At 68.2% G+C, this 100,722-nt stretch carries 89 protein-coding genes, 4 tRNA genes, 1 pseudogene and 1 riboswitch (1 of these 95 cut by a window edge); of the genes and pseudogenes, 43 read left to right on the plus strand and 51 right to left on the minus strand.

The features are described 5' to 3' along the window. The 4 genes from KGQ91_RS13515 to KGQ91_RS13530 form a co-directional block, all read right to left on the minus strand. Positions 1-540, minus strand: the beginning of a protein-coding gene (locus tag KGQ91_RS13515; protein WP_318010287.1) for a MotA/TolQ/ExbB proton channel family protein. Its footprint begins 870 nt before the window's first position; only the first 540 of its 1,410 coding nucleotides appear in the window; the start codon lies at positions 538-540; its stop codon lies beyond the left edge, outside the window. Then, the gene (locus KGQ91_RS13520) at positions 537-1,376 is read right to left on the minus strand and encodes a DUF3450 domain-containing protein (RefSeq protein ID WP_224421189.1); all 840 of its coding nucleotides are present in this window, start codon (positions 1,374-1,376) and stop codon (positions 537-539) included. Before KGQ91_RS13520 ends, KGQ91_RS13515 begins: the two co-directional genes overlap by 4 nt. 152 nt (positions 1,377-1,528) lie before the next feature. Then, positions 1,529-2,455 (minus strand): electron transfer flavoprotein subunit alpha/FixB family protein, encoded by a 927-nt coding sequence (locus tag KGQ91_RS13525; RefSeq protein ID WP_224421190.1) that lies wholly within the window; start codon positions 2,453-2,455, stop codon positions 1,529-1,531. 14 nt (positions 2,456-2,469) lie between these two features. Continuing rightward, positions 2,470-3,219, minus strand: coding sequence for an electron transfer flavoprotein subunit beta/FixA family protein (locus KGQ91_RS13530; protein WP_224421191.1), 750 nt, complete (start codon positions 3,217-3,219; stop codon positions 2,470-2,472). 323 nt (positions 3,220-3,542) lie between these two features. On the opposite strand from KGQ91_RS13530, the gene KGQ91_RS13535 reads away from it, so the two are divergent. Next, a complete protein-coding gene (locus tag KGQ91_RS13535) occupies positions 3,543-5,186 on the plus strand; it encodes an electron transfer flavoprotein-ubiquinone oxidoreductase (protein WP_224421420.1) in 1,644 nt (547 codons plus the stop codon). A gap of 143 nt (positions 5,187-5,329) precedes the next feature. Here the strand turns inward: KGQ91_RS13535 and KGQ91_RS13540 are convergent, their stop codons facing one another. From KGQ91_RS13540 to KGQ91_RS13615, 16 genes are all read right to left on the minus strand, one after another. Continuing rightward, on the minus strand, positions 5,330-6,154 hold the full coding sequence (locus KGQ91_RS13540) for a sulfurtransferase (RefSeq protein WP_224421192.1): 825 nt from the start codon (positions 6,152-6,154) through the stop codon (positions 5,330-5,332). 54 nt (positions 6,155-6,208) lie between these two features. Next, a complete protein-coding gene (locus KGQ91_RS13545; protein WP_224421421.1) occupies positions 6,209-8,413 on the minus strand; it encodes an ATP-dependent helicase in 2,205 nt (734 codons plus the stop codon). Beyond that, positions 8,413-8,982, minus strand: a complete 570-nt coding sequence (locus KGQ91_RS13550; protein ID WP_224414746.1) for a DUF1285 domain-containing protein — start codon at positions 8,980-8,982, stop codon at positions 8,413-8,415. The genes KGQ91_RS13545 and KGQ91_RS13550 overlap by 1 nt, the downstream gene beginning before the upstream one ends. A 24-nt stretch (positions 8,983-9,006) precedes the next feature. Next, positions 9,007-9,834, minus strand: coding sequence for a TatD family hydrolase (locus KGQ91_RS13555; RefSeq protein WP_163650102.1), 828 nt, complete (start codon positions 9,832-9,834; stop codon positions 9,007-9,009). A gap of 42 nt (positions 9,835-9,876) precedes the next feature. Further along, complete coding sequence (locus KGQ91_RS13560) at positions 9,877-10,212, minus strand: PilZ domain-containing protein (protein ID WP_163650101.1); 336 nt, start codon at positions 10,210-10,212, stop codon at positions 9,877-9,879. A 22-nt stretch (positions 10,213-10,234) separates the two neighbouring features. Then, positions 10,235-11,221 carry a DNA polymerase III subunit delta' gene (locus tag KGQ91_RS13565; RefSeq protein ID WP_224421193.1) on the minus strand — a complete coding sequence of 329 codons (987 nt, stop codon included), beginning with the start codon at positions 11,219-11,221 and terminating at the stop codon, positions 10,235-10,237. Then, entirely contained in the window at positions 11,209-11,853 is a 645-nt protein-coding gene (tmk, locus tag KGQ91_RS13570) for a dTMP kinase (protein ID WP_163650099.1), read from the minus strand. The genes KGQ91_RS13565 and tmk overlap by 13 nt, the downstream gene beginning before the upstream one ends. 15 nt (positions 11,854-11,868) lie before the next feature. Then, positions 11,869-12,870 (minus strand): endolytic transglycosylase MltG, encoded by a 1,002-nt coding sequence (gene mltG, locus KGQ91_RS13575; RefSeq protein WP_224421194.1) that lies wholly within the window; start codon positions 12,868-12,870, stop codon positions 11,869-11,871. Between the two features lie 43 nt (positions 12,871-12,913). After that, positions 12,914-13,723, minus strand: coding sequence for an aminodeoxychorismate lyase (gene pabC, locus KGQ91_RS13580; protein WP_224421195.1), 810 nt, complete (start codon positions 13,721-13,723; stop codon positions 12,914-12,916). 5 nt (positions 13,724-13,728) lie between these two features. Beyond that, positions 13,729-14,967: a beta-ketoacyl-ACP synthase II gene (fabF, locus tag KGQ91_RS13585; protein WP_163650096.1), complete on the minus strand. Its 1,239-nt coding sequence runs from the start codon at positions 14,965-14,967 to the stop codon at positions 13,729-13,731. A 171-nt stretch (positions 14,968-15,138) separates the two neighbouring features. Beyond that, on the minus strand, positions 15,139-15,372 hold the full coding sequence (gene acpP / locus KGQ91_RS13590; protein WP_031383713.1) for an acyl carrier protein: 234 nt from the start codon (positions 15,370-15,372) through the stop codon (positions 15,139-15,141). Positions 15,373-15,471: 99 nt separating this feature from the next. Beyond that, entirely contained in the window at positions 15,472-16,215 is a 744-nt protein-coding gene (gene fabG, locus KGQ91_RS13595; protein ID WP_163650095.1) for a 3-oxoacyl-ACP reductase FabG, read from the minus strand. Positions 16,216-16,229: 14 nt separating this feature from the next. Beyond that, on the minus strand, positions 16,230-17,195 hold the full coding sequence (fabD, locus tag KGQ91_RS13600) for an ACP S-malonyltransferase (RefSeq protein WP_163650094.1): 966 nt from the start codon (positions 17,193-17,195) through the stop codon (positions 16,230-16,232). A 5-nt stretch (positions 17,196-17,200) separates the two neighbouring features. Next, positions 17,201-18,292, minus strand: a complete 1,092-nt coding sequence (plsX, locus tag KGQ91_RS13605) for a phosphate acyltransferase PlsX (protein WP_224421196.1) — start codon at positions 18,290-18,292, stop codon at positions 17,201-17,203. A gap of 36 nt (positions 18,293-18,328) precedes the next feature. After that, the gene (rpmF, locus tag KGQ91_RS13610; RefSeq protein WP_163650092.1) at positions 18,329-18,499 is read right to left on the minus strand and encodes a 50S ribosomal protein L32; all 171 of its coding nucleotides are present in this window, start codon (positions 18,497-18,499) and stop codon (positions 18,329-18,331) included. A gap of 31 nt (positions 18,500-18,530) precedes the next feature. Beyond that, positions 18,531-19,058: a YceD family protein gene (locus KGQ91_RS13615; RefSeq protein WP_163650091.1), complete on the minus strand. Its 528-nt coding sequence runs from the start codon at positions 19,056-19,058 to the stop codon at positions 18,531-18,533. Positions 19,059-19,174: 116 nt separating this feature from the next. Here KGQ91_RS13615 and KGQ91_RS13620 point away from each other — a divergent pair, with 116 nt between their 5' ends. Beyond that, a complete protein-coding gene (locus KGQ91_RS13620) occupies positions 19,175-19,759 on the plus strand; it encodes a Maf family protein (RefSeq protein ID WP_163650090.1) in 585 nt (194 codons plus the stop codon). A 19-nt stretch (positions 19,760-19,778) separates the two neighbouring features. On the opposite strand, the gene sppA is transcribed toward KGQ91_RS13620, so the two are convergent. The 3 genes from sppA to KGQ91_RS13635 are packed head-to-tail and all read right to left on the minus strand — an operon-like array spanning position 19,779 to position 22,479. After that, positions 19,779-20,831 (minus strand): signal peptide peptidase SppA, encoded by a 1,053-nt coding sequence (gene sppA, locus KGQ91_RS13625; RefSeq protein ID WP_224421197.1) that lies wholly within the window; start codon positions 20,829-20,831, stop codon positions 19,779-19,781. 23 nt (positions 20,832-20,854) lie between these two features. Beyond that, positions 20,855-21,526, minus strand: coding sequence for an HAD-IA family hydrolase (locus KGQ91_RS13630; RefSeq protein WP_163650088.1), 672 nt, complete (start codon positions 21,524-21,526; stop codon positions 20,855-20,857). After that, positions 21,523-22,479 (minus strand): RluA family pseudouridine synthase, encoded by a 957-nt coding sequence (locus tag KGQ91_RS13635; protein ID WP_163650087.1) that lies wholly within the window; start codon positions 22,477-22,479, stop codon positions 21,523-21,525. Before KGQ91_RS13635 ends, KGQ91_RS13630 begins: the two co-directional genes overlap by 4 nt. A gap of 688 nt (positions 22,480-23,167) precedes the next feature. Between KGQ91_RS13635 and rne the strand changes: the two genes are divergently transcribed. Further along, positions 23,168-26,500 (plus strand): ribonuclease E, encoded by a 3,333-nt coding sequence (gene rne / locus KGQ91_RS13640; RefSeq protein WP_224421198.1) that lies wholly within the window; start codon positions 23,168-23,170, stop codon positions 26,498-26,500. A gap of 100 nt (positions 26,501-26,600) precedes the next feature. Here rne and KGQ91_RS13645 read toward each other — a convergent pair whose 3' ends face one another. Continuing rightward, on the minus strand, positions 26,601-27,899 hold the full coding sequence (locus KGQ91_RS13645) for a M18 family aminopeptidase (protein ID WP_224421199.1): 1,299 nt from the start codon (positions 27,897-27,899) through the stop codon (positions 26,601-26,603). Between the two features lie 124 nt (positions 27,900-28,023). Here KGQ91_RS13645 and KGQ91_RS13650 point away from each other — a divergent pair, with 124 nt between their 5' ends. Both KGQ91_RS13650 and ligB read left to right on the plus strand, forming a co-directional pair. After that, a complete protein-coding gene (locus tag KGQ91_RS13650) occupies positions 28,024-30,078 on the plus strand; it encodes a carboxy terminal-processing peptidase (RefSeq protein WP_224421200.1) in 2,055 nt (684 codons plus the stop codon). Positions 30,079-30,189: 111 nt separating this feature from the next. Then, a complete protein-coding gene (gene ligB, locus KGQ91_RS13655) occupies positions 30,190-31,917 on the plus strand; it encodes an NAD-dependent DNA ligase LigB (RefSeq protein ID WP_224421201.1) in 1,728 nt (575 codons plus the stop codon). A gap of 76 nt (positions 31,918-31,993) precedes the next feature. Here the strand turns inward: ligB and folE are convergent, their stop codons facing one another. Further along, positions 31,994-32,590, minus strand: coding sequence for a GTP cyclohydrolase I FolE (gene folE, locus KGQ91_RS13660; protein WP_224414729.1), 597 nt, complete (start codon positions 32,588-32,590; stop codon positions 31,994-31,996). A 198-nt stretch (positions 32,591-32,788) separates the two neighbouring features. On the opposite strand from folE, the gene folK reads away from it, so the two are divergent. Next, complete coding sequence (folK, locus tag KGQ91_RS13665; protein WP_224414728.1) at positions 32,789-33,241, plus strand: 2-amino-4-hydroxy-6-hydroxymethyldihydropteridine diphosphokinase; 453 nt, start codon at positions 32,789-32,791, stop codon at positions 33,239-33,241. An 11-nt stretch (positions 33,242-33,252) separates the two neighbouring features. Here the strand turns inward: folK and KGQ91_RS13670 are convergent. The 5 genes from KGQ91_RS13670 to KGQ91_RS13690 all read right to left on the minus strand — a co-directional run bounded on the left by KGQ91_RS13670 (position 33,253) and on the right by KGQ91_RS13690 (position 34,840). Beyond that, positions 33,253-33,328: transfer RNA gene (locus KGQ91_RS13670), tRNA-Asn, on the minus strand. Between the two features lie 28 nt (positions 33,329-33,356). Further along, positions 33,357-33,432 (minus strand) — tRNA-Asn (locus KGQ91_RS13675). 70 nt (positions 33,433-33,502) lie between these two features. After that, positions 33,503-33,578 (minus strand) — tRNA-Asn (locus KGQ91_RS13680). Positions 33,579-33,715: 137 nt separating this feature from the next. Next, positions 33,716-33,792 (minus strand) — tRNA-Met (locus KGQ91_RS13685). A gap of 91 nt (positions 33,793-33,883) precedes the next feature. After that, the gene (locus tag KGQ91_RS13690; protein ID WP_224421202.1) at positions 33,884-34,840 is read right to left on the minus strand and encodes a choline ABC transporter substrate-binding protein; all 957 of its coding nucleotides are present in this window, start codon (positions 34,838-34,840) and stop codon (positions 33,884-33,886) included. Positions 34,841-35,054: 214 nt separating this feature from the next. Here KGQ91_RS13690 and betI point away from each other — a divergent pair, with 214 nt between their 5' ends. The 4 genes from betI to KGQ91_RS13710 all read left to right on the plus strand — a co-directional run bounded on the left by betI (position 35,055) and on the right by KGQ91_RS13710 (position 41,541). Next, on the plus strand, positions 35,055-35,654 hold the full coding sequence (gene betI / locus KGQ91_RS13695) for a transcriptional regulator BetI (RefSeq protein WP_224421203.1): 600 nt from the start codon (positions 35,055-35,057) through the stop codon (positions 35,652-35,654). 47 nt (positions 35,655-35,701) lie between these two features. After that, positions 35,702-37,171 carry a betaine-aldehyde dehydrogenase gene (gene betB, locus KGQ91_RS13700; RefSeq protein WP_224421204.1) on the plus strand — a complete coding sequence of 490 codons (1,470 nt, stop codon included), beginning with the start codon at positions 35,702-35,704 and terminating at the stop codon, positions 37,169-37,171. 75 nt (positions 37,172-37,246) lie between these two features. Next, the gene (gene betA, locus KGQ91_RS13705; RefSeq protein WP_224421205.1) at positions 37,247-38,938 is read left to right on the plus strand and encodes a choline dehydrogenase; all 1,692 of its coding nucleotides are present in this window, start codon (positions 37,247-37,249) and stop codon (positions 38,936-38,938) included. Between the two features lie 152 nt (positions 38,939-39,090). Further along, positions 39,091-41,541 carry an acyl-CoA dehydrogenase gene (locus tag KGQ91_RS13710; RefSeq protein ID WP_224421206.1) on the plus strand — a complete coding sequence of 817 codons (2,451 nt, stop codon included), beginning with the start codon at positions 39,091-39,093 and terminating at the stop codon, positions 41,539-41,541. Between the two features lie 135 nt (positions 41,542-41,676). Here the strand turns inward: KGQ91_RS13710 and KGQ91_RS13715 are convergent, their stop codons facing one another. Next, positions 41,677-42,654 carry an NADPH:quinone reductase gene (locus KGQ91_RS13715; protein ID WP_224421207.1) on the minus strand — a complete coding sequence of 326 codons (978 nt, stop codon included), beginning with the start codon at positions 42,652-42,654 and terminating at the stop codon, positions 41,677-41,679. Between the two features lie 145 nt (positions 42,655-42,799). Here KGQ91_RS13715 and kduD point away from each other — a divergent pair, with 145 nt between their 5' ends. After that, on the plus strand, positions 42,800-43,558 hold the full coding sequence (gene kduD, locus KGQ91_RS13720; RefSeq protein WP_224421208.1) for a 2-dehydro-3-deoxy-D-gluconate 5-dehydrogenase KduD: 759 nt from the start codon (positions 42,800-42,802) through the stop codon (positions 43,556-43,558). A 19-nt stretch (positions 43,559-43,577) separates the two neighbouring features. Here the strand turns inward: kduD and KGQ91_RS13725 are convergent, their stop codons facing one another. Next, positions 43,578-44,165: a hypothetical protein gene (locus KGQ91_RS13725; RefSeq protein WP_224421209.1), complete on the minus strand. Its 588-nt coding sequence runs from the start codon at positions 44,163-44,165 to the stop codon at positions 43,578-43,580. Between the two features lie 91 nt (positions 44,166-44,256). On the opposite strand from KGQ91_RS13725, the gene KGQ91_RS13730 reads away from it, so the two are divergent. The 3 genes from KGQ91_RS13730 to KGQ91_RS13740 all read left to right on the plus strand — a co-directional run bounded on the left by KGQ91_RS13730 (position 44,257) and on the right by KGQ91_RS13740 (position 46,554). Next, complete coding sequence (locus KGQ91_RS13730; RefSeq protein ID WP_224421210.1) at positions 44,257-45,012, plus strand: glycerophosphodiester phosphodiesterase family protein; 756 nt, start codon at positions 44,257-44,259, stop codon at positions 45,010-45,012. Positions 45,013-45,095: 83 nt separating this feature from the next. Beyond that, positions 45,096-45,917, plus strand: coding sequence for a motility protein A (locus tag KGQ91_RS13735; RefSeq protein WP_224421211.1), 822 nt, complete (start codon positions 45,096-45,098; stop codon positions 45,915-45,917). Further along, the gene (locus KGQ91_RS13740; protein WP_224421212.1) at positions 45,910-46,554 is read left to right on the plus strand and encodes an OmpA/MotB family protein; all 645 of its coding nucleotides are present in this window, start codon (positions 45,910-45,912) and stop codon (positions 46,552-46,554) included. The genes KGQ91_RS13735 and KGQ91_RS13740 overlap by 8 nt, the downstream gene beginning before the upstream one ends. A gap of 201 nt (positions 46,555-46,755) precedes the next feature. Then, a riboswitch (cobalamin riboswitch) is annotated at positions 46,756-46,947 on the plus strand. Here KGQ91_RS13740 and KGQ91_RS16760 read toward each other — a convergent pair. Continuing rightward, positions 46,940-47,068 carry a hypothetical protein gene (locus KGQ91_RS16760; RefSeq protein ID WP_263478960.1) on the minus strand — a complete coding sequence of 43 codons (129 nt, stop codon included), beginning with the start codon at positions 47,066-47,068 and terminating at the stop codon, positions 46,940-46,942. It overlaps the preceding riboswitch by 8 nt. 21 nt (positions 47,069-47,089) lie before the next feature. Here KGQ91_RS16760 and KGQ91_RS13745 point away from each other — a divergent pair, with 21 nt between their 5' ends. Together KGQ91_RS13745 and KGQ91_RS13750 are read left to right on the plus strand one after the other, a co-directional pair. Continuing rightward, positions 47,090-48,895, plus strand: coding sequence for a TonB-dependent receptor domain-containing protein (locus KGQ91_RS13745; RefSeq protein WP_224421213.1), 1,806 nt, complete (start codon positions 47,090-47,092; stop codon positions 48,893-48,895). Between the two features lie 98 nt (positions 48,896-48,993). Continuing rightward, on the plus strand, positions 48,994-50,604 hold the full coding sequence (locus KGQ91_RS13750) for an OpgD/OpgG family glucan biosynthesis protein (RefSeq protein WP_224421214.1): 1,611 nt from the start codon (positions 48,994-48,996) through the stop codon (positions 50,602-50,604). A 32-nt stretch (positions 50,605-50,636) separates the two neighbouring features. On the opposite strand, the gene panP is transcribed toward KGQ91_RS13750, so the two are convergent. Continuing rightward, positions 50,637-52,292 (minus strand): pyridoxal-dependent aspartate 1-decarboxylase PanP, encoded by a 1,656-nt coding sequence (gene panP, locus KGQ91_RS13755; RefSeq protein ID WP_224421215.1) that lies wholly within the window; start codon positions 52,290-52,292, stop codon positions 50,637-50,639. A 180-nt stretch (positions 52,293-52,472) separates the two neighbouring features. Between panP and KGQ91_RS13760 the strand changes: the two genes are divergently transcribed. The 3 genes from KGQ91_RS13760 to cobO are packed head-to-tail and all read left to right on the plus strand — an operon-like array spanning position 52,473 to position 54,560. Next, complete coding sequence (locus KGQ91_RS13760) at positions 52,473-53,549, plus strand: PA0069 family radical SAM protein (protein ID WP_163650443.1); 1,077 nt, start codon at positions 52,473-52,475, stop codon at positions 53,547-53,549. 35 nt (positions 53,550-53,584) lie between these two features. Further along, positions 53,585-53,902 carry a winged helix-turn-helix domain-containing protein gene (locus tag KGQ91_RS13765; RefSeq protein ID WP_163650444.1) on the plus strand — a complete coding sequence of 106 codons (318 nt, stop codon included), beginning with the start codon at positions 53,585-53,587 and terminating at the stop codon, positions 53,900-53,902. Between the two features lie 58 nt (positions 53,903-53,960). Continuing rightward, positions 53,961-54,560 carry a cob(I)yrinic acid a,c-diamide adenosyltransferase gene (gene cobO / locus KGQ91_RS13770; protein WP_163650445.1) on the plus strand — a complete coding sequence of 200 codons (600 nt, stop codon included), beginning with the start codon at positions 53,961-53,963 and terminating at the stop codon, positions 54,558-54,560. Here cobO and KGQ91_RS13775 read toward each other — a convergent pair. Continuing rightward, on the minus strand, positions 54,554-55,426 hold the full coding sequence (locus KGQ91_RS13775) for a cobalamin-binding protein (RefSeq protein WP_224421216.1): 873 nt from the start codon (positions 55,424-55,426) through the stop codon (positions 54,554-54,556). The two genes, cobO and KGQ91_RS13775, sit on opposite strands and share 7 nt — an antisense overlap. A 47-nt stretch (positions 55,427-55,473) precedes the next feature. On the opposite strand from KGQ91_RS13775, the gene KGQ91_RS13780 reads away from it, so the two are divergent. Beyond that, the gene (locus KGQ91_RS13780; protein ID WP_224421217.1) at positions 55,474-56,247 is read left to right on the plus strand and encodes an SIMPL domain-containing protein; all 774 of its coding nucleotides are present in this window, start codon (positions 55,474-55,476) and stop codon (positions 56,245-56,247) included. Positions 56,248-56,268: 21 nt separating this feature from the next. On the opposite strand, the gene serS is transcribed toward KGQ91_RS13780, so the two are convergent. Continuing rightward, positions 56,269-57,549, minus strand: a complete 1,281-nt coding sequence (gene serS / locus KGQ91_RS13785) for a serine--tRNA ligase (RefSeq protein WP_224421218.1) — start codon at positions 57,547-57,549, stop codon at positions 56,269-56,271. Between the two features lie 370 nt (positions 57,550-57,919). On the opposite strand from serS, the gene KGQ91_RS13790 reads away from it, so the two are divergent. The 3 genes from KGQ91_RS13790 (at position 57,920) to KGQ91_RS13800 (ending at position 63,475) form a co-directional block, all read left to right on the plus strand. Continuing rightward, a complete protein-coding gene (locus KGQ91_RS13790) occupies positions 57,920-61,111 on the plus strand; it encodes an FAD-binding and (Fe-S)-binding domain-containing protein (RefSeq protein WP_224421219.1) in 3,192 nt (1,063 codons plus the stop codon). Between the two features lie 58 nt (positions 61,112-61,169). Beyond that, positions 61,170-61,370 carry a DUF2905 domain-containing protein gene (locus KGQ91_RS13795; RefSeq protein ID WP_224421220.1) on the plus strand — a complete coding sequence of 67 codons (201 nt, stop codon included), beginning with the start codon at positions 61,170-61,172 and terminating at the stop codon, positions 61,368-61,370. Positions 61,371-61,636: 266 nt separating this feature from the next. After that, on the plus strand, positions 61,637-63,475 hold the full coding sequence (locus KGQ91_RS13800) for a cation:proton antiporter (protein WP_224421221.1): 1,839 nt from the start codon (positions 61,637-61,639) through the stop codon (positions 63,473-63,475). A 55-nt stretch (positions 63,476-63,530) separates the two neighbouring features. Here KGQ91_RS13800 and trpC read toward each other — a convergent pair whose 3' ends face one another. From trpC to KGQ91_RS13835, 6 genes and pseudogenes are all read right to left on the minus strand, one after another. After that, the gene (gene trpC / locus KGQ91_RS13805) at positions 63,531-64,334 is read right to left on the minus strand and encodes an indole-3-glycerol phosphate synthase TrpC (protein WP_224421222.1); all 804 of its coding nucleotides are present in this window, start codon (positions 64,332-64,334) and stop codon (positions 63,531-63,533) included. Beyond that, positions 64,331-65,368 carry an anthranilate phosphoribosyltransferase gene (gene trpD / locus KGQ91_RS13810; protein WP_224421223.1) on the minus strand — a complete coding sequence of 346 codons (1,038 nt, stop codon included), beginning with the start codon at positions 65,366-65,368 and terminating at the stop codon, positions 64,331-64,333. The genes trpC and trpD overlap by 4 nt, the downstream gene beginning before the upstream one ends. Before the next feature lie 14 nt (positions 65,369-65,382). Continuing rightward, positions 65,383-65,967 carry an anthranilate synthase component II gene (locus tag KGQ91_RS13815; RefSeq protein WP_163650454.1) on the minus strand — a complete coding sequence of 195 codons (585 nt, stop codon included), beginning with the start codon at positions 65,965-65,967 and terminating at the stop codon, positions 65,383-65,385. A 290-nt stretch (positions 65,968-66,257) separates the two neighbouring features. Continuing rightward, positions 66,258-67,954, minus strand: a pseudogene (locus KGQ91_RS13820) (methyl-accepting chemotaxis protein). Between the two features lie 205 nt (positions 67,955-68,159). Further along, on the minus strand, positions 68,160-69,656 hold the full coding sequence (gene trpE / locus KGQ91_RS13830) for an anthranilate synthase component I (protein ID WP_224421422.1): 1,497 nt from the start codon (positions 69,654-69,656) through the stop codon (positions 68,160-68,162). 226 nt (positions 69,657-69,882) lie between these two features. After that, positions 69,883-70,548, minus strand: coding sequence for a phosphoglycolate phosphatase (locus KGQ91_RS13835; RefSeq protein WP_224421226.1), 666 nt, complete (start codon positions 70,546-70,548; stop codon positions 69,883-69,885). Between the two features lie 226 nt (positions 70,549-70,774). Between KGQ91_RS13835 and KGQ91_RS13840 the strand changes: the two genes are divergently transcribed. Beyond that, a complete protein-coding gene (locus KGQ91_RS13840; protein WP_224421227.1) occupies positions 70,775-72,073 on the plus strand; it encodes an NAD(P)/FAD-dependent oxidoreductase in 1,299 nt (432 codons plus the stop codon). Positions 72,074-72,090: 17 nt separating this feature from the next. Here KGQ91_RS13840 and KGQ91_RS13845 read toward each other — a convergent pair whose 3' ends face one another. Both KGQ91_RS13845 and rpe read right to left on the minus strand, forming a co-directional pair. After that, positions 72,091-72,414, minus strand: coding sequence for a GIY-YIG nuclease family protein (locus KGQ91_RS13845; RefSeq protein ID WP_318010288.1), 324 nt, complete (start codon positions 72,412-72,414; stop codon positions 72,091-72,093). 5 nt (positions 72,415-72,419) lie between these two features. Further along, positions 72,420-73,118, minus strand: coding sequence for a ribulose-phosphate 3-epimerase (rpe, locus tag KGQ91_RS13850; RefSeq protein ID WP_224421228.1), 699 nt, complete (start codon positions 73,116-73,118; stop codon positions 72,420-72,422). Positions 73,119-73,255: 137 nt separating this feature from the next. Here rpe and ggt point away from each other — a divergent pair, with 137 nt between their 5' ends. The 3 genes from ggt (at position 73,256) to KGQ91_RS13865 (ending at position 77,060) form a co-directional block, all read left to right on the plus strand. Beyond that, positions 73,256-75,007: a gamma-glutamyltransferase gene (gene ggt, locus KGQ91_RS13855; RefSeq protein ID WP_224421229.1), complete on the plus strand. Its 1,752-nt coding sequence runs from the start codon at positions 73,256-73,258 to the stop codon at positions 75,005-75,007. Between the two features lie 141 nt (positions 75,008-75,148). Then, on the plus strand, positions 75,149-76,318 hold the full coding sequence (locus tag KGQ91_RS13860; protein ID WP_163650460.1) for an MFS transporter: 1,170 nt from the start codon (positions 75,149-75,151) through the stop codon (positions 76,316-76,318). 121 nt (positions 76,319-76,439) lie between these two features. Continuing rightward, positions 76,440-77,060, plus strand: a complete 621-nt coding sequence (locus tag KGQ91_RS13865) for a YajG family lipoprotein (protein ID WP_224421230.1) — start codon at positions 76,440-76,442, stop codon at positions 77,058-77,060. A 3-nt stretch (positions 77,061-77,063) separates the two neighbouring features. Here the strand turns inward: KGQ91_RS13865 and KGQ91_RS13870 are convergent, their stop codons facing one another. The 3 genes from KGQ91_RS13870 to KGQ91_RS13880 all read right to left on the minus strand — a co-directional run bounded on the left by KGQ91_RS13870 (position 77,064) and on the right by KGQ91_RS13880 (position 78,905). Beyond that, the gene (locus tag KGQ91_RS13870) at positions 77,064-77,717 is read right to left on the minus strand and encodes a thiopurine S-methyltransferase (protein ID WP_224421231.1); all 654 of its coding nucleotides are present in this window, start codon (positions 77,715-77,717) and stop codon (positions 77,064-77,066) included. Positions 77,718-77,739: 22 nt separating this feature from the next. Beyond that, positions 77,740-78,372 carry a TIGR04211 family SH3 domain-containing protein gene (locus KGQ91_RS13875; RefSeq protein WP_224421232.1) on the minus strand — a complete coding sequence of 211 codons (633 nt, stop codon included), beginning with the start codon at positions 78,370-78,372 and terminating at the stop codon, positions 77,740-77,742. A 206-nt stretch (positions 78,373-78,578) separates the two neighbouring features. Then, positions 78,579-78,905 (minus strand): DUF1820 family protein, encoded by a 327-nt coding sequence (locus KGQ91_RS13880; RefSeq protein ID WP_224414696.1) that lies wholly within the window; start codon positions 78,903-78,905, stop codon positions 78,579-78,581. A gap of 208 nt (positions 78,906-79,113) precedes the next feature. Between KGQ91_RS13880 and miaB the strand changes: the two genes are divergently transcribed. The 5 genes from miaB (at position 79,114) to lnt (ending at position 84,736) form a co-directional block, all read left to right on the plus strand. Next, entirely contained in the window at positions 79,114-80,463 is a 1,350-nt protein-coding gene (gene miaB, locus KGQ91_RS13885; protein ID WP_224421233.1) for a tRNA (N6-isopentenyl adenosine(37)-C2)-methylthiotransferase MiaB, read from the plus strand. Positions 80,464-80,688: 225 nt separating this feature from the next. Further along, positions 80,689-81,777 carry a PhoH family protein gene (locus KGQ91_RS13890; RefSeq protein ID WP_224421234.1) on the plus strand — a complete coding sequence of 363 codons (1,089 nt, stop codon included), beginning with the start codon at positions 80,689-80,691 and terminating at the stop codon, positions 81,775-81,777. Next, positions 81,774-82,307, plus strand: coding sequence for an rRNA maturation RNase YbeY (gene ybeY, locus KGQ91_RS13895; protein WP_224421235.1), 534 nt, complete (start codon positions 81,774-81,776; stop codon positions 82,305-82,307). The genes KGQ91_RS13890 and ybeY overlap by 4 nt, the downstream gene beginning before the upstream one ends. Next, positions 82,304-83,185 (plus strand): HlyC/CorC family transporter, encoded by an 882-nt coding sequence (locus tag KGQ91_RS13900; protein WP_224421236.1) that lies wholly within the window; start codon positions 82,304-82,306, stop codon positions 83,183-83,185. The genes ybeY and KGQ91_RS13900 overlap by 4 nt, the downstream gene beginning before the upstream one ends. Positions 83,186-83,251: 66 nt before the next feature. Then, positions 83,252-84,736, plus strand: coding sequence for an apolipoprotein N-acyltransferase (lnt, locus tag KGQ91_RS13905; protein ID WP_224421237.1), 1,485 nt, complete (start codon positions 83,252-83,254; stop codon positions 84,734-84,736). 18 nt (positions 84,737-84,754) lie between these two features. On the opposite strand, the gene KGQ91_RS13910 is transcribed toward lnt, so the two are convergent. Next, positions 84,755-85,288: a zinc ribbon-containing protein gene (locus tag KGQ91_RS13910; RefSeq protein WP_224421238.1), complete on the minus strand. Its 534-nt coding sequence runs from the start codon at positions 85,286-85,288 to the stop codon at positions 84,755-84,757. A gap of 256 nt (positions 85,289-85,544) precedes the next feature. Here KGQ91_RS13910 and leuS point away from each other — a divergent pair, with 256 nt between their 5' ends. From leuS to KGQ91_RS13960, 10 genes are all read left to right on the plus strand, one after another. Next, positions 85,545-88,127 (plus strand): leucine--tRNA ligase, encoded by a 2,583-nt coding sequence (gene leuS, locus KGQ91_RS13915; RefSeq protein ID WP_224421239.1) that lies wholly within the window; start codon positions 85,545-85,547, stop codon positions 88,125-88,127. A gap of 27 nt (positions 88,128-88,154) precedes the next feature. Then, complete coding sequence (locus tag KGQ91_RS13920; protein ID WP_224421240.1) at positions 88,155-88,661, plus strand: LPS-assembly lipoprotein LptE; 507 nt, start codon at positions 88,155-88,157, stop codon at positions 88,659-88,661. Beyond that, positions 88,658-89,716, plus strand: a complete 1,059-nt coding sequence (holA, locus tag KGQ91_RS13925) for a DNA polymerase III subunit delta (protein WP_224421241.1) — start codon at positions 88,658-88,660, stop codon at positions 89,714-89,716. The genes KGQ91_RS13920 and holA overlap by 4 nt, the downstream gene beginning before the upstream one ends. Positions 89,717-89,811: 95 nt before the next feature. Continuing rightward, the gene (gene nhaC, locus KGQ91_RS13930) at positions 89,812-91,224 is read left to right on the plus strand and encodes a Na+/H+ antiporter NhaC (RefSeq protein ID WP_224421242.1); all 1,413 of its coding nucleotides are present in this window, start codon (positions 89,812-89,814) and stop codon (positions 91,222-91,224) included. A 362-nt stretch (positions 91,225-91,586) separates the two neighbouring features. Continuing rightward, positions 91,587-92,252 carry an ABC transporter permease gene (locus KGQ91_RS13935; RefSeq protein ID WP_224421243.1) on the plus strand — a complete coding sequence of 222 codons (666 nt, stop codon included), beginning with the start codon at positions 91,587-91,589 and terminating at the stop codon, positions 92,250-92,252. Positions 92,253-92,284: 32 nt separating this feature from the next. Next, positions 92,285-93,451: an ABC transporter ATP-binding protein gene (locus KGQ91_RS13940; RefSeq protein ID WP_224421244.1), complete on the plus strand. Its 1,167-nt coding sequence runs from the start codon at positions 92,285-92,287 to the stop codon at positions 93,449-93,451. A gap of 4 nt (positions 93,452-93,455) precedes the next feature. Next, positions 93,456-94,187 carry an ABC transporter permease gene (locus KGQ91_RS13945; RefSeq protein ID WP_224421245.1) on the plus strand — a complete coding sequence of 244 codons (732 nt, stop codon included), beginning with the start codon at positions 93,456-93,458 and terminating at the stop codon, positions 94,185-94,187. A 50-nt stretch (positions 94,188-94,237) separates the two neighbouring features. Then, on the plus strand, positions 94,238-95,128 hold the full coding sequence (locus KGQ91_RS13950; protein WP_224421246.1) for a glycine betaine ABC transporter substrate-binding protein: 891 nt from the start codon (positions 94,238-94,240) through the stop codon (positions 95,126-95,128). A gap of 69 nt (positions 95,129-95,197) precedes the next feature. Beyond that, positions 95,198-96,040, plus strand: coding sequence for a nitrilase-related carbon-nitrogen hydrolase (locus KGQ91_RS13955; protein WP_224421247.1), 843 nt, complete (start codon positions 95,198-95,200; stop codon positions 96,038-96,040). Between the two features lie 25 nt (positions 96,041-96,065). Next, positions 96,066-97,367: an MmgE/PrpD family protein gene (locus KGQ91_RS13960; protein WP_224421248.1), complete on the plus strand. Its 1,302-nt coding sequence runs from the start codon at positions 96,066-96,068 to the stop codon at positions 97,365-97,367. A gap of 30 nt (positions 97,368-97,397) precedes the next feature. On the opposite strand, the gene KGQ91_RS13965 is transcribed toward KGQ91_RS13960, so the two are convergent. The 3 genes from KGQ91_RS13965 to KGQ91_RS13975 form a co-directional block, all read right to left on the minus strand. Next, complete coding sequence (locus KGQ91_RS13965) at positions 97,398-98,000, minus strand: Yip1 family protein (RefSeq protein ID WP_224414682.1); 603 nt, start codon at positions 97,998-98,000, stop codon at positions 97,398-97,400. Positions 98,001-98,400: 400 nt separating this feature from the next. Then, entirely contained in the window at positions 98,401-98,877 is a 477-nt protein-coding gene (locus KGQ91_RS13970) for a YbhB/YbcL family Raf kinase inhibitor-like protein (RefSeq protein WP_224421249.1), read from the minus strand. 170 nt (positions 98,878-99,047) lie between these two features. Then, positions 99,048-99,464 carry a hypothetical protein gene (locus tag KGQ91_RS13975; RefSeq protein ID WP_224421250.1) on the minus strand — a complete coding sequence of 139 codons (417 nt, stop codon included), beginning with the start codon at positions 99,462-99,464 and terminating at the stop codon, positions 99,048-99,050. Between the two features lie 273 nt (positions 99,465-99,737). On the opposite strand from KGQ91_RS13975, the gene KGQ91_RS13980 reads away from it, so the two are divergent. Then, positions 99,738-100,722 (plus strand): IS481 family transposase (locus KGQ91_RS13980; RefSeq protein ID WP_224421251.1); only part of this gene is annotated, 985 nt, incomplete at its 3' end.

Consider the following 100,722-nt stretch of genomic DNA (forward strand, 5'->3'; position numbering starts at 1 on the left):
GCTCTCGGCGGTGAGGTGCGCCAGGCTGTCCCCCAGTGCCGCAAGCCGGTCGAGATCGAGCAGCGCCTCGTCATCGGGACGCTCGGGCAGGCGGGCATCACCGCCCACCGTCAACCAGCCATCGCCCAGGTCGTCGCGCAACTCACCGATGCGCTGGCGGATCACGTCCTCGAGGCCGTCCAGCCCGCCCGTCCGTGACTGCGCCTGCCGGCGCAGCGCGTCGAGGCGCTTCTGCTGATCGTCGCGTCGTCCCTCGAGCGTGTCGCGACGCTGCTGGGCGGCCTTCAGGCGCGCCCTGGCCTCGGCCAGGGCCTCGTCGAGCGCCTGGCGATCGTCGAGCAGTTCGCCGAGGCGCCGGCGATCCCGGGCCTCGGCGGCCTGGCTGTCGGCGCGAAAGTCCTCGAGAATCTGCACCATCGAGGAACGAGCGGCGTCGCCGGAGGTTCCGGTGCCACCCTGCTGCGACTGCGCAAGCGCGGGCAGCACCAGGACCGACAGCGAAAGCCCCGCCAGGGCGAACAGCATCCGTGGACGCATCATGAGTCGCCCTCCGTCTTCGCGGGAGAGCCATCGAGCGGCGCCTGTCTGGCGTTCTCGGGGGTGATGGACAACGGCAGGTCGAGCATCGCCGGGGCACGCTCCTCGCGGGCGATGCGCAGGCCCTTGCGAACCTCGCGCCGCGCATCGCCATCCAGCGGCTGCCAGCCGTGCGCACCGGCCTGCCATACGCCGCCCTGCTCACCATCCGGCGTCAGGTAGTACCAGCCCAGCCGGCCCACGCGCAGATAGTCGACGGCCGGCGGCGCCCCCCCGGATGCCGTGTCGGGCTGAGCGTCAGACTGATAGAGAGGCCCGTGCCAGGCATCCACCTCGCGTCCGTAATCCAGCTCGGTGCGCCAGGCGGCGAGTACCCGGTCGAGCTTGTCGGCGGCGGACAGCTCGCCGGTGTCGAGCATCTGCTGCAGGCTGGCCAGACGCGCCAGGCGCTCGTCGTGCAGGAACGGCATGTCGGCCTCGACCAGCGCCTGCAACCGGCCGACCAGCTGACGGGTCAGCACCGGCAGGCGTTCCCCGGCATCGGCCAGTTGCGATACCGCCCGCTCACGCTGGTTGATGGACTGATCCTGACGCTCGACCTGGCGCGCGAGCTCCTCGTCATAGGCCTCGAGCCGACTCGCCTCGCGACGGACGCGACGCAATTCACGCAGGGCCTCGCGGGTCCGGTCGTCCGCCGCATCGATTCTTGCCTGCAATTTCGCCTGGTGCTGCTGGGCCTCGACCGCCGTCTCGGTCAACGACGCCGCCTCGGCAACCCCGGGCCCCGCGATGCCTGCCGCAACGAGCAGGCAGGCCATCGCCATGCCGTCCTTCTTCACGCTACTGCTCCCCTCGTGGGTCCGACACCGGCCGGAAATGCGCGACACGCCAATACAAAAAGAAACCCTTATCAACGGGAGATCCAGTGCCAGAATGCAGCAGGGCCGGCTACATGAGCCGACCCTGATCAAACAACCACGACACCCCGTGCCTAGAGCTTGCTCTCGAGCTCCGGCAGTACCTCGAACAAGTCACCCACCAGGCCGTAATCCGCCACCTGGAAGATCGGGGCCTCCTCGTCCTTGTTGATCGCCACGATCACCTTGGAGTCCTTCATCCCCGCCAGGTGCTGGATGGCGCCGCTGATGCCCACGGCGATGTACAGCTCCGGGGCGACGATCTTGCCGGTCTGGCCGACCTGCATGTCGTTGGGCACGAAACCGGCGTCCACGGCGGCTCGCGAGGCGCCGATCGCCGCGCCCAGCTTGTCGGCGATGCCCTCGAGCAGCTGGAAGTTCTCGCCGTTGCCCATGCCGCGGCCGCCGGAAATCACCACCCGGGCGGCACCCAGCTCGGGACGCTCGCTCTGCTCGAGCTGCTCGTCGACGAAGGCGGAGAGACTGTTGTCGATGGCCCCGTCGACCGCCTCGATGGTAGCGCTTCCCGTCTCGCCCACGGCATCGAAGGCAGTGGTGCGCACGGTGATCACCTTGAGCGGATCGGCCGACTGCACGGTGGCGATGGCGTTGCCGGCATAGATCGGCCGCTTGAAGGTATCGGCGCTCTCGACGCTGAGAATGTCGGAGAGCGCGGCGACGTCCTTGAGCGCGGCGAGGCGCGGCAGGACGTTCTTGCCGGTGGTGGAGGCGGCGGCCAGCACATGCGAGTAGTCGTCGGCGAAGGTGGCCAGCAGGTCGGCCAGCGGCTCGGCGAGCTGGTGGGCGTAGACGGCGGCGTCGGCGACGCGCACCCGGCTCACGCCGTCGAGCTTGGCGGCCGATTCGGCCACGGCGGCGACGTTCTCGCCGGCGACCAGCACATCGATATCGCCGCCGATCGCCTTCGCGGCGGCAACCACATGGGCGGTGGCGCCGGCGAGCTGACCGTCGTGATGTTCGGCGAGGACCAGAATGCTCATGAGATCAGCTCCTTTCAAAGGACTTTGGCTTCGTTCTTCAGCTTGTCGACGAGCTCATCGACGGAGCCCACCTTGATGCCGCCCTTGCGCTCGGCCGGCGTCTCGACCTTGAGCTGGGCGGTGCGCGGGGCGATGTCGACACCGAGCTCCTCGGGCGTCTTGGTCTCGAGCGGCTTCTTCTTGGCCTTCATGATGTCGGGCAGCTTGGCGTAGCGCGGCTCGTTGAGGCGCAGGTCGGTGGTGACCACCGCCGGCAGCGTGAGCGCCACGGTCTGCAGGCCACCGTCGATCTCGCGGGTGACGTCCACCGTGCCTTCCTTGACGTCGACCTTCGAGGCGAAGGTGCCCTGCCCCATGCCGGTCAGCGCGGCAAGCATCTGGCCGGTCTGGTTGTTGTCGGTATCGATCGCCTGCTTGCCGAGGATCACCAGCCCGGGCTGTTCGGCGTCGACCACCTGCTTGAGCAGCTTGGCCACCGCCAGCGACTCGACCCGCTCGTCGGTGGTGACATGGATGGCCCGGTCGGCGCCCAGCGCCAGGGCGGTGCGCAGCTGTTCCTGGGCGGCCTTGGGGCCGACGGTGACGGCGACGATCTCGGTGGCGATCCCGCGTTCCTTGAGGCGCACCGCCTCTTCCACGGCGATCTCGCAGAACGGGTTCATGGCCATCTTGACGTTGGTCAGGTCGACGTCGGAGTGATCCGCCTTGACGCGGATCTTGACGTTGTAATCGATGACGCGTTTGACCGCGACGAGTACTTTCATGGCGTCCTCGCTGGGTTAGAACCGGAAGGCATTAATTCATGCAAGCGTTTGATAGGGGAACCGGCCAAAACTGTAGTGTGCCACAGGTTTGAGTACCGCCCAAGATGGCGGCGCATCGCCCATGATACGGGCCTGCACCCCCTGCGATAGTGGAATATGACTAGCACCAATTCCGGGTAGAAGCAAACGATCGTTTTAATTATAGTAAGGGCTCCGAAAATTCAGCGACACGATGATTTTCGGTGACGCCTTTCGCGTGCCGAAGATCGGCATGGCCGCCCGCCACTGCCCTGACCGAGGAGATAGCCGTGGAACGCGAATACATGGATTTCGACGTGGTGATCGTCGGTGCCGGCCCCGCCGGCCTGTCCGCCGCCTGCCGCCTGATGCAGCAGGCCAATGACGCCGAACGCGAACTGACGGTCTGCGTGGTCGAGAAGGGCTCGGAGGTCGGCGCGCACATCCTCTCCGGCGCCATCCTCGAGACCCGCGCGCTCGACGAGCTGTTTCCCGACTGGGCCGAGCGCGGCGCGCCGCTGACCACCCCGGCCACCCGCGACGAGGTCCATCTGCTCAAGGATGCCGAGAAGACCTGGAAGCTGCCCGACGCCCTGGTGCCCGGCAGCATGCACAACGTCGGCCAGGGTCGCACCCACTACGTGATCAGCGCCGGCAACCTGTGTCGCTGGCTCGGCGAGCAGGCCGAGGCGCTGGGTGTCGAGGTGTTCCCCGGCTTCGCCGCCCAGGAGGTGCTCCACGCCGAGGACGGCACGGTGCGCGGCATCATCACCGGCGACATGGGCGTGGGCGCCGACGGCGAGCCCAAGGACGGCCACATGCCGGGCATGGAACTGCGCGCCAGGTACACGCTGTTCGCCGAGGGCGCGCGCGGGCATCTCGGCAAGCGGCTGATCGAGCGCTTCGACCTGGCCGCCGGCAAGGACCCGCAGCACTACGGCATCGGCCTCAAGGAGCTGTGGGACGTGCCCGCCGAGGTCCACGAGCCCGGGCTGGTGCTCCACGGCTCCGGCTGGCCGCTGCCCGACGACACCCAAGGCGGCTTCTTCCTCTACCACGCCGAGAACCAGCAGGTGGTGGTGGGCCTGATCGTCGATCTCGCCTATACCAATCCGTACCTCTCGCCGTTCGACGAGTTCCAGCGCCTGAAGCATCATCCGCTGCTCAAGCGCTACCTGGAAGGCGGCTCACGGGTGGCCTACGGCGCCCGGGCCATCGCCAAGGGCGGCGTCAACTGCCTGCCGAAGATGACCTTCCCCGGCGGGCTGCTGATCGGCTGCGACGCCGGCACCCTCAACTTCGCCAAGATCAAGGGCCTGCACACCGCCATGAAGTCGGGCCTGGTGGCCGCCGAGACGGTCTTCGCCGCGCTGGCCGACGGCGACGAGGGCGGCCGGGAGCTCAGCGCCTTCACCGAGGCCTGGCAGGCGAGCTGGGCCCACGCCGAGCTCGAGGAAAGCGCCAGCTTCGGCCCGGCGATCCACAAGTACGGCAACCTGCTGGGCGGCGCCTACAATGTCCTCGACCAGTGGCTGGGCGGCCGGCTGCCGCGGGTCCACGACACCACGCCGGACTACGCCCGGCTCGAGACCGCCGACCAGGCGCAACCGATCGACTACCCGAAACCGGACGGCAAGCTGTCCTTCGACAAGCCCTCCTCGGTGTTCCTGTCCAACACCAACCACGAGGAGGACCAGCCCTGCCACCTGAAGCTCGCCGATCCCGAGCTGCCGATCCGCGACAACCTGCCCAAGTATGCCGAGCCGGCGCAGCGCTACTGCCCGGTGGGCGTCTACGAGGTGGTCGAGGACGACGCCGGCCAGCCGCGGTTCCAGATCAACTTCCAGAACTGCATCCACTGCAAGACCTGCGACATCAAGGATCCGGCGCAGAACATCACCTGGGTGGCGCCGGAGGGCGGCGGCGGTCCGAACTATCCGAACATGTAAATGTGAGTGAGGTGTGAGGGGCGAGATTCGAAGTCCCAAGCCCGAAGGCCGCATAAAGCCAACCGCCCCACGGCAGTTGCGTGGGGCGTTTTTTTCTTCCCTCTTCAAGCTTATGGCTTACCGCTCCCGGCCACGCTCCGGGCTCAATCCCCGGTGGCAACGGGCCGGGCGGGATCGCGGATCCAGTGGCTCCAGGAGCCGGCGTAGAGCTTCGGCAGCGCCCGCCCGGCAATTGCATAGGCCAGGATGTTGTGACAGGCGGTGACTCCGGAGCCGCAATAGCTCGCCTCGCTCTGCGGCAGCTCGGCATCGAGCCGCGACGGCGTCTTGAAGCGGCCCTCGGCATCGAGATTGGCGGCGCTCGGCCGACACACGGCCTCCGGGATATGCCCGGCGACGGGATCGATGGGTTCGACCTCGCCGCGATAGCGTTCGCGGGTCCGGGCGTCGACCAGGGTCAGTTCGCCCTTTGCCACGGTGTCGGCGCTGATCCATGCCGTGCCGTCGAAGGTCGGCTCCCAGTTCGAGGCGGCCACCGGCGCAACCGGCTCGCCGCTCTCGAGCGCGCCTCCCGCGTCCTGCCAGGCGGCGATCCCGCCGTCGAGCACACGCACGTCGGGGTGCCCCGCCCAGACATGCAGCAGCCACCAGGCCCGCGCCGCCGCCAGCTGGCCACCGGCATCGTCGTAGACGATCACCGGCACCGCCGGCGTGATGCCCAACCGGTGCAACGTGGCGGTGAAGCGCCCCGGGTCGGGCAACGGATGACGCCCGCCCTCACCGGCCGGGTCGGACAGGTCCGCCTCCAGATCGAGATGCCGACTGCCGGGCAGATGGCCTTCCCGCCAGAGCCGTCGGCCGGCATCGGGGTCGCCCAGACGGGCCCGGCAATCGAGAATCCGCACCGACCGGTCCTGCGTCAGCCAATCCCGTACCGTGGTGGCATCCACCAGCGTTTGCAGCGACATCTCTCGCCCTCCTCTTGTCCGCAGTTAATGCCTTGTGTGACGGCTGCACGCTGCCTATGGCTCCGCGCTTTCCAGCGGGGCACGCCGGGCGATGAGGCGCCGCCGCCCGGCCTGGTCGAAACGGATCTCGAGCACCGGATCGGCCGGCCTGCCCTCGATGACCAGAATCTCGCCACCGCCGAAAACAGCATGATGCACCCGCTGCCCGACCCGGTAATCGTCCGTTCCGCCGCCAGGCTCGACGGGCGCACCACGCGAAATCGGCGGGTCGATATCCTCGCGCCCCACCGCCTTGAGGTAACGCGCCACCAACTCGGGCTCGGCCACCGCGAGCGGCGCGTCGCTCGGGACCTCCAGGGCGCGGGCGACCCGCATGCAATCGGCCCAGGCGGTCTCCTGCAGAAAGCGGCTGGGTCGGTGCGTGCCGCCGTCATGCAGCATCAGCAGCTGCTCGCGGGCCCGGGTCGCCGCCACGTAGAAGAGGCGCCGCTCCTCCTCGAGGCGTTCGTCATCCAGCGGATTGTCCCGGGAATAATGGGGAAAGTCTTCCTCGTTGAGTCCCCACAGTGCGACCAGCGGCCACTCCAGTCCCTTGGCACCGTGCACGGTGGTGACCAGGACACCCCCGTCACCGCCGGCCCCGTCGTGCCGGGTATCCGGGCGGCTGCCCAGTAGCTCGAGGAAGTCGTCGGGTGCCCGGGCCATCTCCTCGGCCTGCTCGATCAGCACGTCGAGCAGGCGCACGTCCTCCTCGCCCTTTTCGCGCCGGGCGGCGGCACGCTTGAGCACCTTGTCGGCGTCCAGGCGCTCCACCACGTGCTCCAGCAGCCGGGCGGCCGGCAGCCCGCCCAGGCGCGGCAGTTCGCAGAGCAGCTCCCAGCGGCGCTTGAGGTTGCGCCGCTGGACCGGCTTGAGCCCTTCCAGCAGCGGATCCTGCCGCAACGGCCAGCGCTGGGTCTCGGCCAGCTGCCGCGTCACCGCTTCCAGTCTTTCGCGGGCGACGAAGGGCGTGGGCTGCGAGAACAGCAGCAGCAGATGCGCGGGATCCTGCAGGCGCCGCGGCTCGCGCGCCAGCTGCAGGTAGCCGGCCAGCGCCTGAACCAGCGGCAGCCGGAAGACGAAACGATCCTCCCGGGCCAGCCGAAAGGGAATCCCTGCCCGCAGCAGCTGCAGCTGCACGGACACGGAGAGTGTCCAGCTGCGCACCAGCACGGCACACTCGGCGAGCCGCCCCTGCTGCTGCCGGGCCGTCAGCGCCTGCAGCAGCGGCGCGACTCCCTGGCCCTGCTCGATGCGCGTGTCAGGGTTGGTCGGCGCCGCCAGGCACAGCTGGTCGGGGCGCCGCCGGTTGCCGCGGATGGCATGGTTGGCGGCCAGCGCCAGGGCATGGCCGTGGCGGAAGGTCACCGACAGCGGGTAGTCGCGGGCAGCGCCGAAGGTGGCGGCGAATCGCTCGAGCATGTAGTCGGGGCGCGCACCGCGCCATTCGTAGATGCACTGGTTGGCGTCGCCGACCGCCATCACCGCGGCCCGATCTCCCGCCAGCAGGGCCAGCAGGCGCTGCTGGGCCTCGTTGATGTCCTGATACTCGTCGATGATCACATGGTCGAGGAACCCCTGGACCCGCGCCCGGGCGTCGCCATCCCGGGCCAGGCAGCGCAGCGGTCGATACAGCAGGTCGGCGTAGGTCATGCGGCCGTGGGCTTCGAGCAGCGATTCCATGGCGTCGAAGGCGGCGACGAAATGCGCCGTGCCCGCCCCCAGGTCCAGGCGCTCGTAGAGCACCTGCGGCGCGACCAGCTCGGCCTTGACCATTTCGCAGAAGTGGCCGAGGGCCTCGAGCCGGTCGGGCTCGAGCGCCGCCTCGCGGGTCGGGGCGTCGGCCTCGCCCAGCACCTGCTGGGTGGCCTGGCGCAACAGCCGCTCGCGCTGCCAGTCGGCGGTGAGCAGCTCGCGCGGCGCCAGCCGCCCCCAGCTCACCAGGCTGCGGGTCAGTCGATGGCCGATGGAGTGGAAGGTACGCACGTCGGGCAGCGCCAGGCCCGCCGGCGCCAGGGCCTCGAGCTTGGCGGCGAAGTCCTCGCGGGCCGCACGGTTGAACATCAGCACCAGCAGCCGGCGCGGCGGCACCCCCTGTTCGAGCAGGGCCAGTACCCGGGCGACCAGGGTGGTGGTCTTGCCGGCGCCGGCCACCGCGGCGACGCGCGCATGCCCGTCGCCATGCGCGACGACGGCGCGCTGCTCGTCGGTCAGGGGCATCAAGCGTCGGGCTCCAGCCGGCCCAGCGGTTGCCACACGCCGCCGCTGACCAGCCCCCATTCCTCGCTACCCGCTACCTGGCGGCTCTCGGCCACGTCGAGCAGCCGGTAGTAGACGTTGCGATTGAGCCGGGCAGCCAGGCCGTGCCGCACCGGGACCTCGGGGATGACGTCGCCGCCGGGCATCGGGCTCAGGGCGAGCCGATGCTCGCGGCCCAGCACGAGCGTATCGCCCAGGTTGGTCGTCAGGCGCCAGCCGCCACCCGGCGCATCGGCTTCGCGGTCGGCATCGACGATCAGCAGGGGGCGATCCTCGACTTGAATGCGCCACTTCTCCACCGGCGAGACAAGGTAGTAATCGCCGTCAGCCTCGCGGCGCAGGATGGTCGACAGCAGGCGCACCAGGCGCGGGCGCGACATCACCCGTCCTTCGTGATACCAGCGGCCATCGGCGGCGATGGTCAGCGCCATGTCACCGCTCAGCGGCGGCGTCCAGGTTTCCAGCGGCGGCAGCCTGGCGGGGTTCGTCATCGCCGGCTCGACCTGGCCGATCAGCCCTTCCAGCATCATGGCTTTCTCTCCCGGGCCGCCGGCTCAGCGCCATCCGGCCTCTTCCAGTGACTGTCGCAGGTCCGCCGGCGCCTGCGGGAGTGCCTCGCGGAACAGCCGGTAGAAGTTGGCGGTGGTCTGCATCGCCACTTCGTCGACGCTGATCCCGCGCTCGGCGGCGATGCACTCGGCCACCTCGACCACCCATTGCGGCTCGTTGGGCTTGCCCCGGTGCGGCACCGGCGCCAGGTAGGGGCTGTCGGTCTCGATCAGCAGCCGATCCAGCGGAATGGCCCGGGCCAGCTCGCGGATCGCCGCGGCATTGCGGAAGGTGACGATGCCCGACAACGAGATCAGAAAGCCGTGGCGCACCGCCTCCCGCGCCATGTCCAGATCCTCGGTGAAACAGTGCAGCACGCCGCCGACGGCCGGATCCCCATGCTCGGCGATCAGCGCCAGGGTGTCCTCCCGGGCCTCGCGGGTGTGCACGATCACCGGCAGTTCCAGCTCCCGGGCGGCGATCAGGTGATTGGCGAAGCGGCTGCGCTGCTGCGGCGGCGCCACCCCCTGATAATGATAGTCGAGGCCGGTCTCGCCGATCGCCACCGCCGCGTGGCGCTCGGCGCATGCCTTGATGGCCTCCACGTCCGGTTCGCGGGGCACCTCGTGCAGCGGATGCACGCCGGCGGAAATCACCACATCCTCGTGCTCGCGGGCGATCGCCGCGAGTCCGGGCACGTCCTCCAGGGTGACGGCGATCGCCAGAAACTGGCGGACCTCGCGCCGACGGGCGGCGTCGAGGGCGGCATTCAGGTCGCCGCCGTGGGCGGAAAGATCCAGGCGGTCCAGATGACAGTGGGAATCGACAAACATGCGGAAAGGCTCGTGACTGACGAAGGAGTGGCGGATGGTGGCTCAGAAGGTGAAGGTGGGCTCGCCCTTGTCGAGCAGCCCGGCCAGGTGATTCTCGATACGGTCGCGGACCCGGCGGTCATTGACGCCGAAATGCACACCGATGCCGGGGATGCGGCGCCCCGAGACGCCGGGCGGCGAAATCCAGGCGACGTCACCGCTGACCGGCAGGCGTTCGCTCTCGTCGGGCAGCGTCAGCAGCAGGTAGACGGGCTGGCCCAGCGCATAGGTGTCCTGCGTCGGCACGAAGATGCCGCCCCGCTCCAGCGCCGGCATGTAGGCCGACAGCAGGGTCCGATGATCCTTGAAGGTCAGCGAGAGCGCCTTGTGTTCCGCCATGACAGCCTCCTCGGGTCTTCGATCAGGAACGCAGCAATGCCGACCAGCGCACCAGCCAGGCCTCGAGCACCAGCTGGGGGTTGGGGTTGCCGCCGGCCACCAGCAGCCGCTGCTGCTCGCGGGCATAATCGAGCAGCCGGAACCAGTCGCGCAGGCGGCCGTTCTTGATCGCCTGGCGGTAGAGCGGCAGCAGGTCGGGATTGCGGACCTGCTCGGTATCGCCGGACAGCCCCAGCCGAATCAGGTCTTCCAGCCAGGCGATACCGTACCACAGGATGCGCTCGACCGCCTGACGGTCGAGCCGGGCGGCCTCGGCGACCGGCTCGGCACCGCGCACCAGGGCGTCGAAGAGCTCCTGGAGCGTCTGGCGCAGCTGACGGGCCTCGCCCCCGGCCAGCTCGCGTGCCAGCAGCGGCAGCCCGCCGGCCACACGCAGCCAGAACGCTGCCTCGCGTTCATCCCCCAGCGCCTCGGCAAGCCAGGGAAGGCAGGCTGCCGGGGCCGGCACCGTCAGCGTCCAGTGCTGGCAGCGCGAACGGATCGTCGCCAGCATGCGCGACGGGACGTCCGAGAGCAGCACGAACAGGGTACGCGACCCCGGCTCCTCGAGACTCTTGAGCAGCGCGTTGGCCGCCGCCACGTTCATCGCCTCGGCGGGCTGCAGCAGGATGACCCGATAGCCGCCCTGCTGCGCGGTCTGGGCGACGAACTGATTGACCTCGCGGATCGGGTCGATGCGAATCTGGCGGCGATTGTCGGCCGGGCTGATCCGCAGCAGGTCCGGATGATAGCCGGCGGCCAGCATCCGGCAGCCGTGGCAGTGGCCACAGGCCGCATCGCCGGGCGACAGGCAGAGGGTTCGCGCCACCAGCGCCTCGGCCAGCTGCTGCTTGCCCAGCCCGTGCGGACCGGAAATCAGCAGCGCGTGGGGCAGGCGGTCGGAAGTCTGCAGGGCCACCAGGCGCTGCCAGAGCTCGGACTGCCACGGCAGCGGCGTCAGCTGCGCCATGCGGCCACCCGTTGATCGAGGCAATGACAGATGTCGGCCTGCACCTGCGTCAGCGACCGTGCGGCATCGATCACCGCGATGCGCGCGGGGGCCGCCGCGGCCCGCTCGAGATAGCCCTGCCGCACCGCCTCGAAGAACGCGGCGCGCTCGCGCTCGAAGCGGTCGAGTCCCTGCCCCCGGGCCGTCACGCGCTCGCGCGCGGCGTCCACGGGCATGTCCAGCAACAGCGTCAGGTCGGGCTGAAGCCCCTGCTGCACGAACGTCTCGAGCATGGCGATGGCGGAGCGATCGCCCCGCCGGGCGCTGCCCTGGTAGGCATAGGTGGCATCGGTGAAGCGGTCGCAGACCACCCAGGCGCCACGCTCCAGGGCCGGCCGGATCCGGCGCGCCAGGTGCTGGGCCCGCGCCGCGAAGACCAGCAGCAGCTCGGCATCATCGGCCAGGGTTTCCGCCTCGTCGGGGGCCAGCAGCAGCTCGCGAATCGCCTCGGCCCGCGGCGTGCCGCCGGGCTCGCGGGTGGTGATCGTCTCGATGCCCAGCGACTCGAGATGATCACGCACCAGGGCCAGGTTGGTGCTCTTGCCGACCCCTTCTCCCCCCTCGAGGGTAATGAAGCGTCCGCGTGATGGCATGGGCAGCAGCCTCGTCTAGCGATTGAGAATGTAGCGACGCACGGCGGCATTGTGCTCGCGCAGCGTCGCCGAGAAATGGTGGCTGCCATCGCCCTTGGCGACGAAGTACAGGGCGTCGCCGTCGGCCGGGTGCACGGCCGCACGCAGCGCGGCCATGCCGGGCATGGCGATGGGCGTGGGCGGCAGCCCGTCGATGACGTAGGTATTGTAGGGCGTCTTGCGCTGCAGGTCGGCGCGGGTGATGTTGCCGTCATAGTCGTCGCCCAGGCCGTAGATGACGGAAGGGTCGGTCTGCAGCCGCATGCCCTTCTCCAGACGGCGCACGAAGACGCCGGCGATCCGGGCCCGCTCGCCGTCGGCCCCGGTCTCCCGCTCGATCAGCGACGCCAGGATCAATGCCTGATAGGGCGACTTCAGTGGCAGGTCCGCGTCGCGCTCGCTCCAGACCTCGTCCAGCGAGGACTGCATGCGCGCATAGGCTCGCGCGAGGATCGCCTTGTCACTGACCCCCTTGTGATAGCGGTAGGTATCGGGGAAGAAGCGCCCTTCCGGATGCTGGTCGGGATGCCCCAGCCGGGCCATCACCTCGCTGTCATCGAGGCCCTCGAGGGTGTGCTTGAGCTTGACGGCGTCATCCAGCGCCTCGCGGACCTGGTGGAAGGTCCAGCCTTCGGGAAAGGTCACCGTGTAGGTGACCACCTGATCGCTGCCCAGGCGCTCGAGTGCAGCCCGACCGCTCATGCCGGGCTCGAGGCGAAACTCGCCCGCCCGCAGCGCCGGCCATGCGGCAGGCCGAAAACGCTTGGCGAGCTTGAAGGGCCAGGCCTCGGCCAGCACGCCCCGGCTCACCAGGTCATCGACGACACGGTCGAACCCCGCGCCCTGGGGGACTTCGTAGAGCATCGACTGTTCGATAGCCAGCGGCTGCACCAGCTGCGACTGCCAGTACCGGAAGGCGCCGTAAGCCACGAGTCCCAGTACGGCCAGCGCGGCCAGACACAGTTTCAACCAACGCATGCGGAGTCCTTACGCGAAAGCGGGCGCCGCCGGACGCCCGCGGTCAGTCGGTGAGGCGAGGATACCCCAGCAGCTCATGGGCAGCATCCTGCAGGATACGTGCAGACGTGGACGGGACGGGCCAGGCCTGCCGCTCGACGCCCCGGGCATCGAGCAGGCGTCGCACCGGCCACAGCCCCTGCACGGAGTTGCCGACCCACAACGAATCGGCCTGCATCAGCGCATCGACACCGGCCGTGACGACCGCGATCGGCAGCCGCTCCCGGAGACCCTCACGCAGGGTGCCGGCCACGCCACAGGCGTCCAGGGCCGGGGTTTCCCAGCGACCTGCACGATGCCAGAAAAGGTTCATGCTGGTGGTCTCGACGACATGCCCCTCGGTATCGAGAAGCACCCCTTCGGCAATCGCGGGATCGTCCCACTCGCGCCGGGCCATCACATTCTCGAGGCGATTGAGGTGCTTGATGCCGGCCAGCGCAGGCTGCCTGGCCAGACGCAGATCGCACAGGCGAATCGTGACGCCCTCGCGCCAGGCGGTTTCCCGCGGGGCGAAAGGCGTCACTCGCCAGCGGTATCGCGGCTGCGGCTCGACCGGCGGCAGATACCCCCGTCCGCCACTGCCCCGGGTCACGATCAGCTTGAGCACGGCCAGCCCCGAGCCGGCCCGGCCCGGCAGCGCCGCCGGCAGGTCATGCTCGGGACAGGGGATCCCCAGGCGCTCGCAACCGCGCCGGAGCCTTGCCACATGGGCGTCCCAGAGCAGGGGCCGACCGTCGCGGACGAGGACGGTCTCGAACACCCCATCCCCGTAGGCCAGCCCACGGTCGTCGAAGGGAACGCCGTCGTCCTGCATGCGGATCAGACGCGCGAGAAGATCAGCGAGCCGTTGGTCCCGCCGAAGCCGAACGAGTTCGACAGCGTGTGCGTGATGGCCGTTTCACGGGCCGTGTACGGCACGTAGTCCAGCCGGCACCCCTCCTGCGGATTGTCCAGGTTGATGGTCGGCGGCGCCACCTGGTCACGCAGTGCCAGCACGCAGAAGACCGCCTCGACGGCACCGGCCGCGCCCAGCAGGTGGCCGATCATCGACTTGGTGGAGCTGACCGCCACGTTTCGCGCCGCGTCGCCCATGACCCGCTCGATGGCCTGGCTCTCGGCCAGATCCCCGGTGGGGGTGGAGGTGCCGTGGGCGTTGATGTACTGGATCTGCTCGGGTGCCAGCCGGGCGTCGTGCAGCGCGTTGCGCATGGCCGCCGCCGCGCCGCGACCGTCCTCGGGCGGCGCGGTCATGTGGTGGGCGTCGTCGCTCATGCCGAAGCCCGTCAGCTCGGCATGGATCGTCGCCCCCCGTGCTCGGGCGTGCTCGTAGTCCTCGAGCACCACGACCCCGGCGCCATCGGACAGCACGAAGCCGTCGCGATCGCGATCCCAGGGGCGGCTGGCGGCGGCCGGGTCGTCGTTGCGCGTCGACAGCGCCCGCGCCGCGGAGAAGCCGCCCAGGCCGAGCGGTGTGGTGGCCATCTCCGCCCCGCCGCAGACCATCACGTCGGCGTCGCCGTAGGCGATGGTGCGCGCCGCGTAGCCGATGTTGTGCGTACCCGTGGTGCAGGCCGTGGTGATGGCGATGTTGGGCCCCTGGAAGCCGTAGCGGATCGCCAGGTTGCCGGCGATCATGTTGATGATCGAGCCCGGCACGAAGAACGGCGAGATGCGCCGCGCCCCGCCCTTGAGCAGGGCGTTGTGGTTGTGCTCGATCATCGGCAGACCGCCGATGCCGGACCCGATCGCCACCCCGATACGGTGCGCATTGTCCTCGCGGCATTCCAGCCCGGCATGCTGGACCGCCTGCGAGGCCGCCGCGATGCCGTACTGGATGAACAGGTCCATCTTGCGCGCATCCTTGGGGTTCAGATAGGGGCTGATATCGAACCCCTTGATCGAGCCGCCGAAGCGCGTATTGAAACCACTGGTATCGAAATGCTCGATCGGGGCTATGCCGCTCTTGCCCGCCAGGATATTGCTCCAGCTTTCCTCGACGGAATTACCGACCGGTGTCACCAACCCCAGTCCGGTCACCACGACCCTTCTACGAGGCATCAGCTCTCCTCCAGATGTCCATGTCAGGCGCTTGCCTAGCGGCGCACCCATGCAGCTCGCCATTATACCCGAAGCGTACCGGCTATGGGGTCTGGCACCCTAAAAAGGAAAGCCGCTCTGTCACCAGAACGGCTTTCCGAGTACAGGCATTCAGCGCCGTCGCACGTCGGCTTACTGGTGAGCCACGACGTAGTCGATCGCTTCCTGTACCGTGGTGATCTTTTCCGCTTCCTCGTCGGGGATTTCGGTGTCGAATTCCTCTTCGAGCGCCATCACCAGCTCGACGGTGTCCAGGGAATCGGCGCCGAGATCTTCGGTGAAGGATGACGAGTTCTGGATGTCCTCTTCCTTGACGTTCAGGCGCTCGGCTACGACCTTCTTCACGCGCTCTTCGATGGTGCTCATTCTGTGATTACTCCTAGTGGTACATATCCGCCAGCCGGAAACTGCCGGGTAGTTTATAGACGGCCCCAGATCGACGCAACCAAGGCGTCGAGCACGGCCTCAACGCATGTTCATGCCACCGTTGACCTGCAGGGTCTCGCCGGTGACATAGCCTGCCGCATCGCTGGTCAGAAAGCCCACCGCCGCGGCAATTTCCTCGGGAGCGCCCAGGCGCGCCAGCGGAATCTGGGTCAGCAGCGCCTTGTGCTGCTCCTCGGGCAGCGCCTCGGTCATGTCGGTGGCGATGAAGCCGGGTGCCACGGCATTGACGGTAATGCCGCGCGAGGCGACTTCCCGCGCCAGAGCCCGAGTGAAGCCCTCCATGCCCGCCTTGGCGGCAGCATAGTTGGTCTGCCCCAGGTTGCCCATGGTCGCCACGACCGAGCTGATGTTGACGATGCGCCCGAAACGCGCCTTGGTCATGCCTCGCACACAGGCCTTGGTGACGCGGTAGACGGACTTGAGATTGGTGTCGAGCACCGCATCCCATTCCTCTTCCTTCATGCGCATCAGCAGGTTGTCACGGGTAATTCCGGCATTGTTGACGAGAATGGTCGGCGCGCCGAACTCCTCGACGATCGCCTTGAGCAGGGTATCGATACTGGCCGGGTCGGTGGCATCGAGCCGCCGACCACCGCCTTCGATCCCCTGCTCGCGAAAGTCGGCATCGATGCGCTCGGCGCCGGCATCACTGGTCGCCGTGCCGATGACGATGCGCCCCTGACGCCCCAGCTCGTGGGCGATGGCACGCCCGATACCACGACTGGCACCGGTGACGAGGGCGATTCTGCGTTCGCTGGTCATAAAGCCTTCTCGAATCAATCGTTGGCGTTCTGGCCGACCGCTTCCCGCGCCAGCGTCAGCGCCGACGCCAGACTGTCGGGATCATTGGCCGCCAGCCCCTTGGCCCCGCGGGCCACGCGCTTGTTGAGCCCGGTGAGCACCTTGCCCGGCCCGCACTCGATGAACACCTCGGCGCCCTGGGCGAGCATGGTCTCGACGCAGTCCGTCCAGCGTACCGGCTGATAGAGCTGTTCGATCAGGCGCGTGCGCAAGGTGTCGATGTCGGCATGCGCCTGGGCGTCGACGTTCTGGACCACCGTGTAGCGCGGCGTCTTGATCTCGATCTCGCCCATGGCCGCGGCCAGCCGCTCGGCGGCGGGCTTCATCAGCGCGCAATGCGACGGCACCGACACCGGCAGGGGCAGCGCCCGCTTGGCGCCGGCCTCCTGGCACAGGGCGATGGCGCGTTCGACGGCGGGCTTGTCGCCCGCGATCACCACCTGCCCCGGCGCATTGTAGTTGACGGCCGCGACGACCTCGCCCTGAGCGGCATCGCGGCAGGCACGCTCGACGGCCTCATTGTCGAGACCGAGGATCGCCGCCATGGCACCCCGGCCGGCCGGCACGGCCTCCTGCATCGCCTCGCCGCGCAGACGCACCAGCTTTACCCCCTCGGCAAAGCCCAGCGCCCCGGCGCAGACCATCGCGCTGTATTCGCCCAGGCTGTGCCCGGCCATGACCAGAGGGCGCGGGCCTTCCAGTTCCTGCCAGACACGCCAGATGGCGACGCTCGATGTCAGCAGCGCCGGCTGGGTGCAGGCCGTGGCGTTGAGCGCCTCTTCCGGCCCCTCCTGAGCCACGTGCCACAGATCGTATCCGAGGGCGTCGGACGCCTCCTCGAAAGTGGTTCGCACCACGCTGTATCGTTCGGCCAGCTCTCTCAGCATGCCCAGGTGCTGGGAGCCCTGCCCCGGAAAAACGAGGGCCAGGGATTGAGTCATGGCATTCACCTTTCAGGATTGAAATCGTCGGGTCTCGAGCGGGCGGAAAACCCGCTATCCCCCGGGCCGCACGCGACCGACGGGATAGCGGACTGTCCCAGCGCCTGCGCCAGCCGCGACGGCAGATCACGGCGCACCTCCTGCACCGCACGGGAGACGGCAAACGCGAACCCCTGGGCATCGGCACGGCCGTGGCTCTTCACCACGATGCCTGCCAGACCCAGAAGACTGGCGCCATTGTAGCGGACCGGATCCAGCTGACGCTTGATACGCAGCAAGGCCGGACGCGCCAGCAGCGTGACGAGACGACTGCCCCAGTGGGCGGCGAAGGTGGTCTGGAAGCGCTCCACCAGCATGCGCGCCAGCCCTTCGCTGGACTTGAGCACGATGTTGCCGACGAAGCCGTCGCAGACCACCACGTCGGCGTCTCCGTTGAACAGGCCGTCACCCTCGACGAACCCGATGTAGTTGAGCGACGACAGGCGTCGCAGCCGCTCGTCGGCCTCGCGAACCATCGCCGGGCCCTTGGTCGCCTCGACGCCCACGTTGAGCAGGGCCACCCTTGGGTGCTCGAGGCCGTCGACATGTCGCGCCATGACATCCGCCATGCGCGCGAAATCGACCAGCCGCTCGGCGGTGGTCTCGATATTGGCACCCAGGTCGATCATGTAGCAGCGACCGCCGCCGCGGGTCGGGATGGCGGTGGTGATCGCCGGTCGCGGAATGCCCGCCACCATGCCCAGGGCACGGCGCGACAGCGCCATCAGGGCACCGGTGTTGCCGGCACTGACGCCTGCATCGGCCTGCCCGGCCGCCACGTCATCGAGCATGCGGGCCAGACTGCTGCTTCCCCCGGTACGCAGGGCCTGGGAAGGACGCGCCGACTGCGCGATCACCTCGCCCGCATGATGGACACTCATGCGCTCACGCACTGCTCCGTAGCGACGAGGCAGTGACGACAGTTCTTCTTCGAGCCGCACTTGCGGCCCGAACAGGCGGATGGACAGCGAGGGATGCGCGCACAGCGCTTCGGCGGCTCCCCGAACCACGGCGCGGGGACCCTGGTCCCCGCCCATGGCGTCGATGGCGATACGCACGACGTGACGCCGAAGTCGCCCGAATTCAGCGCTGCGTCAAGCGTCGACGACCTTGCGGCCGCGATAGAAACCGTCCGGTGCCACGTGGTGACGACGATGCGTGGTGCCGGTTTCCTTGTCCTGGGACAGGGTCGGGCCGGTCAGCGCGTCGTGGCTGCGGCGCATGCCGCGCTTGGAACGGGTCTTGCGGTTCTGTTGAACTGCCATGGGTAGTACTCCAAAGAGCGTGTCGAAATAATCAGTGTTTATCCTTCAATGTGCGCAGCACATCGAAGGGGCTTGTCGCGGTCTCGTCCGAATCCTCGGTGTCGGGACGGCTGGCCAGCTGGTCGCGCGACACGGCGCACGCCGCCTCGTCGTGATAGACCACCTGCGGCAGGCTGAGGATCAGTTCGTCCTCGATGACCGGCAGCAGGTTGAGCTGTTCGTTTTCCACCAGGACCGGCTCGTAGTCGCCGGGCAGGTCGGCGGCCAGGGCATCGCTGCTCACCATGCCCAGCAGCCAGCGGCTCTCGACCGACACCGGCAGCGGCTCCAGGCAACGCCGGCAGGCGAGCTGCACCGAGGCACTCAGCCACCCCTCGATGTAACGGCGCCCCTGAGGGCCGACACCGAAGGCAAGGCGCACCTCGCAGTCACCCTGCTGAGGCCCGGCCTCTTCGGCCAGACGCGTCATGGCATCCAGAGGGACACTGCCCTCGAGCGTCTGTTCGCCGGCAGCCAGCCGGTAGGGCTCGACGTGCAGGGGAAGTCTAGTGGTCATCATAGGCGCGCAATAATAGGGATTCCCCCCGGGCCTGTCAAAGCGCACCGTCACGCCCTGTACAGCCCGCGAGCACGGGGGCAGACTGAGCCCTCCACTTCCTCCGCGAGGACACTGCCATGAGCCGTCTCGTTCTGGCTTCCGGATCGCCCTGGCGCCGCCAGCTGCTCGAACGCCTCGGCCTGCCCTTCACCTGGGCGAGCCCCGACATCGACGAGCGCCCCCGTGACGGCGAGCCGCCCGAGGCACTCGTGCATCGCCTGGCCCTGAGCAAGGCCGAGCGAGTGGCCCGCGACTTCGATGACCACCTGGTCATCGGCAGCGACCAGATCGCCCTGTTCGAGGGCGACATCCTCGGCAAGCCCGGCGACGAGGCCACCGCCCGGGCCAACCTGGCCCGCTTCTCGGGCAACCGCGTGCGCTTTCTCACCGGCCTGGCGCTGATCGACACCCGCGCCAGTCGTCACTGGGTCTGCCACGAACGCTACGACGTCGTCTTCCGACGACTCGGCGAACGCGAGATCGCCCATTACGTCGCCCGTGAAAAGCCCCTGGACAGCGCCGGCAGCTTCCGCATGGAAGGTCTCGGCGTCACGCTCTTCGAGCGCCTGGAGGGCGACGACCCCAACACGCTGATCGGCCTGCCCCTGATCCGCCTGTGCGCGCTGCTGCGCGAGGCCGGCCTGGACCCCCTCGCCGCCTGACCCCCGAGCCTCGCCGCACTCAGTAGGCCTGATAGCGCACCGGCGAGCGGGTCGAGGGCAGCCCCAGCCACTCGGCGGCGACCCGGCCGAACTGACGCGACAGGCGCGTGAACGGGTCCAGCGACGGCGTGTAGTCTTCCAGCGGCAGACCGTCGAAGCGCTCCCGATCGAGCTGCTCCAGGCTGGCCAGCTCGTCCACCAGTCCCAGCGACACGGCCTGCTCGCCGGTCCAGACCAGCCCCGAGAACAGCCGCGGGTCATCGGCCAGCCGGTCGCCGCGACCGGCCTTGACGGCGTCGATGAACTGCCGATGGGTGGTGTCGAGCACCTGCTGCCAGAACTCGCGCTGCTCCGGCGTCACCGGCGCGAAGGGATCCAGGAAGTCCTTGTTCTCGCCGGCGGTGAAGACCCGCCGCTCCACCCCCAGCTTATCGATGGCGCCCTGGAGACCGAAGCCGGCATGAATCACCCCGATCGAGCCGACCAGGCTCGCCGGGGACGCATAGACGCGACCGGCCGCCGAGGCGATGTAATAGGCGCCGCTGGCCCCGATGTCCTCGATGACCGCCACCACCGGCTTGCCGCCCTGGGCCACGAGCCGCCGCAGCTCGGCGTAGACGCGCTGCGACTGCACCGGGCTGCCGCCGGGACTGTTGATGTCGAGCACCACGGCACGAGCATCCGGATTGCCCCAGGCCTGCCTGACGCCCTCGATGATCCGTTCGGCACTGGCCCGCCCCTCGGCATCGATGGCGCCCTCGACGCGCACCACGGCGACATGCGGCCCCGTGGGCGTCGGCCCGCCGGCCTGCCGGACGCCACTGAAGACCGCCCACACCAGCGCCAGCAGCAGCCCGGCGAACACGAAGCGGAAGAACAGCTTCCAGCGCCGTGCGCGACGCTGCTCGACCAGCACGCCCTCCATCCAGCGCTCCATGAGCTGCCACTGCTGCCATTGCCGACGCTCGCGCCAGTCCGCGCCCGCCTCCTCCTTTCTTTCTCTTCGCGGCTCGTCGCCGGGTGGTACCTCTTCCCCGCCGGTCCAGGGATCGTCATTGCGCTCGTCGGCCATCACGCACCTCCTCGATATTCACTTCAGCCATGGAGCCAGTCGATGACGGCCGCAAAGTCGTCCGCCGTGAAGGTCGGCTCGCACTGCGCGAGGCGCTCCGGCGCGTGCACCCCGTAGGTCACCGCCACGCGATCCATGCCCAGCGAGCGGGCCATGGCCATGTCATATTCGGTATCCCCGATCATCAACGCCTCCGATGCCGCGACGCCGGTCTCGATCAGCAGCTCCTCGAGCATCCGCGGGTCGGGCTTGGAACGGGTCTCGTCGGCGGTTCGCGTGGCGTGGAACCAGCCGCCGGCGCCGGTCGTCGCCAGCGCCCGATCGAGCCCCCGGCGGCTCTTGCCGGTGGCCACGGCCAGCCGCGTTGCCGGGGAACGCCGCAGCCGCCCCAGACCCGCCTCGACCCCCGGGAAGAAGGGGGTCGGCGACTGGTCGGCGGCAACGAAGCGGCGCGCATAGCCGGCCCGCAGGGCCTCCGCCCGCCGGGCGTCGATTCCCGGACACAGCCGGGCGATCGCCTCGGGCAGCCCCAGCCCGATGATGTCACGCACTGCCTCGCGACTCAGCGGCGTCCAGCCGATTTCCTCGGCCGCCGCCTGCATGCAGCTGACGATCCGCGCCTCGGAATCCACCAGGGTGCCGTCCCAGTCGAAGATCACCAGCCGATAGCGAAGCTCTCCGGTCGAGGAGGTCATGAGGACATCCCCCGCCCGCGGGCACGCTCGAGCACCCCCTCGAGCTCGTCACCCAGCGGCGCCCGCACCCTGACGGGCCGGCCACTGCTGGGCTCGGGAAAGGTCAGCGACGCCGCATGCAGGAACAGGCGTGGCAGCTTCAGCTCCGCCGCCAGGCGACGCGCCGCCGCGGTACCGTACTTGTCGTCCCCCAATAGAGGGTGTCCCGCGTGAGCGGCATGCACCCGAATCTGGTGGGTGCGCCCGGTCACCGGCTCGGCCTCGACCAGGGTCACCCCGGCCAGCGTCTCCTGGACGGCGAAACGGGTCCGCGCCACCTTGCCGGCCGGGTCGACGCGCACGCGGCGTTCGCCGTTGCCGGCGTCATAGCGATCCAGGCGCGCACTGACGAAATCCCGGCGAGCCGGCCAGCGCCCGGCCACCAGCGCCAGGTAACGCTTCTCCATCTTGTGCTGCTTGAGTGCGGTGTTGAGCGCCAGCAGCGCGGGACGTGTCTTGGCCAGCAGCAGGCATCCCGAGGTGTCGCGGTCGAGCCGATGCACCAGCTCGAGAAAGTCGAGATCCTCGCGTACCTGACGCAGCGCCTCGATCAGGCCGATCTTCACCCCGCTGCCGCCGTGCACCGGCAGCCCCGAGGGCTTGTTGATCACCAGCCACTGCGGCCCCTCGATCAGCACGCTGCCGGCCAGCAGGTTGCGCAGGTTGTCGCTGACCTCGCGCACCGCCTCTTCCGGCGCCAGCCGCAGCGGCGGGATGCGCACCTGATCGCCGGGCACCAGCCGATAGTCGGCCTTGACGCGCTTCTTGTTGACGCGCACCTCGCCCTTGCGGACGATCCGATAGATCAGCGCCCGCGGCGCCCCTTTCAGGCGCGTGTGCAGAAAGTTGTCGATGCGCTGCCCGGCGTGGGCCTCGCCGATGTCGACCCATTGAATGTCGCGCCCTTCGGCCATGCTCTCTCCTTGCCTGTTCCGGCCTCAGTGACCGAAAGCCCCATTCTAACCCACCTCGGCGGTGTCAACGTCAATTGCCGCTATACGGCTTTACTGTTATATTCCGAAGTCGCTCGGATGGGTGAAAAGCACCCATCGTCACGCGCCTGCCCGATCAGCACGCAGGCCCGAGCCATGATTCCGGCGATGGGGACATCCCCATCGCCATGCAGTGAAAAGTGAAAGACGACGCCACGCCCGGGCCCGATCACGCCTGATGCCTGATCGAGACCACGGGGACTTCAACACCGTGCCGGAGGCCGGCGTCGGCGAATCGAACAATGCCAGGTGTCTGGCGGTCGTCTGCAGGACCGGCCGGGGGATGCACCCCGCCGCGACATGTCCTGCCGCCGCCGCGTACTCAACATGATCTTGCCATTCCCGGCCCTGCCGGGGCTGGCGCCACAGTCACGACATGCGCTGAGCACAGCACGACAGCACGAAGCGGTTCGCCGTCGCCGACGCAAAAGGAATCGCTGGTCAGATAATAGACGTGCGGAAACAAGCACCACGCGCCTGGCGGACCGGGATATGGCCTGACTCGTGTCAGCCTTCACTCGCCCGCGCAATACCGTGAGCATCCGCGCCGACATTTCCACAGCGTTGTCCCCAGGCCCGCCTCCCGGTGCGAGCCAACTAGCGAGACAACATGAAACGGATGCTCATCAACGCGACCCAGCCCGAAGAGCTGCGCGTCGCCCTCGTCGATGGACAGCGCCTCTACGATCTGGATATCGAATCCGGCGCCCGCGAACAGAAGAAGGCCAACATCTATCGCGGCAAGATCACCCGCGTCGAACCCTCCCTGGAAGCCGCCTTCGTCGACTTCGGTGCCGAACGCCACGGCTTCCTGCCGCTCAAGGAAATCTCCCGCGAATACTTCACCAAGGAGCCTTCCGGTCGCCCCAACATCAAGGAGGTGATCAAGGAGGGCCAGGAAGTCATCGTTCAGGTCGACAAGGAGGAGCGCGGCAACAAGGGCGCGGCGCTCACCACCTTCATCAGCCTGGCCGGCCGCTTTCTGGTGCTGATGCCCAACAACCCGCGGGCGGGCGGCATCTCGCGGCGCATCGAGGGCGAGGAGCGCGCCCAGCTCAAGGAGGCGATGTCGGCGCTGACCCTGCCCGACAAGATGGGCGTGATCGTGCGCACCGCCGGGATCGGCCGCAGCACCGAAGAGTTGCAGTGGGACCTCGACTACCTCGCTCAGGTCTGGGAGGCGATCACCGAGGAGGCCGGCAAGCGCTCCGCGCCCTTCCTGATCTACCGCGAGTCCAACGTGATCATTCGCGCCATGCGCGACTACCTGCGCCAGGACATCGGCGAGGTGCTGATCGACAGCCCCGAGGTCCATCAGGAGGCGCTGGGCTTCATTCGTCAGGTCATGCCCTCCTACCAGCAGAAGATCAAGCTCTACGCCGATGACGTGCCGCTGTTCTCGCGCTTCCAGATCGAATCGCAGATCGAGACCGCCTACCAGCGCGAGGTCAAGCTGCCCTCCGGCGGCTCGGTGGTGATCGACCACACCGAGGCGCTGGTCTCCATCGACATCAACTCGGCGCGCGCCACCCGCGGCAGCGACATCGAGGAAACCGCCCTGCAGACCAACCTCGAGGCCGCCGACGAGATCGCCCGCCAGCTGCGCCTGCGCGACATCGGCGGCCTGGTGGTCATCGACTTCATCGACATGTCGCCGGCGCGCAACCAGCGCGAAGTCGAGAACCGCATGCGCGACGCGCTCAAGATCGACCGCGCCCGCGTGCAGATCGGCCGCATCTCGCGCTTCGGCCTGATGGAGATGTCCCGTCAGCGCCTGCGCCCCTCGCTCGGCGAGACCAGCGGCGTGGTCTGCCCGCGCTGCGACGGCCAGGGCACCATCCGCGACGTCCGCTCGCTGTCGCTGTCGGTCATGCGCCTGATCGAGGAAGAGGCGATGAAGGAGCGCAGCGCGCAGATTCGCGCCATCCTGCCGGTGCCGGTCGCCACCTACCTGCTCAACGAGAAGCGCGCCACCCTGGCCGACATCGAGCAGCGTCAGGGCGTCAAGGTGGTGCTGCTGCCCAACCCCGACATGGACACTCCGCACTACGACGTGCAGCGCCTGCGCGACGATCACGTCAGCGAGGAAGGCGAGCACAAGTCCAGCTTCGAGCTCTCCACCGACACCGAGGTCGGCAAGGAACCCGACCTGACGCTGGCCAAGCCCATCCAGCGCACCGAGGCGGCGGTCAAGGGCGTGGCCCACAACGCCCCGGCACCGGCCTCCCTGCAGCAGCCGATCGAGGACGAGACGCGCCACCAGGACAGCGCCACCCTCCCCGCGCCTACCGGCCTGCTGTCACGCTTCTTCAAGGGGCTCGGCAAACTGATCGGCACCCCGGAAGAGGAAGGCACCGATGCCGCCCAGCGCGGCAACGGCGAGGCCTCAGGCAGCCATGACGGCGCCGCCGCCCGGGACGGGCAGGGTCGCGGCAACGGCGGCCAGCGCCGTCGCCGCCAGGAAGGCCAGCGCAGCGATAGCCGTCGTGACGACGAGCGCCGCGAGAACGGGCGCCGTCGCAATGCGCAGCGTGACGACGCCCGGCGTGACGACGCCCGGCGTGACGACGCCCGGCGTGACGACGCCCGGCGTAGCGACGCCCGTCGCGACGAATCCCGTGGCGAAGAGCCACGCGAGAACGGGCGTCGCCGCGACGAAGCCCCGTCACGTGACGAGAGCCGCGACGACGGCAAGCGTCAGGGCGATCAGACCGGCAAGCCATCGCGTCAGGGCACCGGCAAGGAGGGCGGTGGCCGGAAAGGCCCCCGCCAGACCCAGAAGGGTGACAAGACGGAAAAGGCCGACACCCAGCAAAGCGAGCCCCGGAAGGCCGACAAGCCGGAGAGCGGCAAGGCGCGTCGCGACGATGACAGGAGCGACAAGCCGAACAAGCTTGCCGGGGCCGAAGGCGAGGCAGCGGAAGACACGGACTCTCGTCCCAAGCGCACCCGCAACAACCCCCGTCAGCGGCGTCGGCAGCATGCCCTCAACCCCGAGTCGGTCGCCGAGCAGGAACGGCTGAAGGCCGAGGCGCCGGCAGCGGACCAAGCCGCGAAGCCGGAAGCCGCCGAGAAGGCAGAAGCCGCCAAGCCGGAAGCCGCCGAGAAGACAGAAAGCACGAAGTCGGAAGCCGCCGGGACGCCGGCCGCCGAGCCGAGCAAGACCGAGGGCCGCGACAGCAGCGACGAAACGGCCCCGACGGCAAAGGCCGCGAAGGAGCCCGCGACCCAGGCCGACAGCCCGGCCGATGGCGGCGCGACCGACGATACGGCCGGGGCGGCGACCACCGCCGACAAGCCCGCCGCCCGGAGCCGCCAGCGCAAGCGGCGCGGCGAAGGCGACACGGCGAAGGCGGCCACCGAGGATGACGGCAAGGCATCCCCGTCCTCCGTCGAGAGCGAGAAAAAGGCGGCTACCGAAACGGCTGGCGATGCGTCCGCCCAGAACGCCGCCCCCGTCACCGGTTCCGAGACTCCCGCCGAGGCACCCTCCACCCCGGAGGAACCGCAAGCCACCGGCACCGAGTCCCGGGCTCATCTCGATGCACCGGCAGCGGAAGCCTCGGCCCCGCAGACCGATGACACGCCGGCAGACAAGGCTGAAGCAGTCGCTTCCGAGGCAACCCCGGCAGCCGACACCAAGCCGCAGGCCGCAAGCAACGCCGAGCCCGAGACGACCGAGGCACCACAAGCCGAGGCTGACGCAGGCACCGGCAAGACCAGCGAGCCGGAGGCATCTGCCAAGGCGGAGACACCGGCGAGCGAGCCGCCGGCCGCTCCGGCCAGGGCCGAGCGTCGTCCGCGCCGCCGGCGGGCGCACAACGACCCGCGCGAGAAGCGTCGCCGCGAGCAGCAGCCCGCCGCCAAGGAAACGCCGGCACAGGCCGAGGAAGCCCCGAGCGCGACCGAAGCCTCCTCGAGCCAGACCGAGAGCGATCGCTGATCGCGCACGAGACGCCTCGGTAACGCAACAACGCCCGCCCTCCGTCAGGAGGGCGGGCGTTTTCTTGTCTACCCCGGATTGTTCAGCGCGGCGGCACGGCTCAGCCCAGTCGCGAGCGGTTGACGAAGGCCGTCAGCGTGCGAATCAGGTAGGCGATGTCATGCACGCCGGCGGTTTCACGGATCGAGTGCATCGCCCACTGCGGCACCCCCACATCCAGCGTGGGTACACCGATCTCGCTGGCGGTGATCGGCCCGATGGTGCTGCCGCACCCCATGTCCGCCCGCGTGACGAAGCTCTGCACCGGCACCCCCGCCTCGTGACAGAGATCGCGAAACAGCGCCGCCGTCTCGCTGGTGGTGGCGTAGCGCTGATTGGCATTGACCTTGATCACCGGGCCGCCGTTGATCGCCGGACCGTGGGCGGCGTCATGCTTGTCCGGAAAGTTGGGGTGCAGGGCATGGGCATTGTCGCAGGAGATCAGGCGCGAGCCCTGGATCAGCCGAACCAGCCCTTCTTCACCGGCCTCGCCGCACTGGGCATTGACGCGGCGCAGCACATCGGCCAGGAACGGCCCCTGGGCACCGCAGGCACTGGCACTGCCGACCTCCTCGTGATCGTTGGCCACCAGCAGTGCCCCCTGGCTGCCGTCGGCGGCCAGCAGCGCTTCCAGGCCACAGAAGCACGACAGCAGGTTGTCGAGGCGGGCGCCGGCGATCAGTTCCGCCTCGACCCCCACGCGGCTGGGCGGCTGAACATCATGGAGGCACAGCTCGAAGGCCAGTGGCTCGACGTCTTCCAGCCCCTGCTGCTCGTGGAGCCAGCGCTTGATAAGCGCCGTGAAGTCCGAGTCGCCGCCGCCCTGCAGCAGCACCGGCGCCATCTGGGTCTGCGCGTTCAGGGCACGCCCGTTGTTGGCCTCGCGATCGAGGTGAATGGCCAGGCTGGGAATCGTCGCCACCGGGCGATCCACATGGATCAGCACGCCTTGGGTAGTGCCGTCCTCGCGGCGCACATGCACGCGACCGGCGATCCCCAGGTCACGGTCGAACCAGGGCGCCAGCAGCGCCCCGCCGTAGACCTCGACGCCGAGTTGCAGCCAGTCGCGGTTGCGCAGCGCCGCATTGGGCTTGAGCCGCAACCCGGGGCTGTCGGTGTGCGCGCCGATCATGCGCAGCGTCTCGAGGCGCCCCTCGGGCAGCTGCAGGGCGATCAACGACGAGTCGTTACGCGTCACGAACACGCGGTCGCCCGGCGACAGCGACCACGCCCGGGTCTCGTCGAGGCGACGATAACCGGCGCCTTCCAGCCGCCGGGCCATGTTGGCGGTCGCGTGCCAGGGGGTCGGCGAGCGGGCCAGGAATGTCAGGAGGCGTTCCAGGGTCGGATCTTGGGGCATGCTCATCCTCGTCGGGGTCTATGTCTGGCGATACAGGCTGCTACAATGCCAAACCGGCTTGTGCGGCATCCGCGGGCCGGTCACCAGGGAACAGAGTGTACATGAAACCGGGAGTGCTTCATCGATGAGCCTGACTGCAGTCATCCAGCGCGTGACGATCTTCCTGCTGCTGATCGCGCTGGGTGTACCGGCCCTTGCCGGCCCCACCCCCACGGATGCCCAGCGCCAGGCGTCGACCGAAGTCGCGGACTCTCTGGAATACGGTCACTATGCCGACGTCACGCTCGATGACGCCTGGTCGCGACGTGCCTTCGACCGCTTTCTCGATGTGCTCGATTCGCAGCGCGCCTATCTGCTGCGAAGCGATGTCGATGACTTCAGCGATCTGCGCACCTCGCTCGATGACGCCGTCACCCAGGGCAAGCTGGATCGTGTCTACGCCCTTTACGGTCGCTACCAGCAGCGCCTGGAGGCCCGCCTGAAGTGGCTGCTGAAACAGGTCGATGATGGCCTGGACTTCGACTACACCGGCCAGGGCCGCCTGGCGCTGGATCGCGAATCGGCCGACTGGGCCCGCGACGAGGGGGCGCTCGACACCCTCTGGCACAAGCGCCTGAAGAATGCCGCCCTGTCCCTGAGCCTCAGCGACCAGTCGCCCGAGGCCGTGCAGAAGACGCTCCATGATCGCTACGAGGGTCAGCTCTCCCGGGTGAGCCAGACCAAGCCGGAAGATGTACTGGAGCTGTTCATGGCCGCCGTCACCGGCACGGTGGACCCGCACACCGAGTACTTCTCGCCGCGTCAGAGCGAGTCCTTCGACATCCAGATGCGGCTGTCGCTCGAGGGCATCGGCGCCCTGCTGCAGACCGAGGGCGAGTACGTCAAGGTGGCCAGCCTGGTTCCCGGCGGCCCCGCCGCCAAGAGCGGCGTGCTGCAGCCTGCCGACCGCATCGTCGGCGTGGGCCAGGGCAAGAGCGGCGAGATGGTCAACGTGGTGGGCATGCGCCTGGATGACGTGGTCGAGCTGATCCGCGGCCCGAAGGGATCCACGGTGCGCCTCGACGTCATTCCCGCCAAGGCGGTGGACGTGACCCGCTCGCACGTGGTGAAGATCGTCCGCGACACCGTCGAGCTCGAGGACCAGGCCGCCAGCAGCGAGGTGGTGACCGTGCATCGCGACGACGGCGACCACCGCATCGGCGTGATCAAGATCCCCACCTTTTATGTCGACTTCGATGCCTGGCAGGCCGGGGAAGAGGATTACCGCAGCTCGACCCGCGACGTCGCCAAGGAGATCAAGAAGCTCAAGGCCCAGAACGTGGAGGGCATCCTGCTGGACCTGCGCAACAATGGTGGCGGCGCCCTCCAGGAAGCCAACTCGCTGGTGGGGCTGTTCATCGACCGCGGCCCCACCGTCCAGGTGCGTGACGCCCGGGGACGCATCAGCCTGTATGGCGACACCGACAGCGGCGTCGCCTACGACGGCCCGCTGGGCGTGCTGGTGAATCGCCTGTCCGCTTCCGCCTCGGAGATCTTCGCCGGGGCCATCCAGGACTACGGGCGCGGGCTGATCATCGGCAGCCAGACCTTCGGCAAGGGGACCGTGCAGACGCTCAGCGACCTCAGCCACGGCCAGATCAAGCTGACCCGCGCCAAGTTCTACCGCGTCTCGGGAGAGAGCACCCAGCTGCGCGGCGTCACCCCGGACATCAGCTTCCCCAGCCTGATCGATCCGCAGACCATCGGCGAAAGCAGCCTCGACAACGCCCTGCCCTGGGATACCGTGCGCGCCGTGCAGTACCGTCGCTACGGCCACCCGAGCGCCTACCTCGACACCCTCAAGGCGCGCCACCGCCAGCGCGTCGAGCAGGAGCCGAACTTCCTCTACCTGGAACAGCAGGCCAGCCTGATCAAGAAGCTGCGCGAGCAGCAGACCAGTGTCAGCCTCAATCGCGAGCAGCGCCAGCGCGAGATGGACGCGCAGGAGAAGGAGGAACTGGCCCTGGAAAATCGCCGGCGGCGGGCGCTGGGCCTCGAGCCGCTCGCGCACTGGGCCGATGCGCGCAACGGCGACACGAACGGCGGCGGCGAACCGGCGCCGGACCCGATCGATCGCGCCCAGGTGATCGAGGGGTCGCAGATCGTGCTGGATTACGCGCGACTCGGTCGGTCGCACTGACGCACACCACGCACCCTCCGGTGTTCGACGCGAGGTAACGACGACCGCCACCCCCCGGGGTGGCGGTCGTCGTTTCAGCCCACCGATTCAGTCCCTGGAGAGCCCCCGCCCATGACCGCCTGCCATCACCCACACCTACCGATTGCCCTCCTGGCACTCGCCCTGCTGCTGGTCGTCTCGCCGGCCCGAGGTGACACCGACGCCTGCGACGGGCGGTCGAGCGAGCAGCTGCAACACGACCTCGATCGGCTTTCGTCGCGCCTGCAACGCTGGGCCGATGCCTATTACCGGCACGGCACCCGCCTGGTCGAGGACGGCGTCTACGAAGCCGCCAGGCGGCGTCAGGCACGCTGGCGCCAGTGCCTCGGCCTCACCGCCCCGCCGCCACAGCCCCATGCCCCGACCGGCGGCGAGGTGCGACATCCCGTCGTGCAGACCGGCCTGACCAAGGCCGACTCCCGCCAGGCGGTCGCCGAATGGCTGCGCGCCCGCCAGGATCGAGAACTCTGGATCCAGCCCAAGGTCGACGGCGTCGCCGTCACCCTGCTCTACGAACAGGGCCGGCTCAGCGCCGCCGTCAGTCGTGGCGACGGGATTCGCGGGCAGAACTGGCTGCCCCGGGCGCGGGTGATCGCGGCGATCCCCGAACGACTGCCCGGCGCGCCGCCCCGGGTGGTGCTGCAGGGCGAGCTCTATGACAAGCGCCCGGGGCATGTGCAGTCGCGCGACGGCACCGACGGCGCCCGTGCAGCGATCAGCGGCCTGATGGCACGCGAGTCCCTCGATGCCGAAGCGGCAAGCCGTATCGGCCTGTTCGTCTGGGACTGGCCGAACGGCCCTGAGGCCATGCCTGCCCGGCTCGAGCAAATGGCGGCCTGGGGCCTTGGCGACGCCAGGCGCGACACGCGGCGGGTCCACAGCCTTCGCGACGTGGTGCAGCAGCGCCAGTCCTGGTATCGCCACCCCCTGCCCTTCGCCAGCGACGGCATCGTGCTGCGCCAGGGGCAACGCCCAGCGGCGGCGACCTGGCAACCCGAGCCACCCGACTGGGCACTGGCCTGGAAGTATCCGGCACACCGCACCCTGGCCGACGTCCGGCGCGTCACCTTCTCGATCGGCCGTACCGGGCGCATCACGCCGATCGCCGTGCTCTCGCCGGTCACGCTCGACGATCGCACCATCACGCGGGTCAGCCTGGGCTCGCTCGCGCATTGGCGCGAGCTGGACGTGCGTCCCGGCGATCAGGTGCAGGTCTCCCTGGCCGGCCTGACCATCCCCCATCTCGATAACGTGGTGGTGCGTCGCAGGCCTCGCCCGAGCGTGGACGCGCCCGATGCCGAGGCTCATGATGCCTTCAGCTGCCTGAGCCCGGCGCCCGGCTGCCGACAGCAGTTCCTGGCCCGGCTCGAATGGCTCTCCAGCGATCACGGGCTCGCCATCGACGGTATCGGCGAAGCCCGCTGGCGACAGCTGGTGGAGGCGGGGCTGGTCACCTCGCTGCTGGACTGGCTGGACCTGCGTGCGCCGGCGCTGAAGCGCCTGGACGGCGTGGGGCGCGCCAGGGCCGCCAACTGGATGGACGCCTTCGAGCGAGCCCGCCAGGCTACCGATACCACCTGGCTGAAGGCCCTGGGCCTGCCGAGCGTGGCGCCGGCAGCCCTGGAGCGCGAGGGGCGCTTTGCCGGTGTCGAACGACTCGCGTCACGCCACCGCCGCGACTGGCAGCGCATCGATGGCGTCGGCCCGGCGGGCGCCGACGCGCTGTGGCGCTTCTTTCATGAGCCGGGCACGCGGGCACTGCTGGACGAGCTGACCGAGCGCGGGCTCCTGGCCCGCTGAGCTTCCCGAACGCGACGACGCCATGCCGGTCGGCATGGCGTCGCAGGTCGGGCGCGGGCGCGGGCGCGGGTGAGGATCAGTCGGCGACCGAGGCGCCGGACAGCCGGAGAATTCTCAGGAATTCACGGCGCGTCGCCGGGTTCTTGCGGAAGGTCCCCAGCATGCGGCTGGTCACCAGGCTGGCACCGGGCTTGTGAATCCCCCGCGTGGTCATGCACTGGTGGGACGCTTCGATGACCACGGCCACCCCCTGGGGCTGCAGCACGTCATGCAGGGTATCGGCGATCTGCACGGTCATCTTTTCCTGAATCTGCAGGCGCTTGGCATAGATCTCCACCAGCCGGGCCAGCTTGGAGATGCCCACCACGCGGCGATCGGGAATATAGCCGATATGCGCCTTGCCGATGATCGGCGCCATGTGATGCTCGCAGTGGCTCTCGAAGCGGATGTCGTTCATGACGATCATCTCGTCGTAGCCTTCCACCTCGGAGAAGGTCCGCTCGAGCACCCCCACCGGGTCGGAGGTGTAGCCGGCGAAGAACTCCTCGTAGGCACGCACCACCCGAGCGGGGGTATCCACGAGCCCCTCGCGCTCGGGGTCGTCTCCCGCCCAGCGTATCAGTGTCCGGACGGCGTTTTCGGCCTCTTCACGGCTCGGCGCTGTCGATGCCATGCTTATCCTCGTGAAATCCCGCTCATGCTTGCGACTCCCGCCCCGCGGCGGAAACCATGGACAGAGGTTGTCGAGCAACCTGACGCCGAATCATATCACGATCGCCCAGTAGCGGTCCCCACCCCGTCCCCGCTCGGTTGAAAGCCGGGAAACCCCCATGCTATAGAACCGGCAGACCGGTCAGGAAAGGATACCCCGATGCCCGACGCCTCCCATGAGTGCCTGCTGTCACTGGGCTCCAACATCGAGCCGCGACGCCATATCACCATGGCCACCACGATTCTGGAAGCCGAATGCCGGGTACTCGCCGCGGCGACGGTCATCGAGACGACCCCGGTGGGCTATCAGGCCCAGCCCAACTTTCTCAACGGCGCCCTGCTGCTTTACACCTCGCTGGACTATCGCGCCTTTCGCCGCTACCTCAAGGACATCGAAGCCCGACTCGGCCGTCGACGCGGCCCCATCAAGTCGGGGCCACGAACCATCGATCTGGATATCGTGCTGTGGGACCGTCGCCTGGTCGACAGTGTTGCCTGGCAGCAGGACTATGTGCGCGAACCGGCACTGGAAGCGCTGGAGCGCGCAGGCATCACCCTGGCACCGCCCGCGCTGGCTTCATGCGCCAGACAGGATGGGGATACGGCGAAATGACAGAAGAAGAATGGCTCCCCGAGCAGGACTCGAACCTGCGACCCAATGATTAACAGTCATTTGCTCTACCAACTGAGCTATCGGGGAATACCTGAAAAAGGCAGGACATCGATGCTGGCTCCCCGAGCAGGACTCGAACCTGCGACCCAATGATTAACAGTCATTTGCTCTACCAACTGAGCTATCGGGGAATACCGTCGATGTAAAAGCTCTATATTACGCGCCTTGGTCGCTTGACTCGACAATGCACGCTGCGATGCTTGGCTCCCCGAGCAGGACTCGAACCTGCGACCCAATGATTAACAGTCATTTGCTCTACCAACTGAGCTATCGGGGAACATCACTTGAGCTCGCGACGTAGTATACGGATTCCTCTTCAATCGTCAAGGCATGTAATCGCCGCCGGGCCCGTCGCAACCCTCGGCTTTCCTTGACGAAAACGCCCAGCGGCAAAGCGCTGGGCTCTCGAAATCCTGGTGGCTACGCCCTGATTCGAACAGGGGACCCCATCATTATGAGTGATGTGCTCTAACCAGCTGAGCTACGTAGCCATGTCGCCGACCGCGCCGAGGCTTGCAGCCCCGGTACAGCGGTTGCGAATTATGCACAGGGGCCGCCGTCTTGGCAACCCCTGCTCGCGGATTACTGCTTGATTCCCAGCGCCTTCTTCACGGCCGGCAGCCCCTGGCCGCCGTCGACGGTGGTCACGCCCTCGAGCCAGTCAGCCAGCACGTCGGGATGGGCCTGGAGCCACTCGCGGGCCGCGACGCGCGGCTTCTTGCCGTCGTCCATGATCGCGCCCATCACCTCGTTCTCCATCGCCAGGGTGAACGTCAGGTTCTTGAGCAGCCGGCCGGCGTTGGCGCAGTCGTCGACGTAACCGGCACGGGTGTTGGTGTAGACGGTCGCGCCACCATAGTTGGGGCCGAAGTAGTCATCCGCACCGGACAGGTAGGCCATGTCGAAGTTGGTGTTCATCGGATGCGGCTCCCAGCCCAGGAACACCATCCACTGCTTGTCGCCCACCTTCGACTTGAGCTCGGCGAGCATGCCCGCCTCGGACGAGTCGACGAGCTCCCAGTCGCCCAGACCGAAGGCATCGTCGTCGATCATGTCCTGGATGATCATGTTGCCGTCGTTGCCGGCCTCGATCCCGTAGAGACGCTTGCCGAACTGGTCGGCGTGCTTGTCGAGGTCGGCCACCGAGGTCACGCCGGCATCGTAGACATACTGCGGCACGGCCAGCGTGTACTTGGCGCCCTCGAGGTTGGCGCCCACGCGATCGACCTGGCCCTTGTCGATGTAGGGATCGCTGATCGACGCCATCGACGGCATCCAGTTGCCGAGGAAGACGTCGAAGTCGCCGTTCTTCAGGCCGGAGTAGGCGATCGGTACCGACACGGTGTCGCTGGTCACGTCATAGCCCAGGCCGTCGAGCACCTCGCTGGTCATCGCGGTGGTCGCGGTGATGTCGGTCCAGCCGACCTCGGCGAAGTGCACCGTCCGGCACTGTTCGGGCACCTCGGCGGCAGCGGCGAGGGGCGCCATCGATGCCAGCAGGCTGCCGGCGACCAGAGTCAGAGAGGATGTCTTGTACATTGACGTGTCTCCTGCGGACGAAGTGGCGTGCCGCCTTGCGGCACGTTGGATAACGATGAATTATGCGATAATCGACTACGCATTCCACTATACAATAGTTTTTGTTGATTGAACGTTCAATAAAAACATTGCACACTATAGACCAATGAGACGTGGACGGCCCGAGTCACGATTCAACGTCGCCCCGTCTCGCGACAGGCAAAGGAGGAGGCTCGTGCCCAAGGTCGGAATGGAGCCCATACGCCGGCGGCAGTTGATCAGCGCCACCATGCAGGCCATCGACGACGTCGGACTGGCGGACGCCACCGTCGCGCGAATCGCCCGGCAGGCCGGCGTCTCGGCCGGCATCATCAGCCATTATTTCGGCGGCAAGGATGGCCTGCTGGAAGCCACCATGCGCCAGATCCTCTACGACCTGGGAGCCGCCGTGGCCACACGCCGCGGCCGCCTGCCGGAGGATACGCCGGCGGCCCACCTGCGCGCGATCATCGACGGCAACTTCGATCGCAGCCAGGTCAGCCAGTCGGTGATGAAGACCTGGCTGGCCTTCTGGGCCTCGAGCATGCACAAGCACGACCTCCAGCGGCTGCAGCGGGTCAACGACCGGCGCCTCTACTCGAACCTGTGCAGCCAGTTCCGACGCTGCCTGCCACGCGCCGAGGCCCGCCGCGCCGCTCGCGGCCTGGCGGCGATGATCGACGGCCTGTGGCTGCGCGGCGCCCTGGCACCCGAGGGGCTCGACGTCGACCGGGCCCGCCGGCTGGCCTACGACTACCTGGAAGAACAACTGGCGCGCGCCGACTGCCTCGCCTGACGGCGGCCCCGGGCGGCGCGACACATCCATCCTTTCGCGGAGGCAACATGGCCACACTCGAAACTCAGCCACTCTACATCGACGGACGTCGCGTGGACGCCACCTCCGGTGAAACCTTCGACACCGTCAACCCCGCCAACGGCGAGGTACTGGCCCGCGTTCAGCAGGCATCACGCGAGGATATCGACCGCGCCGTCGCCTCGGCCCGTCGGGGCCAGCAGGTGTGGGCGGCGATGACCGGCATGGAGCGCAGCCGCATCCTGCTGCGCGCCGTCGCCCTGCTGCGCGAACGCAATGACGAGCTGGCACAGCTGGAAACCCTGGACACCGGCAAGCCGATCAGCGAGACCCAGGCGGTGGACGTCGTCACCGGCGCCGACTCGCTGGAATACTACGCCGGGCTGGCACCCGCCATCGAGGGCACGCAGATCCCGCTGCGCGAGGACTCCTTCGTCTACACGCGCCGCGAACCACTGGGCGTGATCGGGGCCATCGGTGCCTGGAACTACCCCATCCAGATCGCCTGCTGGAAGAGCGCTCCCGCGCTGGCCGCCGGCAACGCCGTGGTCTTCAAGCCCAGCGAGGTCACACCGCTGACCACCCTGAAACTGGCCGAGATCTTCACCGAGGCCGGTCTGCCCGACGGCGTGTTCAACGTGGTCCACGGCGACGGCCGCGTCGGCGAGCTGCTCACGCACCATGCCGACATCGACAAGATCACCTTCACCGGCGAAGCCGGCACCGGCAAGAAGGTGATGTCCGCCGCGGCCGGCTCGACCCTCAAGGAAGTGACCATGGAGCTGGGCGGCAAGTCGCCGCTGATCGTCTTCGACGACGCCGATCTGGATCGGGCCGCCGACGCCGCCATGATCGCCAACTTCTATTCCAGCGGTCAGGTCTGCACCAACGGCACCCGCGTCTTCGTGCATCGCTCGATCAAGAGCGCCTTCGAGGCCCGCATCAAGGAGCGCGTGGAGCGCATCCGCGCCGGCGACCCGCTCGACCCGAACGTCAATTTCGGTCCGCTGGTCAGCTTCGAGCACCTCGAGAAGGTCCAGGGCTACATCGACCTGGGCAAGCAGGAAGGCGCCCGCGTGCTGGTCGGCGGCGAGCGCTGGAACGATGGCGACTTCGCCGACGGCGCCTGGGCGGCACCGACGGTGTTCACCGACTGCCGCGACGACATGCGCATCGTCCGCGAGGAGATCTTCGGCCCGGTCATGTCGATCCTGGTCTTCGACGACGAGGACGAGGTCGTCCGGCGCGCCAACGACACCACCTACGGGCTGGCCGCCGGCCTGTTCAGCGAAAGCCTGAACCGCTCGCATCGCGTCATCCATCGCCTGCAGGCGGGGATCTGCTGGATCAACACCTGGGGCGACTCCCCGGCCGAGATGCCGGTGGGCGGCTACAAGGAGTCCGGCATCGGTCGCGAGAACGGGCTCTCGTCGCTCGACCAGTACACCCAGATCAAGTCGGTCCAGGTCGAGATGGGCCCCTTCCCGACCGTCTTCTGACGTCCCGGGCCGGCCCTCGCGCCGGCCCGCCGCCCCACCGCTTTTCGACCCCGAGTTCACGAAGGAGGGCCGCTCATGACGCAGGCTCGTGAATACGACTACATCATCATCGGCGCCGGCTCCGCCGGCAACGTCCTCGCCACGCGACTGACCGAGGACCCGGACGTGCAGGTGCTGCTGCTGGAAGCCGGCGGCCCGGACTACCGTTTCGACTTTCGCACCCAGATGCCGGCGGCACTCGCCTACCCGCTGCAGGGCAAGCGCTACAACTGGGCGTTCGAAACCGATCCCGAACCCCACATGGACAACCGTCGCATGGAGTGCGGCCGCGGCAAGGGCCTGGGCGGCTCGTCGCTGATCAACGGCATGTGCTACATCCGCGGCAACGCCCTGGACTACGACAACTGGGCCAGGCGCGCGGGCCTCGAGGACTGGACCTACGCCGACTGCCTGCCCTACTTCAGGAAGGCCGAGACCCGCGACATCGGTGCCAACGACTATCACGGCGGCGACGGCCCGGTCAGCGTCACGACCCCGAAGGAGGGAAACAACCCCCTCTATCATGCCTTCATCGAGGCGGGCGTCCAGGCCGGCTACCCGGCCACCGAGGACGTCAACGGCTACCAGCAGGAAGGCTTCGGCCCCATGGACCGTTTTGTCACGCCGAACGGCCGCCGCGCCTCCACCGCCCGAGGCTATCTGGACCAGGCCAGGCCGCGCCCGAACCTGACCATCGAGACCCGCGCCACCACCGACGTCATCACCTTCGAGGGCCGGCGCGCCAGCGGGGTGCGCTATGCGCGCGGCGGCCAGACTCGGGAGGTCAGGGCGCGTCGCGAGGTGCTGCTGTGTGCCGGCGCCATCGCCTCGCCGCAGATCCTGCAGCGCTCCGGCATCGGCCCGCAGGACGTGCTCGACGAATTCGGCATCACGCCGGTCAAGGTCAACGACAACGTCGGCGCGCACCTTCAGGACCACCTGGAGATGTACATCCAGTACGAGTGCACCCAGCCGATCTCGCTGTATCCGGCCCTGAAGTGGTACAACCAGCCGAAGATCGGCGCCGAGTGGATGCTGTTCGGCACCGGCGTGGGCGCCAGCAACCAGTTCGAGGCCGCCGGCTTCATCCGCACCCGTGACGAGGAGGCGTGGCCCAACCTGCAGTACCACTTCCTGCCCATCGCCATCAGCTACAACGGCAAGAGCGCGGTGCAGGCCCACGGCTTCCAGGCCCACGTCGGCTCCATGCGCTCCGAGAGCGAGGGCCGGGTGCGCCTGACCTCGCTGGACCCCGCGGCCGCCCCCTCGATCCTGTTCAACTACATGTCCACCGAGAAGGACTGGCAGGAATTCCGCGACGCGATTCGCCTGACCCGCGAGATCATCAATCAGCCGGCCATGGACGCCTACCGCGGCCGCGAGATCTCCCCGGGGCCGGACGTGCAGTCCGATGCCGAGCTCGACGCCTTCGTCCGCCGGCACGCCGAGACCGCCTATCACCCCTGCGGGACCTGCCGCATGGGCGACGGCGACGACAGTGTGGTCGACGGCGCCGGCCGGGTTCATGGCGTGGACGCTCTGCGGGTGGTCGACGCCTCGCTGTTCCCGGTGATCCCCACCGGTAACCTCAACGCGCCGACGATCATGCTGGCCGAGAAGATGGCCGACAAGATCCGTGGCCGCGAGCCGCTGCCGAAGAGCGACGCCCCCTACTACGTCGCCGACGGCGCCCCGGCCCGGCAGCGCGCGCCCGAGCGCCCGGCCTGATACCCCCGCTTTCCCCCTGTTTGCCCCGCACCTGCGGGGCTTTTTTTTGGCGTCGGGCTCCACCGCGCTGGTCAGGGTCGCGCAAATCCTCTAGGCTGACAGCATTCAAACGCACGTTCGAATCATTTTATCGTCCGCTTCGGAGAATCTCGATGCTGTCATTGCTGCTCATCGTGCTGGCCGTCATCGGCCTGATCGAGGTCATGCGCCGCGAGGCCGGCGCCACGCCGGCGCTCGCCGTCACCGGCATCCCCGGTCTGCTGGGGATCATGCTGGGTGCGCCGGTCGCCGCCACACTACTGCTGCTGGCGACCCTGGCCATCGCCGCCTGCGGGTTGCCCGCGCTGCGCCGGCGCTGGCTGACTCCGCGCCTGTTCACCCGCTTTCGCCGGGTGGCGCCACGCGTCTCGGACACCGAACGCGTGGCCCTGGAAGCCGGCAGCGTGTCCTGGGACGGCGAGCTGTTCACCGGCCGCCCCGACTGGCAGCGCCTGCTGGCCTACCGTGACGACGGCCTGAGCGACGCCGAGCGCGCCTTTCTGGAGCACCAGTGCGCGGAGGTCGCCGGCCTGTGCAACGGCTGGGATGTGGCCCGCGAACGCGCCGACCTGCCCGAGGCCGCCTGGGACTACCTGAAGCGGGAACGCTTCTTCGGCATGATCATCCCCGAGGAATACGGCGGCCTGGGCTTCTCCGCCAGGGCACAGTCGGCGGTGCTGCAGAAGCTGGTGGTCAACGAGACGCTGATGATCTCGGTGGGCGTGCCCAACTCGCTCGGCCCGGGCGAGCTGCTGCTCAAGTACGGTACCGACGAACAGAAGAACCACTACCTGCCGCGGCTGGCCGATGGCCGCGAGATCCCCTGCTTCGGACTCACCGGGCCGCGGGCCGGCTCGGACGCCACCTCGCTGCCCGACGTCGGCGTGGTGGTCAGGCGCGAGGTCGACGGCGAATCGGTACTGGGGATCGAGCTGACCTTCGAGAAGCGCTGGATCACCCTGGCCCCGATCGCCACCGTGGTGGGTCTGGCGTTCCGGCTGTTCGACCCGGACCACCTGCTCGGCGAGGAAAGCGACCTGGGCATCACCTGCGCACTGATCCCCCGCGACACGCCGGGCATGGAGATCGGCCGCCGCCATCACCCCATCGGCAGCCCCTTCATGAACGGACCGATCGTCGGCCGCGATGTCTTCGTGCCGCTCGACCGCATCATCGGCGGCCCGGCGATGGCCGGCCAGGGCTGGCGCATGCTGGTCGAGTGCCTGTCGGTGGGCCGCTGCATCACCCTGCCCTCCGGCGCCGCCGGGGTCGGCCGCTACGCCGTCGGCTGGTCCGGCGGCTTCACCCGCATCCGCCGCCAGTTCAACGTGCCGGTCGCCGAGATGGAAGGCGTGCAGGAGGCCCTGGCCCGCCTGACGGCGCATGCCTACATCGCCCAGGCCGCGGTGCATCAGACCGCCAACCTGATCGATCACGGCGTCAAGCCGGCGGTGCCCTCGGCGATCCTCAAGAGCCAGCTGACCGAGTTCCAGCGGCGCATCCTCGCCGACGCCATGGACGTTCACGGCGGCAAGGCGGTGACACTGGGGCCACGCAACTACCTGGGGCTCGCCTGGAGCGCCGTGCCGGTGTCGATCACCGTCGAGGGCGCCAACATCATGACCCGCAACCTGATGGTCTTCGGCCAGGGCGCCATCCGCTGCCACCCCTACGTGCTCGAGGAGCTCGCCGCCGCCGACACCGACGACCTCGACGCCTTCGACCGGGCCTTCTTCGGCCATGCCGGGCTGATCGCCGGCAACGCCGCCCGCGCCTTCACCCAGGCGCTGGGTCTCGGTGGGCCGCGGGTGCCCTTCGACGAGCTGGCCGCGCCCTATGCCCGCGAGGTCAGCCGCCTCTCCGCCGGCTTCGGGCTGTGCGCCGATGCCGCCATGGCCAGCCTGGGCTCGAGCCTCAAGAAGCGCGAGATGCTCTCGGCCCGGCTCGGCGACGTGCTCGCCAACCTCTACCTGCTGTCGATGCTGCTCAAGCACTGGCACGACGACACCAGCGTCGAGCACGAGGCGGCCCTGCTCCACTACAGCTGCCGCACCCTGCTCCACCGCACCGAGCAGGCCTTCGTCGAACTCTTCGACAACCTGCCCAGCCGTGCCCTGGGACGCAGCCTGTCGGCGATCGTCATGCCGCTCGGGCGGCGCTGGAAGACCCCCGAGGACTCCCTCACCCGGGAGATCGCCCACGCCATCTCCACCGCCACGCCGCTGCGCGACAAGCTGCTGGCCGGCACCTGGAATACCCAGGCGGAAGGCGACGTCGACAACCCCCTGGCCCGCTACAATGCCCTGCTGGCCGACTACCCGCGGGCCGAGCCGCTGTATCGCACCCTCAACAAGGCCCATGCCCGCGGCGAGCTGCCCGCCGAGGCCCTGCACCCCGAGCAACGCATCGACGCCGGGCTCGCCGCCGGGCTGATCGGCGAGGAGGACGCCGCCTTCCTGCACGCCTTCGAGGCCGAGGTGCTGGACATGCTCACCGTCGACGACTTCGCGTTCGATGCCTTCGCCAGCCAACCGGCCTCGGCGAGCCATCCCGACGTGGCATAGACGCCGCCACGCCGTGTGCGACACGCAAAAGCGCCCTGTCAGCCATGTCGGCGGACAGGGCGCTTTTTCATGCCCGCAAGGGCGGAAGAAACGCAAGACAACCGGCACCGGCCTCGAGCCCGGTGCCGGCCGGCCTCAGGGCAGCAGGATGGTCGAGCCGGTGGTGCGGCGCGAGGCCAGGGCGTCCTGGGCCTCGCCGGCCTTGTCGAGCGGGTAACGCTGGCCGATATCCACCTTGACCTTGCCACTCTCGAGCATCTCGAACAGCTCGTGACACATCGTCTCGAAGCGCTCGCGGGTATCGGCGTAGCCGTTGAGGCTGGGCCGGGTCACGAACAGCGCTCCCTTCTGGTTGAGAATGCCGATGTTGACGCCTTCCACCGGCCCCGAGGCATTGCCGAAGCTGACCATCAGACCACGCTTCTGCAGGCAGTCCAGCGAGGTCTCCCAGGTGTCCTTGCCCACCGAGTCGTAGACCACCGGCACCATCTCGCCGTCGGTCAGCTCGCGCACCCGCTCGACCACGTTCTCGCGGGTATAGTCGATGGTCGCCCAGGCGCCGTTGTTCTTCGCCAGCTCGGCCTTCTCCGGCGAGCTGACGGTACCGATCAGCTTGACGCCCAGCGCCCGAGCCCACTGGCAGGCGATCGAGCCGACCCCGCCGGCCGCGGCGTGGAAGAGAATCGTCTCGCCCGCCTCGACCCGGTGGGTCTGGCGCAGCAGGTACTGCACGGTCAGGCCCTTGAGCATCGACGCCGCGGCGGTCTCGAAATCGATGCCGTCGGGCAGCACCACGACCTTCTCGGCGGGCAGCACGTGCTGTTCGGCATAGGCGCCCAGCGGCCCCTGGGCGTAGGCGATGCGATCGCCCGGCTTGAGGTGGGTCACACCCTCGCCCACGGCGTCCACCACGCCGGCCCCCTCGGTGCCCAGACCGGACGGCAGGCCCGGCGCCGGATAGAGACCGGTGCGGAAGTAGATATCGATGAAGTTCAGGCCGATCGCCCGGTTGGCGACGCGCACCTCGCCCGGCCCGGGCTCGGCGGGCGTCACGTCGACGAGCTCGAGCACCTCGGGGCCACCGGTGCGGGAAAACTGGATACGTTTGGCCATGGCCGGCAATCCTTGTTCAACTGACGGAGTCGGATCACCTTACAAGCGCCCGCCGGTCAAGACCAGTCCCGGCGTGTCGGCAAGCGCCGTGCCATCGCCTACGCTGGGAACACTTGCAACCACGCATTGCCGACAAGGAGCCTGCATGTCTCTGACCCGTTTCTCGCTCGAGGGGCGCACCGCCCAGGTCACCGGCTGCAACAAGGGGCTCGGCCGCGCCATGGCCGTCGCCCTGGCCGAGGCCGGCGCCGACATCGTCGGCGTCAATCGCAGCGACGACAGCGCCACCAGGGGGATCATCGAAGCGCAGGGACGCTGCTACCATGCCATCACCGCGGCGCTCGGCGAGACGCCCCCGGCCGCCATCGTCGAGGAAGCCGTCGCTGCGGCGGGGCAACTCGATATCCTCGTCAACAACGCCGGGCTGATCCGTCGCGCCCCGGCCATCGAGTTCAGCGAGGCGGACTGGGATGCGGTCATCGACGTCAATCTCAAGGCCGCCTTCTTCCTGGCCCAGCAGGTTGCCCGTCACCTGATCGCGCGCGGCGCCCGCGGCAAGATCATCAACGTCGCCTCGCTGCTCTCCTTCCAGGGCGGCATTCGGGTGCCCTCCTACACCGCCAGCAAGAGCGGCCTGCTCGGCCTCACCCGACTGATGGCCAACGAATGGGCCGCCCACGGCATCAACGTCAACGCCATCGCCCCCGGCTACATGGCCACCGACAACACCCGGGCGCTGCGCGACGACCCGCAGCGCAACGCCGAGCTGCTGGCGCGCATTCCCGCCGAGCGCTGGGGAGAGCCGGAGGATATCGCCGGCGCCGCGGTCTTTCTCGCCTCGTCGGCCGCCGACTACGTCCACGGCCATGCGCTGGCGGTGGACGGCGGCTGGCTGGCACGCTGAGCCGATACCCCGACCGGCGTCACAGACGCTCGGGGAACAGCCGTTCGGGAAACTGCTCCAGACCGCGCACGAAACGCGTCTTGTAGCCATCGAACAGCTCGCGGTCCTGCCTGAAGGACTGCACCACGGCGTTGACGTCGAAGTTCAGGCTCACGGGCAGCGTGTCGGGGCCGGCGTCCGGGTGACGGGGCGCCAGGCCGATGCGCAGGCCCTCCGACCCATTCAGCCAGCGCTGGATGCCGGCGCGGCGGAACATGGCCTCCTGGTCGGCGTCGGCCGCGTTGACCCGCAGCGGTGCCCGCGTGGCCAGCTCCGCCACCAGGCGCTCGGCGGCGTTCTCGACCGGCGCATCGGGCAGGATGCCGAGCAGGGCCAGCTCCATGCTCTCGCCGCGGGCGTCGGATACCAGCAGCGCCAGTGCCGCCGGGCGGCCCTCGTCGTCGGTCAGTGCCAGGACGCGCGCCGCATCCTGACGCACCAGCACGCCCAGGGTGCCGGCGAAGCTCGCCAGCGGCACGAGGCCGGCGTCCCGGCCGTAGACCTCGGCACACAGGCGCGCCAGGCAGGCCTCGCGCTGCCGGGCATCGTTCACGTTCACGACTTTCATGGGGTCTCCATTCGCGAGATGATCGGCGGGGCAGACTAGCATACCGGCCGTCGCCGCCCCACGCCTTTCCGGCCCCGCCCGAGGACTCCGCATGCTGCCCGCGCCGCCGCTCGACTCCCTCCCGCCCGTCATGGCCCATCGCGGCCTGTCGGCCCGTGCGCCGGAAAACACCCTGGCCGCCGTTCGCGCCGCCCATGCCGCCGGTTGCCGCTGGGTCGAGCTCGACGTGCAGCTGCTCGGCGACGGCACCCCGGTGATCTGGCACGACGCCCGCCTTAACCGCTGCAGCCATAGCCGCGGCCGTCTCGCCGACCTGGACCGGCAACGGGCGCGCCGGGTGGATGCCGGCAGCCGGTTCGCGCCCCGCTTTCGCGGCGAGCCCATGGCCTCACTGGAGGCCATGCTGGCGCTGGTCGAGACGCTGGGGCTGGGTCTCAACCTGGAATTCAAGCTCCACCGCGGACGCGACCCGGCCGCCCTGGTGGACACGGTGCTGCCGCTGGTCGAGCGCTGCCTGCCCCCCTCGCGCTGGCTGGCCTCCTCCTTCGATCGGCGGGCACTGCACGCCCTGCGCCGGCACCGCCCCGATCCACACCGGCTGCGGCTGGGCGTCATCGACAAGCGCCTGCCGCGCCGCTGGCGGGAGGAGGTCCACGAGCTCGGTGCCTTCAGCCTGCACCTGGACTGGCGACGCCTGCGCGAACCTCAGGCGCGTGCCGTGGCGGCGAGTCCCTGTCGTCTGGTCGCCTACACGGTCAACCAGCCGCGCATCGCCCGGCGTCTGTACGCCTGGGGCGCGGCCTCGCTGATCAGCGACGACCCGCTCGCCTTGACCGACATCAAGTGAACGCGGAATCGCGGTTCATCCCCCCTCAACTTTCCGAGACCGAGGCCGATAGGGCGATAAACGATCGCCATCAAGGAGCCTCGATGAATCCCTCCACGCTGATCGGCATGGTGGCCAGCTGTCTGCTGCTGGCCAGCGTGCTGTTTCTCACGGCCGAGTCCCCCGACAGTTTCCTCAACCTGCCCGGCCTGGCCATCGTGCTCACCGGCACCATGGCGGCGACATTCATCAGTTATCCTCTCAAGGAAGTGGTTCGCGTGGTACGACTGGTGGGGCTGGTCTTTCGTCGCGAGGACAACCATCTCCGCGACGACATCCAGGAACTGGTGGACATGGCCCGGCTGTGGTTCAAGGGGGATGTGCGGGCCGTGGAACGCGCGCTGGAAAAGACCCGCAACCCCTTCCTGCGCACCGGCATCCAGCTGGTCATCGCCAACACCAAGGAGCAGGAGATCCTCGACCTGCTGCGCTGGCGCATCGCCCGCCTCAAGGCCCGGGAGCATGCCGAGGCACAGATCTTTCGCACCATGGCCGCCTATGCCCCGGCCTTCGGCATGCTCGGCACCCTGGTCGGGCTGGTCAACATGCTCGAGGTCATGGACGGCGGCAGCCTGGCGGACATCGGCCCGCGCATGGCGGTGGCGCTGCTGACCACCTTCTACGGCATCCTGCTGGCCAACCTGGTCTTCAAGCCGATCGCCGTGAAGCTCGAACGCCGCACCGAGGAGCGCCTGATCGCCATGAACATGGTACTCGAGGGCATCTCGCTGATTTCGCGGCGGCGCCTGCCCTCGTTCATCGAGGAAACCCTGAACTCCTTCATGGCCAATCACCAGGACGAGATTCGCGACGACGGCGAGCCGTCGCCGGTTCTTGACCCCATGCAGGACGGCTCGCATGGGTGACGGACACGATCCCCTGCTGCCCGGCCAGGCCAAGGCATCGGGCGAGGACGGCGAAAGCTGGCTGTTGAGCTACCTCGACGTGCTGACGCTGCTCATCACGCTGTTCGTGCTGCTGCTGACGCTCACCGATCCCGCTGCGGAGACGGCCTCGTCCTCTCCCGCTCCGCTGCCCGGCGTTGCCGGCCCGGCCCGCGCCACGGGGACCCAGCCCGACCTCACCGGCCTGCTGCCACGGCTCGATGGCGTCAGCGTCTCGCGCAGCGATGCCGGCCTCAACCTGCGTATCCAGGATCACCTGCTGTTCGCCAGCGGGCAGGCCGACCTGACCGCTCCCGGCACCGATGTGCTCCATCGTCTGCTGCCGCTTCTCGAGCACACCCGGGGGACCATCTCCGTGGAAGGGCACACCGACGACGTCCCCATCCACACGCGACGCTTCCCTTCCAACTGGGAGCTCTCCAGCGCCCGCGCCAGCGCCGTGCTGCGTTACCTGCAGGACCAGGGCATTGCCGCCGATCGACTGCGTGCCATCGGCTATGCCGACACACGCCCGCTGCGTCCCAACGACTCGCGCCGCGACCGCGCCGCCAATCGTCGCGTGGAACTGGTCGTTCACGAGCGGCGCGCCGGCCCGTGACCCCCCGATCAAGCGGCCGCGGTTTTTTATCGCTTCATAACCCGGGTCAACTGCAGGAACACGAAGCCGGTGCCATGTTTACCCTGCTGAGCACGGACATGCCCGACGGGGACCGCAGGGACGCGACGCGCATGCCCGGTCAGGGATGATCGGGTTCTTGCCCGTGGCGCGTTGACTTGCCCTCCCCGGCCCCGCAGAATTCCCCACCGTCGAGACACGGGTGCTCGGGAAGCGGGTGAGACCCCCGCACTGCCCCCGCAACGGTGTTCGCGTCGATCGAGGTCGGGCCCAGTGCCGACCACTGCCGCCAGGCGGGAAGGTGACCTCGATCCGTGGCCGTGAACCACGGCCCAGCGCGTCAGTCCGGAGACCGGCCTGCGTCTCTTCACTGGCTGATGCGGAGGGCCTCGCCAGTGGCGACATCAACCGGCACGCCGCGGCGTGCCGGCAGGCCGGCCATGCGTGTCGTGCCGTCGTCACCCTTTCTGTCCTCCTCATCGCGATCGACCGTCACGACGCGCTTGAGGATCTTTCCATGCCGTTTCGCAAGACCCCGCTGTGGCTCGCCATCGGTGTCACGGTGGCTCCCCTGAGCCAGGCCGACCAGCGCCTGGACACCCTGCAGGTCACCGCCAATCGCCTGCCCCAGACACGTGCCGATGTGCTCGCCAGCACCACCATCATCGACCGCGACGAGATCGAGCGCCTGCAGCCGAACTCCGTGACCGAGCTGCTCCAGGGCCGGGCCGGGGTCGAGCTGGCCCGCAACGGCGCCCGCGGCAACCAGACCAGCCTGTTCCTGCGCGGGACCAATTCCGACCATGCCCTGGTACTGGTCGACGGGGCGCGCATCGCCTCGGCCACCGACGGCTCGATCAACTGGGAGTTCCTGCCGGTAGCGGCCATCCAGCGCATCGAGATCGTGCGCGGCCCGCGCGCCGCCGCCTACGGGGCCGATGCCATCGGCGGCGTGATCAACATCATCACCCGCCAGGCCGAGACCGGCGGCGAGCACGCGACCCTGGAGCTGCGCGCCGGCGGCGAGCATACCCGGCGCGAGACCGCCTGGTTCAGCGCGACACAGAAGGACACCCGGCTGTCGGCCTTGATCGACCACCAGAGCACCGACGGCTTCTCGGCCCGCGCCGACGACGGTGACGACGACGGCTTCGACCAGCGCACCGGCAAGCTGGCGATGAGCCACGCCTTCGGCGAGCGGGCCGACCTGGACGTCTCGCTGCTGCGCACCCGCAACGACTACGACTACGACGACTGCGGCTATCCCTCCAGCCAGGACTGCCGCGGCGAGGGCGACCAGCAGGTCCTCTCCGCCTCGCTGACCACGCACAACCGGCCGGGCTGGGATACCGAACTGGCCGTCGCCCGGGTCACAGAGAGCCGCGAGCGCTTCATCGACGGCCGCTCATCCGGCGAGACATCGACCCGGCGCAACGAGGCCTCGCTGACCAACCGCCTGTCGGGCGACTGGGGGGAGACCGCGCTCGGCGCCGACGTCCGCGATGCCTCGCTCGACTCGCCGCTGACCTACGCCGAGGACGGCCGCCGCAACTGGGGCGTGTTCGCCAACTGGCACCAGCGCCTGGCCCGCCATCGGCTCTCGGCCGGGATCCGTCACGACGACGACAACCGCTTCGGCGGCGCCACCACCGGCAGCCTCGCCTATGCCTATGCGCTGACCGACGCCCAGCAGATCGGCGCCAGCTACGCCACCGCCTACAAGGCACCCAGCCTGCTCGACCTCTACGGCCCCTATGGCGCCAACCCCGACCTCGATGCCGAGACCTCGCGTACCGCCGAGCTGTTCTGGCGCCTCGACCGCGAGACCTGGGGCCTGTCGGCGACCGCCTTCGACACCCGCATCGACGACCTGATCGACTACGATCCGGCCACCTTCATTCCCTACAATGTCGGCAAGGCCCGCATCCGTGGCGTCGAACTGGCGGGCGACTGGCAGTACGGCGGCTTCACCCTGCACGCCGCCCTGACGCACCAGAACCCCGAGAACCGCGAGACGGGCGAGCGCCTGAAGCGCCGCGCGCGCACCTTCGGCCGCCTCGACGCCGACTACGCGACCGGGGACTGGTCGTTCGGCGCCACCCTGCGCAGCGCCGGCGATCGCCGTGACACGGACGCCGTCACCTTTGCCGACACCACCACCGCCGGCTACGCCGTGATGGACCTGCGCACCACCTGGCGGCTCACGCCCCGCATCGCGCTGTCCGCCAAGCTCGACAATGCGCTGGATCGCGACTATCAGCTCGTCGACGGCTACAACACCCAGGGTCGCTACCTGGAAGGCGGCATCACCCTGCGCCTGTAATGCGGCGGCCGTCATGCGCCCCGGCATGGATTGCCGGGGTCCGGCGGGATTCCTATAGTGAACGTCGATGACGCCTCATCGACCATCAGGGACGACTCATGCATCGACGCGATTTCCTCAAGGCCGCCGGCGCGCTGGGCGGGGCCTTCCTGCCGCTTTCCCGGGTACTGGCGGCGGCGTCCGACGCCGCCCCCGCCGGCACGGGCCAGGGTAGTGCCTTCGACTACGCCTGGCTCAAGGGGCTGGCACGCCACCTCGCCGACCAGCCGCCGCAGGCCGGCGAGACGACCCTGCCCCCCGAGCTGCAGGGCCTGACCTGGGACCAGTACCAGGCGATCCGCTTTCGCAAGGACCACGCCCTGTGGGCCGACGACGCGCAGGCCCGCTATCGTGCCGAGCTGTTTCACCTGGGGCTGTACTTCAAGAAACCGGTCAAGATGCATGAAGTGGTCGACGGTCGGGCGCACGAGATCGCCTACGATCCGGCGATGTTCGACTACGGCGATTCGGGCATCGACGGCGAGGCCCTGCCAAGCGACCTCGGCTTCGCCGGCTTTCGCCTGCTGCATGACGACGACTGGCAGCGCGACCGGGTGGCGTTTCTCGGCGCCAGCTACTTCCGCGCCGTCAGCCGCACCCTGCAGTACGGCATGTCGGCCCGCGGGCTGGCGGTCGACACGGGCCTGCCCCGTCCCGAGGAGTTTCCCGACTTCACCCGCTTCTGGCTGGAACGGCCCGCCGCCGGCAGCAACGAGCTGACGGTCTACGCCCTGCTGGAATCACCCAGCATCACCGGGGCCTACCGCTTCGTCATCCGCATCGTCGAGGATGTCACCATGGACGTCGATGCCGCCCTCTATCCGCGTCAGCCGATCGAACGGCTGGGCATCGCGCCGCTGACCAGCATGTACCTGGTCGGCGAGAACGATCGCCAGGCGGACTGGGACTGGCGACCCGAGATCCACGACTCCGACGGCCTGGCGATGCACACCGGTGCCGGCGAGTGGCTGTGGCGACCGCTGGTCAATCCGCCGCACCTGCGCTTCAACGCCTACAGCGACCAGAATCCCAGGGGGTTCGGGCTGCTGCAACGGGATCGCGACTTCGACCACTACCAGGACGACGGCGTGTACTACGATCGGCGCCCCTCGGTGTGGGTCGAACCCCGCGGCGACTGGGGCAAGGGCTCGGTGCAGCTGGTCGAGATCCCCACCCTCGACGAGACCTTCGACAACATCGTCGCCTTCTGGAACCCCGACGCGCCCGTGCAGCCAGGCCAGGAGCTGCTCTACGCCTACCGCCTCTACTGGTGCAACACGCTGCCGTCGCAGCCCGAGCTGGCCCGCTGCGTGGCGACCCGCACCGGGCTCGGCGGCGTGATCGGCCAGAAGCGCGAGTACTTCAGCCGGCGCTTCGTGATCGACTTCCGGGGCGGGCCCTTCCCCTTCGATGCCGACCAGGACGTCAACGTCGTGCCGGTCATCGAGCACAGCGCCGGACGCGTGGAAATCACCTCGGCGCGGCCGCTGCATGCCATCGACGGCTACCGCGCCATGTTCGACCTGGTGCCCCCGGAAACCACCGACCCCATCAACCTGCGCGTCTATCTCAAGGCCGGCGACCAGCCGCTGACCGAGACCTGGCTCTATCAGTGGACGCCGCCCCCCGTCGACGAGCGCGCGCTGCACAACCCCGGGCACCTGTCGTGAGCCATCACGCTGGTCGCCACCCGCCGGCACGCTCACATCCGGCGGCGATGGGTGTCCAGTAGAGCCTTAAGGTTGGCGAAGTCGGCGCTTTCCAGGTGCTCCGCGGCGATCTGGCGTTGCTCCTCGATGAGCTCTCGCAGCACCTGGTCGGTGGTCAGGGGATTGGCCAGCACCACCCGGAAGACGGTGATGGCCTGGCGATCGTGGCTCGCCGGGGTCAGCCGGGTGCGCGACACGAAGGACTTGCCCCGCTCGCGCTGGCGCTTCTGGATGGACTGCGTCATGCGATTCAGCAGGTCGTTGATCCACCGGCGCTGCGCCTCGTCGGCGTCGTGCAACCGCGCCTGAACCCCGGCAGGCGCCCAGCGATAGGTGAGGATGTTGAGTTCCGGCTCGGTGATCAGCTCGAAATCCTCGAGCGCCGCGATCCGGTCGGCGAAGCGTCGCGCCAGTTCGATGCCATTGTCGATCAGCATCGCATAGCCCTGGCGACCGATGATCTTCAGGGCCGACTGCACCAGCATCGCCATGCCGGGACGGGAGCCTTCCAGCGTGGTGCTGCCAAGGTCCTTGGAGCCCTGCCGAATGATGTACTGGGCATGGTGCTCGATGCTGGCGAGGGCCGACGGCTCGCGGAACAGCACCATGCCCGCTCCCATCGGCACATAGAGCTGCTTGTGGGCGTCGATGGTGACGGAATCGGCGCGCTCGATGCCGGCCAGACGCGGTCGGTAGCGTTCCGAAAACAGCGTCGGTCCGCCCCAGGCGGCATCCACGTGGAAGTGGATCCCCTGCTCCGCGGCGATGTCGGCCAGGCAGTCCAGCGGGTCGATGTTGCCGGTCTCGGTCGTGCCGGCGATCCCCACCAGCGCGAAGGGCCGTATCCGCTGCCGCTCGAGCCGCTTCAGCGTGGCGACCAGGGCATCGGGACGGATGCGGTTGCGCGCGTCGGTCTCGACGGCCACCATCTGATCGCGTCCGATGCCCAGCACATCGGCGGCCTTGGAGAGCGAGTAGTGGCCACGCTCGGAGACCAGCACCGCGGCACCGTCACAGTCATGGTGACGCAGGGCCGCGAAGACCCCACTGCGGCCGATGCCGGGAAACTCGCCGTCGGGACCGAAGGCCCGGTTTCGGGCAGCCCACAGCGCGGTGATATTGGCGACGGTGCCCCCGGAGCAGAAGGCACCGAGGCGTTCGTCGCTGTGGTGCAGCCAACGCTCGTAGAAGGCGTCGGACTGGGCATAGATCAGGCGATGCAGCATGCCCAGCACCTGGCGCTCCAGCGGCGTGAAGGCCTTGGAGGTCTCGGTCTTCACCAGGTTCTGGTTCAGCGCGATCATGATCTTCGACAGCGGGATCATGAAATAGGGCAACGCCGACGTCATGTGGCCGACGAAGCTGGGCGAGGCGGTATGCACGGATTGCGCGACCACCTTGTCGAGCAGGAACCGGGTCTGGTCGGAGACGAAGACCGGCGCCTCGGGGATGCGGGTATCGTGGAAGTCCCGTTCGATCCTGACCAGGTCGTGCTCTTCCGCGACGATATGCTCCTGCAGGAAGCCGGCGAGATTCGCCGAAATATCCCTGTCCAGACGGTTCAGCGTCGCCCCGGACGCCTCGGGGACGGTGAAGATCCTCAGCAGATTGTCCCAGCTGCTTTCGGCGACCTTTGCTTGCTTGCCCATGGAACCCTGTTGCCTTTGGGGAATGAAAGGGCGGAGCACCGAAGGGGGCCTGAGCCGACCGGTACATCGCCGCGCACACGAGTATTGTAACGCGACAGCCCCATCTCGAGCGCGTTGAACCGGCTGCAGGGTATCGCCATCGCCACTATACTGTATGCAAATGCAGTACAGGAGATCGGCATGGCGACGCCTCCCCGGAATACCGTGGTCCGCAAGGGGCGCGGCGCGACCTGCGATCCGGCCAATCGCTTCTCGCCCACCCACAGCGAGGCCGTGGACGACGGCTGGTGGCAGGAGGCCGTGCCCGAGCGGATCGCCACCACGGTACGCGACGAGCCGGCGAAGAGCGCGCTGTCATGGAACCGCTCGCCGGACCTGCCCTTTGATCGCTCGCTCAATCCCTATCGCGGCTGCGAGCACGGCTGCATCTACTGCTACGCCCGCCCCAGCCACGCCTACTGGGACCTGTCGCCGGGAATCGACTTCGAGACCCGGTTGATCGCCCGCAGCGGCCTCGTCGAACGCCTTCGCGACGAGCTGTGCCGGCCCGGCTACGTCTGCCGCCCCATCAACCTGTCGGGCAACACCGACTGCTACCAGCCGCTGGAGGCGCAGCGGGGTACCACGCGTGACGTGCTCGAGCTGCTGCTGGAATCTCGCCATCCGGTGACCCTGGTGACCAAGAGCGCGCTGATCCTGCGCGACCGCGAGCTGCTCGCGGCGATGGCCGAGCACCGTCTGGTGCGGGTGTTCGTCAGCCTGACCAGCCTCGACGACGACCTCAAGCGGACCCTGGAGCCGCGCACCGCCTCGCCGGCGGCACGACTCAGGGTGATGCGCGAGCTGAGCGCCGCGGGGGTGCCGATCGGGGCGCTGATCTCGCCGCTGATCCCGGGGCTCAACGACCACGAGCTGGAACGCCTGCTGGAAGCCGTCGCCGACGCCGGTGCCCGCAGCGCCGCCTGGATGCTGCTGCGCCTGCCCCACGAGGTGGCACCACTGTTCGAGGACTGGCTGGCCAGCCACTATCCCGAGCGCGCCGCCAGGGTGATGAGCCTGCTCCGTCAGTGTCGCGGCGGCGCCGACCACGACGCCCGCTTCGGGCGGCGCCTGCGTGGCGAGGGTGTCTTCGCCGACCTGCTGGCCCAGCGCTTCCGCCGGGCCAGCCGGCGCCTCGGCCTGGACGGACACGCCGCGATGGGCCTCGACACGTCGGCGTTTCGCCCGCCCCATCGCCAGGGCGACCTGTTCGGGTAACATGGGCAGCGGCCAACGACGACCCGGAGATGCCCATGACCGTCAGCAAGACCCGCAGCAGTTTCTATCGCCGGCTCTACGTCGCCTACCTGATCGACAGCGGGCTCGCCGACAGCGTGCCGGCACTGACCCGGGCCACCGGCATGCCCCGCCGCACGGCGCAGGACACCCTGGCGGCCCTCGCCGACCTGGATATCGTCTGCGACTTCGAGCAGGCGCCCGGCGAGCGCCACCGCACCGGCCGCCACGTGATCCGTGACTGGGGGCCGATCGACCCCGGCTGGGTCGCGCAACACCACGACCACCTGCGCCGCGTGCTCGGCTATCCCGAGCCGTCGACTGACGCCGGCTGACGCGAAACCGCGGCTCGCGTAGGCTTGCCCCGACCCATCCATCGTGTACTGAGGCCCCATGACCGATCGCGACACCCGCCATCGCAACTCGATGCAGAAACTCAAGACCCACGTCGACGAGCGCATCGCCGCCGCCAATGAACAACGCGGCCTGCTGCTGGTTTTCACCGGCAACGGCAAGGGCAAGACCACCGCCGCCTGGGGCACCGTCACCCGGGCGCTGGGCTACGGCTACCGGGTCGGCGTGGTGCAGTTCATCAAGGGTCAGTGGGAATGCGGCGAGCGCGAACGGCTGGCCGAGGATCCCAACCTGGAGGTGGCGATCATGGCCACCGGCTTCACCTGGGAGACCCAGAACCGCGAGAGCGACACCCGCGCCTGTCGCGAAGTCTGGCAGCAGGCAGAGCGCCTGCTGCGCGACCCCGACGTCTACCTGGTGGTCCTCGACGAGATCACCTACATGCTCAAGTTCGGCTATCTGGACATCGCCACGGTGGAACGTGCCCTGCGGGAGCGCCCCGCGGAGCAGACGGTGATCGTCACCGGCCGCAATGCCCATCGCGAACTGATCGACATGGCCGACACGGTCACCGAGATGCGCGACGTCAAGCACGCCTTCGACGCCGGCATCCAGGCCCGCCGCGGCATCGACTACTGAGCGGTGGCGGCCTCGGCCAGCACCCTGCAGACCTGCGCCATGCCCTCGAGCAGGCGCGGCCCGGGGCGGCTGATTTCGTCGGGGTCGAGGGTATAGAGATGGCCGTCGCGCACCGCCGGCAGCGTCGTCCAGCGCTGCCAGGCGGCCTGCCAGGCATCGTCGTCGCCGGCCGCGAGAATCACCGTCGGCCGCGCGGCCAGCAGGGCCTCGCGGCTGACCTGCGGCACCAGTACCGGCGAATCGGCGAACAGCGGCTGCCCGCCGCAGGCGCGGATCACCTGGGTGATGATCTGCCCGTCCCCGAGCGTGGTCAGGGGCGCGGACGCCACTTGGTAGAAGACCCGCGGCGGCCGGGCGAAGTGCTGGCGCAACTCGGCCAGGCGCGCCGCGAAACGCTCGGCCCGCGCCTCGCCCCGGTCCGCGCGCCCGGTCAGCCGACCCAGCTCGCGCAGCTCCTCGGGAATATCCGTCAGATGGCGCGGCTCGCTGGCGTAGACGGGAATGCCCAGCGCCCGCAGGCGAGTCGTCACGGCATGCGGCGTGCCGCTCAGCCAGCTCACCACCAAGTCGGGCCGCCGGCTCAGGATCGCCTCCAGGGAAATTCCCTGATAGCTGCCGACCCGCGGCAGGGTCCGCGCCGCGGGCGGGTAATCGCTGCCCGCGATCACGCCGCTCAGGGCGTCGCCGGCCCCGACCGCATAGAGCAGCTCCACCGCATGCGGGGCCAGGGCGACGATGCGTGTCGCCGGGGCATCGAGCGTCACCGGCTCGTCACGGGCATCCTCCACGGTGATGCTGGCCTCGGCCGCGCCGACCCGGCACAGCACGAGCAGCACCAGCAGACAAAAGGTCCGTGCCAGTCGCATGATGGCGTATCCTTGTTGGCACCCGACACTCATTCGAAGGAGGTTCCATGCCCCCACTTTCCTGGCTGCGCATCACGGCGGCCGTCGCCCTGATCGGCACTCCCCTCGCCGCTCACGCCCAGGCGCCGACCCACGACGACGGCCTGAGCGTCGAGGCCCGCGCCACGCTCCACGTGGCACCGGACACGGCGACGCTCAATGCCCGCCTGTGGGAGCGCACACCGGCCGTGTCCCGCAGCGCCGCGCAGTCAACCGATCCCGAGGCACTCGCCGAGGCTCGGCAACGCCTGGAGGCACGCATCGCCGAGGTAATCCGCACACTGGAGGTCAAGGGCGTTTCCAGCCGGGCCATTCAGGCCGGCTCGCTGAGCGTGCACCCCGACTATTTGCCGGCAGCGAGCCGGGACGGCGACGCCGAACCCCGGGTCCGCACCCAGCTCGAACGGCCGATCACGATCCACCTGGACACGCTGTCGCGGCTGCCCATCGTGCTGGACATCCTCACCGGGGCCGGCGTCGACGCCCTCGACGGCGTCACCTACGACCTCGCCGATCGTGACGCCGCCGCCGACCAGGCCCTGGAACGTGCCATCGACAAGGCCCGACACAAGGCGCAGCTGATGGCGCAGCGCCTGGGCATCTCGCTGGGGCCGGTGGTGCGCGTCGCGGAAACCACCGCCCCCGACGTGCAGCCCCGCACCCTGGCGATGCGGGCCGAGGCGGCCCAAGCCAAGGGCGGCAGCGAATACCGCGCAGGCGAGATCGAGATCGACGCCGGGGTAGCGGTCACCTGGGCGATCGCCGGTCCCGACGGCGAGTGACCCCATCGCCCGACGGCGGGCTCAGTCGGCGTTGATGACCTCGAGCCCGCCCAGGTAGCCGCGCAGGACGTCCGGCACACGGATCGAGCCATCGGCCTGCTGGTTGTTCTCGAGTACCGCCAGCAGGCAGCGCCCCACGGCCAGGCCGGAGCCGTTCAGGGTATGCAGCAGCTGCGGCTTCTTCTGTTCGGGGCGACGGAAGCGAGCCTGCATGCGCCGCGCCTGGAAGTCCTCGCAGTTGGAGACCGACGAGATCTCGCGGTAGGTCTCCTGGCTGGGCAGCCAGACCTCGAGATCGTAGGTCTTGGCGGCGCCGAAGCCCATGTCGCCGGCGCACAGGGTGACCACCCGATACGGCAGCTCCAGCGCCTGCAGGATCGCCTCGGCATGGCCGCGCATCTCCTCCAGGGCGTCGTAGCTGGTCTCGGGATCGACCATCTGGACCATCTCGACCTTGTCGAACTGGTGCTGGCGGATCATGCCGCGGGTGTCCTTGCCGTAGGCGCCCGCCTCGCTGCGGAAGCAGGGCGTGTGGGCAGTCAACCGCACCGGCAGCTCCCGGGCCTCGAAGATGTGGTCGCGGGCGAAGTTGGTCAGCGGCACCTCGGCGGTGGGAATCAGGTAATAGTCGCTCTCCCCCTCGAGGCGAAACAGGTCCTCGCCGAACTTCGGCAGCTGGCCGGTCCCGGTCAGCGAGTCGCGGTTGACGATGTAGGGGACGTAGCACTCCTCGTAGCCGTGCTCGAGGGTCTGGCGGTCGAGCATGAACTGCACGAGCGCCCGGTGCAGCCGCGCGATCGGCCCGCGCATCACCGCGAAGCGCGAGCCGGTCAGCTTGGCGGCCATCTCGAAATCCAGATAGCCGTGACGCGCCCCCAGATCGACGTGATCCTGGACCGGGAAGTCGAAGGTCGACGGCGTGCCCCAGCGATGCAGCTCGACATTGTCGGCCTCGTCATTGCCTTCCGGCACGCTCTCGTGAGGCAGGTTGGGCAGGCTCGCCAGCAGGGCGTCAAGCTCGGCGTGAACCTCGGCGAGGCGCGACTTGGCGGCATCCAGTCGGTCTCCCAGGTCACTGACCTCGTCGAGCAGCGGCTGGATGTCCTCGCCGGCCGCCTTGGCCTTGCCGATCGCCTTCGAGCGCGTGTTGCGCTCGTTCTGGAGCTGTTCGGTTTCGGTCTGCAGCGTGCGGCGCTGGCTCTCCAGCGCCTCGAACTGCGCGGTATCCAGCGTGAAGCCTCGCTTGGCCAAGCGTTGCGCCACGTCTTCGAGGTCACTGCGAAGCAGTTTGGGATCGAGCATGGGTGCCTTTTCCGTTGACGAATCCAGTCATGATAGAGGGCGAACCCGCCACGGCGGGTCCGGCAAGGGCTGTCATTGTAAGGAAAAGCGCTCCCCGCCGCGACCGCGGGGCAACTGCTGCTTGCCAGCCAGACACAGAGGCACCGGGGACAGGTCGTAGAGGGGGTTTTTGGCCATGGATGGCCAAAGCAGCGCCCAAGGAGGGGTACATAGCGCCCCTCGAAGACCTGTCGACGGGTCAGCTCAGAAAGATGCGGAGGTTATCCTTGTCGAGCTTGGCTGCGACCGGCACGCGGATGCGCAGCAAGGCGATCTCGGGTAAGGTAGGACGCTCTCCCGATTCCTTCGCATGCCCGACCCGACGACCAAAATGATCGCACGACTGGACCCTGCTTCCCGGACCGGTGCGCGTTACGTGGCCTTCCTCGACGCCCTGCGCGAGGCCGGCTTCACCGGCGACATCGCGCCGGACTACGCCGACCGCACCGTGCTCGCCACCGACAACTCGATCTACCAGCGCCTGCCCCAGGCGGTGCTCTACCCGCGCGACGCCGAGGATCTCGAACGCATCGCCCGGCTCGCCGCGCGCGAGGAGTTCCACGAGATCGTCCTCGCCCCGCGCGGCGGCGGCACCGGCACCAACGGCCAGTCGCTCACCGACGGGCTGGTCATCGACGTCTCGAAGCACATGAACCGCATCCTCGAGATCGACGTCGAGAACCGCCGCGTCCGCGTGCAGGCCGGGGTGGTCAAGGATCAGCTCAACGCCGCCCTGAAGCCCCACGGGCTGTTCTTCGCGCCGGAGCTGTCCACCTCCAACCGGGCGACGATCGGCGGCATGATCTCCACCGATGCCAGCGGCCAGGGCAGCTGCGAGTACGGCAAGACCCGCGACCACGTGCTGGCCCTGAACGTGGTGCTGCGTGGCGGCGAGCGCCTGGAGAGCCGCCCGGTGGACAACGCGGGGCTCGCGGCGCTGTGCGAACGCGAGGGCATCGTCGGCGACGTGCACCGGACCGCCCGCGATATCATCGACACCCAACGCGAGGCGATCGACGCCACCTTTCCGCCGCTCAACCGCTGCCTGACCGGCTACGACCTGGCGCACCTGCGCACCAAGGACGGTCACTTCGACCTCAACAGCGTGCTGTGCGGTTCGGAGGGCTCCCTGGCCTTTCTCGCCGAGGCGACCCTCAACGTACTGCCGATTCCGGCCCACTCGACGCTGGTCAACGTCCGCTACGCCGGCTTCATGGACGCCCTGCGCGACGCCAAGGCACTGATGGCCGCCTCGGCGGCCCCCACCTCGATCGAGACCGTCGACGACCGGGTGCTGCTGCTGGCCATGCAGGACTTCGTCTGGGACAGCGTCGCCGAGTTCTTTCCCACCGGCGAGGCCGGCGCGCCGGCGGTACGCGGCATCAATCTGATCGAGTTCAACGACGACGATCCCGCGCGTCTGGCCTCCCGGGTCGCCGACTTCTGCGCGCACCTCGAGGCCGACGCCAGCGTCGAGCGCCTGGGCTACACCCTCGCCGAGGGCCGCGAGCAGATCGGGCGCGTCTACGCCATGCGCAAGCGCTCGGTGGGCCTGCTGGGCAACGTGCAGGGCGAGAAGCGCCCCATCCCGTTCGTCGAGGACACCGCGGTGCCCCCCGAGCACCTGGCCGACTACATCGCCGAATTCCGCGACCTGCTCGACGGCCACGGCCTGAGCTACGGCATGTTCGGCCACGTCGACGCCGGGGTGCTCCACGTGCGCCCGGCGATCGACATGAAGGATCCCGAGCAGGCCGCGCTGATCCGGCCGATCTCCGACGCCGTGGCGGCACTGACCCACAAGTACCACGGCCTGCTGTGGGGCGAGCACGGCAAGGGCGTGCGCTCGGAATATGCGCCGAAATTCTTCGGCGACCTCTACCCCAGCCTGCAGCGCCTCAAGGGCGCCTTCGACCCGCACAACCAGCTCAATCCCGGCAAGATCGCCACGCCGCTTTCCCCCCCGCCCGACGCCGCGGAAGCCGTCACCCCGCCCGACGCCGCGGCTGAAACGGCCTCCGTGACGACGGCGAGCGGCGACACCGACGAGCAGGCCGTGAAATGGGTCGACCCGGGCCTGCTGCGCATCGACGGCGTGCCGACCCGCGGCGAGCACGACCGCCAGATTGACGAGCGGGTCTGGCAGGCCCACGGCGAGGCGGTGTACTGCAACGGCAACGGCGCCTGCTACAACTACGACCCCGATGACGCCATGTGCCCGTCGTGGAAGGCCACGCGCGATCGCGTCCACTCGCCCAAGGGGCGCGCCAGCCTGATGCGTGAATGGCTGCGCCTGCAGGGCAACGCCGGCATCGACGTGCTGGACGAGTCACGCCGCACGCGCCGCCAGGGCGCCTGGGGCTTCGTTCGCGGCTTCCCGAAGCGCCTCGCCAACACCCTGGCGGCGCGGCGCGGCGAGCCGGACGTGTCCCATCAGGTCTACGACGCCATGGCCGGCTGCCTGGCCTGCAAGTCCTGCGCCGGGCAGTGCCCGGTGAAGGTCAGCGTGCCCACCTTCCGTTCGCAGTTCCTGGAGATCTACCACGGCCGTTACCTGCGTCCGCTGCGCGACTACCTGATCGGCGGGCTGGAGTTCCTCGTGCCCTACCTGCGCCCGGTGGCGCCGCTCTACAACGCCCTGCTCGACACCCGCCTGGTGGATCGCCTGCTGGCCGGCCCGATCGGCATGGTCGACAGCCCGCGGCTGTCGCGGGCGAATCTCGCCAGACAGCTGCGCGCCTGGGGCATCGCCGAGGCCACGCCGACCACGCTGGGCCGGCTCACCGAGACCCAGAAGGCACGCAGCGTGGTCCTCGTCCAGGACGCCTTCACCAGCCACTTCGAGGCAAAGCTGGTGATGGACATCGTCGAGCTGCTCGGCCGGCTCGACATCCGCGTGTTCGTCGCGCCCTTCGCGCCCAACGGCAAGCCGCTGCACGTCCAGGGCTTCCTGGGTGCCTTCGCGCGCACCGCCGAGAAGCAGGCCCGGCGCCTGTCGACGCTCGCCGAGTTCGGCGTGCCGCTGGTGGGCATCGACCCGGCGATGACGCTCACCTACCGCCAGGAGTACGTCAAGGCGCTGGGCGCCGCGGCCGTCCCCGAGGTCAAGCTGCTTCAGGAGTGGCTGCTCGACCTGCCCGACGCGGTGTTGCCCGAAACCACCGTCCACGAGGACCCCGGCTTCCGGCTGCTGACCCACTGCACCGAGGCCACCAACGCGCCGGGCAGCCCGCGGGCCTGGCAGCGGCTGTTCGCCCGTTTCGGCCTGCAGCTCGAGCCCCTGGCCACCGGCTGCTGCGGGATGTCCGGCACCTACGGCCACGAGGCCCGCAACCGCGAGACCTCGGAGACCATCTACGACCTCTCCTGGCGCGGGCGGGTCGAGGATCCGGCCAACGCCGGGCGCCTGCTGGCCACCGGCTACTCCTGCCGCAGCCAGGCCCGGCGCTTGTCGGATACGGCGCTGCCGCATCCACTGCAGGGCTTGCTGATCACCCTCAAGCGCCAGCATCATCCGGCATGAGACACCGGCGGGGCCGCTCGGCCCCGTCGCTTCACGACACGCCGTAGCGGAGGTCGCCATGTCGCGGACCCTGATCCTGATCGGCCTGGGCATCGTCGTCGTCGGACTGCTCTGGCCCTGGCTGTCGAAACTGCCGCTGGGCCGGCTGCCCGGTGATCTGCTGATCCGGCGCGAGCACATCACCCTCTATATTCCCGTGACCACCATGGTGCTGATCAGCGCGATCCTGTCGCTGCTGGTCTGGCTCTTTCATCGCTAACCCTGTCGCCAATGCAGGACAAGCGCAGTTGGCTCGGGCCAGGGGCGCCGGGGACAGCTCGAAGAGGGGGTCCTGCGCCATGGATGGCGCAGGTAGCGCCCATGGAGGGATTCACAGCGCCCCCTCGCAGAGCTGTCGACGGATCAGACCCTGGCGACGACACGAACTACGCTAGCCTTGGTTGTCACCGCCGCGCGATTGCGCCCTGCCCGGCGGCCGGTTAGGCTGCGCGCTCGTTCTGCTCGCCACACCGGGGAACCGTCATCATGCAGCATCCCGCCCTCGTGCTGACCGGCATCGGCCTGCTGGCGCTCGCCTGCCAGTGGCTCGCCTGGCGCCTGCGCCTGCCGGCCATCCTGCCCCTGCTGATCGGCGGCATCGCCGCGGGCCCGGTCACCGGCCTGCTCGAGCCCGATGCCCTGCTTGGCGAGCTGCTGTTTCCGCTGGTCTCACTGGCGGTCGCGGTGATCCTCTTCGAGGGCAGCCTGACGCTGGACTTCAAGGACCTGCGCGGCCACGGCCACACGGTACGCCGACTGGTGATGTGGGGCGCGCTGGTCACCGCGGTGATCGGCGCACTGGCTGCGCACGGGATTCTCGGCCTTGACTGGCCGATGGCCAGCGTGCTGGGCGCGGTGCTGGTGGTCACGGGGCCGACCGTGGTCCTGCCCCTGGTGCAGACGCTGCGGGCCCGCGCCCACCTGACGCAGATCCTGCGCTGGGAGGGCATTCTGATCGACCCGGTGGGCGCGATCGGCGCCGTGCTGGTCTACGAGTTCGTGGCCCTGGGGCTCGCCCAGGGGGCGATCACCCATACCCTGCTGCTGTTCGGCAAGACGCTGTCCATCGGCTTCGGCCTGGGCATCATCGGCGGTTACCTGTGGGGGCTGGTGCTGCGCCACCACTGGCTGCCCCAGCGACTGCACAGCTTCGGCACGCTGATGACCATGCTCGGGCTGTTCACGGTCTCCAACCAGCTCTTCCACGAGTCGGGGCTGCTCACCGTGACGGTGATGGGCGTGTGGCTGGCCAACATGCGCGCCGTGCCCACCCAGCAGATCATCGAGTTCAAGGAGACGCTCTCGGTGCTGCTGATCTCGGGGCTGTTCATCCTGCTGGCCGCGCGACTGACCACCGATCAGCTGGCCTCGCTGTCGTGGCCGGCCTGGGGCTACCTGTTCGTGCTGGTGGGGGTCGCCCGCCCGCTGGCGGTCTGGCTGTGCACCCTGGGCAGCGGCCTGCACTGGCGCGAGAAGGCGCTGCTGGCCTGGCTGTCGCCGCGCGGCATCGTCGCCGCCGCGGTGGCCTCGCTGTTCGCCATCAAGCTCGAGGACGCCGGAGTCGCCGGTGCCGACCGCCTGGTGCCGACCACCTTCCTGGTGATCATCAGCACGGTAGTGGTGCAGAGCCTGCTGTCGCGGCCGATCGCCCGGCTGCTCGGGGTCAGCGAACCGCCGCCCTCGGGCTTTCTGATCCTCGGCGCCAATCCCCTGGCCCGCGCCGTGGCCCGCGCGCTGACCGATGCCGGCTTCGCGGTGCGCCTGGCCGACACCAACTGGGACGCCGTGCAGGAGGCCCGCATGGCCGGCCTGCCGGTCTACTACGGCAATCCGCTGTCGGAGCACGCCGCCCAGCACCTGGAGCTGACCGGCATCGGCCACCTGCTGCCGCTGTCGCCCTACCGGGAACTCAACAACCTGGCGGCCCTGCACTTCGAGCACCTGCTCGGCCACGGCCGGGTCTTCCGCCTGGCCGAGCACGATGACGCCGGCGCCCACCGCCACCGCGAACAGGCACTGGCCCATCTGCCGCTGCTGTTCGCCGACGACGCCACCTACGCGCGGCTGTCCAGCCTGATCGCCGGCGGCGCCGAGCTGCGCAGTGCCCGGCTCAGCGAGTCCTTCACCATCGACGACTATCGCGCGATCCATGACGATCGCCTGCTGCCGCTGTTCTGCATCGGCCAGGGCGGTCGCCTGCGTGTCGCCAGCGACCGCCAGCCTCTCGCGCCCCGGGCGGGCGAGACGCTGATCAGCCTGATCTTCCCCGACTCACCGGAATACGCCCCGGAACGGGACGACCGGCGCTCGGCGCAGCGCGCCTGAAACGACTCGGCCGCCCACGAGGGGCGGCCGACAGCAGGCGCCAGGGTGGCGCGGTTCAGAAGAACAGCCGGCGCAAGGCGGCTCCGGGGTCAGCCTCGCGCATGAAGGCCTCGCCCACCAGGAAACCGTTGACCCCGTGCTCGCGCATGTGCTCCACGTCGCCGCGGGTGTGGATGCCCGACTCGGTGACCACGGTCACGCCCTCGGGAACCCGCGACAGCAGCTGGAAGGTGGTCTCGAGGCTGGTCTCGAAGGTGCGCAGGTCGCGGTTGTTGACGCCCACCAGCGCCAGATCCAGGGTCAGCGCCCGCTCCAGTTCCAGGGCGTCGTGCACCTCGACCAGCACGTCCATGCCCAGCGCCTGCGCCTGCTGGTGCAGATCCTTGAGCTGGACGTCATCGAGCGCCGCCACGATCAGCAGGATGCAGTCGGCGCCGATCGCCCGCGCCTCGCTGACCTGGTAGCCGTTGATGATGAAGTCCTTGCGGATCACCGGCAACGAGCAGGCCGCACGCGCCGACTGCAGGTACGCCTCGCAGCCCTGGAAGTAGTCGGCATCGGTCAGCACCGACAGGCAGCTGGCACCGGCCTCGGCATAGGCGCGGGCGATCGCCTCGGGATCGAACGCCTCGCGGATCACGCCCTTGGAGGGCGAGGCCTTCTTGACCTCGGCGATCACCGCCGGATCGCCGTCGTCGATGGCACGCTGCAGCGCGGCGGTGAAGCCGCGCGGCGCCGACTGGCCCGCGGCCTGTTCGAGCAGGGTCGCTTCGCTGACCCGGGCGCGCCGTTCGGCGATCTCCTCGTCCTTGCGGGCCAGGATTCGCGCCAGGATGGTCGGCAGGTTGGACGGACTCATGACACCTCCCCGCCCTGGTCGGCGAACACGCGTGTGAAGTTGGCCAGTTCCCGCATCTTCTCCAGCGCCAGGCCGCTGCCCATGGCATCCTGGGCCATGGCCACCCCCTCGGCGATGCTGTCGGCGATGTCGCCGGCGTAGAGGGCCGCCCCGGCGTTGAGCGCGACGATGTCCGCCGCCTCGCCCTCGCCGGCGAGCGCCTCGCGGACCAGCCGCAGGCTGTCCTCCGCGGTCACCACCTTGAGCGGCCCCAGCGACTGGCGTTCGATGCCGAAGTCCTCGGGGGCGATGGTGTACTCGTGGATCTCGCCGTCACGCAGCTCGGCCACCCGGGTCGGCGCCGCCAGCGAGATCTCGTCGAGCCCGTCCTCGGCATGCACGACCAGCACGTGGCGGCTGCCCAGGCGCTTGACCGCCTCGGCCATCAGCGGCACCAGCTCGGGCTGGTAGACGCCCAGCAACTGGTGCAGGGCGCCCGCCGGGTTGGTCAGCGGCCCCAGGATGTTGAAGACCGTGCGCACCCCCATCTCGCGACGCGGGCCGATGGCATGGCGCATCGCCGGATGGTGCATGGGCGCGAACATGAAGCCCACGCCCACCTCCTCGATGCAGCGCGCCACCTCGACCGGCCGCAGGTCGAGCTTGATGCCCGCCACGTCGAACAGGTCGGCGCTGCCCGAGGAGGAGGAGACGCTGCGGTTGCCGTGCTTGGCGACATGACCGCCGGCCGCCGCCACCACGAAGCTCGATGCCGTCGACACGTTGAACAGGTTGGCGCCGTCGCCGCCGGTGCCGACGATATCCACCACGTCCGGCAGGCCGACCGGCACCGGCAGCATCAGCTCGCGCATGACCTGGGCGGCGGCCGCCAGCTCGTCGACCGTTTCCCCCTTCATCGACAGGCCGATCAGGAAGCCGCCGACCTGGGCGTCCGTCGCCTCGCCGGTCATGATCAGGTTCATCACCGCGTGGGTCTCGGTGTAGCTCAGATGGCGCCCGCGCATCACCGCGTCGATGGCTTCTCGCATCTGCATGTTGTGTTCCCCCTTCAGGCGCCGCGTTGCAAAAAGTTCGCCAGCAGCTCGTGGCCCTGGCGCGTCAGGATGGATTCCGGATGAAACTGGACCCCCTCGATATCCAGCGTCTTGTGGCGCAGCCCCATGATCAGCCCGGGGGTGACGTCGTCCTCGTCGACCCGGGCGGTCACCGTCAGGCACTCGGGCAGCCCCTCGTCGGCGACCACCAGCGAATGGTAGCGGGTCACCTCCAGCGGATCGGCCAGGCCGGCGAACACGCCCTCGCCGCGGTGGCGCACCCGCGAGGTCTTGCCGTGCATGACCTGCGGCGCGCGCACCACCGACCCACCGAACACCTGCCCGATGGCCTGATGCCCCAGGCAGATGCCCAGGATCGGCAGCTTGCCGGCGAAATGCCGGATGACCTCCATCGAGATCCCCGCCTCATCCGGCGTGCAGGGGCCGGGGGAGATCACGATATGCGTCGGCGCCAGGGCCTCGATCTCGGCCAGGGTGATGGCATCGTTGCGATGCGTCCGGACCTCGGCGCCCAGTTCGGCGAGATACTGCACCACATTGAAGGTAAAGCTGTCGTAATTATCGATCATCAAGATCATTTGGGCTGCAAGCTCCTGATTTCATTGATTCACTGTGGCGAGATCGGCCTATCTTACCCGCCCGCGTACTCACAACGCCCAAATCAACCCGCTTGTCGAGACGGCAGACACAAAAACGCCGCCCCGGAGGCGGCGTTGATACTCGGACACACGACGACCGCCTCTTACTGGCCGAGGCGCCAAGCGTTGCCGTGGGTCGTGATCGCGAGAGTGTTCATGGCGGTTATAGTGTGGCGGCAGGCGATGGCTGTCAAGCCGGCCCCGGCAGCGCCGGGGCCGGGCTGCAAGGCTCAGAACTCGCTCCAGTCATCCTCCGGCGCGGTATCCTGGTGGGCGTGACGACGACCGGCACTCTGCCCGCCATGCCCGGCACTTGCCGAACGTCCCTTGCCGCCGGAAGCCGGCAGGCGTGCCACGCCGCTTCCCTGTCCGGAGGCGGCGGAGCCATCGACACGGAAGGTGCCGACGATCGACAGCAGCTGCTCGGCCTGCTCCTCGAGCGAGGCGGCGGCGGCGCTCGACTGCTCCACCAGCGAGGCGTTCTGCTGGGTGGCCGAGTCCATCTGGGTGATGGCGACGTTGATCTGCTCGATGCCGCTGTTCTGCTCCCGGGTGGCATGGGAGATTTCGCTCATCAGGTGCGAGACCCGGCGAATCGCCTCGACCGTCTCATTGATGGTCTCGCCGCTGCGCTCGGCCTGCTCGGCACCCTTCTCGATACGCGCCGTGGAAGCCTCGAGCATCTCGCGGATCTCGCGGGCGGAATCCGCGCTGCGGCTGGCCAGGGAGCGCACCTCGCTGGCGACCACGGCGAAGCCGCGCCCCTGCTCGCCGGCCCGGGCCGCCTCCACCGAGGCGTTGAGCGCCAGGATGTTGGTCTGGAAGGCAATGGAGTCGATGACGCCGATGATGTCGTTGATCTTCTTCGAACTCTCGGCGATCTCGCGCATCAGCGTGACGGTGCGCTGGACCTCCTCGCCACCGCTTTCGGCGGTCGACGACGCCTGGCTGGACAGTCGGTCCGCCTCGACGGCCGAGTCGGTGTTCTGGCGCACGGTCGAAGCCATCTCCTCCATGCTGGAGGCGGTTTCCTGAATCGCCGAGGCCTGCTCCTCGGTGCGCGACGACAGGTCCTGACTGCCTGCCGCGATCTCGCGGGCACCGGTAAAGACGCTGTCGCTGCTCTGGCGCAGCGAGGTGACCACGTCCTTGAGCCGCTGCTGCATGCGCCCGAGGGCACCGAACAGCTTTCCGATCTCGTTGTTGCCCCGCTCGTCGATACGGGAGGTGAGATCCCCCTTGGCGATCCGCTCGAAGTGCTCCACCGCCTCGTCCAGCGGCCGCACGACGATACGGATCATGCCCACCCGAAGCAGCACCGCCAGCACCAGCGCGAGGACCAGAAGACCGACGGAGAGAGCATTGACGACCTGCCCCATCCGCGCGGTTTCGGCAATCAGCTCATCACCACGAGTCTCGATATAATGGACGAAATCACGCACGGCGGTATCGAAGCTACCATAGGCATCCTTCAGTGCAGCTGTCTGCTCCTGAACGGCAGCCGGACTGGGATTCGCCAGCAGGGGCTGCAGCGTGTTATCGACGAGCCCCTGATAGGCTTGGGTGATCGTCTTCACGTAGGGAGCGCGTCTTGAGCCATCCTGCAGCGGGACGGCCTGGAACTGCTGAAAGCGTTCCCGGGCGCGGTCGAGATACTCCTGAGCCTCGGCCTTGCTGGCCTGGGCTTCCTGAGTACTGCCCTGGCGACTGAACGTCGCGTAGGCCTTCAGGGCCGATTCGGCGTTGAGCAGGTTCACCTGGGTGGGTTGATCGTGTTGGCCTGCTCGATGTTGATATCCGACAGTTCGTTGACTGCCTGGGAGCCTGTCTGGTTCGAATAGATTCCCACGGCGCTGATCAGGGCGATCATCAGCACCAGGGCCGCCAGAGCGAGTGTCAGGCTCCGGCGTATGGAAAGGTTGCTCATTCGACTTACTCCGCCACGCATGGATGGGAAAGGGCTGCTTTTCCCTTTATCGGCGGAAGCGCATGAACCTTAAGCCGGAATACGCACTATTTCTTAACCAATGTAAGCAAGCCCGGCGGCCCGCAGACATGACACAACAAGCACCCGCGCCCCGCCTGCCGAGGCAGACGGGGCATGGTCCATGCCGTCGCGTGGAACGTGGGGATCAAGAGAGGTTGTCGAGGCCGCGCTCGGCCATGGCCACGGCGCGGAACAGCGCCCGCCCCTTGTTGAGGGTCTCCTGCCATTCGCTGTCCGGGTCCGAGTCGGCGACGATGCCGGCGCCGGCCTGGATGTGCAGCTCGCCGTCCTTGATCACCGCGGTGCGAATGGCGATCGCGGTGTCCATGTTGCCGTGCCAGGACAGGTAGCCCACCGCCCCCGAGTAGACGCCGCGCTTGACCGGCTCGAGCTCGTCGATGATCTCCAGCGCGCGGATCTTCGGCGCACCGGAGAGCGTGCCCGCCGGGAAGGTCGCGCGCAGCACGTCCATGGCGGTCATGCCCGGCTTCAGCCGTCCGGTGACCTGGGAGACGATGTGCATGACGTGGGAGTAGCGCTCCACGGCCATGTTGTCGGTGACCGTCACCGAGCCGGTCTCGCTGATGCGGCCCACGTCGTTGCGCCCCAGGTCGATCAGCATGACATGCTCGGCGATCTCCTTGGGATCGGCCAGCAGGTCGGCCTCGAGCGCGCGATCCTCCTCCTCGTTGCGCCCGCGCTTGCGGGTGCCGGCGATCGGCCGCACCGTGACCTCGCCCTCCTCGAGGCGGGTGAGGATCTCCGGCGAGGAGCCCACCACGTGATGGTCGCCGAGGTTGAAGAAGAACATGTAGGGCGACGGGTTGAGGCTGCGCAGCGCGCGGTAGAGATCCAGCGGCGGCGCCTGGTAGGGAATCGACATGCGCTGCGAGGGCACGCACTGCATGATGTCGCCGGCCTTGATGTATTCCTTGATGGTTTCCACCGCGGCCTTGAAGCCTTCCTCGGTGAAGCCCGAGGTGAAGTCGCCCTCTTCCACCGCCGCCCGGCCGGTCCCCGGGCTGACGGTGTTGAGGGTCGCGCTGCGCAGGCGGACCTCGAGCGACTCGAGATGCTGGCTGGCGCGTTCGTGGGCACCTTCCCGGCTCGGATCGACATGGGTCCACAGGGTCAGGCGGCCGGACAGGTTGTCGAACACCACCAGATCGTCGCAGACCATCAGCAGGATGTCGGGCACGCCGATCGGGTCAGGCTTGGTCGCCACCTTGGCGCCGTTCAGACGCGGCTCGATGTAGCGGATGGTGTCGTAGCCGAAATAGCCGACCAGCCCGCCGTCGAAACGCGGCTGATCATCGAGCCGCGGTACCCGGAAGCGTGCCTGGAACTGCTCGATCCAGGCCAGCGGATCGGCCACCTCGCTCGCCCCGAGGCAATCGTCATCGACGATGTGGCGCACCTCGTGGCCCCGCACCTCGATGCGCTCGCGCGACGGCAAGCCGATGATCGAGTAGCGGCCCCACTTCTCGCCGCCCTGCACCGACTCGAGCAGGAAGGTCCAGGGCGCGTCCGCGAGCTTGAGGTAGGTGGACAGCGGGGTATCGAGGTCGGCCAGCACCTCGCGGGTGACCGGGATACGGTTGTAGCCGGCGGCGGCCAGCTCGGCAAAGCGTTGCGGGGTCATCATTCTCGTCGATTCCTTGGAACGAAGGGGACGGCGTCAGGGCGAACGGAAGGAGCTGCGGTCGCGCTTCACCATCGCCAGCCGCGGGAGCGCATGGACGGGACGCGCCGGGGCGTGAACGTTCCCCGCAAGGGCAGACGAGACTTCAACATGATCGGGATCCGTTGATTGCGGAATCTTATTGACAGGGCGCCATTGATAGCCTTTGGCATGGCGCCTCGCCACCCTAAACGAGTTCCGCCAGCGATTCAACTTCCCCATCGGGGCCCGCCAGCGACACCGGCTCGCCATGATTGTAGCCATACGGCACGGCGAGGGTACGAAATCCGGCACGCCGGCCGGCCTCCACGTCGTGGCGCGAATCGCCGACCATTAGCGCGGCCTCGGGCGCCACGCCCAGCCGTTCGGCGACATGCGTCAGCGGCAGCGGATCGGGCTTCTTGCGCGGCAGGGAATCGCCGCCGACGGCCATCGCGAAGTACGCCTGCAGCGACAACGCCGAGAGGATCGGCGCGATGAAGGCCTCGGGCTTGTTGGTAATCAGCGCCAGCGTGAACCCTTGGGCCTTCAGGGCCGTCAGCGCCTCGCGCACGCCGGGATAGAGACGCGTCCGGGCACAGGGCGTCGCCGCGTAATGACGCAGGAAACGCTCATGCGCGTCCTCCCGGCCCGCTGCTTCGCCCGCGCCGTCCCCGGCATGCGCCAGCGCCCGCTCGACCAGCTTGCGCGAGCCGTTGCCGACCCAGTCCCGGACCTTCGCCTCGCCGGCCGGCGGCAGCCCCAGGTCGGCGAGCATCGCATCCACGGCGGCGGCGAGATCCGGCACGGAATCGATCAGGGTGCCATCCAGGTCGAAGGCAATCAGCTGGATCCCCTGCAGGTGTGGCGACATGATTTCTCTCCTTTGCTGGCGGTTCCTGTCGGCAGGCTCTGTCACGAAAGTAATATTACGAATAAAGTATCCCCAAGCGGCGACAGAATGTAGGATTTTTTTGTTAACAAGCTTATAATAAGCCTTATTAAAAACCCGCAGGAGTGCGCACCCGGTCTCCCGAACCGTTCTCCTGACCCGGGCGACCCGATTTTCTCGCTTGACATACCCATCTACAGGAGCACCCATGACCAAACCACGCATCGTGGTTGTCGGCGGCGGCGCAGGCGGACTGGAGCTGGTGACCCGGCTGGGCCACCGCCTCGGCAAGCGCCGGAAGGCGGACGTCGTCCTCGTCGACCGCAATCCCACCCACATCTGGAAACCCCTGCTGCACGAGGTGGCCACCGGCGTTCTCGACTCGGGACTCGACGAGGTCTCCTACCAGGGCCATTCCAAGGCCCACGGCTACCGCTTCCAGCGCGGCACCCTGAGCGACCTGGATCGCGAGGCGCGCACCATCACCCTGGCGCCGATCCTCGATGAGGACGACAGCGTGGTCCTGCCGGCCCGCCAGATCGAGTACGACTACCTGGTGTTCGCCCTGGGCAGCGTCTCCAACGACTTCGGCACGCCCGGGGTCGCCGAGCACTGCCACTTCCTCGACAGCCCGCAGCAGGCCGAGACCTTTCGCCAGGCCATGCTCACCACCTTCATGCGCTACAGCGACCCGGAGCGGCGCACCCATCCCAAGCTGTCGGTGGGGCTCGTCGGCGCCGGGGCGACCGGCGTGGAACTCGCCGCGGAGCTCTTCGATGCCTCCAAGATGCTGCACAGCTACGGGTTCACGGCACTCGACAGCGGCAAGCTCGACGTCCACCTGATCGAGGCCGCCCCGCGCATCCTCCCCGCCCTGCCGGAGCGCTTCGGTCGCACGGTCCATCGCGAACTGGAAAAGCTCGGCGTGCACATCCACGTCGACACCCGGGTCACCTGCGCCGACGAATCGGGTTTCGTCACCGCCGACGGCGAACGCATCCAGACCGCGCTCAACGTCTGGGCGGCCGGCATCCGCGCCCCGGCCTTCCTCTCCGAGCTGGGCCTGAGCACCGAGCGCAATCACCAGATCCGGGTGAACGCGACCCTGCAGAGCGTCGACGATCCGCGCATCTTCGCGCTGGGCGATTGCGCGGCCTGCCCCCAGGCCGACGGCAAGCGTGTGCCGCCACGCGCCCAGGCGGCCCATCAACAGGCCAGCCGCCTCTATCACAACCTGCTCGCGGCTCTCGCCGGAAAGCCGCTCAAGGAGTTCGTCTTCCGCGACCGCGGCTCGCTGATCTCGCTGGCCCATTTCGATGCCGTGGGCAGCCTGATGCGCGGTGCCTCGGCACGCAGTCTGTTCATCGAGGGCCGCCTGGCCAAGCTGTTCTACGCCTCGCTGTATCGCATGCACCAACGCTCCATCCACGGCACCGTCAAGACCGGCATGACCGTGGTGGTCGACGGCCTCAACCGCTTCCTGCGCCCCAAGATGAAGCTCCACTGAGCCCCGCCGAGCGCGACTCACCCATGATCGCGCTCCTCGCGCCTGGCCGCCAGCCAGGCGCGCTTGGCCGGAGCCCGCTGGCGCTTGAGCCAGGCCTCGAGCCGCAGTGCCTCGCCGCGGCTCCCCACCGTCTGGCGATACACCAGCCTGAGCGGTCCCTTGCCGCGCAGCGCCCGTGCGCCGCGCCGACCACCGCGTTGATGTTCGCGAAAGCGCCGCTCGACATCCGTCGAGATGCCGGTATACAGCGCCCCCGTCGCCGTCTCGATGACGTAGAGAGACCAGCATGGCACCGCGCCGTGCTCCTCATCGCCGCGCACGAGCGCCTCGGCGTCGCCCACGACGCTCAGGCCTTGGCGAGTTCATCGCGCAGCGCGCGGATCACGCCGTCATAGCGGTGCGGCTCGTCGGCATTGCGGGCCTTGAAGATCGCCGATCCGGCGACGAAGGTGTCGGCTCCGGCGCGGGCGATCTCGGCGATGTTATCGACCTTGACACCGCCGTCGATCTCCAGGCGAATCGGCCGCCCGCTGGCGTCGATGCGCCGCCGCGCCTCGCGCAGCTTGTCGAGGGTGCCGGGAATGAACGCCTGGCCGCCGAAGCCGGGATTGACGCTCATCAGCAGCACCATGTCGAGCTTGTCCATCACGTAGTCGAGGTAGTGCAGCGGCGTGGCCGGATTGAACACCAGACCGGCCTTGCAGCCGCCGTCGCGGATCAGCTGCAGCGAGCGATCGATGTGCGCGGAGGCTTCGGGATGGAAGGTGATATAGGTGGCGCCGGCGTCGATGAACTGGCGGATCAGGTCGTCCACCGGACTGACCATCAGATGGGCGTCGATGGGCGCGGTCACGCCGTGCCTGCGCAGCGCCTCGCAGACCATCGGGCCGATGGTCAGGTTGGGGACGTAGTGGTTGTCCATGACATCGAAGTGGACGATGTCGGCACCGGACGCCAGCACGTCATCCACCTCCTGGCCCAGACAGGCGAAGTCGGCGGAGAGGATCGAGGGCGCGATCTGGAAATCGGGATTCGGGTCGGACATGGCTCGGCAATCGGGTTGGCAAAAGCCGCCATTCTACCCCACAACGCGCCATTCCGGGGGCATCGGGTTTGCAGGTTCGGGGACCGGCGTCGATAGTGAAACCGACCCATCCATCAGAACCGTCAGGGAGAGCCTCGATGCCGATCGTCCATTCCCGCCCGCGCCGACTGTGGCGCCGCACCATTCGCCTGCTGATCGCCACCACCCTGGTGACCAGCGTGCCGCTGGCCGTCGCCGACTCGCGCGCGATCCTCGAGGGCGAACGCTTCCACCCCGAGGTCGGTGCCCACGGCATGGTGGCCACCAGCCACTTCCTCGCCTCGCAGGTCGCCCACGACGTGCTCGCCGACGGCGGCAACGCGGTGGATGCCGCGGTGACCGCGGGCTTCGCCCTGGCGGTGACCCAGCCGCGCTCCGGCAATATCGGCGGCGGGGGCTTCATGCTGATCTCCGACGAGAAGAGCGGCAAGGTGATCGCCATCGACTACCGCGAGAAGGCGCCCTCCGCCGCCTACGAGACGATGTTCCAGAATGACGCGGGCGAGGCGGTGCCGCGACTGTCGCGCTTCACCCACAACGCCTCCGGCGTCCCCGGCACGGTGGCCGGGCTGGCACTGGCGCTCGACCAGTACGGCACCCTGAGCCTCGCCGAGGCCCTGGCGCCGGCGATCGACCTGGCCGAGAACGGCTTTCCCCTGCCGCAGCGCTTCGTCGACGGCATCGAGCAGGCCCGCGAGCGGCTCGAGAAGTGGCCGGCGACCCGCGCCAAGTTCTTCAAGCCCGACGGCAGCCGCTACGATGTCGGCGACATCTACCGCCAGCCGGACCTCGCCGCCACCCTCAAGCGCATCGCCGACAAGGGCCCGCGCGAGTTCTACGAGGGCGAGACCGCCCGGCTGATCGCCGCCGAGATGCAGGATCACGACGGCCTGATGACCCGCGAGGACCTCGCCGCCTACCAGCCGACGATCCGCGAGCCCAGCCACGGCACCTACCGCGGCTACGACGTCTACGCCATGAGCCCGCCCTCCTCCGGCGGCGTGCACATCGTGCAGATGCTCAACATCCTCGAGGGCTACGACATCGGCGCCATGGGCTTCAACTCGGCCGACACCATCCACGTCATGGCCGAGGCGATGAAGCGCGCCTATGCCGATCGTTCCAAGTACCTGGGCGACACCGACTTCGTCGACGTGCCGCTCGAGGGGCTGACCTCCAAGGCCTACGCCGACGAGCTGCGCGCCGAGATCCCGCTCGACCAGGCCACGCCCAGCACCGAGATCGCCCCCGGCAAGCCGCTGCCCTACGAGTCCAACGAGACCACCCATTTCTCGATCGCCGACGACAACGGCCTGGCGGTCTCCAACACCTACACCATCAACTTCAGCTACGGCTCGGGAATCGTGGTCGAGGGCGCGGGCTTTCTGCTCAACAACGAGATGGACGACTTCTCGGCCAAGCCCGGCGTGCCCAATGCCTACGGCCTGATCGGCGGCGAAGCCAACAAGGTCGAACCCAACAAGCGCATGCTGTCGTCGATGACCCCGACCATCGTCAAGAAGGACGGCCACAACGTCCTGATCACCGGCAGCCCCGGCGGCTCGCGGATCATCACCACCACGCTGCAGGTGCTGATGAACGTCATCGATCACGACATGAACGTCCAGACCGCCGTCAGCGTGCCGCGCATCCATCATCAGTGGCTGCCCGACGAGATTCGCATCGAACAGGGCATCAGCCCCGACACCATCGCCCTGCTCGAGGCGATGGGCCACACCGTCAGCCAGCAGGACGCCATGGGCGCCGCGCAGTCGATCCTGATCGACGACGGCACCTTCTACGGCGGCGCCGACCCCCGGCGCTCGACCTCCTCGGCGATGGGCCTGTAACCCCGGCCCTTCCCCGCACCGCCCCGGCACCGTCCGGGGCGTCTTTCTCCGGCATTCGCCCCGGCACGACCAAGGTGCCATCGACAGCCCGCCGAGGGCATGGGCCAATCGGCCCCTGCGCCGCTCTGCACGGAGACCTCCATGCCCATCGTCGTGATCGCCATCGCCGAGCTGTTCGGCACCGCCCTGTGGTTCACCCCCAACGCGGTGATCGAGTCCCTGCAGGCGGCCTGGGCATTGTCGCCCGCCGACCTGGGCTGGCTGACCGGCGCCGTGCAGGGCGGCTTTTTGCTGGGCACGCTGGGCATCGGCCTGAGCGGGCTCGCCGACCGGGTCGATGCCAGCCGACTGTTTCTCGGCGCCTGCCTGCTGGGCGCCGCCAGCAACGCCCTGCTGCCCCTTGCCGGCGGCCTGTGGCCGGCGACCGGCCTGCGCCTGTTGACCGGCATGGCCCTGGCCGGCATCTACCCCGTCGGCATGAAGCTGATGGTCGGCTGGGCGCCCGAACGGGCCGGGCTGGCGCTCTCCTGGCTGGTGGGCATGCTGGTGCTGGGCACGGCCCTGCCCCACGCCCTGCGCGGGCTGAGCCTGCTGGGTCGCATCGACCTGCCCTGGGCCAGCGCGGTGTGGGCCGCCTCGCTGCTGGCCCTGGTCGCCGGCGCCATGATCCTGATCCTGGGCGAACCCGACGCCATGCGCGCCGGGCGACGCGCCCCCCGCGGCCAGGGTGTCGCGCTCGACGTCAGCGTGTTCCGGATCCCCGGCTACCGCCGCGCCGCCGGCGGCTACTTCGGCCACATGTGGGAGCTGTACACGCTGTGGGCGCTGATCCCGCTGCTGCTGGCTCGCGCCGTGCCCGGCACCGATGCCGTCACGCTGGCCCTGGGCAGCTTCGCGCTGATCGCCATCGGCGGCCCCGCCTGCTGGCTGGGCGGGTGGCTCAGCCAGCGCCACGGCAGCCGCCGCGTCGCCGCACTGGGGCTGGCCGGATCGGCCCTCTGCGCCCTGCTCTACCCCTGGCTGGCCGGCCTTCCACCAGCCTGGCAGGTCGCCTTCCTCGGGCTGTGGAGCGCCCTGGCGGTCATCGACTCGCCGCATTTCTCGGCGCTCTCGGCCCGCGCCTGCCCGCCGTCCCGGCTGGGTACCGGCCTGACGCTGCAGAACGCCATCGGCTTCGGTATCTCGGTACTCTCGCTGCTGGCGCTGATGCCGCTGTGGCCACGGCTGGGCCCCTGGCTGGGCTGGCTGCTGCTGCCGGGCCCGGTAATCGGGCTGTGGCTGATCAGCCGCAGTACACCCGCATCACGCTAGGCCGCCCACCGGAAACAGGCCGGTCAGGCCGTCAGCGCCTGAATCCCCGGCGTGCGTCGCGTTATACTGCGCCGAGGGGCCGCGCCGGGCGGCTGCAGAGGACAAGCCGGGAGGAAGGACAATGGCATTTCGCGTCAAGGCATCGGGTTTCAAGACACCGGGCTTCAAGACACTGGGCGGGCTCGCGCTGATGGCGGGTCTCTTGGCAGGCTGCGCGCAGAGCCCGCAATACCTGAATGTCGAGCCGCAGGTGACCACCGCCGTGCCTCGCGCCGGCAGCGGCCAGGCGGTGACCCTGGCCACCGTGGACGGACGCGACAGCGACGTTCTGGGCACCCGCAGTGGCAAGCGCATGGCCACCGACACCATCACGGTCCCCGCCCACACGCTGATGCCCCGGTTGCAGCAGCAGGCGCAGCAGGCCCTGCAGCGCATGGGCTTCGCGCCCACCGAGGCCACCGCCGAAGGGCGGCCCAGCCTGACCCTGACGCTGGCCCAGCTGAGCTACGAGAAGGCCGACGCCAAGCCCCTGCTCGACAAGGCCCGGCTGATCGCCCGCATCCAGGCCGTGGCCCGCAACGGCGGCACCACCTATACCGGGGTGTATACCGCCAAGCGCGAACAGACCTACGCCCTGAAGCCGGATACCCGGGAGAACAACCAGATGGTCAGCGACCTGCTGACCAATGCGCTCAACCGCGCCTTCAGCGATCCCGCGATCGGCGAGCTGCTGGCGCGCTGACCCTCACTCGCCGGCCGGTGCGTCGCGCTCGGGCCCGCGGCGCACCAGGGTCCAGACCTCCTCGGCGAAGCCCCGCTCGTCCGGCGGCAGCACCGCCTGCCGGGCCAGCTCGAAATTGGGCGAAAAAAGCCGCTCGACCTCGTCGGCCGCCACCGAGAACGGCGGCCCCTTGTCCGGCCCGTCCTGACGCGTCAGGCTGATCAGCAGCCCCCGGGCCCCGGGCGGCAGCAACTGGGCCAGATGGAAGGCATAGCGCTGGCGCGTGGCCTCGGGCAGCGCGATCAACGCGGCGCGATCGTAGAAGGCCTCGACCTCGAGCGCCTGATCGATGTGAAAGTGGAAGAAGTCGCCGCACCATAGCTCCACGTGCCCCTGTCGGCAGACCTCGAAGACGCCGTGACGATAGCGCGAGACCTCACCGCTGCCCTCGGCGACGAACTGCGCCACGGCCTCCTCGGCCAGCTCGATCCCCAGCACCGGATGCCCGCGCTCGGCCAGCCAGCGCATGTCCAGGCTCTTGCCGCACAGCGGCACCAGCACCTTGCTGTCGCTGGCCACGGCAAGCGTCGGCCAGTAGCGCTCCAGCGCCGGGTGCACGGCGTCGCGATGAAAGCCGATGCGCCCTTCCCGCCAGCGATTGCGCCATTCGTTATTCATGCCAATCTCCCCGGATCGCGGCTCAGAACCAGCGGTCGCGCTTCTTGCGCCGCCGCGGCAGGTGCGGAACCAGCAGGCCGGCCACCAGCCCGGCGCCGGCCACGCCCCCGCCATACAGGAAGTAGCGCATCAGCAGGTCCTGTTCCTGGGTGTCGAGCCGCGCCTTCAGGCGGCGCAGGGTCGCCTCGGTCTGCGTCAGCTTCTGGTCCAGCGTCGTGTTGCGCTGGCTCAGGTCCTCGATGCGCTGCTCGCGGGCCTTGAGCGTCTCGGTCATGCTCGCGGTGCGCGACTGCCAGGTCTGGTTGATGCCATCGAGCTTGTCACTGAGCGTGGCGACCTTCTCCTTGAGCGCCGGCACGCGCTGGCGCAGGCTCCGGTCGCTCTGCAGCTGGTCGCTGCGAATCCACACTTCGTCGCCGCTTTCGGCACGCACCCGGGTGTAGTCGCCCTGGGTCTCGAGCACCGTCACCGGCGCGCCGGAGGTCAGCCTGCCGACGATACGGTAGCCGTCCGTCGGGCCGCTGCGCACATAGGCGCTGAGGTCATCGGCCACCCAGCGCGTCTCGTCCGGCGCCTGGGCCAGGGCCGGCGACACGGCGCCGACCGCACTCAGGCCCCAGACGAGGCCTATCAGCAAGGTTTTGAACTTGAACATGTCTCGACGTTGTCTCGTGGCTGTCGGGAGGCTCGAAAAAACGCTGGCTCGACACGAGGTTGCGATATCACCGGGGACATCCATGCCCGGCTACAAGGCCGTGTCGCCGATCATCCACACTTTCTGTGGATAAACCTTGGGAAAACCCGGTGACCGCGTCACGCGATCGTCCGAGTCGTCTGCCAGGGCAACAGATCGGTCAATTTTTAATCATCCCGCGGCGGCAGGGTGAAGGGGCGCGGAAACTCCGCCACCTTGCCGTCCGCCTTCACGGCCTTGGCCGTGCCCTCTCGCTCGACTTCATCGATGCGCACGATGGCGTTCATCGGAATGTAGCTGCGGCTGACCCCTTCGAAGGTCCGGCGCAGCTTGTCGGTGGACGGATCGACGACCAGTTTCGAGGCATCCTCGAAGACGAAGGTCTCGACCTCGATGAACCCCCACAGGTCGCTCTGGTAGATATCCCGGGCATACAGTTCCCAGATTTCCCCCTGATTGTGGAAGACCACCCGGTAGATCGATTTTGCCGCCATGTCTCTCCCGTTTCTAGCAGGTTCACCCGTCGCGTCGGCCCCGGGCCGTGCCCGAAGAATACCACAGAGCATGGACGCCCCGGCACGCGGACTGGCCAAGTCAGCCCCGGGGTCCGTATAATCGCCGCATTCCGATCCCGGCCGACCCGGCCGCTGCACTCACCCCCATTTCACGGACATGTCGGGCGCCCGGCGCCGACGCGACTCTATGGCGAAGAAACTCTTCATCAAGACTCATGGCTGCCAGATGAACGAGTACGATTCCGCACGCATGGCGGATCTGCTCGGCGAATCGCACCAGATGGAGCTGACCGACGACGAGCAGGAGGCCGACGTCATCCTGCTCAACACCTGCTCGATCCGCGAGAAGGCCCAGGAAAAGGTCTTTCACCAGCTGGGCCGCTGGAAGAAGCTCAAGGAGCGCAACCCCGACCTGGTGATCGGCGTCGGCGGCTGCGTGGCCAGCCAGGAAGGCGAGAACCTGCGCAAGCGCGCGCCCTATGTCGACATGGTGTTCGGCCCGCAGACCCTGCACCGCATCCCCAACATGCTCGAGCAGCGCGGCAAGAGCGCCGAGCCGATCTCGGTGGTCGATGTGACGTTCCCCGAGATCGAGAAGTTCGACCATCTGCCCAAGCCCAGCTCCGACGGCGCCACCGCCTTCGTCTCGATCATGGAAGGCTGCTCGAAGTACTGCACCTTCTGCGTGGTGCCCTACACCCGCGGCGAGGAAGTCTCGCGCCCCTTTGAAGCGGTCATGGACGAGGTCATCCACCTCGCCGAACAGGGCGTGCGCGAGATCAACCTGCTTGGCCAGAACGTCAACGCCTACCGTGGCCGCAACAGCCTCGGCGACGAGATCGACCTCGCCGAGCTGATTGCCTGCGTGGCCGCCGTGGACGGCATCGACCGCATCCGCTTCACCACCTCGCACCCGGTGGAGTTCTCCGACAGCCTGATCGAGGCCTACGGCGAGATCCCCGAGCTGGTCAGCCACCTGCACCTGCCGGTCCAGGCCGGCTCGGATCGCATCCTCGCGGCGATGAAGCGCGGCCACACGGTCGAGGAGTACGTCGCCAAGCTCGAGCGCATCCGCGAGCTGCGCCCCGACATCAGCTTCTCGTCGGACTTCATCATCGGCTTCCCCGGCGAGACCGAGGCCGACTTCGCGGCGACCATGGACCTGATCGGTCGCATCGGCTTCGACGTCTCGTTCAGCTTCGTGTACTCGGCGCGCCCCGGCACCCCCGCGGCCCAGCTCGAGGACGACACCCCCGAGGCGGTCAAGAAGCAGCGCCTGGCGATTCTCCAGGAGCGCATCAACCAGAACGCCATGCAGATCAGCCGGCGCATGGTCGGCAGCACGCAGCGCATCCTGGTCACCGGCTTCTCGCCGAAGGACCCGGGGCAGCTCTCCGGACGCACCGAGAACAACCGCGTGGTCAACTTCCGCGCGCCCAATCCCACCGAGCTGATCGGCGCCTTCGTCGATGTCGAGATCACCGAGGCCCTGCCCAACTCGCTGCGCGGCGAGCTGGCCTCGCCGGAGTGTTTCTGACCCCTCTCCTCGGGCGGGGGCGATTCATGGTCTCGCGAGCTCAGGACAGACAAGGCGAAACCGTGAAAAGACGCGCAGTCCAGCTCGCTGAATGAGCCGTCTGATCACGGTTTCAACGCCATATGGCCAACGCGCCGCAGATCATGGACGTCCACGCACATTGCCCCGGCCCGCTCCGGGGCAGTAAGCTGACCCTCTCACCCATCACGCACGGATTTCCTGTTCTTGAGCCAACAAAGCACTCCGGCAAATCGCGTCATCACCCTGACCCTGGAACCCAACGACCCGATGCGTCTGGCCAATCTCTGCGGCCAGCGCGACGAGCATCTCAAGCTGGTCGAGTCGCGGCTGGGGGTCACGCTGCGCAACCGCGGCAACACCTTCCAGCTCGCCGGGCCCGGCCCGCGGGTCAAGGCCGCCGCCAATGTCGTCGAGCACCTCTACCGGGAAACCGAATCCAGCCAGCTCGAGCCCGATACCGTCCACCTGTTCCTGCAGGAATCCGGGGTCGAGGCCCTCGAGGAAGAGGAAGGCGGCGATGACAACGCCGAGGTGGTGATCCGCACGCCGCGCAGCCTGATCAAGCCGCGCGGCCTGAACCAGCAGAGCTACGTCAACAGCATCCGTGCCCACGACATCAACTTCGGCATCGGCCCGGCGGGCACCGGCAAGACCTACCTGGCCGTGGCCGCCGCCGTCGAGGCGCTCAACCAGCAGGAAGTCCGTCGCATCCTGCTGGTCCGCCCCGCCGTCGAGGCCGGCGAGAAGCTCGGTTTCCTGCCCGGCGACCTGGCGCAGAAGATCGACCCCTACCTGCGCCCGCTGTATGACGCCCTCTACGAGATGATCGGCTTCGAGCAGGTCGCCAAGCTCATCGAGCGCCAGGTGATCGAGATCGCGCCGCTGGCCTACATGCGCGGCCGGACCCTCAACAACGCCTTCATCATCCTCGACGAGAGCCAGAACACCACCCGCGAGCAGATGAAGATGTTCCTGACCCGCATCGGCTTCGGCTCCACGGCGGTGATCACCGGCGACATCACCCAGGTCGACCTGCCCCGCGGCCAGAAGTCCGGGCTGATCCATGTCACCCGGATCCTGCAGGATGTGTCCGGCATCGGCATGACCCACTTCGACGCCAAGGACGTGGTACGCCACCCGCTGGTGCAGCGCATCATCGAGGCCTACGACGTCTTCGAGGCCGAGCAGGAGGCCGAGGAGCGCGCCAGGCGCGAGGCCCGCGAACAGGCGCGCCAGGAGGCCCGGGACAGCGAGGCCGCTGCAGGCGGCAGCACCGCGGGAGGCGACGCATGAGCCGCCTGCCGCCGCCGGTCATCGACCGGCAGGTGGCGGTCCGCGCCGAGACCCTGCCCGACGCCGACCGACTGCAGGCATGGGTCGCCGCGGCGCTCGAGCATCATCGCCGCCACGGCAGTCTGGCCGCGCCCCCCGAGGCACTGGAACTGACCGTGCGCTTCGTCGAGGAAGCCGAGAGCCGGGCTCTCAACCGCGACTACCGCGGCAAGGACCGGCCGACCAATGTGCTGTCGTTCCCCTTCGAGGCCCCTGCCGGCCTCGATCTGCCGCTGCTCGGCGACCTGGTGATCTGCCACGACGTGGTCGATCGCGAGGCCCGCGAACAGGGCAAGGCGCTCGAGCACCATTATGCGCACATGGTGATCCACGGTACCTTGCATTTGCTCGGCCACGACCATATAGAGGATGCCGAGGCGGAGGAGATGGAGGCGCTCGAGCGCCGCATTCTCGCCGACTTCGCGATTCCCGACCCCTACGCGCTCGACGCCGACGAGTGCCGCAGCGAGGACACGAGACCCGACGCATGAGCGAAGACCGATCGAGCAGCCAGGGCGGCAAGTCCTGGCTCGAGAAGTTGTTCAGCGCCTTTTCCAGCGATGCCGACGAGCCCAGTTCCCGCGACGAGCTGCTGGTGTTTCTCCGCGAGGCCGCCACCCGTCTGCGCCTCGACCAGGATGCCCTGACGATCCTCGAGGGCGCCTTCCAGATCAGCGACCAGCAGACCCGGGAAGTGATGATCCCGCGCTCTCAGGTCACCGCCATCGGCATCGACCAGCCCCCGGAAGACTACCTGCCGGTGATCTTCGAGACCGGCCACTCCCGCTACCCGGTGGTCGGCGAGAACCTCGACGAGGTGCTCGGCATCCTGCTGGTCAAGGACCTGCTGCCGCTGCTGCAGGTCAACGACAGCGAGCGCATGCGCCTGGCCCTGCGCGAGGTGCTGCGCCCGGCGATGTTCATCCCCGAGTCCAAGCGCCTCAACAGCCTGCTCAAGGAATTCCGCGACACCCACAACCACATGGCGGTGGTGGTGGACGAGTACGGCGGCACCGCGGGCATCATCACCATCGAGGACATCCTCGAGCAGATCGTCGGCGACATCGAGGACGAGCACGACACCGACGAGGAAGACGACATCCGCGACATGGGTGACGGCTCCTTCGCGATTCGCGCCCTGACGCCCATCGACGACTTCAACGACCGCTTCGACACCAGCCTCTCCGACGACGAGTTCGACACCGTCGGCGGCCTGGTGATGCAGTGCTTCGGCTACCTGCCGCGGCGCGGCGAGCATGCCGACCTGGGCGGCTGGCGGTTCACCGTGCTGGGTGCCGACAACCGGCGGATTCGCCTGCTGCAGGCCGAACCGCTCGCCCTGCTCGCCGAGGAGCCGCTCGAGGACTGAGCCGGCACGGTTCGAGTTCGCCGCCGGGTCTGGTATAAGGGGCAGCGTCCCGACAAGGAGTGCCCCATGCCGACCCGACAACGCCCGTGGCTGGGCCATCTCGCCGCCCTGCTGGCCGGCGTGCTCAGCACCCTCACCTTCGCGCCCTTTCACCTCTGGTGGCTCGGCCCGGTCGCCGTCGGCCTGGTCTATGTCGGCTTTCACGACCTGACGCCCCGCCAGGCCGCGCTGCGCGGCTGGTGCTACGGGTTCGCCCTGTTCGCCTCGGGCACCTCGTGGATCTACGTGTCGATCCATGACTACGGCTACACCGGCGTGGCGCTGGCGGTCTTCCTGACGGCACTCTTCGCCGTGACCCTGGCGCTGTTCTACGCCGTCCCCTTCTGGCTCTACCGTCACGTGACCGGACGCCGCCTGGCCTGCCTGAGCTTCGCCGGGCTGTGGGTCGCCAGCGAGGTGCTGCGCACCTACCTGTTCACCGGCTTTCCCTGGCTGCTGCTGGGCAGCGCCCACGTCGACTCGCCGCTGGCCCCGCTGGCTCCGGTCGGCGGCGTCTTCCTGCTGTCGCTGATCACCGCCCTGACCGGCACCCTGGGTGTGGAGCTGCTGCGCCGGCGCTGGTGGACCCTGGCCCCGCTCGTCGCCCTGTGGGGCGTGCCGCTGTTGCTGCCCACGCAGTGGACGACGGCCTCGGGCCAGCCGGTGACGGTCGCCCTGCTGCAGGGCGACCTGCCCCAGCTGATGAAGTGGAGCGCCGAGGGGCAGCGCAACGCCGCCAACACCTACGCGCGGCTGACCCGGGCGGTGGCCGACGACGCCGAGCTGATCGTCTGGCCGGAAACCGCCCTGCCGATGTTCGAGCGTCAGGCCCGCCCCTTCCTCGAGCGCCTGCAGGCGACGCTGCCCCCGGACAGTGCCCTGCTCACCGGTATCGTCGAGCGCGACGACGGCGGCTACTACAACGCGGTGATCGGGCTGGGCAACACGCAGGGCGGCTATCGCAAGGAGCACCTGGTGCCGTTCGGCGAGTACCTGCCGCTGGAAGGGCTGCTGCGCGGCATCATCGCCTTCTTCGACCTGCCCATGTCAGACTTCTCGGCCGGCGCCGGCGACCAGCCGCCCCTGCACGCCGCCGGGCTCGCCATCGGCACGGCGATCTGCTACGAGATCATCTACCCGGACCTGGTCGCCAGCCGCGCCCGCGACGCCGACGTGCTGCTCACGGTGTCCAACGACACCTGGTTCGGCGGCTCGATCGGGCCGCTCCAGCACGTGCAGATGGCGCGCCTGCGGGCGCTGGAGAACGGCCGCTACGTGCTGCGCGCCACCAGCAACGGCGTGACCGCGATCATCGACCCCGAGGGCCGGATCGTGAAACGCGCGCCGCAGTTCGAGACCGCCACGGTCACCGGCACGGTTCAGGGAATGCAGGGCGAGACGCCGTTCACCCGCACCGGCAGCTGGCCCGCCTGGCTGCTGGCCGGTCTACTGTGGCTGCCCGGGCTCAGGCGCCCGGGGCGCCGGCGCACCGCTGCCGCCCGCCCCTCGTGACGGGCGGCCTCCGCGGCGTCAGGAAGCCGCGGGGGGCGTCTCGTCGCTGGGCGAACGCATGAAGTAGCGGTGCCCGCAGGCGTGACAGGGCTCCAGGCGGGTCACCGACTCCAGCACCACCGTCTCGCCGCAGTGCACGCAGGCCATGCGTCCGGGGGCGGCCAGCTCGCCCTCGACGTAATCGGCCCGCGCCGCCTCGAGATCGTCCTCGAAGCGTTCGCGCTCCACCACGCTGCGATCGGCGATGGAGAACAGTGCATCGGTCACCTTGCGTGACAGCACGTCCAGGTCGATCCCCAGCCAGCTGGCCACGCCGGCACCGCCGGCCGCCAGGTAACGGCGCAGGTCCTTGAGGTCACGTTCCACCCAGGCCCGCAGCAGCGCCATCTCGTCCTTGGTGAACGTCTCGACGTCGGCCTCGAACTCCACCGCCTCGTCGAGCTCCTTCTGCAGGGTCTCCCAGGACAGGTCATCGGCCCCGTCGCGCAGCCGGTCGAGCACCCGCTCGTAGGCGGCATTCAGGCGCCGGTCGTGCTGCTGGTCGTCACTCATGTTGCTGTTTCTCCTCGCTGGGTATCGACGCCGGGGCGGTCCGGCAGCCGGCGGGCCTCGCCCGGCCGGCCCCTACCTGCCACGTCACGTCTAGGGTATCCTTGGGCCACCACGACGATTTTCACACCTGCCCCGGCACCTTTCCAATACAGTGTACGGCAGGGTGTTGTCTCCGGCACGCGTCACGCTCCCCGCCCGGGTCGAGCCGAGCGCGCCGATGAACCGAAGCCCCAACGCAAGGTGCACCGCGCAGACGATGGACACTCAGTATCAGCCTCACGCCACCGAGTCAGCCGCCCAGCAGTACTGGGACAAGAACGCATGCTTCAAGGCCGTGGAAGACGCCAACCGCGAGAAATTCTACTGTCTGTCGATGTTCCCCTATCCCAGCGGCAAGCTGCACATGGGGCATGTGCGCAACTACACCATCGGTGACGTGGTCTCGCGCTACCAGCGCATGCAGGGCCGGAACGTCCTGCAGCCCATGGGCTGGGACGCCTTCGGCATGCCGGCGGAAAACGCCGCCATCAAGAACCGCGTGCCGCCGGGCGACTGGACCTACCAGAACATCGACTACATGCGCCGCCAGCTCAAGGCACTGGGCTTCGCCTACGACTGGAGCCGCGAGTTCGCCACCTGCGACGTCGACTACTACCGCTGGGAACAGTGGTTCTTCACCAAGCTGGTCGAGAAGGGCCTGGTCTACAAGAAGATGTCCACCGTCAACTGGGACCCGGTCGACAACACCGTGCTGGCCAACGAGCAGGTGATCGACGGTCGCGGCTGGCGCAGCGGTGCCCTGGTCGAGCGCAAGGAGATCCCGCTGTGGTTCCTCAAGATCACCGACTACGCCGAGGAGCTGCTGGCCGATCTCGAGCACGTCGACTGGCCCGAGCAGGTCAAGACCATGCAGCGCAACTGGATCGGCAAGTCGCGCGGCGTGGAGCTGACCTTCGACGTCGCCGGCCGTGACGCGCCGCTGGAGGTCTACACCACGCGTCCCGACACCCTGATGGGCGTGACCTACGTGGCCGTCGCCGCCGGTCACCCGCTGGCTCGCCAGGCCGCCGAGGGCGATCCGGACATGGCCGCCTTCCTCGAGGAATGTGCCCGCGGCGGCACCTCCGAGGCCGACCTGGCGACCATGGAGAAGCGCGGCCGCGATACCGGCTACAAGGCGATTCATCCGCTGACCGGCCGCGAGGTGCCCGTCTTTGTGGCCAACTTCGTGCTCATGGAGTACGGCACCGGCGCGGTGATGGCGGTGCCCGGCCACGACCAGCGCGACTGGGAGTTCGCCACCAAGTACGGCCTGCCCATCGAGGCGGTGATCGCCGACGCCGACGGCAATGCCCCGGATCTCTCCGACGGGGCCTACGCCGAGCACGGCCGGCTGATCAACTCCGGCGAGTTCGACGGGCTGGACTTCGACGGCGCCTTCCGGGCGATCGCCCTGCGTCTCGAGGCCGAGGGCCGCGGCGAGGTCAGGACCAACTTCCGCCTGCGCGACTGGGGCGTGGCCCGCCAGCGCTACTGGGGCGCGCCGATTCCCGTCAAGTACGGCCCCGAGGGCGAGACCGTGCCGCTCACCGACGACGAGCTGCCGGTCGCCCTGCCCATGGAAGTGGAGGTCGACGCCACCGGCTCGCCGCTCAAGAAAATGCCCGCCTTCTATGACCTGGGCGACGGCTGGACCCGCGAGACCGACACCTTCGACACTTTCATGGAGTCGAGCTGGTACTATGCGCGCTTCGCCTGCGCCGACAACCCCGAGGCCATGCTCGACGAGCGCGCCGACTACTGGCTGCCGGTGGATCTCTACATCGGCGGCATCGAGCACGCCATCCTGCACCTGCTCTATGCGCGCTTCTTCCACAAGCTGATGCGCGACTTCGGCCTGGTCAACAGTGACGAGCCCTTCCAGCGCCTGCTCACCCAGGGCATGGTGATCGCCGAGACCTTCTATCGCGAGCTGCCGGACGGCGGCAAGGACTGGTTCAACCCCGCCGATGTCGACGTCCAGCGCGACGACAAGGGCCGCCCGGTCAGCGCCGTCTACCGTGGCGACGGCCAGCCGGTGGCGATGGGCGGCATCGAGAAGATGTCCAAGTCGAAGAACAACGGCGTCGACCCGCAGGCGATGATCGACCGCTTCGGGGCCGACACCGTGCGGCTGTTCATGATGTTCGCCGCGCCCCCCGAGCAGTCGCTGGAGTGGTCCGACGCCGGCGTCGAGGGCGCCCACCGCTTCCTCAAGCGCCTGTGGAAGCTGGTCGCCGACCACGTCAACGCCGGCACCCCGGCGGCACTCGACGTCGCCGCGCTCGACGACGCCCAGAAGGCGCTGCGTCGCAAGACCCACGAGACCATCGCCAAGGCCAGCGACGACATCGGCCGGCGCACCACCTTCAACACCGCCATCGCCGCGGTGATGGAGCTGACCAACGCGCTGGGCCGCTTCCAGAACGAGAACGCTGCCGACAGCCCGCAGGGCCTGGCTGTGACCCGCGAGGCCGTGGAAGCCTGCGTGCTGCTGCTCGCCCCGATCACCCCGCACGCCTGCCATGCGCTCTGGGAGGCGCTGGGTCATGACGAGCCGGCGATCGACGCCCGCTGGCCCGCCGTCGACGAGAGCGCCCTGGTCAAGGACAGCGTCGAGCTGGCCGTGCAGGTCAACGGCAAGCTGCGCGCGCGCATCGAGACCGCCCCCGACGCCGCCAGGGACGCCGTCGAGGCCGAGGCCATGGCCAGCGAGAACGTCCAGCGGCATATCGAGGGCAAGACGGTGCGCAAGGTGATCGTCGTCCCCGGCAAGCTGGTCAACATCGTCGCCAACTGACAAGCCCACGGTCGCTAGGAGGCCCGGATGAAGCGTCGCACCTTCCTGAATCGCGCCCTGCATACCAGCATGGCGCTGGTGGCGGCCGGTGCACTGGCCGGCTGCGGGTTCCAGCTGCGCGGGCAGGGGCGCAACCTGGCCGGGCTCGACAGCCTGGCCCTGGACGCCCCGCCGGGCCCGCTGGCCGACGCCGTACGCCAGGCGCTCGAGGGCGCGGGCGTGGCGGTGCACGCGCAGGCGCCGTGGCGTCTCAACCTGGGCGCGGAGCAACTCGACGAGATCAACCTGACGGCCAACAATGCCGGCAGCCGGACGGTCGAGCTGCAGCTCGGCGTGCCCTTCTCGGTCCAGCGCCAGCGGGACGACGCCTATCGCCTCGAGCGCCAGACCCTGACGGTGTCGACCACCTACGAGGCCGGCACCAGCGACCTGCTGGCTCGTGACGACCGCCGCGAGCGGGCCGTGCAGTCGCTGCGTCAGGAGGCGGCGCGCCGCCTGATCGATCGCCTGCAGAGCCTCGCCGACGCCCCATGAAGGTCTTCCCCGACAAGCTGCCCGAGGCGCTGGCCAAACGCCTGCCGCCGGTGGTCATCGTCGCCGGCGACGAGCCGCTGCTGCACCGCGATGCCTGCGATACGGTGCGCCGGGTCGCCCGCGAACAGGGCGTCGAGGAGCGCGAGGTCCTGCATGTCGAGAACGGCTTCCAATGGGGGCGGCTCACCGAATCCGCCGCCAGCCTGTCGCTGTTCGCCAGCCGCAAACTGATCGAACTGCGCCTCGGCGACCAGGCGCCCGGCCAGGAAGGTGGCAAGACGCTGGAGGCCTACGCCGCCCAGGCCGGCGAGAGCGACGACGTGCTGCTGATCACCGCGGGCCGGCTCGACCGGCGCCAGCAGCAGAGCAAGTGGTTCAAGGCCCTCGACAAGCTCGGCCTGTTCGTGCCGGTATGGCCGGTGGATCATGCCCGCCTGGGCTTCTGGCTGCGTGACCGCGCCGCCCGGCACGGCCTGCAGCTCGACAGGGACGCCGCCCGACTGCTCGGCGAGCGTACCGAAGGCAACCTGCTGGCCGCCGACCAGGAACTGCAGAAGCTCGCCCTGCTCCACCCGACCGGCGCCCGGCTGGATGCCGGCGCCATCGCCGGCGGTGTCGAGGACAACGCCCGCTACGATGTCTTCACGCTGACCGACGCCTGTCTGCGCGGCGAGCGCGAGCGCACGGTACGCATCGTCGCCGGCCTGCGCGGCGAGGGCATCGAGGCGCCGGTGGTACTGTGGGCCCTGACCCGCGAGATGCGCACCCTGCTCTCCCTGCAGCAGCATCTCGACCAGGGCCAGAGCCTCGAGCACGCCTGCAAGGCGCAGCGACCGATGATTCCCGAGAAGCGCCGCCCCAACTACCAGCAGGCGCTGCAGCGCCTGCCCCATCGCCGGCTGCACAAGCTGCTGCTGTTCGCCCAGCGCATCGACCAGGCGATCAAGGGCGGCCTGCCGCTGCCCGTCTGGGACGCGCTCAATGATCTCGCCCTGACCCTCGCCGGGGGCCGCGGTCTGCTCGCCGAACTGCCCCAGGCCTATCGCCGTGCCTGATCCGCATTCCTGAACCGAACACGCCTTCGGCGTTACCCCTGCCCGCCGGGCACAGGCCCGGCGGGCGTTCCACTTTCCTGTCACTGTCCTGAACCATGTCCCTATCCGAATCCCGACGAACCGTTCCCTTTCTTGCCGCCCTGCTGCCCTTCGCGGTGATGATCGCCACGATGATGACGACGATCCTCGTCTTCGACGGCAGCCCCCACCTGCCCCTGCTCATCGGCGCCGTGGTCGCCGGGCTGGTCGCCTGGCACTACGGCCACAGCTGGAAGCACATCGAAGGCTACATCTACGAGGGCATCACCAAGGTCCTGCCGGCGGTGGTCATCCTGATGCTGGTGGGGCTGCTGATCAGTTCCTGGGTCGCCGGTGGCGTGGTCGGCACGATGGTCTACTATGGCCTGGAGTACCTGTCGCCCGCCTACTTCCTGCCCACGCTGATGCTGATCTGTGCGGTCAGCACGCTGATGATGGGCAGTTCCTGGTCGACCATCGGCACCCTGGGCGTGGCGGGCATGGCCGCCGGCGTGAGCATGGGGCTGCCGCCGGCGGCGCTGGCCGGGGCCATCGTCTCCGGCGCGTTCTTCGGCGACAAGATGTCGCCGCTGTCCGATACCACCATTCTCGCCTCGGGCATCGCCGGCACGGAGATCTTCGCCCACATCCGCCACATGCTCTACACCACGGTGCCCGGGCTGATCATCGCCCTGGTGGTGTTCACGGCCATGGCCGGCGGCCATGAGGGCGCCGCGCTTGATCAGGCCATCACCGCCGTGATCACCCACCTGCGGGCCGACAGCGTGATCTCGCCCTGGCTGTTTTTGATTCCGCTGGCGGTCCCGGCACTGGCGCTCGCCCGCGTGCCGGCGGTGCCGACCCTGATCGTCGGCATCGTGCTGGGCAGCCTGGCCTACCTGTTCGTGCAGGGCGGCGACGTGGCCTCGCTGTTCAACCTGCTGCAGAGCGGCTATGTCGCCGACACCGGCAACGCCGGTGTCGACAAGCTGCTCAGCCAGGGCGGGCTGGACGCGATGATGTACACCATCTCGCTGGCGATCATCGCCATGATCTTCGGCGGCATCATGGAGCGCACCGGCATGCTCAATGCGCTGGTCGGCGGCGTCGTCGCGCTGGCCAGAAGCGGCCGCTCGCTGTGCGCCGTCACCGTGGGCTCGTCCTTCCTGACCAACGTGGTCACCGCCGAGCAGTATATCTCGATCATCATCCCGGGCCGGTTGTATGCCGGGGCCTTCCGCGACAAGGGACTGCATCCCAAGAACCTGTCCCGGGCGCTGGAGGACGGCGGCACCATCACCTCGGCGCTGGTACCGTGGAGTACCGACGCGATCTTCGTCTACAGCGCTCTCGGCGTCAGCGCCTGGAGCTATGCTCCCTACGCGGTGCTCAACTACAGCGTACCGCTGATCTCCATCGCCATGGCGCTGGCCGGCTTCGCGATCGTTTCCAGCCGCAACGCGGAAGCGCCGTTGTCGCCGGCCGACTGATCTCCCTTCCCCCTTCTTGCCCCCGTGCGATGCGGGGGCTTTTCCTGCCTCCGCCCTCTTCCTGTTCATGGCCCTCTGCCGGTGAAAGCCGGCGCCCCCTGCTCCCCCGGCCTATCCTGTCGACGGCTTCGAGGCAGCCGCCCGAGGGAAATACGCGGTACAAGGGGCAAATCACGATCATCAATAATCTGAATTTTGATTACTCATCCATTAACAGAAAAAATTGCTATACCCCTCTGTTAAGCTAACGCGGTTTCGACGCAAAGCCGGGTTATCATCCCGGCTGGACGCTTTTCGGCCGCGTCGGCATCTCCGTCGACGCCGGCCATCCATGACGTCCACGCGACTGGAGGAGACATCGCTTGGAACTGTTTCGCTACGTTCTCGACAATGCCGGGCTGCTGGGGCAACTGACCCTGGAGCATATCAGCCTGGTCGGCGTCGCCGTGGGGATCGCCACCCTGACCGGGGTGCCCATCGGCATCGCCATCACCAAGAACGAACGCCTGGCCAGGAGCGTGCTGTATCTGGCCTCGATCATCGTCACGATCCCCTCGATCGCGCTGTTCGGGGTCATGATCCCGCTGCTGTCGATCTTCGGCTACGGCATCGGCTACGTGCCGGCGGTGATCGCCGTGCTGCTCTATTCGCAGCTGCCGATCATTCGCAATACCTACACCGCGATCAACAACGTCAACCCCGCGCTGCGCGAGGCCGCCCGCGGCATCGGCATGAGCCAGAACCAGCGGCTGCGCATGGTGGAGATCCCGCTGGCAGTGCCGGTGATCATGGCCGGCGTGCGCACCGCCGTGGTGCTCAACATCGGCGTCATGGCCATCGCCGCCTACATCGGCGCCGGCGGCCTGGGCACGCTGATCAGCCGCGGCATCTCGCAGTCCGACCCGCGCCAGCTGATCGTCGGCGCGGTGGCCGTGAGCCTGCTCGCCATCATCGTCGACTACGCCCTGCTGGCGCTGCAGAAGCGCCTCACGCCACGCGGCATGGAGCGTGACGTCGCCGCCGCCTGAATGCGCCAACCCGATTTCGACAAGGTTTTTCCATGATACGACTCGACAACCTGACCAAGGTCTTCGATACCCCCAAGGGGGCCGTCGTCGCCGCCGACCACATCAACATGGAAGTGCCTCGGGGCGAGATCTGCATCCTTCTCGGCCCCTCCGGCTGCGGCAAGACCACCACCCTGAAGATGATCAACCGCATCATCCGGGCCACGTCGGGCAAGGTGTTTCTCGATGGCGAGGACACCACCGGCATGAATACCCAGGACCTGCGTCGCAGCATCGGTTACGTGATCCAGCAGATCGGCCTGTTCCCCAACATGACCATCGAGGAGAACATCACGGTGGTGCCGCGCCTGCTCGGCTGGGATCGGACCGCCTACAAGAAGCGGGCCCGCGAGCTGATGGACATGATCGCCATGGATGCCGAGGCCTTCCTCAAGCGCTACCCCAGCGAGCTGTCCGGCGGCCAGCAGCAGCGCATCGGCGTCGCCCGGGCGCTGGCCGCGGATCCGCCCGTGATGCTGATGGACGAGCCGTTCGGCGCCATCGACCCGATCAACCGGGCGGTGATCCAGGACGAGTTCCTGAAGATGCAGGCGGAACTCAAGAAGACCATCATGTTCGTCAGCCACGACATCGACGAGGCGATCAAGATGGGCGATCGCATCGCCATCTTCCGCGAGGGCAAGCTGGTCCAGTACTCCGCCCCCGACGACCTGCTCTCCGCGCCGCGCAACGGCTTCGTCGAGTCGTTCCTCGGCGAGGATCGCGCGCTCAAGCGCCTCAACCTGGTCAAGGTGCGCGAGGTGTTCTCCGACGAGATGGGCTCGGTCAAGCCGGACGACACCCTGGAGACCGCCCTGAGCCGCATCGACGACTTCGGCTACCAGAACGCGATCCTGATGGTCAACGACCGTGGCGAGCCCGCCGGCATGATCACCCGCTCGGTCGCCCGCACCACCCGCGGCTACTGCCGGGACCATTACCAGACCGCCCCGCCGGTGGCCCAGCTCGACGACGACCTGCGCAAGGTCGCCTCGCTGATGTTCGCCAACGACACCACCTGGCTGCCCTGCGTCGATGCGCGCGGTCGGGTCTGCGGGCACATCACGCAGCGTGCGATGACCCACCACCTGGGTTCCCGCTACCGTTCGCGGCCGGAGGACAGCGCCCCGTTGCGTTCGCAACCCGAGACCAAGGAGTAACGGCATGCCGATTCGCTCGCTGAAAAGCGCCGGGCGCTGGGTACTCGCCATCCTGCTCTTCGCGGCCGGGGTCTGGGCCCAGCGCAGCGGCGTCATCGAGGATTTCCTCTATTACCTGCCCGATGTGCGCTATCTGGCGGTCCAGCACCTGTTCCTGACCGCCATGTCGGGCAGCCTGGCCATCGCCATCGCCGTGCCGCTGGGCATCGTGCTCTCGCGGCCGAGCATGGCGCGCTTCGCGGAATCGCTGATGCAGGTCCTCAACGTCGGTACCACCATCCCCACCCTGGCGGTGCTGGCGCTGTCGATGAGCTTTCTGGGCATCGGCACGGTACCGGCCGTGTTCGGGCTGACCGTGGCGACCCTGCTGCCGATCACCCGCAACACCTATGTCGGCCTGAAGGGCGTTTCGCCGGCGCTGATGGAAGCCGCGGCCGGGCTGGGCATGTCGCCGGCGCAGCGGCTGTTCCGGGTCGAGCTGCCCAACGCCCTGTACGTGATCTTCGCCGGTATCCGCACCGCGCTGGCCATCAACGTGGGTACCGTGCCGCTGGCCTTTCTGATCGGCGCCGGCGGGCTCGGGGAACTGATCTTCACCGGCATCGACCTCTACGACACGGTGATGATGCTGGCCGGGGCCATTCCCACCGCGCTGCTCGCGGTGATCGTGGACGCACTGGTGGCCACCATCGCCTTCCTCGTCGTGCCGCGCGGCGTCAATCCGTCACGAGCCTGAACGGCTCCCACACTGCAAGTCACACAACAAGTGCAAGGAGAAACAAGCCCATGATTCGCACACTGACCGCAACCCTCGCCGGCCTGATCCTGAGCGCCGGCATCGCCGCCAACGCCCAGGCCGAGGAAATCGTCGTCGGCGGCAAGAACTTCACCGAGCAGCAGATTCTCACCAGCATGACCACCCAGTACCTCAAGGGGCTGGGCTACGATGTCGACAAGCGTGCCGGCATGGGCTCCGCGGTGCTGCGCCAGGCCCAGGAAAACGGCCAGATCGACCTCTACTGGGAGTACACCGGCACCTCGCTGATCAACTACAACGACAAGTCCGCCAAGGGCCTCTCCGCCGAGGAGACCTATCAGAAGGTCAAGGAGCTCGACGCCAAGAAGGGGCTGGTGTGGCTCGAGCCGTCGAACGCCAACAACACCTACGCCCTGGCCATGCGCGAGAAGGATGCCGAGAAGCGCGGCATCGCCACCATTTCCGACCTGGCCAAGGCCGTCAACGACGGCGAGAAGCTGACCTTCGCCTCCAACGCCGAGTTCTACGCCCGCGAGGACGGCCTGCGCCCGCTGCAGCAGGCCTACGGCTTCCGTTTCGGACGCCCCAACGTCAAGCGCATGGACTCCGGCCTGACCTACCCGGCCCTGCGTGACGGCCAGGTCGACGTCTCGCTGGTCTTCGCCACCGACGGCCGCATCCCGGCCTTCAACTTCCGGGTGCTGGAAGACGACAAGAACTTCTTCCCGGCCTACTCGCTGACCCCGGTGGTACGCCAGGAAACGCTCGAGGCCAATCCCAAGCTCGACGAGCAGATGGCCAGGCTCTCCAGCCTGCTCGACGACGACACCATGGCCTCGCTGAACGCCAGCGTCGACGTCGACAAGAAGAGCATCGAGAACGTCGCCCAGGGCTTCCTCGAGACGCACGATCTGCTGTAAAACACGTCCGGCAGCAACGGCATGGCCGCCTTCGGGCGGCCATGTGCCTTTTCGGACACGGGAGATCGCATGCACTATCAGGACACGCTCAAGGTCGGCGCGGCCCAGATCAACACCGAGCTCGGCGACGTGGACGCCAACCTGGCCCACCATCACGACCTCATCGCCCAGGCACACCGGCAAGCGCTGGAGCTGCTGGTCTTTCCCGAGCTCTCGCTGACCGGCTACAGCCTGGGCCCGCGGGTGATCGACGTGGCGTTCCCACGGGAGGACCCACGGCTCGCCCGCCTCGCCGAGGCCGCCGGCGAGATGCAGGTCGTCGTCGGCTTCGTCGAGGAAGCCAGCCCCGGCGAATACTACAACGCCCTGGCGATCCTCCAGCACGGCCGCGTCACCGCGGTGCATCGCAAGCTGAACCTGCCCACCTACGGCGGGCTGGAAGAAGGCAAGTGGTTCGCCCACGGCGAGTCGCTGACCCACACCACGATTCGCCCCGGCTGGACCGCCACGCCGCTGATCTGCGCCGACCTGTGGAACCCGGCGCTGGTCCACGCCGCCCTGCTGGCCCGCCCCACGGTGCTCTGCGCGCCGATCAACTCCGCCTCGGGCATCGTCAGCGAGTCCTTCTCCAACGAGGACAACTGGGTACTCAACGTACGCTTCTACGCCATGACCTACGGCACGCCGGTGATCATGGCCAACCGCTACGGTGCGGAAGGCGACAGCCATTTCTGGGGCGGCTCGCGCATCCTGGGGCCCCGCGGCGACCTGCTGGCCGCCGCCGACGCGGGCGAGCAGCTGATCGTCGCCGAGATTTCACGCACCGCCATCGCCCGCGCGCGCTTCGAACTGCCCACGCTGCGCGATGCCGACACGCCGCTGGTCCGTCAACTGATGGACGGCTACCGCTGACCCGCGATTCGGGATACTGCCCACCATGACCACCGCCACGCCGCTCGACTGGATTCACGCCTTCGACCCGGAAACCCTGCCCGACACGCATTACGCCCAGGCCCGGCGCTGCCTGCTGGACCTGCTCGGCGTCGCCGCCGGCGCCACGCGCACGCCGCTGGCCGCGATCGCCGAACGCTTCGTCACCACGCAGCACGGCGGCGAGCGACCGCTGCTGTTCGCCGGGGGGCGGGCCTCGCCGACGGGGGTGGCGCTCCACGGCGGCTGGCTGATCGACGCGCTGGATGCCCACGACGGCCAGGTGCTCACCAAGGGCCATGCCGGGGTCGCCCTGCTGCCAGGCCTGCTGGCCCTGCCCGAGGTGGAATCGCTCAGTGGCAGGGCACTGCTGGGCTGGCTGGCCCTGGGCTACGAGGTGGCCACCCGCGCCGGCATCGCCCTGCACGCCACGGCGGGTGACTACCACACCTCCGGCGCCTGGAACGCCCTGGGGGTCGCCGCGGTGGCCTCGCGCCTGCTGGGGCAGGATCGCGCCACGCTCGGCGAGGCGCTGGGCATCGCCGAGTTCTACGGCCCGCGCAGCCAGATGATGCGCTGCATCGAGCACCCCACGATGCTCAAGGACGGCTCCGGCTGGGGCGCGATGACCGGCATCAGTGCCGCCCTGCTCGCCGGGGACGCCTTCACCGGCGCGCCGGCGGTGACGCTTCAGGCGGGCGATGTCGCGTCACTGTGGGAGGACCTCGGCCGGCGCTGGTACCTGTTCGAGCAGTACTTCAAGGCCTACCCGGTGTGCCGCTGGGCGCAGCCGGCCGTGGAGGCCGTGCTCGGCCTGGGCGCCATCGAGCCTTCCGCCATCGAACGCATCGAGATTCGCACCTTCCACGAGGCGCGGCGACTGCATACGCCCCACCCGGCCAACACCGAACAGGCCCAGTACAGCCTGCCCTGGTCGGTGGCCTGCGCCGTCTGCTTCGGTACCGTGGATGTGCACGGCATCACCGCGGCGCTCGAGTCGCCGCAGGTTCACGACCTGGCTTCACGGGTACATATTGAGGAAAGTGACACCTTCAACGCCCGCTTCCCGGCCGAGCGCTGGGCCAGCGCGCGCCTGCTGCTGAGCGATGGTCGGGTCCTGGAAAGCGAACCCTGCGAGGCCCGCGGCAACCCCACCAACCCGCTCGAGGATGCGGAACTCACCGCCAAGTTTCATGCACTCGCCGACCCGGTACTCGGCGAACGGCGGGCGCGGGCCCTTCACGAGACGGTCGATACGCTGGAATCATGCCCCGCCTCGGACCTGCTGGCCCTGCTGGGCGCGCCCTGACCGACGTCAGGGCGGCCCGCCAGCCCGATTTCAGAGCTGGATACCCAGCAGCTGGGCGCCGTAGCCCCACAGCAGCACGGTGACACCCAGCAGCGCCTCGAGCACCAGTACCCCGATACCCAGCGTGGAGCCGGTGACGATGAAGCCTTCCTCGTTGCTGATGTCGAGGAAGGTGGGGATGCCGACGTAGAGCAGGTAGGCGCTGTAGCAGAGCCCGACGATCACGGCGAGCGCGCACAGCCAGACCAGCGGATAAAGGGCCACCACGCCGCCGAGGAACATCGGCGTGGCGACATAGCCGGCGAAGATGATGCAGCGCCGCCGGCTCGGCCGGTTAGGATAGCGCCGCGCCAGCCAGTGGATGACCACGCCCATGAAGCCGACGGCGATGAGTATCGCCAGATAGAAGGCGATCCCCGCGGAAAAGGCATCCAGGTAGTTGAGCTGGATGGTGTGGCCACCGCCGAAGTCCCAGCCCACCTGGGTGGTGCCTATGAACGCGCAGATCACGGGGACCAGCGCCATGATCAGCACGTGGTGCCCGTAGAGATGGGTGATGGTCTCGCGTTCGTCGTGAATCTGCCGCCATTCGCGGCTGGGATGGGACAGCAGTCCCCACACATGAGTGAGCATGCCACACCTCCTCGATTGCCATTGAACGCTCCATCGCTGGAGCCTCATATTCAGCGTAGTCGACGCCCCCCCGTCCTTTGCCAGTATAGTCAGCCTTTTGGCGCACAAGCGGGGTGGCAAACGCCCGCTCGGCATCACCAACAGGCGGGAAAGCTATGGGGGCATTACAGCGCTTTTCGGGGCCACAAAACGAAACACGGCGCCTCCCGAGGGAAGGCGCCGTGTTCATGTCTCAGCGGCATGCAAGCCGCACAGGGGTCAGGCTTTGCCTGAAAAGTCGTCGAGCGAAGGCCAGACAAGGCAAAAATCAGCGAAAAAGCGGAGTTTACGAGTGTAAATGAGCACTTTGAGCTGATTTTTAACGCCGTATGGCCGAGCGCAGACAGTTTTCAGGTAAAGACTAGTCGCGACGGTACGTACCGACCAACCGACTCATGCCGAGGATGTGCGGTTCCAGCTTGTTGAGCAGCTCCGGCTGCGTCAGCCCCTCGGGCAGCCCGGTAAGGGTATCCAGCGCCAGCACCCAGAAATAGTACTGGTGCACCCCGTGGCCTTCCGGCGGCATGGGGCCGCCGTAACCGATGGCGCCGCCATCGTTGACGCCGGCGGTGCCCAGCGTCGTGTCCTCCTCCAGCGAGGTGACATCCGCCGGCAGGTTGTAGAGCAGCCAGTGCACGTAGCCATAGCTGCCATCCTTCACCAGCGGCGCATCCGGGTCGTGGCAGATCACCGCGAAGCCCTGGGTTCCCGCCGGCGCATCCCTCCAGCTCAGGGCCGGGGACAGATCCTCGCCTTCCGCCGAATGGCGCCTGGGCATCGCCCCGTTCGGCGCGAAGGCGGGGCTTTCGACGTGCATGCTGGATGGTGCAAAGGGCATAGGGGCCTCCCATGGAATGTGGTGAAACGGTTAACCGAGTGATGACATTGCGTCGGCTTGTCTCTGGAAGATGGTGGCGGGAGTGGAGGATTCAAGCCATCGAGCGACCGCTTACCACTGCTCGGTGGCATAAACCTTGGCACACCCTCCTTTCATAATGCGCTGTTATGTTAAAAACTTTGGCGCTCGGCCACCTTTGCGAGTAGAACTTTATAATTCACCTGTTCAGTCACATTAACTACTGTACCATTAACCATCGTAATCCCGAGATCATGACGATCAATTGAGTTCATCGGCTCGTAATCAGCGTCAAGCTCTGCTTTCCAGAGCCAGTTAACATCAACCCAATGCTCAATTTCTTCATAGTCACCAAAATCGTGCCCTAGGTACGGAGCAACGACAGCCCCAATAGCAATAATTCGATTTTGATTGTGATAAAGGCACACCAAGTCACCTTTACTGATTTTATCAACTTCTGGCGCCCGGTCATAAAATGCCGCCGCCTTATTCTGACGCAACATATACTTAAAAGCGTTCGGGTTACCATTTCTCTCTTTCGTATTGGTATTCACCAGCCAAGTTTTCATTCACTTCCCTGCCTTCAATTAAATGAAACTAAATTTTGAATATAACGCCTAGTTATCGGCTACGCCCACAACTCCCACCCAATCTTTATTAGAGGCAATAATATCTGCGCTTCTCCAGTATAAGATTCACCAGCATTTGGGTCACCCGGCCCTTCGTAGAACAGCCACCGATTATATATATCTGTCGGGTCCCGGATGATCAAATGAGCTATAGGAGTTATCCTCTGCTGGCAGCCAGAGAGCTTCTACAGCAATTCATCCGGGAGCAGGTTCATGGACATCAAGCTGCATAAGCAGGCCACGACAACACCGAAGATCCGTGCTGAAATCCAGGCGGCGCCCTCCAGCATCACGGATAGCGAGCTGGCCCGCCAGTTTGGCGTCGCCACCGCGACCATTCGGCGCTGGCGGTACCGTGACGATGTCTATGATCGACCCCATACGCGTCACAACCTACTGGCCACCCTCACGTCTGAGCAGGAGGAGGTGCTGATCGCCGCTCGTGAATTCCTGCGCCTCGGCCTGGATGATCTGCTCGTCGTGGCACGTGAGTTCTTGAACCCTCGACTGTCTCGCTCAGGCCTGCACCGCATGCTCCAGCGGCGCGAGGTGCCGACACTGGCAGAACTGGCTCGGCAGGACGCTGGCGATGATGGGAAGCCCCGGCACAAGCCCTTCAAGGACTACGAGCCCGGGTACGTGCATATCGACATCAAGCACCTTCCTCAGATGCCTGATGAGGAGCAGAAGCGCTACCTGTATGTCGCCATCGACCGTGCCACACGCTGGGTCTATCTGGAGGTCAGGCGCAGCCAGTCTGCCAAGGACGCCAAGGCGTTCATGAAGTGCGTGGAGGAGATGGCTCCCTTCACGATCCAGACGGTGCTCACTGACAACGGCAAGTCGTTCACCGATCGCTTCACGCGGGCAGGTGAGCGCACGCCCAGCGGCCGCCACCCCTTCGACCAGGAGTGCCAAGCCCATAGTATCGAACATCGCCTGATCAAGCCGGGAAGGCCACAGACGAACGGTATGGTGGAGCGGTTCAACGGCCGCATCAGCGACGTGCTGGCGACCCGGCGCTATACCTCAGGCGAGGATCTGGAGCAGACGCTAAAACGCTACGCTTGGCTGTACAATCACCACATCCCTCAGAAGGCGCTGCATCATCAATCACCGATTGCAGCGATGAAGGAATGGCGGGCTAAACGGCCAGAGTTATTTACCAAGCGGGTGGTCAATCACACGGGACCCGACA

Source organism: Modicisalibacter tunisiensis, from assembly GCF_020148005.1.
In the GTDB taxonomy this organism is placed as follows: domain Bacteria; phylum Pseudomonadota; class Gammaproteobacteria; order Pseudomonadales; family Halomonadaceae; genus Modicisalibacter; species Modicisalibacter tunisiensis.

Excerpts from the sequence above, each read along its gene's own strand:
- KGQ91_RS13560 (WP_163650101.1), bottom strand. The coding sequence starts at position 10,212 with ATGGCGGAACACAAGGCGCTCTCGCTGACCTTCAAGGATCATCGGACC.
- KGQ91_RS13745 (WP_224421213.1), top strand. The coding sequence starts at position 47,090 with ATGCCGTTTCGCAAGACCCCGCTGTGGCTCGCCATCGGTGTCACGGTG.
- trpC (WP_224421222.1), bottom strand. The coding sequence starts at position 64,334 with ATGAGTCCGTCCAACCTGCCGACCATCCTGGCGCGAATCCTGGCCCGC.
- fabF (WP_163650096.1), bottom strand. The coding sequence starts at position 14,967 with ATGCCTCGTAGAAGGGTCGTGGTGACCGGACTGGGGTTGGTGACACCG.
- rpmF (WP_163650092.1), bottom strand. The coding sequence starts at position 18,499 with ATGGCAGTTCAACAGAACCGCAAGACCCGTTCCAAGCGCGGCATGCGC.
- KGQ91_RS13540 (WP_224421192.1), bottom strand. The coding sequence starts at position 6,154 with ATGTCGCTGCAAACGCTGGTGGATGCCACCACGGTACGGGATTGGCTG.
- betA (WP_224421205.1), top strand. The coding sequence starts at position 37,247 with ATGACGCAGGCTCGTGAATACGACTACATCATCATCGGCGCCGGCTCC.
- KGQ91_RS13870 (WP_224421231.1), bottom strand. The coding sequence starts at position 77,717 with ATGAATAACGAATGGCGCAATCGCTGGCGGGAAGGGCGCATCGGCTTT.
- sppA (WP_224421197.1), bottom strand. The coding sequence starts at position 20,831 with ATGGCCGACGAGCGCAATGACGATCCCTGGACCGGCGGGGAAGAGGTA.
- KGQ91_RS13550 (WP_224414746.1), bottom strand. The coding sequence starts at position 8,982 with ATGATGCTGGAAGGGCTGATCGGCCAGGTCGAGCCGGCGATGACGAAC.
- KGQ91_RS13735 (WP_224421211.1), top strand. The coding sequence starts at position 45,096 with ATGAATCCCTCCACGCTGATCGGCATGGTGGCCAGCTGTCTGCTGCTG.
- KGQ91_RS13730 (WP_224421210.1), top strand. The coding sequence starts at position 44,257 with ATGCTGCCCGCGCCGCCGCTCGACTCCCTCCCGCCCGTCATGGCCCAT.
- KGQ91_RS13965 (WP_224414682.1), bottom strand. The coding sequence starts at position 98,000 with ATGCTCACTCATGTGTGGGGACTGCTGTCCCATCCCAGCCGCGAATGG.
- pabC (WP_224421195.1), bottom strand. The coding sequence starts at position 13,723 with ATGCAGGACGACGGCGTTCCCTTCGACGACCGTGGGCTGGCCTACGGG.
- KGQ91_RS13615 (WP_163650091.1), bottom strand. The coding sequence starts at position 19,058 with ATGATGACCACTAGACTTCCCCTGCACGTCGAGCCCTACCGGCTGGCT.
- KGQ91_RS13630 (WP_163650088.1), bottom strand. The coding sequence starts at position 21,526 with ATGACCTCCTCGACCGGAGAGCTTCGCTATCGGCTGGTGATCTTCGAC.
- trpD (WP_224421223.1), bottom strand. The coding sequence starts at position 65,368 with ATGCAGATGCGAGAAGCCATCGACGCGGTGATGCGCGGGCGCCATCTG.
- KGQ91_RS13750 (WP_224421214.1), top strand. The coding sequence starts at position 48,994 with ATGCATCGACGCGATTTCCTCAAGGCCGCCGGCGCGCTGGGCGGGGCC.
- KGQ91_RS13950 (WP_224421246.1), top strand. The coding sequence starts at position 94,238 with ATGATTCGCACACTGACCGCAACCCTCGCCGGCCTGATCCTGAGCGCC.
- KGQ91_RS13645 (WP_224421199.1), bottom strand. The coding sequence starts at position 27,899 with ATGCCCCAAGATCCGACCCTGGAACGCCTCCTGACATTCCTGGCCCGC.
- miaB (WP_224421233.1), top strand. The coding sequence starts at position 79,114 with ATGGCGAAGAAACTCTTCATCAAGACTCATGGCTGCCAGATGAACGAG.
- KGQ91_RS13940 (WP_224421244.1), top strand. The coding sequence starts at position 92,285 with ATGATACGACTCGACAACCTGACCAAGGTCTTCGATACCCCCAAGGGG.
- KGQ91_RS13910 (WP_224421238.1), bottom strand. The coding sequence starts at position 85,288 with ATGAGTGACGACCAGCAGCACGACCGGCGCCTGAATGCCGCCTACGAG.
- KGQ91_RS13970 (WP_224421249.1), bottom strand. The coding sequence starts at position 98,877 with ATGCCCTTTGCACCATCCAGCATGCACGTCGAAAGCCCCGCCTTCGCG.
- KGQ91_RS13535 (WP_224421420.1), top strand. The coding sequence starts at position 3,543 with ATGGATTTCGACGTGGTGATCGTCGGTGCCGGCCCCGCCGGCCTGTCC.
- rpe (WP_224421228.1), bottom strand. The coding sequence starts at position 73,118 with ATGTCCGACCCGAATCCCGATTTCCAGATCGCGCCCTCGATCCTCTCC.
- KGQ91_RS13530 (WP_224421191.1), bottom strand. The coding sequence starts at position 3,219 with ATGAAAGTACTCGTCGCGGTCAAACGCGTCATCGATTACAACGTCAAG.
- fabD (WP_163650094.1), bottom strand. The coding sequence starts at position 17,195 with ATGACTCAATCCCTGGCCCTCGTTTTTCCGGGGCAGGGCTCCCAGCAC.
- folK (WP_224414728.1), top strand. The coding sequence starts at position 32,789 with ATGCCCGACGCCTCCCATGAGTGCCTGCTGTCACTGGGCTCCAACATC.
- acpP (WP_031383713.1), bottom strand. The coding sequence starts at position 15,372 with ATGAGCACCATCGAAGAGCGCGTGAAGAAGGTCGTAGCCGAGCGCCTG.
- ligB (WP_224421201.1), top strand. The coding sequence starts at position 30,190 with ATGACCGCCTGCCATCACCCACACCTACCGATTGCCCTCCTGGCACTC.
- folE (WP_224414729.1), bottom strand. The coding sequence starts at position 32,590 with ATGGCATCGACAGCGCCGAGCCGTGAAGAGGCCGAAAACGCCGTCCGG.
- KGQ91_RS13765 (WP_163650444.1), top strand. The coding sequence starts at position 53,585 with ATGACCGTCAGCAAGACCCGCAGCAGTTTCTATCGCCGGCTCTACGTC.
- KGQ91_RS13740 (WP_224421212.1), top strand. The coding sequence starts at position 45,910 with ATGGGTGACGGACACGATCCCCTGCTGCCCGGCCAGGCCAAGGCATCG.
- KGQ91_RS13780 (WP_224421217.1), top strand. The coding sequence starts at position 55,474 with ATGCCCCCACTTTCCTGGCTGCGCATCACGGCGGCCGTCGCCCTGATC.
- KGQ91_RS13760 (WP_163650443.1), top strand. The coding sequence starts at position 52,473 with ATGGCGACGCCTCCCCGGAATACCGTGGTCCGCAAGGGGCGCGGCGCG.
- leuS (WP_224421239.1), top strand. The coding sequence starts at position 85,545 with ATGGACACTCAGTATCAGCCTCACGCCACCGAGTCAGCCGCCCAGCAG.
- lnt (WP_224421237.1), top strand. The coding sequence starts at position 83,252 with ATGCCGACCCGACAACGCCCGTGGCTGGGCCATCTCGCCGCCCTGCTG.
- KGQ91_RS13800 (WP_224421221.1), top strand. The coding sequence starts at position 61,637 with ATGCAGCATCCCGCCCTCGTGCTGACCGGCATCGGCCTGCTGGCGCTC.
- KGQ91_RS13690 (WP_224421202.1), bottom strand. The coding sequence starts at position 34,840 with ATGTACAAGACATCCTCTCTGACTCTGGTCGCCGGCAGCCTGCTGGCA.
- mltG (WP_224421194.1), bottom strand. The coding sequence starts at position 12,870 with ATGCGTTGGTTGAAACTGTGTCTGGCCGCGCTGGCCGTACTGGGACTC.
- KGQ91_RS13920 (WP_224421240.1), top strand. The coding sequence starts at position 88,155 with ATGAAGCGTCGCACCTTCCTGAATCGCGCCCTGCATACCAGCATGGCG.
- ybeY (WP_224421235.1), top strand. The coding sequence starts at position 81,774 with ATGAGCCGCCTGCCGCCGCCGGTCATCGACCGGCAGGTGGCGGTCCGC.
- KGQ91_RS13715 (WP_224421207.1), bottom strand. The coding sequence starts at position 42,654 with ATGGCCAAACGTATCCAGTTTTCCCGCACCGGTGGCCCCGAGGTGCTC.
- KGQ91_RS13975 (WP_224421250.1), bottom strand. The coding sequence starts at position 99,464 with ATGAAAACTTGGCTGGTGAATACCAATACGAAAGAGAGAAATGGTAAC.
- KGQ91_RS13650 (WP_224421200.1), top strand. The coding sequence starts at position 28,024 with ATGAGCCTGACTGCAGTCATCCAGCGCGTGACGATCTTCCTGCTGCTG.
- panP (WP_224421215.1), bottom strand. The coding sequence starts at position 52,292 with ATGGGCAAGCAAGCAAAGGTCGCCGAAAGCAGCTGGGACAATCTGCTG.
- KGQ91_RS13710 (WP_224421206.1), top strand. The coding sequence starts at position 39,091 with ATGCTGTCATTGCTGCTCATCGTGCTGGCCGTCATCGGCCTGATCGAG.
- KGQ91_RS13790 (WP_224421219.1), top strand. The coding sequence starts at position 57,920 with ATGATCGCACGACTGGACCCTGCTTCCCGGACCGGTGCGCGTTACGTG.
- nhaC (WP_224421242.1), top strand. The coding sequence starts at position 89,812 with ATGTCCCTATCCGAATCCCGACGAACCGTTCCCTTTCTTGCCGCCCTG.
- ggt (WP_224421229.1), top strand. The coding sequence starts at position 73,256 with ATGCCGATCGTCCATTCCCGCCCGCGCCGACTGTGGCGCCGCACCATT.
- KGQ91_RS13960 (WP_224421248.1), top strand. The coding sequence starts at position 96,066 with ATGACCACCGCCACGCCGCTCGACTGGATTCACGCCTTCGACCCGGAA.
- cobO (WP_163650445.1), top strand. The coding sequence starts at position 53,961 with ATGACCGATCGCGACACCCGCCATCGCAACTCGATGCAGAAACTCAAG.
- KGQ91_RS13945 (WP_224421245.1), top strand. The coding sequence starts at position 93,456 with ATGCCGATTCGCTCGCTGAAAAGCGCCGGGCGCTGGGTACTCGCCATC.
- KGQ91_RS13875 (WP_224421232.1), bottom strand. The coding sequence starts at position 78,372 with ATGTTCAAGTTCAAAACCTTGCTGATAGGCCTCGTCTGGGGCCTGAGT.
- KGQ91_RS13955 (WP_224421247.1), top strand. The coding sequence starts at position 95,198 with ATGCACTATCAGGACACGCTCAAGGTCGGCGCGGCCCAGATCAACACC.
- fabG (WP_163650095.1), bottom strand. The coding sequence starts at position 16,215 with ATGACCAGCGAACGCAGAATCGCCCTCGTCACCGGTGCCAGTCGTGGT.
- KGQ91_RS13880 (WP_224414696.1), bottom strand. The coding sequence starts at position 78,905 with ATGGCGGCAAAATCGATCTACCGGGTGGTCTTCCACAATCAGGGGGAA.
- KGQ91_RS13815 (WP_163650454.1), bottom strand. The coding sequence starts at position 65,967 with ATGATCTTGATGATCGATAATTACGACAGCTTTACCTTCAATGTGGTG.
- KGQ91_RS13565 (WP_224421193.1), bottom strand. The coding sequence starts at position 11,221 with ATGGCGCAGCTGACGCCGCTGCCGTGGCAGTCCGAGCTCTGGCAGCGC.
- tmk (WP_163650099.1), bottom strand. The coding sequence starts at position 11,853 with ATGCCATCACGCGGACGCTTCATTACCCTCGAGGGGGGAGAAGGGGTC.
- rne (WP_224421198.1), top strand. The coding sequence starts at position 23,168 with ATGAAACGGATGCTCATCAACGCGACCCAGCCCGAAGAGCTGCGCGTC.
- holA (WP_224421241.1), top strand. The coding sequence starts at position 88,658 with ATGAAGGTCTTCCCCGACAAGCTGCCCGAGGCGCTGGCCAAACGCCTG.
- serS (WP_224421218.1), bottom strand. The coding sequence starts at position 57,549 with ATGCTCGATCCCAAACTGCTTCGCAGTGACCTCGAAGACGTGGCGCAA.
- KGQ91_RS13725 (WP_224421209.1), bottom strand. The coding sequence starts at position 44,165 with ATGAAAGTCGTGAACGTGAACGATGCCCGGCAGCGCGAGGCCTGCCTG.
- trpE (WP_224421422.1), bottom strand. The coding sequence starts at position 69,656 with ATGACCCCGCAACGCTTTGCCGAGCTGGCCGCCGCCGGCTACAACCGT.
- KGQ91_RS13835 (WP_224421226.1), bottom strand. The coding sequence starts at position 70,548 with ATGTCGCCACACCTGCAGGGGATCCAGCTGATTGCCTTCGACCTGGAT.
- KGQ91_RS13795 (WP_224421220.1), top strand. The coding sequence starts at position 61,170 with ATGTCGCGGACCCTGATCCTGATCGGCCTGGGCATCGTCGTCGTCGGA.
- betB (WP_224421204.1), top strand. The coding sequence starts at position 35,702 with ATGGCCACACTCGAAACTCAGCCACTCTACATCGACGGACGTCGCGTG.
- KGQ91_RS13635 (WP_163650087.1), bottom strand. The coding sequence starts at position 22,479 with ATGGCCGAAGGGCGCGACATTCAATGGGTCGACATCGGCGAGGCCCAC.
- KGQ91_RS13775 (WP_224421216.1), bottom strand. The coding sequence starts at position 55,426 with ATGCGACTGGCACGGACCTTTTGTCTGCTGGTGCTGCTCGTGCTGTGC.
- kduD (WP_224421208.1), top strand. The coding sequence starts at position 42,800 with ATGTCTCTGACCCGTTTCTCGCTCGAGGGGCGCACCGCCCAGGTCACC.
- KGQ91_RS13525 (WP_224421190.1), bottom strand. The coding sequence starts at position 2,455 with ATGAGCATTCTGGTCCTCGCCGAACATCACGACGGTCAGCTCGCCGGC.
- KGQ91_RS13860 (WP_163650460.1), top strand. The coding sequence starts at position 75,149 with ATGCCCATCGTCGTGATCGCCATCGCCGAGCTGTTCGGCACCGCCCTG.
- KGQ91_RS13555 (WP_163650102.1), bottom strand. The coding sequence starts at position 9,834 with ATGTTTGTCGATTCCCACTGTCATCTGGACCGCCTGGATCTTTCCGCC.
- KGQ91_RS13900 (WP_224421236.1), top strand. The coding sequence starts at position 82,304 with ATGAGCGAAGACCGATCGAGCAGCCAGGGCGGCAAGTCCTGGCTCGAG.
- KGQ91_RS13620 (WP_163650090.1), top strand. The coding sequence starts at position 19,175 with ATGAGCCGTCTCGTTCTGGCTTCCGGATCGCCCTGGCGCCGCCAGCTG.
- KGQ91_RS13545 (WP_224421421.1), bottom strand. The coding sequence starts at position 8,413 with ATGCCCCTGACCGACGAGCAGCGCGCCGTCGTCGCGCATGGCGACGGG.
- KGQ91_RS13865 (WP_224421230.1), top strand. The coding sequence starts at position 76,440 with ATGGCATTTCGCGTCAAGGCATCGGGTTTCAAGACACCGGGCTTCAAG.
- KGQ91_RS13840 (WP_224421227.1), top strand. The coding sequence starts at position 70,775 with ATGACCAAACCACGCATCGTGGTTGTCGGCGGCGGCGCAGGCGGACTG.